Source organism: Hanamia caeni, from assembly GCF_003721595.1.
Lineage (GTDB): Bacteria > Bacteroidota > Bacteroidia > Chitinophagales > Chitinophagaceae > Ginsengibacter > Ginsengibacter caeni.
Genome location: NZ_RJJR01000016.1, coordinates 1 through 115,343, shown reverse-complemented (window position 1 = coordinate 115,343; position 115,343 = coordinate 1). Strand labels below are relative to the sequence as shown.

The window sequence follows — 115,343 nt, the reverse complement described above, 5'->3', positions numbered from 1 at the left end:
GCGGTGGTGGGAAATTAAGAAAGCCAACAGGCGATGCTTATGTGGCTTTTGCTTTACCGGACTAACGGTTATGGTTAAACGAATTTTACAAATTAGACAGGGAAATAATAGAGAACTAGGATTTATAACGATAATGCGTACACGAAAAGGAATTTATAATAAATTACATGATGATTTCTATATTTTTATTTAACTAGTAAATTTTTTTTGATGAGAAGAGTATTTTTCTTTCTGCCAGCTTTGTTATTTTTTTTCATTTCCAAAGCCGATGCCTACTTGCGATTGCCGGATATTTTTTCAGACAATATGGTGCTGCAGCAACAAACTACTATACAGTTTCATGGCTGGGCTAATCCCGGTCAAAAAATAAGTGTGATAGCAGGATGGAATAGTGATACGCTTAAGGCTAATACCATTTCCAATGCCTCCTGGACGGTAAATTTGCAAACCCCAACAGCAGGCGGCCCCTATCAAATCACGATTATAGGAGATACCACTATCACCATTCAAAATGTTTTAATTGGCGATAATTGGTTTTGTAGTGGCCAGTCAAACATGGAGTTCAGCGCTGACTGGCATAAGGATTATTATCAAAAAGAAGTGGAGAACGCCAATCATCCCGCCATCCGCTTTTTTCACATTCAAAAGATTACTGCTCCCTATCCCCAGCAGGAAGTGCGTGGCCGGTGGGAAGTTTGTTCGCCCGCTACGATGCATTCTTTCAGCGCCGCCGCCTATTTTTTTGGAAGAACGATTAATGAAAGTATTCATCAGCCCGTCGGCTTAATAGAATCGTGCTGGGGCGGCACTCCGGTAGAAGCCTGGACACCAATTGAAGTTTTTAATAATAATCAAAAGCTGGCGATTTCTGCAGCAATACTAACGCCAGGTGGCGGTTGGCCTGTACTACCTTCTGTGGCGTATAATGCAATGATTGCACCTGTAACAAGCTTTGCAATAAAAGGAGCTATTTGGTACCAGGGTGAAACCAATACAGCCAACCCCGATACCTATTCAGAAACTTTTGGTGACATGATTTATGCGTGGCGCAGATTATGGAAGAACGATTTTCCCTTTTACTTTGTGCAAATAGCGCCTTTTAAATATGGCGCGGGAAATAAAGGCGCGCTGGTAAGAGAGCAGCAGCTAATGACTTATAGAAGTGTGCCTAATACAGGTATGGTGGTGGTGTCTGACATAACAGGAGATACAAATGATATTCATCCTGTTAATAAGATTGATGTGGGTAAAAGGCTGGCCGGATGGGCGCTCGCGAATACTTATGGCAAGCAAAATATCGTGTACTCAGGACCGTTATACCGGTCGATGGAGGTAAAAGGAAACAAGGCAATTGTACATTTTGATTTTGCGAAGGATGGATTGGTGAAAAAAGGTAATGCCTTAATCGATTTTATGATTGCGGGCGACGATAAAACGTTTTATCCTGCAACGGCCATTATTCAGGACAGCGAAGTTATTGTTTCAAGCTCATCTGTACAGAATCCGAAGGCGGTAAGAATGGGCTTCAGCAATACTGCAGTTCCCAATCTTTTTAATAGGGCTGGATTGCCCGCGTCCCCTTTCAGAACGGATGATTGGGAAGTGAAGTAATAAAGTGGTTTCGATCACAGCTTTTTCCTTTTCAATTTAAACAAAAAAATCTTGTGTAAATTTGTAGCGGATTAAGAATATATTTTTACAATAATAAATGATCAATTATGAGCCAGGATTGGAATCCTTATAACGACAAAGATGCTGAACCCCTTGAACGGCCTGCAAAAGAATGGAATTTTGATTTCCGCAATCAAAGCTATTATCTCGGAAAAATCAATGAATCAGGCGATAACGATCCGGACATGCGCTATTACACCGATGGTGTGACAGGAAGATATTACAGAAAGGGAGAAGTTGTTCCAAATGCTGAGCCATCCAGGCTTCCGGAAGATCCTTTTAAAAATAACGCACACGAAGGGAGAAGGAAAAAGAACTTTAGTTTTTCATTGCCCGAATTTTTAAAGAAAAAGAAATAACAGGCTATAATAATAATGAAAACCGCGGGCACAAGAATGTGCTTGCGGTTTTTTTTAGTGGGCCAACAAATACTTTGAATTTTTATTCTGTCAGCCCTGTAATATAATTTAGTGTGCGAGCCCGGGTTGTTATTGAAGCTACTTTTTAAACACAAAGCAAAAGTGTCCATTACTTTGATGATGAACCCTTTTTTTGTTATCGCCCGATTACTGATCAAAACTTTAGCGTCAATCCCACTTGTAAAGGTGAAATGCCATAACCAATTTCTGTGAAGACGCCTGCATTTTTTGAAAAGAGGTATCTGCCGCCTGCAAAAATTCCTATGCCCAAATCGCCACCAGTGCTTTTTCCACTGTATTCGGGATTTTCGCTGTCTTTATATTTTAGGGTGAAGCTTCTGTAATATAGTGCTGCGCCGCCATACACATCCACATTTGGATTTGCGATATTTAATGCATCGTTAAAATGATAGGAGCCTTTTACACCAAAAACTTTGTATGAATATTTTAAATCTCCATCATAATTCCTTTGGATAAATCCACCATAAACGCCGGCGCTTATTTTATCAGAGAAGCCGTGTTCGACAGTTGCGACAATGGGTAATCCACCTGTGCCGCTGAAACCATAAGTACCGATACCTACACCTACGTTTACGAAATTGGTTCCTTTTAATTGCTGGGCGTACACTGAACTGGTGAAGAAAATAGCACTAGCAAATAATGCTGACATAAGTAATTTTGTTTTTTTCATTTTAAATGTTTTTTTAATGATTTAATTGTATTGCAAAACAAAATTAGTGTTGAAACTTACGGCTGTAAAGGCTATAAGGGCTGAAATGATTTATTCAATCAATGAATTGAGCAATTGGATGCTTGAATTAAAATGCAGGATAAGTTTTGATCTGATTGAAAGAATCTGGGTAAAATGACGTAATTATTTTTTACAAAAAAGGCTGATTTTTTTGTTAATGGATAAACTAAATTTCGGCATAAAATGGCCTTACTGCATTTATCCCGATTCAATTTCGCAAGAAAACTGGCCTGTGGTAATCAGACTGGCTATTTGTTTTTGTTTTCTTCGATTCGGTTGATACAATTCATTAATGCACGAAACACATGATATGTCCCCTTCCATATATGAGCCTTCAGTGAAGTTTTTCGCTGCGGTTCCTGGTCAATACCTCCTTCATACCAATCGCCATGTCCATGGTCAATTAAGTATGTCTGGACATACTGCCATTCCTTAAAAAACTTTTGTAAATAGTTCATCGGATCATCTGGGTACATATCTGAAAATATCAGCAAAGTATTCAATGCTTCTGCCTGCGCCCACCAGTTCTTGGTTTTGTAGGTGATTGTCAATCCAGGCTTATTGTTGAAATAATAGCCTTCATCATAAAAGCCGCCCAATGAATCGTCCCAACCATTACGCAATGCGTGATCAACCATTTTCTTCCCAATAGCTGCTGTTTTTGTATCGTGCATATTGCCTAAGGCCTCGGTAGCTTCTTTCATTAAATAAGCCGTCTCCACATCATGGCCAAAAGAAACATGATCTATGTAATGATTTTTTTTGATGAAGGCATCAGACGAATCGCGATAGGAGACAGGCTTCCAATCGTAGGTAAAATACAATTGTAGATAACCTTGTGGTGTAACGATCGTATCGCGAATTAAATGGAGCATTTCCTGCAATCTTTCTTTTACTAAAGGATCTTTCCAAACTTTATATAATTCTGTCAGCGCTTCTAAAATATGTATCGAACTGTTCTGGTCTTTGTAACCAATATCTGAAGTGCCGGGTATATCGGTGGTTCTGGTTACATGCGAACCATCCCCGTTGAGGTATTGATAATAGCCTTTGTATATTGGGTCGTGGCTGTTCTTTTCTAACCACAGAAAAGCTTTTTTTGCAAGATTCAAACCGGCAGTATCGCCCGAACATTCATAGTAGGCGCACAAACCATAAATGGCAAACGCATTTCCATAAGCTTGTTTCATATCGCTTTTCGGCGTGCCATCTCTTGCAACCAAATTATAAAAGCCCCCATAATTTTTATCCCACATCTTATCACGTAAAAAATAAAATCCGTGGCGCGACATGGATATATAAGCGGTGTCATGATAAAACATTGCGGCCTTTGCGGTTGACCAGGTATGGCGTGCCTGCGTAACAATCATTTTATCCTGTGTGCCCACTGGTTTTATATCGTAAGAAAAACTGCTTAAGTATCCGCCATAAAGTGTGTCAATATTGCGCGGATAATATTTATCGATTAAACCTTGTTTGGCAGCGTAGCGCATCTGCGATTTGATGCTATCGAGGTTCGTGGTTTGGGCGGATGAGGATGCCGAAATAATGGTTGTTAGGATTAATAATTTTAATTTCATATAAACGCATTTAAAATAAATGTCAAAAATCTTCTTTCCTCCCAACATCAGTAAACGAATAAATTGCAGCATTTTTTATTCTGAGAAACCCAGCCTTAGTAGAAACCAACATACGAATTATCGACCTTCAGGATAAAAATCCCATGCGAGCATCACATTTACGCCCTGGTATTCGAGGTACGCTTTATCATTCAGGTGCATTTGCTGCGGGGAGTTTTGCGCAAACAATTGTGCAGAGAAAAAAACCGAAAAGAGAAAAATAAAATTCTTCATTATTTGTTGCTTTGCTGTTTAGAGATGGGAAGTATGAATTAATTATCTTTTTGTAATTGTTCGTCCGGTTAAATTTATATCAAAGGAAATTATAAACGTGTAATTGATAAAATATAGGCAAGAAAAGATAATTTGTTTGTGCTTAAATCTGATAGCAACTTTAATTTTATCAAAATGAAAATGCTGAAATTATTGCTTCACTATATCTTTTATCCGGCTGAGGCACTGAAGATTTATTGATTTAGTTTTATCGTGGCTGCTGTTGGCGAGGCGCCAATAGTTTTATTATTAATTTTATGAAAAGTGATTCGTCAGATTGTTGACGGGACGCCAATAACAGCAGGGGAAAATATTTTTTTACTACTGACATACAGCTGTCATAAAGCGAAATTAGTTTTGCGACTCATTAAAATTAGAGAGATGAATTTAGTATCAACCCGCATAATTGCGACGAACGTAAATGAGTTAGTAAAATTTTACGAGCAGGTAACAGGAATGTCTGTAGTGCAATACACCCCTGATTTTGCTGAACTGCAAACCGAGGCAGCCACATTAGCAATTGGTAGCACCAACACACTACAATTCTTCGGTGAGGATGAAGTGGCAAAAGCGGCACAAAACCGTAGTGCTATAATAGAATTTAAAGTACAAGACGTGGATAAAGAGTATGAAAGGTTAGCCGCTTACCTTGAACATCACATTGTTCAAAAACCTACAACGATGCCGTGGGGCAATAAATCCTTTTTATTCCGAGACCCTGATGGCAACCTTGTTAACCTGTTTACGCCCGTTACGCCGGAAGCAATAAGAAAGTTTGCCAACTAAAAGTAAGTACCAGTGGACAGCCACGGCCGCCAAACTTAAGGCTAAAGAAATAGGATTTTACCATATTTTATGCTAAATGCAAAAGCATCGTATTTGCTTGTTTACTAAAACAATTGTTTCACAATATGAATCAATAGCGCCGAAAAAAAGTATCACAAATGATGTCACGCACTTTAGAACGACCCCAAAGCAGCAGAAACAGAATACGCACAGCGAAACCCAACCAAAAGATTAGGCTTGCCCGCGGAGGTAGCCAAAGTAGTGGCCTTCCTTTTGAGTGAAGATGCCTCTTATGTAAATGGACAAACCATTGCTATTGACGGTGGAGAATCCAATATTTATGGAAATGTATAATGAGTGTAATAATTTCAAGAAGTATTTTTAAAAAGCATCATGATGAATATATCATAAAAAAAAGTGATTGAGAATATGTTTGCGGCATTTGCCGAAGGAAATGAAGACTACCATAAACTTCAAAACAAGCTTAATTTTCTGACCGGAATAAAAGACAGTTTAAATTTCGAGTAAGGGAAAAGGTAAAAGATCAAAATAAAAATTCTCCTTATTTCTTCCTTTACTGTATTCTTAATACCTCGCTGTCACGCGCGAAAGTGTTGTTTGAATCAAATTCAAATTCTAGGTAAGGCTTGGTTTTTCCTGCCGGCGCCACCAATATCCTGAAGAAAAAATTTTTTCAATCAGCACAAAGGAAAAAGTAGATTTACTTATCCTAATTGTTTTATCAAATGAAACTCTTTACCGGAAATGACGTAGTTACTGCCGTTTCACAAAGCTTAATCACACCCGAACAGGTAAAGGCCGAAGAAGGCAAGCCCCTCAAAAACGAATTCACCGGATTTATTCTATTTTTTTCTATAGCTATCGGAATGCTGGTATTAGCTTATTTCACCAAGGATGTTCCGCTCGGTATATTCGGCACAATAGCCACCATAATCGTGATATTAGGCCTTATCCAGACACTCATCAAAAGAAGGGTTGCCAGGTCTATGCGTACCGGTCATGTCTTAGCATCGGCAGCGATGGCAGGCGCCGCCAACGAACAAAAGCAAAAAGTCGCCGACATTCCTCTTTTTCAACTGGAGATATATGAGCAAAATGAACTTCCTGACCATGGCTTTTCTTTAAACCAACATCTTACGGAAGAAAAGAATATTTTTAACATAGCACCCTTATCCATCTTTTATTTCTTCAATTTTTATTCGGGCAGTTCTTTAATGAATAAGGTCGCTGGCGGCTTCCAAAGGCATGGCCCGGTGTTTTACCTCGGCTCACCCGAAGATATTGGTTTCAGCAAAATGTGGGATATGTTTTCTATCACTAAGATTATGAAAAAGCTTTTACTTACGTCCCCCCAGCAGTTACATGATTCTATCAATAAATCATCCGTGATGCCTGTTCCGCCTAAAACAAAGGGTTTGATGGCAGAAAATTACCTGACCGGCGCTTACCCTTCCAATGTTTTCTATTGCACAGATGTTATCTGGCAGCAGTGTGTAACCATTTTATTTGAAAAAACAAAATTTGCTATCATTGACGCCTGCGATTATACTTCCGAACGGGCGGGCCTTCAATGGGAGATTGGGCAGATTATTAACCACATAGCTACGAACCGGTTTGTTGTGTTTATAAATTCCAAAACAGATGTCCCTGCCCTCAGCACATCTTTCAGAAAATGCTGGAATGAATTGAACGTTGATTCGCCCAATAATATTAAAAACCCTTTACCGCTTCGATTTATTTTCAAGCAATGGCCAGACAGGAAAAGAGATAATAACTTTCATAGAAACACATTATTTACACGATATCATGAAGAAGCGCTTTCTAATGACAACGTGGTAAATATGCTTTTAAGATCAGGTAAGGAGAACTATTAAGCCGGTTCTCACGTCTGGCCTTCTGGCCGAGGGCTTAAAATTGCATCTTAAGGCCTGAATCTTTCTCCCAAAATAAAAATCCGAAATATTTATTGCTTTACTGTATTTTTAAAATCCAGCGAAAGTATTGATTGAATCAAACTCAAATTGGTAATAATTAGACTCACAAATAGTATTAATTGCTGTGTTATGAAGCTTATTATAGATGATGACAAGAGCAATTTATCAAATATAACAGTCATGCTTACACGAATATTCACAAAAATAAAATATGCATTGGTCACAGGTTACTAATCCATTTAATAATTTAGCGTTATCAGTTTTAGTTGCTTTAGTGCCCGTCCTTTTTATCTTCTGGGCGCTAATCATACAAAAAATGGAAGGCTATAAGGCTATTTTATTCGCTACTTTACTTGCGGTGTTGATTGCTGTTTTTATTTATGGCATGCCGGTTAAATTATCTTTACTCTCCGTTGCCGCTGGGGCGCTGTATGGCCTGTTCCCGATTTGCTGGATCATTATTGCCGCGCTTTTTTTATTTAATATCACTATAAAGAGCGGGCAGTTTGAGATCATCAAATATTTTATGGCATCCGTCACTTCCGACAGAAGGCTGCAGGCTTTGTTAATTGCCTTTTCTTTCGGGGCCTTTTTGGAAGGAACCGCTGGCTTTGGAGCGCCTGTTGCTATCACGGCTGCAATGCTTGTGGGCCTTGGGTTTGATCCGCTTTATGCGGCTGGCTTGTGTCTTATCGCCAATACTTCCCCTGTAGCGTTTGGCTCTATCGGAATACCTATTACGGTTGCCTCTCAGGTTACGTCCATTCCTGAAATGGCTATTTCGCAAATGGTGGGAAGAACACTCCCGATTATATCTTTAATACTTCCATTTTACCTGGTGGTTTTGATGTGCGGCATCAAAAAAACACGCGAAGTTTTCCCTGCTGTCTTGGTATCCGGATTATCTTTTGCATTGATTCAATGGGCATGTTCTAATTTTCTCGGTCCATCGCTGCCCGATATTCTTGCAGGAATTGGTTCTATAATATGCCTGATGATTTTCATAAAATTCCGGAAGCCGAAAAATACCTGGCGGTTTGCCGGTGAAGAGCCGCATATAATTAATAAGGAGATTAAATATTCGATGGCGCAAATCATCAGAGCCTGGTCGCCATTTATTATTTTAACCATCATGATCATTGCATGGGGATTGCAACCCATAAAAGAACTCTTAAATTCTTTTGGCCAGGTTGTGTTTTCATTTCCCGGAATTCATAATGTTATTATGGGTGTTGATGGTAAATTGATACCGCATGTTTTTAAATTTAATTACCTGTCTGCTGCCGGAACGGCCATTTTTTTATCAGCAATTATATCGGTTCCATTGATAGGATTGAGTTTCAAAAGTGCCGCAGGGATATTTTTAGCCACGCTCAAGCAACTTTTATACCCGATCATAACGATTGCTTCCATTCTTGGTTTTGCTTATTTGGTGAATGATTCGGGAATTATTTTAACTGTCGCTGAGGCGCTTGCGATGACCGGCTGGTTATTCCCTTTCTTTGCACCAATTCTCGGCTGGCTGGGCGTATTTATTACAGGCTCAGATACCTCTTCCAATGCATTATTTGGCAAGCTGCAGAGCGTTACTGCCACTTCCATCGGGATAGACCCTGTATTAACTGTTGCAGCAAATACTTCAGGGGGCGTTATTGGCAAAATGATTTCTCCTTCATCCATTGCCGTTGCAGCAGCGGCCGGCAACCTGGTTGGAAAGGAATCAAAATTATTCAGGTTTACGGTTAAGCATAGTTTTATCCTGTTAGGCTTCACCTGCTTTATTGTTTTAGCGCAAACGTATTTGTTCCAGTGGATTGTACCTGCCTACCGTTTAAAGACTTCCGCTGCGTCCGTTACAGAAAATCTCACAGGGGGCTATATTTACTTTATTGTATTAGTCGTTATTATCAGCGTTATTGCAATCCTGGTTAGGGTAGGGAACAGGAATAAAATAACCAAACCTGCGTTGGATAAGAAAGAGTGAAGAAAAATCTTGCGGATTTATTGTTTTACTGTAACTGTATTTTTATTTGTTAGCCTAAGCGTCTGCTTTTATTTTTCCTTTTCTTTTTGAAATTTCAATCTCTTTTTCTGTAGCGCTTTTTGAAGAACGGGGATGGCGGTTTTACCGATGCCGTGCAATGATAATATTTCTGATTCCGTATGTTTAGCGAGCCCGGCTAAAGTTGTAATACCATTATTCTGCAACGCGCGCCTGGCGGGAGCCGAAAGGCCGGAAAAAATATCACTAAGCGGCTCGTCCTGTTGTTTCATCCTGAACTGCACCATCCGTTTGATTAAATCCAATGGCATAGGCTGGTCGAGCGGGAACTGCACGGAACCTCTTCCCTGTTTGTATCCGGATAATTCTTTTTGAAACGCTGCATGAGCTAACGGTGTGGCATACACGCCGATATGGCTTTTATAACCGGCAAAATAAATAATGACTTTGCCTTTGTACCTGAAAGCAGGCATTCCATAGCTGATCGTTTCTTCTGCTTTCGGAGCCGCGTGTATAACGGTCATACGTATACGTTCCAAAATTTTTTGAACACTTTCAGGAAACGTTGCAATGTACGCGTCTACGCTGGCGAGCTTATAAGCCTTCATAAAGGTGAATTTAAAATTGGTTAATCAAGCATTTTCAAGTTCACTGATATTAAATTTCACTGACTTCATAACCACGTCCATTACTCTTTTACTTTTTTCAGGATCATTGATTAATTTTCCCAACATTGCCGGAACAATTTGCCACGACACGCCGTATTTGTCCTTAAGCCAGCCACATTGCGATTCCTCGCCGCCTTCAGTAAGTTTGTTCCAGTAAAAATCTATTTCTTCCTGGTTATCGCAAGGCACCACGATCGACACACCTTCATTAAAAGTGAACTGATGCGGCAAAGAGCTTTCCATACCTGCAAATTCCTGCCCGTTCAATGTAAAGCGCGCATGGTTAATGTTTCCTTCCACATCTCCTTCGCCTTTTCCATAACGGTTGATTAGTTGTATCTCACTGTTTTCAAACAACGAAGTGTAAAAGTTAATGGCTTCTCCAGCTTTGCCGCTTTGCCCCTGCGTAAACATAAATGAAGGCACAATTTTTTGCTTAGCATCTGGCCCCAGCATCAATTGCCAGTTTACACCATACTTATCAGCGCACCAGCCATATTTATCGTTCCACGGATACTTATCAAGCGCCATCATAACGCCTCCGCCTTCAGATAAGAGCTTCCATTTTTGCTCAACCTCTTCTTCTGATTCGCAGAAAACAAAAAAAGAAATAGAGGGATTTATTTTGAACGTCGGGCCGCCATTTAATCCCATAAATAACACACCATCTAGCTCAAACATCACTACAATAGGATTTTCGGAAATGATCTTGGAGTTGTCGAAGACAGAAGAATAAAAAGTGGCGGCTTCTTTGGCTTTGCCGTCAAACCACAGGCAGGGGTATAACTGATTGTTCATTGCTTTTATTTTTTGTTCAGTTTCAAAACTAATCAGAAATGATTTTAAGGATAGGGTGGATTATGACATTTTTTAGAGGGTTTTGCGACAATCCGTTAAGACATTCAAAGCGATCACATTCAAAAACCGGGTTATTTATTCGTTTACTGGAAAACTGTTTTCATTTTATAACTTTTGCTTCACCCGTTAATCCTCTTTAATAAAAAGCAGCTTTTATCGGATTTTAAAAATTTCTTATGCAAAAGGCAACCAATCGTTATCTGCTTACGATTATAAAAAACCGGGTTTCCTCATCAAAGCGTAGATAGGCCCGAATTACCTTGAAGACCAATAAGAACCGAAGGATCAAAAAGAACAATTTTCATTGGAGATCGGATCTCCGGAAAGGAGTTTTTTACCAGGCTCATATAAGACAATGAATCACTGTTATTTTTTGCTGAAAAAGTGAACTGCTTTAATTAAGGGTCTCTTATTATTAACCATAAAACAAAAAAAATGAAAAAGTTTATGTCTTCGGCGCTGCCTTTAAAAGGCTTTCTTATTTCATGCTCGTTTTTTATCATGCTCAATGGATGTAAGAAGCATGAATTTCCATCGGAACTTTTGAGTGGCTACCAGCAAACGAATCTTGTTTCCGATGTGGATGGCTACGGGGCTGCAAGAATTGACCCCACTCTGGTAAATCCCTGGGGTATTTCTTTTTCCGCTACCAGCCCTTTATGGATTTCGGCAAACCATACAAGTCTGAGTGTTATTTACGACAAAGATGGTAACACCGTAATCCCGAATGTAATCATACAAAACGGAAATGGTGCTCCCACCGGGCAGGTATTTAACGGCACCACCGGTTTTGTAATTCCGGCAAGCAGCAAACCTGCAAGATTTATTTTTTGCGGTGAGGATGGTACTATCACCGCTTGGAATGGTGGAACGGCAGCCGTCCTGGTGGCAGACAGGTCGAAAAGCGGAGCCGTTTATAAAGGAATGACAATGGCGAAGGATGGAGATGCCAACTTTTTGTATGTAGCCAATTTCAAAGAAAGCAAAATAGATGTTTTTGACAGCACCTTTACTTATGTTACCGGCAAAGCATTTCATGATCCTTCCATTCCCGGAAATTATGGTCCTTTCAATATCAAAAATATTGACGGCTGGCTATATGTTACTTATGCCAAACATCAGGCGCCCGATAATGTAGATGATCAGAAAGGCCCGGGGAATGGTTATGTAGATGTTTTTAACACCAAAGGAGAACTGGTAAAAAGATTTGCTTCAAGAGGCGCACTTAATTCTCCCTGGGGAATCGCGCCTGCTCCTACAGGTTTCTCAAGTGTACCTGGGGCGATTCTGATAGGAAATTTTGGCGATGGATTAATTAATGTATACACTACAGATGGAAAGTTTGCCGGAAGCATCAAAGATAAATGGGGCCATGATATTAAAATAGATGGTTTATGGGCTATAGAAGGTAATGTTCCCCATGCAGATCCACAAAGATTGTATTTCACAGCGGGCCCGGCCGATGAGAGCCACGGCCTTTTTGGCTATATTGAAAAAATGGTTAAATAGGGGGTAAACAAAGCATATATGTGTCGGTAACAGGATGCATAAGTATGCACGATCACCAGGGGTGGGACCTTTTCTAAGGTTTCACCTCTGTAATTTATGACAAACGTTCATTTACCGGATACCATTACTAACAAAGACAGTGAACCAACAAAAAACAATAATTTCTGTTTACTCATTACGTGACTTCCGCGTCGGCAGAAGTGGTTTGAAAAAATATATCTAATTTGTACAATGTTTCGAAGCCAATCGTTACATAACGAATGAAAATTTTATTTTTTTCTAAAAAACATTATCATGAATGAGCATCTTAAGCCTTTTTTTGCACCGCAACTTTTAATTAATAATGGAGTTAAAGACATTTCATTCTATGCAAATGCATTTGGTGCAACCGAAAATTTTTGTTTGAGAAACGATGATGATAGTGTACACGTGGCCGAGCTTTCCATTGATGGTACTATATTTCATTTGCATGAAGTAACAAAACAGCATTTCTTTTCTCCGGAAAAACATCAGGGAACAACGGCTATTATCGGGCTTTTTGTTTCGGATGTAGGCGCGGTTGTAAACAAAGCCATCCAGGCTGGCGCTATTGAAATAAGCGCGGTAAAAGATTACGAATATGGTTATCGCCAGGGAGAAATCAAAGATATTTTTGGGCACCATTGGTTAATAGAAAAGAAAATTTGATACTTCTGCAATTAGTAGCGGTCGGTACCTAAGGTTAAATCGCGTTTACAATTCAAACCGAAAAATAAACCAAAATTGAGTTAGATAATCGTGTATGCATCGCCGTTATATCGAAATAAAAAAGACAGTTATTAATTGCCTTACTGTGACGCCAAACCCGCAAAAGAAGTTGATCTGAGACAATTGCGTGTCATTAAAATGTAATACATATTTTTGAAATTATTTTTATAATTTTTTAACAGAACTGCTTTTCCGCTTTTTTTACATTTGTTTCCTCTTTCAACAAAAAGCCATCATTTCCTGATGGTTGCAACGTATTTATCAACTATGCCAGAAACTTTTCTTCACCGGAAACAATGTACATTGCTGCATTGTAAACTACATCGTTTTGTTTTGTGCCTTATTTGCATCTTTATGCTTGCATCTGTGCGTGCGCAAAAGATAGCTACCGCAACACAATCCTCTTTTACGGCACGGCTGGTAAGCCTGGAGTCAACGGCAGACAAGCCTTTTCGTTATAGCGCATCATTGCATAACGGCAAAGCGCAGGCTGTAACATTTGATTTGGTAGCGCTTGCGCCTGAAGGCTGGATGTCAACTTTTAAAGTGATGGGCACTGAGGTGCCTTCTCTGAGAATGGACTCCGGCCAAACGCAGGAAATTTCTCTCGAAGTAACTCCTTCACCTACTGTGAAGCCGGGTAAATATGATGTACCAGTTGTTGCAGTTTCACCGCAGGATACGCTTAAGCTTGACCTTACCGCTGTGGTTAAGGGAAATTATGATCTGGATGTTACCACGCCGGATGGGCGCCTTAGTGACGACGTTACGGAAGGCACAAGTAAAGTGATACACTTAAAAGTAGTGAATACGGGTACGCTTCCGTTGAGCGGTTTACAATTGTCTGCAGAAGCGCCTGTAAAATGGACGGCAACTTTTGATCCTTCAAAGATTGACAGGCTTGATCCCGGAAAAACCCAGGATATCAAGGCCACCCTGGTAGTACCGGAGAAAACAATTGCAGGAGACTATGTCACAAAATTTACGGTGAGAAATAATTCGGCCGATGCAGATGCCACATTCAGAATGACTGTAACTACGTCATTGCTTTCCGGCTGGATTGGAATTCTTATCATATTCCTGGCGCTCGCAATTGTGTATTACCTCATTCGTAAGTACGGAAGGAGATAAGCTAATGGAAAATCCTATCATCAAACTGGACGGGTTAACAAAGTGCTATGGCTCTGTGAAAGCTGTAGATGATTTGCATCTTGAAATAGACAAGGGTGAAATTTTCGGATTGCTTGGGCCAAATGGAGCCGGTAAGACAACTACGATTCTTATGATGCTCGGATTAACGGAGCCTTCTGCCGGAACAGCCACCATCTGCGGCGTTAACGCAACTACACATCCAATAGCTGTAAAAAGAAAAGTTGGTTATATGCCAGACAGTGTGGGGTTTTATGATAATATGACGGCTTTTGAAAACCTTGCATACATCGCTAGACTCAATGGTATCCCCGAAGATGAAGTTCAGAAGCGTTCGCGCGAAACACTGGAGATGGTGGGATTGGGCGCAGAAATGAACAAAAAAGCATCCGCTTATTCACGAGGTATGAAACAGCGGCTTGGTTTGGCTGATGTGCTGGTGAGAGAGCCCGAAGTGATTATATTAGATGAGCCCACGCTCGGAATTGATCCAAGCGGGGTTAAAGAATTTCTTTCTTTCATACGCCACCTTAGCCGCCAGCAGGGATTAACAGTGCTTCTTTCATCTCATCATCTTCACCAGGTGCAGCAGGTATGCGATCGCGTAGGGATTTTCGTAGAGGGAAAAATGCTGGTGCAGGGAAACATAGAAACACTTGCCCGCAATTTGTTTGGCGAGGAAACTTTCACCGTGGTAATTACAATAAAGGAAACCCTGTTGCCATCCTGGGAACCATTGAAAGAGCTGGAAGATATTTCATCCATTCATAAAATCAGTGTTTTCGAAAATTCCGTAGAATTTTCGTGTACGGAAGATCTTACTCCCGAGTTGGTTCGTTTTTTCGTGGGCAAAGGAATGAATGTGATGGGTGTTCAAAAAAAGGAATTTGGGTTGGATGAAATTTATCAACAATATTTTGAAAATAATTTAAAGAAAAATATTTCCGATGGAAAGCCCGGCAATTTATTTCAAAGGTCTTTTTTCAAAAGAAGCAAACCACAATAATTCTTTGCGAGCTTCAGCAGGCCCGTTCAGCGTGATGATACGTAAGGAGGTGGCTGACCATGTGCGTAGCTGGCGCTTTATCATACTTGTAGTATTAATTGTGTTGACTTTTTTGGGAGCTATGTACGTTTCAATGAGCCACATCCGCCTGGTAGTCGCAAATGAAAAAGATCCCGACCATCTTTTTATTTATCTGAAACTATTAACCACTACCGACGGAACATTACCACCTTTTCATGTTTTTATCAGTTTTCTCGGACCTTTGTTGGGGATTGCGTTGGGATTTGATGCAGTAAATGCTGAAAAGAATAACGGTACCCTTACACGTCTTTTGGCACAACCTGTCTATCGCGACAACCTGCTGCTCGCGAAGTTTTCAGGCGCGCTCATCGTCATAAGCGTTCTCTTTGTCAGCCTGTGTTTGCTAATGATTGGCGGCGGGCTTATCATAACAGGCGTACCCATTGAACCTGTAGAATTTTTTCGCATCATTGGATTTATAATAATCAGCATTTTATACGTAGGGTTTTGGCTCAGTCTTTCCATATTGCTTTCTGTGGTTTTCAAACGGGCAGCCACCTCAGCATTAACTGCTATTGGAATCTGGCTATTTTTTACGGTTTTCTACAGCATTCTTGTACACATAATTGCTAATGCCATATTGCCGGATAAAAGTTTTCTTGATCCCGAAACGGCAACGGTTTACGAAAACTATGTATTGAATTTTTTAAGAGTTGCTCCAAATCAGTTGTACACAGATGCGACAACCACACTACTTATGCCATCTATCCGGAGCCTAGGGCCGATGACAATGGAACAGATGGCAGGCGCCATACCATCTCCTTTACCGCTGAAAGAAAGCTTTATGATTGTGTGGCCGGAGATCACCGGGTTGATATCTGCTATAACAGTGTGCTTTGCACTAACTTATTATTTATTTATGCGAAAAGAAATAAGAACCTGAGAGGAATTTATTTGTTAGTTGGGCGTCATCTTTCCCGACTAACTGCTGTTGGACGAGACTTTGTAAATTTGTTATTATGCAAGCACAAATTGACATAGGCTTTGAGCAATTGGTAAAATTGGCGAAACAGCTTCCTAAGCAGCAATGGACAAAGCTTAAAAGCGAAGTAGAAGAACAAAATTTTTCTACTGACCATGCCACAGACATGCTGGCATTTCTCCTAAATGGGCCAACATTCAATAAAAGGCAACTTGACGAAGTCGCAAAAGCACGTAAAGAAATTAATCAATGGCGGACAAAATAATGCTGATTGACACATCTATCCTGATTGACTATTTTCGCAAGAAGGATAAAGAGAAATCTGTTCTTGTCGCACTGGTAAAGCAAGATTACACCTACTGCATTTTCTTCGGTAACAGAATATGAAATTTACAGAGGAGCATTATTGGGTCAAACTTCTTTTTGGGATGACCTACTCCAGAAGGTACAGGTTCTATCTTTTGACAAAGCAGCGTCCAGAGTGGCTGTTGATATAAATGCTGAATTGAAACGCAAAAGAAAACAAATAGAAATCCCAGATTTGTTTATTGCAGCAACCGCGATAACAAACAACCTTCCTTTAGCTACGCTTAACAGAAAACACTTCGACAGGATTGGTAACCTGCAACTGATTGACTAAGGCGAACGGAAAACATTGGAAATGGTAGGGTTGACGGGCATTTTATCAGTTATTTGTTCGCAATTGGTTCCGATAGTTATAGGGATTCCGGCTGAAATATACTATTAAGCACAGAATAAAAATAGTAGCTTTTTGTTCATTTACTGCTTCGGATGAGTACCGGAATTCCACAGAAAAATCACAAATTGCCCTGTCATCCTTTGGCAGTTTCATATTGAATCAACAATATTTTAGAAATTTTTTTCTTTCGCAAAAAAAGTAAGCTGGCTGTTATTTTGCAAAATCGTCAGCCAACTTATTTAATTCTGCAACGCTTAACGTTTTGTTGTCGGAGTCAATGACAATTCTGAAACGGAATGTTACGGATTCTCCTTTTTTTAGCTGAAGATTTTTGGCGGACTTTCCATTTGTGAATATTTTTTCTCCAAGCGGATTGGCAGCGAATAATCCATAGCCGCGTGCATGCCAAAATGTGGGATAGTTTGGGTTTTCTGGGTGATCAATAATCGCCACTGTCATAGAATCATTTCCCATTTTTCCATACACTTTACACCATCTTCCTCGTGTGCTCCAGGCATCGTCACCGGTTTTTCCTTCGCTGGTTAAATAATTTCCATTAGCAACATCATCTGCTCCTCCTTTTACGACTGTTACGTTTCCTTTGTCATCTTTAAATTCCTTATCCTTCTTATCAGGAATCTGAAGTTCATGCGCCAGCCTGATGGCATACATCCCGTCTTTCGCATCGGTAAATTTTACCATTGTATCTGCTGTCAATGTAGTCACCCTGTCAATGATTCTGTGGTGCTCTGTGCCGCTGAATGACAACTTAGTTACTTCCTCCAGCAAGACGTTATTTTTCTGATCGGTCCAATTGGCATGGTATAAAATTGTTCCGGTTTTTCCACCTGATGCATTAATAATCCTGTCGGTTTTTATCCATCCATATAAATGTTTTTTATCAGCCGGTATTGCATAAGAATTATTCCAAAAATCAAGACCGTTCACGTTTTCAAAATTAAACCAGATCCCCAGGTGATGCGGATGATCCGTTGGTTCGCCGGGCTGTGGATTTATTGGAAAGCCGCGCGTAACTATTTGCCCGTCTGCTGCATGTACTGGATACAATACCGGCTTTTCCAGGGTATCGGGATATAAAAAGCTGGTGAAAGGCTTGTCATTAATCAATACATCAATTCTATCCTGTTTGGGAACTTTTTCCACCTTTACTTTTTTTTCGTTCTGTCCAAATACCACGCTGGTATAAAATAAGGCAGCACTACTTAGCAAAAAACAATACAATGCTCCTTTTATTTTTTTAGTCATTACATTGGCATTTTGTGTAAAAACCTCATGGTGTTGTTTGCCCATGAGGTTTTATCAGTTTATTAGTAAAAAATTAATACTTAAAGGCTTTCCCGCCAACCATCACTTCCTGGGTAGCTTCATCGAAGGTTGCTCTCATACCTGTATGCGAGGCAGCTGTTGTCATAATATTTGCGATAGAATGACTGTAGCCAGCCTCTACAGGGGCATTTGGCTGTTTACGGCTGCGGACACATTCCATCCAGTTTCTGACATGATTGTCCGTTAAAGAATCCCCACCTGTGTTTGCCGAGGCAACAACTTTTTCTGTTTGGGTAAGGCTCATCTCAGGTAACAAATTCGGCTGCATGTTCATTGCCTCTGCATGTTTTTTGGTGAGGCCACCATTCGGCGAAATTTTGTTGGTGATAAGATTTAATTCTCCTCCGTTTGAGTAGTAAATTTCTGCCGGATCTTCAGTTCCGTTGTCCATTCGCGAAGCAAAAGATACCTGGAACCCGGTGGTGGGATCATCTTCAGGGCCGTAATCAAATACGGCGGTTAATGTATCCCAATTTCTCCTTCCGTCTTTCCACATGTAAATGCCTCCGTTGGCTACTGCACTGCGCGGGTGTTTTAATCCGCTGAACCAATGCACAGTATCTATCTGGTGGCTCATCCATTGGCCTGGAAGTCCTGAAGAGTAAGGCCAAAATAAACGATATTCAAGGTATTTTCTTGGATCAAATTCTTCAAAAGGCCTGTTAATCAGCCATCGTTTCCAATCTGTATCTTCCTGTTTTAACTGCGCTACCAAATCAGGCCTGCGCCAGCGGCCGGGTTGGTTTACATTCCAGGTAAGCTCCACCATTTTTATAGGGCCAAATTTTCCGGATTGAATAAAATCCGCGGCTGACTGGTAATTGGCGCCGCTTCTTCTTTGTGAACCGATTTGAACAATTTTTCCGGTTTCCTTTACTGCTTTCAATGCCGCACGGTTATCTTCCATTGTTTCGGCAAAAGGCTTTTCGCAATATACATCGCATCCGGCTTTTACCGCTTCTATGCAATGCGTGGCATGTTGAAAATCAGAAGTGCTGATAAATACAGCATCAGCCAGTTTTTTATCATACATTTCTTCATTGTTCCGGCAGGCCACGATGTCATGATTCATTTTTGCCTTCCAAAATGCAACGCCCTGTTCTCGTCGCTTGCTCCAGATATCAGAAACAGCCACCAGGTCAAAATTCAGATTTTTATAATGGTTCATGAATGAGGGCGCATGAGAACTTCTGTGCCTGTCAGAAAAACCGATTACGCCGACGCGTACGCGATCATTTGCACCTATAATTTTTCTGTAACTCTTAGCGCTGAAGGCATTGGCGCCCAGGTAAACTCCGGCTGTGGTGAGGGCTGTTTGTTTAATAAAATTTCTTCTTGAGTTTGACATATCGCAATCTTTAGTTTTAATGGAATTGAAAATTAAAATTCGCTTTAAAGCTATTGAATTTTTGGGTTTTAGCGCTTTATTCAATAAAAATAAAATTTCATATTCTTGGTAAAAGTTGCTTTATAAAGCGATAATAAAAAAACCGGATATCCACTTACCTAAATAAAGAATTAGCTTATTTGTTCTTTCACTGCCGGGGGAATTACTAAAAGCAAAATAAAATTGAACGATAGAAGCAATGTGAATTACAATGATTTTGTTTTCAATTAAAAGAGAAGAAATACTCTTTTTTTTGAATGTAGAAATACTCATTTATCGGAAAATTACCATTTTCTTGTCGCATTTTTACGTAAAGATTTTTTTGGTCGCTCTGCCTCATGGCATGATTTTATTTATAAAATAATAAAGATTACTCTTGATTTTGATAAAGTATGATTTTGAGTTATAATTGTTTGTTTAAAAAACAGTTGCTTTTTATGAAAATAAAATCTAACGCAATAAAGTATATTAACGAAAAATAATTTCGTAGATTTACGAACGTGAAGGCAAAACGACGGCATGAATAAAAATCCGGTTTATAATTATAAATCCGGAAATAAATTTTCGCCCCCGGTTTTAAAATACTTCAATCCAATTATCTTCGTTATTATGTCGAAGTTTTTAATAGCCGGGTTAGGAAATCCTGGAAATGAATATATAAATACAAGGCACAATATTGGTTTTGATGTGTTGAACGCCTTTGCTTTGAAACATAATGTTTTTTTTCAGCCGTCAAGGCTTGCAGATGTGGCTGAAATAAAATTTAAGGGAAAAATATTCGTTTGTATTAAACCAACCACGTTTATGAATCTGAGTGGCAGAGCGGTGAAGTATTGGTTGGATAAAGAAAAAATTGAATTGCAGAATTCTTTGACAGTGGTGGACGATTTAGCACTTCCGCTGAGCAAATTGCGGCTACGGAAAAAAGGTAGTGATGCGGGGCATAATGGATTGCGCGATATCCAGGCAATTTTGGGAACAGATGAATTTCCAAAACTCCGGTTCGGCATTGGCAATCAATTTACCAGGGGCAGGCAGGTTGAATTTGTATTAAGCCGGTGGACAAAAGAAGAGGTTCCCATTGTGAAAGCTAAAATTGAAAAATGCACAGAGATTATTGAAATGTTTGCAACCACCGGAATTGACCGTACGATGAGTGAAATAAATCATTTGACCTTTTAAAATTTTTAATACCAATTGAAATTAGATAAATTCTTTTTTAAATTTGTTTTTTATATTTTCGCACAACCCTTAAGAAAGCCCTGACTAAACCTCGATTGACATGAAAATATTTTGTATAGGGCGTAATTATGCCAAGCATGCACAGGAGATGGGGAACGGTGTTCCGGATGAACCCATTATCTTTATGAAACCAAAAAGCGCGCTCGTGCAGGGCCATACTCCGTTCTACTATCCGGAGTTTACAAACGAATTAAATTTTGAAGCCGAACTGGTGGTCCGTATCAGTAAAAATGGAAAATACATCCAGGAAAAGCATGCTTCTAACTACTATAATGCTATTTCTGTGGGTATTGATTTTACTGCCAGAGATATTCAACAGCAATTGAAAGAAAAGGGTCTTCCCTGGGAGAAGGCAAAAGCTTTTGATAATTCTGCTGCCGTCGGCAAATTTGTAGATATAACGCCTGCTCTCAATAAAAAAAATATCAACTTTTCTCTTTTGAAAAATAAAGAACTGGTGCAAAAGGTCAATTCTTCTGAAATGATTTTTTCTATTGACCAGATTGTTTCAAATATCTCCAATTTCTTTTCAATCAATATCGGCGACTTAATTTATACAGGAACCCCGGCAGGCGTTGGCGAATGTATAGTAGGAGATGTTTTTGAAGGATTTTTGGAAAATGACCAGGTGCTTTCGCTCGAAATAAAATAATGTTCAAAGGTAATTACACCAAACCTTTATAAAAAAAATTGCCACAGCATTGAAACTGTGGCATTTGTTTAAAAATAAAATAGGTTATTTGCCGGTTTACTATGGAAAGAGGCTTTAGCTAAACGTTTCCTTTATCTTTTCCCAAAAAGTTTTATCGTTTTTGTCAGGCTTAGGCTTAAAATTCTCACTGTCTTGCAGACTTTCAAGTGTGGCCTTTTCAGTTTCAGAAATATTTTGTGGTGTCCAAACATTAACCTGGATCAATTGATCTCCTTTTTCATAACTGTTTACAGACGGAAATCCTTTTCCTTTTAACCTGAAGATTTTACCACTTTGGGTTCCTGGTGGTATTTTTATTTTAGCCCGGCCATCAATCGTAGGCACTTCTATCTGCGTTCCGAATACCACATCGGTAAATGAAAGATATAAATCATGGCCCACATTCAGCCCCTCACGATGCAGGTATGGATGTGGTTCTTCTTCTATAAGAATAACAAGGTCGCCCGGGCCGCCGCCTCTTTCTCCAACATTGCCTTTACCGCTCATGCTTAGCTGCATGCCTTCCTGTACGCCAGCCGGAATATCGAGCGTAACAGTTTCTTCGCCATACACTCTGCCTTCGCCTCTGCAGGCTGTACACTTACTGGTAATAACTGAACCTTCGCCATTACAATCAGGGCAGGTGGTAACTGTTTGCATCTGTCCTAAAAAAGTATTTTGAACGCGACGCACCTGGCCATTGCCTCCACAGGTTTTACAAGTCTGCGAGCTATTTTTATCTTTTGCTCCCGAACCACCGCAATTGGTACACCTGATATATTTTTTTACCTTAATCGTTTTGGAAGTTCCTTTTGCAATCTCTTCATAATTTACTTTGATTCTCACTCTCAAATTGGTGCCCCTGGTACCATGACTTCTTCTTCCGCCGCCGCTGCGTGAGCCTCCGCTGAAAAATCCTCCAAACATGTCATCGCCGAAAATATCACCAAACTGGCTGAAAATATCATCCATATTCATTCCCTGTCCTGAAAATCCACCGCCGCCTCTGCCTGGCCCAAAAGCATTGTGGCCAAAACGGTCATATTGTGCCCGCTTGTCTGAATCGCTTAATATTTCATATGCTTCTGCCGCTTCCTTGAATTTTTCTTCTGCAGAATGGTCTCCCGGGTTCCTGTCGGGATGATATTTCATTGCCACCTTTCGGTAGGCCTTTTTAATCTCATCAGCGGTTGAGTTTTTGCTCACCCCCAGAACTTCATAATAATCTCTTTTTGAAGACATTGTATTCGTCATAATATTTGTTGTAAACTACCTCCTCAAAGCATTTACAGTTTTAAAAATTATTTAGTTGCAGTGTTTTATTTCCCTACCACCACTTTGGCAAACCGGATTAATTTATCATTCAGCATGTAGCCTTTTTGCAATTCGGCAACTACTTTTCCTTTTAATTTTTTATCAGGCACCTCAATCTCTGAAACAGCTTCATCTTTCTCTACATCAAAGTCTGAATGCAGAGTTTCAATTGGCTTTAAACCCCTGGATTGAAGCGTTTTTCTGAATTTATCAAATACAAGAAGCACACCGTCGGATATGGCAGCATCTACATTGCTTTCTTTTAATTGTTGTTCCGCACGATCCATGTCGTCTAAAATGTCTAACATAGAAATGATTATCTCTTTGCCTGCGGTTTGCCTCAATTCCATTGCTTCTCTTGATGTTCTTCTTTTGTAATTATCAAACTCAGCAAAAAGCCGTATGTATTTATCTTTTTGTTCTGATAATTCAGCTTTTATTTTTTCCGTTTCGTTTCCGTCTGATTCAACATTTTCTTCCTGCGGTTGGAGATTTTCCTCTTGGTACACAGGATTAGCTTCTTCGTTTGTATCAACTGGCAATTCATCATGTTCTGCTTGATTTTTCACTTCCTTTTCGTGCATGGTGTTTGTTTTAATCCGTTAATTAAAATAAGCTGCAAAGGTACTAAGTCAAAATTTTTGCCAACTATAAAAATTAGACAAAATGACACAATGAGATCAGAAAGAATGAGGAAAATGTTAAATCAAATTATTTAACCACCTGGAATTTGCCGGACTCAATGATATTTCCCTGCTTATCGCGAAGCTGGAAAACATATACGCCCCGGTAAAAATTGGTGAGGGAAACCGTAATTTTTTGGTCGGTAACTTTTAAATCTTCTACTTTTTTACCAATAAAATTGAATATAACGATGGTATAGGAATCATTATAATTATCGGCAAACTCAAAATTGATGAAGCTTGACGCCGGATTGGGATAAAACTTAACAGTTTTTACGGCATCTGCGGCAACATGTTTCGCCTGAGCATTGCTGCTTGCTTGTAAACCGAAAGTAAAAATGATTATGTAAAAAATTTTTTTCAATAGGACAAAAGTATTTAATTAATTTATAATTACAATTGTTCGGACTCTGTAAAGATTAAATAGATTAATCATAAAAGTTAACGTTGCTTATAATATTTTTATTGCATACCTGATGCCCACTGCTTAAAATTAAGATTATTTGGCAAAATAAAAATGTTTAATATTTATTTGCTTACTGTTTTCAGTTGAAGTTTCTATCCACGGCTTATGAATTTAACAAAGCAGCAGCAACCATCCTGGTGTAATGCAAATAACAAAGTGTTTTTTTAATAACTTGCAATCCAACTTCAAACTTTTTTTCCGACTATCAAATACAATTTAAATGAGTACTGAAAACAAAACGGTGCAGAATTTTGTAAACCTGCTGGATTATGATAAAAATATCATTTTTAATATGACGCCGGAAGAGGTTTCGGCTGCAATTACGTCCGGTGATCCTGCGCGCGTTCGTGCCATCGACGGGCAATTTGCAATTGTGGAAAAAGTTGGCCAGGAAGTATTTATGGCTCGTTCCATCGGCAGACCCATGCGCTACTTTTTGGCTAAGCAAACGGCCGGCCCGTTGCTGATTGTGTCCGAGCGCATGGATGAAATTTATGAATTTTTAAAAACAAAAAACCTCCATTCTCAATTTCATCCGTCTTATACAAGGATGGTGCCTGCTCATTTTGTAGTGAGGCTTGAAGTGATTGGCTGTCCTGACCCAAACCCGGTTTACACGCGATTTTTTGCTCCGCAAAGAAACCAGCTAACTACCGACCTGGATGAAATAGGAAAGCGATATATTGGAGCGCTGGCCGGCGAATGTGAAAAATGGCTCAGGACAATTCCAAAAACGGAACCCATAGGAGTGCTGTTTTCCGGGGGAATTGATAGTGGCTCGGTCTTTTTGGTGCTCTACCATTTAATGTTGAAAATGGGTCTTTCCCCTCAGCGATTAAAAGCGTTTACACTTTCAATAAATAATGGCCCCGATGCAGAACAAGCGCACGAATTCCTCGACAAATTAGGATTGTCGCTTTTTCTTGAGGTGATAAATGTGCCCGAATCAGCAGTTGATTATAAAGAAGCCATCAAAGTAGTGGAGGATTATAAATCACTTGATATCGAGTCTGCCACCATGATACTGGCGCTGTGTAAAGAAATTCGCAGCCTATATCCCGAATGGAAGTACTTAGCCGATGGCGAAGGCGGCGATGAAAATCTGAAGGATTACCCTATTGAAGAAAATACAGAATTAACAATCAGGAGTGTATTAAACAATACCATGCTCTACCAGGAGGGATGGGGCGTTGATAAAATCAAGCATTCTCTTACTTACACCGGCGGCCAAAGCCGTGGCCATGTTCGCTCTTATGCGCCGCTTCAAAAATTAAAGTTTAAAGATTTTAGCCCTTATGCATTGCCCAATGTTATTGAGGTATCGGAAGGAATTCCATTTATCGACCTTACAGATTGGAAAGAAGAAAACCTGTATGCCCTTAAAGGAGAAATTGTAAAAAGAGGCATAAAGATTATTACCGGTTTCGATATGCCTGTATTTGAAAAAAGACGTTTTCAACATGGCGTAGTGGATGACAATACTTTCAAACAAATTTTTGCGGGCAACGCCATGGAATACCGGACTTATTTTAACTCGCTTTATGCCTGATGATTTTGATATCGTAACATTTCGCCAGGAAAGAAATCACATAAACGCTGAAATCCCTTACCATTTCCTACATGAACAGGAAATTGATGAAAATGGAATTTTGAGAAAGGTAAATACGGTTTTTCTTACAGGAAAAGAATGCTCCTTTAAATGCCTGATGTGTGACCTTTGGAAAAATACACTTACCTCAGCCACACCTCCGGGCGCAATTTTAAAGCAAATAGATTATGCACTGAAAAGATTGCCACCGGCCGATATTATAAAATTATACAACAGCAGTAATTTCTTTGATAGTAAAGCGGTTCCTTTATCGGATTATCCCGGAATCATCGAACGCGTAAGCTCCTTCAAAAAAGTTATTGTAGAAAATCATCCCAATCTTTGCGGGTCATCCTGTGTTGACTTTAACGGGCGAATAGATGGAAAACTTGAAATAGCTATGGGGCTTGAAACGATTCATCCCAACGTTTTGCCAAGGCTCAATAAAAGGTTGACTGTTACGGATTTTAAAAAAGCTGCCACATTTTTGCAACAGCATAATATTCAAATGCGTGCGTTTGTTCTTCTTAATCCTCCGTTTCTGACCGGGCAGGATGAAAATGTGGAGTGGGCGTTGAAGACCATCGATTTTGCATTCGACTGCGGCGTCGGTTGCTGTTCCATCATTCCGACCCGTAAGGGCAATGGAATAATGGAAGAATTGGAAAAAAGTGGAGATTACGTCGCTCCTACCTTAGCATCATTGGAACAGGTGATGGAAAAGGCGCTTGCTTTAAAAAAAGGAAGGGTGTTTGCTGATATATGGGATATTGGCTTTCTTGCCAGGTGTAATACCTGTTTTGAGAAAAGAAAACTACGATTGGAGGAAATGAATTTTACCCAAAAAATTTTACCAAAAATAAACTGTAACTGCTCCTGATTATGTCGCAAAAAAAACGCAATCATTATGATATTGTTATTGCAGGGGCCGGTTTTGGAGGCTCACTTATGGCTTTGGCCTTACAAAAAAAAGGCTTAAAAATTGCTTTACTGGAAAAAGGAAAACATCCTCGCTTTGCAATCGGTGAATCTTCTACGCCGGTGGCAGATATGATTTTAAGAAGCCTTTCTGTAAAATTTGATTTGCCCTGGCTTCATGATTTTTCGCGGTATGGAAGCTGGCAAAAATCGCATCCGGAAATTATTTGCGGTATTAAAAGAGGATTTAGTTTTTTTAAACATTATCCAGGCAAAGATTTTACTACTGATGAAAACCATACCAATGAATTGCTGGTTGCTGCAAGCATCAGCGACATGGAATCCGACACCAACTGGCTTCGCAGTGATGTGGATTCTTTCCTGGCGGAGAAGGTAAAAGAGAGCGGAATAGATTACTTCGATCTTACCGAAATCACAAAAGCAACAAGAAAAAATGGTGAATGGGAATTGCAAATAAGTAAGTTGGATAACAACGGGATGATTCATGCTTCCTTTTTTATTGATGCCACTGGAAGCGGTTTTTTGGCGGAAAAATTATTGGGAATTGAATCATCTTCAGATGATTTTCTCACCAGTTCTTTTGCTGTCTTTTCACATTTTAATGATGTTCCTCACTGGACGGGAATATTGAAAGAAAAAAATATTCCCGTGGCTGATTATCCGTACAATCCTGATTGGTCAGCTTTGCACCATATTTTGGATGAAGGTTGGATGTGGATGCTGCGGTTCAATGACGAGCGCACCAGCGTTGGTTTTGTGTTGAATGGCAGTAAAAAAAATGAGCAAGATTTAGCTGCTGAAAAAATCTGGAAAAATAAGTTGGAAAAATATCCGGAATTAAAAAAAATGCTACAGGATGCTGTCCTGCATCCTCAACCTGGGAAAATAATTAGGACGGGAAGGCTGCAAAGAAAAATGAACAATGCTTTTGGCGAAGGATGGGCGGCGCTTCCCAATACAGTTGGCTTTGTTGACCCGCTGTTTAGTTCCGGCATTGCGCATTCACTTTCTGGCATTGAAAAATTAATTGAAATTATACATCAACATTGGGGCAACAATGAATTATTTTATGGCCACTTAAAAAATTATGAACAAAAAATTTTCACTGAAATAAAATTAGCAGATTGCCTGATTGCTGGCTGCTATGAGACGATGCCTTATTTTGAGCTATTCAATGCATGGTCAATGTTATACTTTGCTGCTACGATAGCTCATGAGCAAAGACGGATTAAAAATCAACCGCCCGGTTATTTTTTGAATGCCGATGATCTGCAAATCACTAAAATGATTTATGATTCTTATAATGATTTACTGAAGATTCTTTCGGCTAAAGCGCCTTCTGTTGATGAAATAAAAAATTTTACCTGTTTGATTAAGGAAAGGATTAAACCTTTCAATATCGCCGGCCTTTTGGATCCAAATGCAAAAAACATCTATCATCATACAGTTGCATCGTTTTAATTCTATTACTTTAATACTTGTTTTGATGTTTTTCTCAGAAAGAAAATCATAATCTCTATGGCATGTTTGAATATGGGTTCGCAAAATAAATTTAGAACAAAAAAAATATTATCCTACTAATTTGGTAGACTAATAAAATTCCTTATATATTTGCACAGATTAATTAGATAATTAATCACAAGCATATACTTTATGACTCTTCAGATAATCAGATATAGGATGCGATGTTGTGTTTCGATAATGAACTCATTCGTTCTACGATTCCGCTATTGTTATTTACGAATGCGATAGAATCTAAATGCCTGATTGAAATAAAATCTCTTTTAATTTTTTCACCGGCCAGCTCAATTGGCTATACCGAATATCTCTGATGCAATATTTATTTCTTAATGCACCCGCCGGAGGACTGCCGGAATGTTGATTGAACTGATAAAAAAATAAGGGAAATAGCAGCAACTATTTCCCTTTGATCCGAATATAAATATTCTTCACGTTAAACTCATACAAATGTACATAATAAATAGGTACTCGGGTCTCGTGGCGTTCGCCGCGATAGGCTTAACAACGCCATTACAGGCGCAAAAACAAATAACACATCAAAGCCAATACTGGCTTCGCTATTATGGGAAATACCAACTTTCCCCGAAATCAGAAATCAACCTAGAAATAGATGACCGGAGATTCTTTAAAAACAACCGGCAGGCGAATTGGGTGTTGCCGCGCGTTACAGTAACCTACAAACTGGGAGCTGGATGGAGTGCCGGAGTGGGATTTGCTTATTACACTTCTACCAATCCTGCTGATCCATCGGTCTTTTCAACAATTACGGTTCCCGAATTAAGGCCGCACCTGGAGTTAGATTACAAACAGGATGCTGCGGATTTAAGCATCAGTCATCGTTTTAAGTTGGAAGAACGGTGGACACGCAACAGCACCAACAACAAACTTACTGATGGATACAATTTCAAAAGCCGGTTTCGATACCAGTTGCAATTACAATATCCAATTGTAAAAAAAGCCAATGCTGCAGGCGCATTAAATGCAAAAGTTGCTGATGAAATCATGCTGAACCTGGGTCGCTCTGTTGTGAACAATACTTTCGATCAAAACCGGGCGTATGTAGCGTTGAACTACGGCCTCAGTAATCATTTCCAGGTGGAGCTTGGCTATATGAATTATTTCCAGGAGCGCAGTTCGGGCAGGCAATATTACCAGAGCGACATTGCGCGCTTAACCCTTTATCATTCCATCAATTTTTACAAAAAACATTAATCCATTTTTCTAAAAACCAAATTCATTAATATGAAAATAAAAAAAATCATAACAGGAATTTTATTTTTTTCTCTTTCCCTGAATTTTATTGCGTGCAACAGCGGCAAATCTAAAAGTGTTACCATAAGCGGCGCATTTGCCTTATATCCGCTGGGAGTAAAATGGACAGAGGAATATAAAAAATTACATCCCGATGCGCGCTTTGATGTGTCGGCAGGTGGCGCCGGCAAAGGACTTACGGATGTGCTGGCCGGAGCGGCCGATCTTGCCATGTTCTCCCGCGCATTAACACCAGTGGAAGAACAAAAAGACATTGTTCTTTTTGCCGTGGCCAAAGATGCGGTGCTACCCACGTTCAGCGCAAAAAATCCTCTGGCAGATATTATACACCGCAAGGGGCTTACGCATGATCAGTTGAAGCAAATTTATTTTTCGGGAAAAGATATTGACTGGGGCAGCCTGCTTGACAAGCCCGATAAAAATAAGATCATCGTGTACACGCGTTCCGATGCAGCGGGCGCTGCCGACACATGGGCTGCGTATTTTGATGGCAGGCAGGACAACATAAAAGGCACGGGTATTTATGGCGACCCCGGCCTTGCTGATGCAGTAGCCAAAGATCAATATGGCATTGGGTTTAACAATATTGCTTATGCGTATGACATTACCACAGGTAAGAAAAGGCCTGGCATCGATGTGGTGCCGATAGATGTAAATAATAACCGGCAAATAGATCCGCAGGAAAACTTTTACGATAACGCTGACAGTCTGCTGAAAGCCATTGCTGACGGGCGTTATCCTTCGCCGCCTGCACGAGATCTGTATTTTCTTACCAAAGGAAAACCCGCTGACTCGGCCGTGATAAATTTCCTGAAATGGGTGCTTACCGACGGGCAACAATATGTAAAAGCTGCTGGTTATGTGCCCTTGCCTGCTGATAAAATACAGCAGCAATTAGATAAATTAAAATAATCACTAACCATTAATCAACCGGCAAACAAGATGACAACGTTTTTCACTTTGCCCCCGAAGTGGATGGATCGCTTATCCAACACCTGGATGGTTATAGCAATGCTTTGCCTGTTGTTATTGCCATTGGCAATAGGGCTGGGGCTGGTATTGAAGTCGCTGCCATTGTTTCAAACTTATTCTTTTGGCAGCCTGGTTACCTCTGCTGAATGGTCGCCGATGGAAGGCAAGTTTGGCTTTTACGCATTCATCGTCGGGTCGTTGTGGGTGACGTTGTTGTCTTTTATTTTGTCGGCGCCTGTGTGTTTGCTGGCGGCTATTTATCTCACACAATACGCGCCCAAATGGCTTACACAGGTTATGTATTTTGTAATAGACGTGCTGGCCGGAATACCATCAGTAGTGTATGGCGCATGGGGCGTATTGGTAGTGGTGCCATTGGTGAGTGAATATATTGCGCCGGCATTCGGTTTTTCTACCACGGGCTATTGCCTTTTGTCGGGCGGAATTGTGTTAGCCATTATGGCCGTGCCTTATATGCTGAACATGCTGGTAGAAGTCTTTCGTAGCATTCCCATTGAATTAAAAGAAGCGTCGCTCTCGCTGGGCGCCGGTTACTGGCAAACGATCAAATGGATTTTACTACGCGAAGGAAAAACAGGTATTATTGCAGCGCTCAGCCTGGGCATCTCCAAAGCGTTGGGTGAAACAATTGCCGTGCTGATGGTGGTAGGCAACGTAGTGCAGGTACCGCAAAATGTGTTTCAGCCGGCTTATCCCTTGCCTGCGCTCATTGCCAATAATTATGGAGATATGATGTCAGTGCCTTTGTATGATGCAGCGCTGATGCTGTCTGCGTTATTATTGTTTATGATCATCATTTTATTCAATGCACTTACCAACTTGCTCGTTAACAGGAACAGTTAGCTGATAATATTATTTCAAAATGAAAAACAAAAAGAAATTAGAAGAACAAATTTTTCTCTGGTTAATGCGCATCGTTACTTTCAGCATCATTTTGGTTTTCGCTTTAATACTGATGGTGATTGTTCAGAAAGGATGGTATGCCCTTTCATGGGAAATGATCTCACAGGAACCGCAGGGCGGTTTTTATTTTGGCAAAGGCGGTGGCATATTAAATGCGATTATTGGCTCGCTTTATCTTGCTTTTGGCGCTACGTCCCTGGCCGTGCTTATCGGCCTGCCCATAGCATTGGGAATGAATGTACACTGGATGCGAAATAAGCGCCGGGTAAACATGCTGCGTTTTTTGCTGGATGCGTTATGGGGCGTGCCTTCCATTGTGTTTGGCGCATTTGGCTTTGCGCTCATGACCTATTTTCAGTTACGTGCGTCATTGCTTGCGGGCATCATCACGGTAACCTTATTTATTGTACCGATATTTATTCGTGCGTTCGATGAAGTGCTACGAACTATTCCGCAGGGATTGCTGGAGGCTTCGTATTCGTTGGGAGCTTCACGCACACGCACCGCCTTCGGCGTATTTTTCCGCCAGGCATTGCCGGGATTTATCACTGCCTTATTGTTGGCATTTGGCCGCGGCATCGGCGATGCAGCCTCTGTTTTATTTACCGCCGGCTATACCGATCACATACCACAAACTTTGCAGGATCCTACGGCTACATTACCATTGGCAATATTCTTTCAGCTAAGTTCCTCCATTCCTGAAGTGAAAGAAAGGGCTTATGCTGCCGCGCTGATCCTGACAGGAATTATTTTGGCCATTAGCATTGTGTCGCGGCTGGCCATCAAAAAGTTTAAGAAAAATATCATATAAAACTTATGTTGCAAATGACAGATACCATAATCAATATTAGGAACCTGAATGTAAACGCGGGCACTGCGCCGATTTTAAAAAATATTAATCTTGAGTTACCACGCAATAAAATAACGGTATTGCTCGGGCCATCAGGTTGCGGAAAAACCACGTTGCTCAAATGTTTGAACCGGCTGACCGATCTCTACCCACAATTGCAAGTGAGTGGCGAAGTGCTGATAGATGGGGAAGATATTTTTCAGCCTAAGCACGATATTGCACAACTCAGGCAAAAGATGGGATTGCTGTCGCAAAAACCTTTTCCGTTACCCATGTCGGTCTACAACAATGTTACTTATGGGCTGAAGATAAAGGGAGTGAAGGATAAAAAACTGTTGAGCAAAAGCGTAGAATATAATCTCAGGGGCGCAGGTCTCTGGGAAGAAGTGAAAGACAGGCTTCATTCGCCGGTGGGAAGATTATCTATCGGGCAGCAGCAAAGGCTTTGCCTTGCAAGAGGATTGGCGGTAGATCCGGAAATTATCTTAGCCGATGAGCCCACATCAGCGCTTGATCCTATCTCAAGCAGAAAGATTGAAGAGAAATTTTTAGATCTCAAAAACGATTACACATTGATTGTGGTGACTCATATATTGCGGCAGGCGCGGCGTTTGGCCGATCATATTGTGTTTATGTATTTCGGCGAAATAATAGAGCAGGGTACACCTGATGAAATCTTTAACTATCCTAAAACGGCCATTCTGAAAGAGTATTTGCAGAGCGGGCATTGAAAACTGCTTTTAAATATAAGAAATGCCGTAAATGCAGATGGTATAAGATTTATCTTTTGGCCGATAATCTTAAAAATAAAAATTGTATTATATATTGCTTTACTGCATTCAATTATTAAATGATAATATAAAAAAGGAGACGACGCTGCAGCAATAAACGTGTAGCAAACTTTAACCGTCCAATTCTTTCTTTTACTACTCACGATTTTGATAAGCCCCTAACCTGATTGCGTTTTTGAAATCGTCAGTAGTCACTTCTCTCGTATTATATTTTTGCTGGTATTCACGGTGCCTTTTATCATTTGGATACGCTGCATTTTTGCCATAAGGATAAGAAGGCATTGCATGAAAAGGAAGCGGGGCAACGGTTTGGCCATGCGCTGTATTTAGATCGCCATCCTTCACCCATCCTTCACTGTAGATAAGAAAATCGCGTTTCCATCCTTTGGGAAGTGGAGGCAGTTTACCCGCGTCAAAATCCATCGTTACCTCGTCACCGCCGTTGCAAATAATATATTCATCATCTGCCTCTTGCAATAAAGGCAAAACATTTCCATACCGGGTATAATATCCGGTGAGGTCGCGCCATTTTTGTCCTTTCGATGTGTTGTAATAATCCACCCATTCAGGGCCAAAAGGGCCACCTTTTCTGTAAGATTCAGAATAGCCGCGGAAGTCCAGGATTGCATTAACCATTTTTAATTCTGTACTTTTCACAGGTGCATTTGTTTTTCCGGTAGAAAAGAAAATTTGGTCCCAATAAATCTGCATTGTAGTGCGAATACGAATACGCCTATCGTCCGGCGTCAAAAATTTATTACGGAGATCAACAATCACCATTTTATCTCTTCCCATCGGGTAACCGATATCTTTTATTACCGTTTGCCATTTGCCTTCTTTGTTCATCACCTGCAGCGACGGAGATTGAATTTTATATGTATCGGTTTGTGTCAATGCAGTATTGATGCTGGCGTCAGGAGGAAAAATCCAGCCTCTCATATAGAGCATTAGATTATTTTGATCCACATTTTTGCCAAGGTCTAATATCAAATCGTGCTCTTCGGCCACGCCCTGGAATTTGGTTAAAGAAAAATTAGAAACATAATTGAAATCGTATTTTTCCAATTTGGGTAATACATTATTTCCCTTTTCATCTACAGCAGAAACAGGTAATTGTGCATTTGCCACCTGGTAAATCTTTTTGCCGGGATAAGGTGGCGCTACAAATTTTTCGTCCACATAGGTGTCAATTGAATCCGGATGATCAATGGCTACCAAAGAGGCTTTATCAAAATAAACGGCTTCCCAAAGTTCTTCACTTACTTTTAAAGTATAAAGCCCATTGCGCGGTTTTAATTTTTCACCGGGTATCAGCAGCCATTCTTTTGAAGGCTCCTTATATGCATACGTAGTATCTTTTCCATTGATGGCGACCGGCATGCCGAGCGCGCTTCGCCAAAGCATGTCTTTCAAAAAAACAAATTGCTTTCCGTCCCACGTAAATAGATAAGGGCAGGAGCCTTTAAGCTGTGCCTGTTCGAGCGCCCGTTGCTTCCGTGTAGGATCGACTATCGTTTGCGGAACGCCATTGGGCCATATAATCCGCAATGCATCTAATTTCGTTCTTGAGCCCACACCAAATTCTACGAGTGGGCCTTTCACCGTTTTTACCTGGTATAAATCGCCGGCTTTCAGCTCTACCTGCGCGCCAACACCAGTACGGTTATTTTTACTGCTTCCGAATGAAAGCCCTGTTAATTGAACCTGTACAAAATTGTTGAAGTTGCCGCCGTCGTTCCTGGCCAATTCAATACCAGTAGTTGCGGAAAAGAAAATATCCCTGTCGCCATCAAAATTAAAATCTGCCAATGCCAGCTTATTCGCCTGCAGCAACTGAGGCGGAAGGAGAGAAGATGCATCAGAAAATCCTTTTACTTCATCATTATGAAACAATTTTACGCCCTGCTGGTTGGTATTTGAATTTACGCCTGCTATGGCGATATCCTGGTGGCCGTCGTTATCATAATCTACAAAACTGATATCATAAATTTTGACACCCTGCAAATAGTTGCTTAGCTGTGATGACGCGGCCTCATCTGCAACAAATTGTCCGGATTCACTTTTAAGAAGAAAGCATTTTCCGTGTTCACCTCCGGCTATCAAAATATCAAGCGCTCCATCATTGTTGTAGTCGCCGATACCCATGGCGGTGCCTTTATACGCCGGGTTTGACAAGCCTGCGTTAGCGCTTACGTCGCTAAAATTTGAATGCCTGTTATTGTTAATTAAATGGATTGTTCCATTTTCTTCCAAAGCGAAAATATCGATATCACCATCATTGTCCCAATCTCCAAAATCCAGATGGGTGACCGGATTTTTATCTTGTGAAAGATTCATTGCAGCAGCGTTTTCAGTAAAAGTGCCATCACCATTATTTCTGAAAAACATTTTTCCGCTTTTTGTGCCGGTCAATAAATCCAAATCACCATCCTGGTCAAAATCGCCAAATAAAAGTGTGGTTACATTATTGGAGTTATTCAACCCTATATTTTCTGTTATCTTTTCAAAGCTGCCATCGCCCCGGTTTTTAAAAACCAATATTCCATTGGTGGTGGCAATAAAAAGATCCTGGTAGCCATCATTATCAAAATCAGCAAAAGTGGCATCCATATCTTTTCCCTTATGCTCAATTCCGCCAGTGACGGTACATTCTTTAAAAGTGCCGCTTTGATTAACGGATAAAAATGGCGTGGAAGTATTGCTGCCATTGGCCACATAGCTTGAATAGACATACATATTTGCCTGTACATCATAATCGGCAACTGCCATCACGCTATTGGTTATATCAAAATTTGCCTTTACGCCTGAACCTGGAATGCCTTCAATTAATTTAAAAGATAGTGGCGCTTTAAAAGAATTGTTAGCAACCGATTGGTTATTGGAACTGCTGTCAAATGCCGAAACTTTTATATTGGTATCAAAATCGAAATATCCCGCCACCATTTTCGGAATCTCAATTTCATCTAAACCGGTTCCATATTCAGGTGAAATTTTCATTAACTCATGAAATTGCTTCAACAAAGCAATTGCCTGTTGTGGTTGGTTTGATTGTAATGCGGCAAGCGATTTTTTATAGGCTATATCAGCGGCACCCGAGAAAGCCGGAGCGATTTTTTTTACGCTTTGTAAATAATACAAGGACGAATCCGTGTTACCGGTTTGGGCAAAAAGCTCGCTCAATACTATTAGAGGCACAATATTAGCCGGCGCCAATTGCTGCACTTTCAATAAATAAATTTTCTGCGAAGGAAGGTTGCCTGAATCTAATTCGGCCAGCATATAATAAGCCATTACATCCCTGCCATTTTTTTCAATTAATTCTTTCAGTAAGGTGGATGCCTTGTCCATTTCATTTTTAAGCGTATAAATTTTGGCCAGCAAAAGTTTTAAATCTTCGTTTCCGGGACTGAGTTCGAGGCCTTTTTTGGCGAGGCTTTCTGCGTCATCATAATTTTGGCGCAAGAGATAAAGCCGCGTAAGGCCTACATAGCTGGAGGTGTCGTGCGGGTCTTGTTTGATAGCTTGCTGAAATGCAGCTTCAGCTTCATCCAGTTGATTTTGCGAAAGGTATTGCAGCGCCAGATCTTTCGGGTTGCCATTTCCAATTTTGGCAGGCTCTTTTGTTTTGCTGACACAGCCTGCAACCACCAGCACTAAAATCAAAAATATTAAAAGAGAGGCGAGGGGGTTAAAACGAAACTTTCGGATTTGAATCAGGGAGACCATATCGGCAATTGGGTAAAGTAAATGAAAAATCGAAGTCGTAAAATTAACGATTATGTCCTTTTACCGATTGAATACCCAATTTATTTTTTAACTTGCTTTCGATTTTGAGAATAATTAAATATAAGGCCGGTACGGCTTTCCTACTCTACATGAATTGGCAAAAAAAAATACCTAAAGTACTAACTGTAATCATATTTGCAGGGCTGCTGATAGGGACAGCGCTTTCATCCCGCAGGCGATCCTTCAGCTCCGATGAAGCAAACAAAAGAAATGTCGCATTAAAAGAATACGGCTTTTTTTTGGAACCAATCAATAATACGGCGGGCATTAACTTTCGGCATCTATGCCCGCAAATTGATCCTAAAGTAAAAAACATCGAAGCACAGATTGCCTCCATGGGCGCTTCAGTTTCTATTGTTGATTTTGATAAAGATGGTTGGCCCGACATTTATTTTACGAACAGCCGTGAGGGGACCGAAAATGTTCTTTACCGCAATCTTCACAATGGAAAATTTGAAGATGTGGCGCCGGCTTTGGGTATTGCGGACGTAAATCAAAAAGGCACCGGAGTTTCGATGGGCGCAGTTTGGGCAGATTATGATAACGACGGATACCGTGATTTGTTTTTATATAAATGGGGAAAGCCTGAATTGTTTCATAATGAAAAAGGCACCGGATTTAAAAACGTGACGCAGGGAAGTGGCTTGCCCGACTGGGTTAATGCAAACAGCGCCATTTGGTTTGACTTTAATAACGACGGCCTTCTCGATCTGTTTATTGGAGGATATTATGATGAAAAATTTAATTTATCTAAATTGTCTACAACGAAGATTATGCCCGAAAGCTTCAGGTATGCCAATAACGGTGGAAGAAATTTTCTGATGGAAAATTTGGGCAATGGAAAGTTTAAAGACGTAACTGTTGAGTATGGCCTAACTTCCACTAAATGGACATTGGCAGCAGCAGCCACTGATTTTAACGGTGATGGTTTTCCCGATTTGTTTATTGCAAATGACTACAATGTAAATGAGTTGTATATAAATGAAAAGGGAAAAAAATTCTCTGAAATCGGCAGGCAATCAGGCATTGGCAATATTCCGAAAAGCGGTATGTCCGTATCATTTGGAGACATTAATAATAAAGGGATCATTGGCGTGTATAACACAACTATTACTGAAGAAGGTATTTTGATCCAGGATAATAATTACTGGGAACCTCAATCAAACCAAAATCAAAATCCATATCCGCGATTTGTAAACCTGGCGCAGCTTTCAGGAATTAATAATGCCGGGTGGAGCTATGGCGCTCAGTTTGGCGATTTAAATAATGATGGCTTTATGGATTTGTATGTAGCCAATGGTTTTATTTCAGGTAAAAAAGGAACCTCTTATTGGTATGATTATTCAAAAGTAACCGGGGGAAACAGCACTATTATTGAAGACGCATTAAACTGGCCTGATATGAATGGGAAAAGCCAATCGGGGTATGAACAAAATAAAATTTGGCTCAACCGTGGTGATGGTTCTTTCGAGGACGTTTCTAATAAAGTTTGTCCTTACGTAACTCATGACAGCAGGGCTGTTGCCATGGCCGATTTATTTAATACAGGAAAACTGGATGTAATAGTAGCCAATCAAAATGATATTCCTCTTGTGTACAAAAATGAACTTCAGAATGGCAACCACTGGGTAGAATTTGAGTTGGAAGGTTCTGAAAGTAATGCAGATGCTATCGGTGCAAAAGTTGAATTGGAATGGGACGGTAAAAAGCAGGCCCAAATTGTAACTGCAGGTATGGGTTTTTCATCTCAAAATCAGCACCGCCTTCATTTTGGAATTGGAAAAGATAGTAAAATAGAAAAGGCAGTTATTTATTGGCCTACTGGGAAAAAATCAATTATTTCCAACCCGGAAATAGATAAATTAATAACAATAAAGGAGCCTGGCCGTGCACAGACTGCCATCAGACTAAACTAAAAAAAATTATCAATATGCCCTGGATTGTTGATCGCCCGAAAGGTTATTTCCAATACGTACCTCCTGCTTTTATTACACTACTTCTCTTTATCGGGCAGTTGAGTTTTCAAATGCTCGACAATTACATCTATATAGTTGTTTCAATTTGCACCGCAATAATTACCGAAATAGTGTTATCAAAATTGCTTTTGGGCAAAATGAAAAGTTTTGCCAGTGCCTACATTACCGGTATAAGTGTAGGTATTTTGATTCGTTCTACAATGATGTGGCCTTACATCATAACTGCAGTGCTCTCCATTATGTCCAAATATGTATTAAGATATAAGGGAAGGCATTTGTGGAATCCCTCCAACTTTGGCATTTCCTGGATGTTATTTATGGCGCCGCTGGATGTGGCTGGGTTAAGCATACAATGGGGAAGCAATTTTATTGGATTGATTGTTATCTGGATTTTGGGATTTGCAATCGTTTACCGCGCGAAAAGATTCCACGTTACTATCACCTATGTTATCAGTTTTATTGTGCTGGCTTATGTGCGTAGCCTTATTGTGGGCGATACTTTCCTGGCTGAGGTCTCTCCGCTTACCGGCCCGATGTATCAGTTGTTCATATTTTTCATGATTACGGATCCGCCCACTTCTGTGTCTACAAGGAAAGGCAGGATTTTGGTGGTGATATTGGTGGCATTGGTTGAATTTGTGTTACGCTTAAATAGTTTTATTTATGCGCCGTTTTATGCCTTGTTTCTTGTGGGGCCTTTAGCCAAGTATATTGATTTGAAGATGAGTGGTCGCAAGGTTAAAATACCGGTTCCTGATACGAAGCCATCCTTTTCACTGCAAAGTTAAAAGGGGCTGCAAACACTGCATTTCTATTTCGAAAAATTGATTTTAATAAAATTCGATTTTAATTTTCCAAATTCCAATTCATCTCCTATATTTGCACTCCCAAAATAAGGGAGCATAGCTCAGTTGGTTTAGAGCATCTGCCTTACAAGCAGAGGGTCCGCGGTTCGAACCCGTGTGCTCCCACAAAAGAAAAGCCACTTACAAGTTTTAAAACTTTAAGTGGCTTTTTTATTTCAATTAAAATTTTTGCCAGCGTTGGCCAAGAAGGATATTATTTCCCATAGAACAGTGAATAAATTTTGCCTATTTCTTTATGATTATTCGGGCAACTAAAGGCCGATATTTCTTTATGTATGACAAGCACAAAAAACACTGAGCAACACACATAAAATATTACATTTCTGCAAATCATGAGCCGTTCATCTGAGCGAACTTTAGATGGCGGAGTCAAATTTTTTTTTAATATATAATTATTAGAAGTATCTTGTATATTCTAACGTCCGGGAAGATAAAGACTCAGGAATTTTTGTACGAATTATTATGTGACTTCCGAAGATCCACTTATCAAGAGAAAAGCTTTCTTTATCAAGAACTAGTAAAAATCCAGTGTTCATGATAGCAATCCGCGAGACGACGGTTGCATCAGCTATTTAATTTTAGCTGCATGTTTATGCATTTTTATCAGAAATGGCGCTTTGTAGAATCTTCTGCTCTTTAAAAAAAGATATCCTAAAATTTTTAATCACCTCCAAATCCCCAAAGGCAATGCCAAGCAATACTGTATTCGATGAAAAGGAAACGCTCTTAGAGTTATCCAAAGGTAATGAAGTAGCATTTGAAAAAATGTACCGGTTTCTCGGCGAACGAATTTATTGCAGGTTGTGCAGACTTTTAAAGTCGGAAGTAATTGCCGAAGAGATTTTGCAGGATGTATTCGTTACAGTTTGGAATAATAGAAGTAAACTAAAGTTGGAAAAATCATTTTGTTCTTATATATTTTGCATTGCCACCAATAAATGTTACGATTATTTCCGCACTGTAAAAAGGAATGAAAAGCTGTTTAGAGAGTAAATCTTAATTCAATTCATTATAGCACAACGGAGCAAGAAGTTACTAACGAAAAATCTTATGAAATGTTATACGATGCTATTGAACTATTACCCCCCAGAAGAAAACTTATTTTTAAGCTTTGCAAAATTGAATGTAAGTCTTACGAACAAATTAGTCTGCAGTTGGGAGTGTCATGTTCTACTATTAGCGATCATATTGTAAAAGCAAATCGCTTCATAAAAACCATATTGTTAGGAAGGCAATAATGTAATTCTTTTATAAAAGTTATTGAATTACTTATAAAAGTTCTGATTAGTTGACTGTTATTTTAAAAATTAAAGATCCAAGCAGAGGAATTCATTTTTACGTCGTATTGTAATTATATTCTGCAGTCTGCAGAAATTTTCAAGTTGACCGAAGATTAGGGTATTTTATTATTTTTATAGTTGATGGTTGTCTAAATTCCCGCCTTTTTTAACCGTAGGATTCAATATCCATAGTTTTAAAATTTTAACAAGTAAGCTGTCTCTTAAACATTTTGCAGTTAAAACAACATTCGAGATGATCTGTATGTTTTTTTTAACGCTCTTTCTTATATTAATCTAACACAAAAGATAATGGATTTATCAAAAAAAATAGAAATATTATTCGAACGTTACCTCGAAAATAAATGTACCCCGGATGAGCTTGAATTATTTTATGAATGTTTTGATGCAGCAAAAAATGAAACAACAATAAAGCAACTTATCCTTGCGGAAATTGCATCCCCTCAATTTCTTAATTCTGATAGTGTGACACCGGAGACAAAAAGAAAATTAGAAAAAATCTTAAAGAAGATGATCAAAGATATTCGTTAAACAAAATAATTTTTTTTTATAAAAATGCTATTCCTTCAAATTTTTCCGCAATGTAACCTGATATTATTCGTGCTAATTAGCTAAGATATTTTTTTCTTAGTCCTCTAAAGAAAAATAAATTTTAATCCTCAGCAGAGGAAAACAATCTTATTTCCGTACTCTTTATAAACGGCGATAGATCAATAATTAGAAAACAGAATTTGCTATTCTTATAGTGCAAGCTACCGCGATTTTCTTCAATATTTTAGAATATTTTAAGGAAGGTTATTTTTCTTCCTGACTAAATAATATGGTCAATTTAAAACTATGATCGATACAACTCTTATATTGCTTAGAGATGAATTGAATTCCTACATTAATTTAAAAGATGCGTCAGTTAACGTAATTCTGGATAATATTGGCCTGTTTGAAACATCAAATGGAGAAAGTCTTACCAACAATATAGTTATTTCATTGGTAAATATTGAAGAAGAAAGCACTTTAAAAAATCAACCTGCTTTAAAAAGGCCATTCATTAATAATAAAGGTATTTATCAAAATCCACCTGTCTATCTCAATCTTTATGTTTTATTCGTTAGCAATTATTCGGGTAATGATTACCCATTGGCTTTAAAAAGGTTATCATATATTATACAATTTTTGCAGGGCAAAAATTCTTTCTCATCATCATCTTCCGTTTTAGGGGGGTCTATAGATTTTAGTAATGATAATGTTACAGATCTGAGGTTTACGCTCGAATTATATACGCTCACTTTTGAACAGATAAATCATCTATGGGGATCACTGGGAGGAAGGCAAATGCCATTTGTTATGTACAAATTAAGATTAGTGGCCATAACAGAAGAAATGCCTTTGCGTGAGGTGCCTGTAGTTGAAGAAATTGATTCAATCATATCAAAAATCTGAAAAGCTAATGTCAAGTGTAATATACAAGACATTGTTTAAGGTGCAGATACTTCACGAGTATTATCTGACCAACAGCGATGAGACAAGTGTTTTTGATAATTTAAATAATAAAGATACTTTCCTGATGGATAATTTTGGCAAGAACATTCCATGTGTAAGCAACGATTTGCAATACCGCTTGCCGAAAGCGATCCAGAATCTGTTTAGCAATTATCATTTGCGGCTTCTTCCTGATTATGCAGGTTTTTCAATAATGACAGAAGTACGAGCGAACGTTCTTCCTGATGGAACCATGGTCTATAAGCCGTTAGTAGAAATACCTGCAACTGTAAACCTTCTTGTTCAATTGTCGCCTAAAAACACTTTGCTGGCCAGTGTTACCAGTAAAAGAATGAATAAAAATATTCCGGCTATTTACTATTTCACAAATGAAGACATTCCTTCAGCTAAAACTTTTCCTGTTTTAAGCGCGGAAATACCCGTCTTTGATTCTTCTTACAGCTACGAACAGGGTGAACTTTACATAGACAACAGCGGAAACGTTTGTCTTTTTTATATTAATGGAAGCAATAAAGATTTTTTACCGGTTACGGGAGATGGTTATGCTAACACCAGCGATGAAATAGTCGTGCCGTTGCAGTTTTCTTATAGTTTTAATAAGACTGATATTGTTACCAAAGTAAACTTTGAATTAAAGAGTCATACAGGCAAAACGGTGCGCAGTTATGCATTTGCAAGCGAGTTGCCTATAAAAAAACAACTCCTAGACTTCAGGTATAATCAAAATCCTGCAATCGCTAATCCATCTGATGAACCAATTGCCCGTTTGCCAGTTTCAGATGCTTCTGCAGAAACTGTCTACACTCTTTCAGTTACTATTAATGATGCTACGACTATCGTCCATAAACTTATTTTTTTTGATGGAGATGATACAGTAAAAGGGTGCTGGGGAATTGTAAACATCAAACCCCAGGTTACCAATGCCGATTACAATTTGTATGATGCAGAAGGCTTAATCATATATCGTAAAAAAGCTGATGGAACTATAATAACTGCGCCAGTTTTTGAGGTTCGTGTAAAAAGCAGATCTGCTTTCTGGCGGTACATTAATGACAGGAATGCGGTGCTGAAAGTAGACCTAACTTCTTCTTTCCTGCAAAGAGACGGCACCAATAACCTTGCGAGCAAGCTACCAAGAAATGCATCTGCATTACCAAGAATGTTCACAGTGAAAGACAATACAGGAAAAATTACAGAAGAAGAATTTCTGCCCAATCCCGAAGAGGAAAGCCAGATAATAATAGAAGGTCAGAAATTTTATAAAAATATATTAGTTCCTCAATCATCAATGTTTCCTGTTGACACAAGTTAGACCTACAAGAATTTAATTTAATCATAACTATTATTAATTAACAATAAACTTTTTTATATGCCAGAATACAAACATCCGGGAGTCTATATAGAAGAAATTCCGCACCTGCCACCATCTATTGCATCGGTTGAAACAGCCATTCCCTGTTTTATAGGGTACACTGAAAAAGCACAGTGGAAGACCCCAACGGATTTGCACAATAAGCCCTGGCGCATAGAATCTATGCTTGAATACGAACAGTATTTTGGAAATCCCGATTCTGAAAAAACAAGCCTGTCTGTAAATATCACCACGGCTAATGGGCAAACAACAGTTAATGCTGCGGTAGATGAAACCAAAAGATCCAAATACCTGATGAATTATTCAATGCAAATGTTTTTTGCAAATGGCGGCGGCCCCTGTTGGATAATTTCTGTTGGTGATTACAGCTCCGGCACGGTTGAGATGAAAGATCTTAGCGGTGATGATACAAAAGGAACAGGTGGATTGATTGAAGCTGCAAAAATTAATGAAATCACCTTATTAATATTTCCTGATTCAATAAATATAGCATCTGAAAATGATTATTATACATTACATACTTTGGCAATAGATCAATGTTTTGATCTGCAGGACAGATTTGTGATAATGGATGTTTATCATGATTCTGCAAACAATAATGCATGGCTACTTGATATTACAAATCCAGATACAACAAAGGGTATGCGAAATCTTTTAGCAGGTGATACAGACCATCTTAAATATGCTGCTATTTATTTTCCGAAGATTTATACTGGAGTAGATTTTTATTACCAAACCGGAAATCCGCCTTCTGACAATGACGCAGTAATTACGGTAACTGGCTCAACGGCTACTACCCTGGCAGCTTTGAAATCAGTTAATAACGCACAATATTTCCAGGCAAAATCGGCCATCACTAATTTGCAAATGCTTTTACCGGTTGCTGCTACTATGGCGGGTATTTATGCCCAGGTTGACAATGCACGTGGGGTTTGGAAAGCGCCTGCCAATGTAAATATTGTAAACGCTATTAGCCCTGAATATTTAATTAATAATCAGCAACAGGATGATCTGAATATTGATCCGGTAGCGGGGAAATCTGTTAATATAATCCGCTCGTTCCAGGGACGTGGCCCGGCAATTGTTTGGGGCGCGCGCACCCTGGCCGGAAATGATAATGAGTGGCGCTATATTTCTGTAAGAAGGTTTTTTATTATGGTGGAAGAATCTGTCAATAATGCGACCCAGCAATTTGTTTTTGAACCTAATGATGAAAACACCTGGATACGTTTAAAATCTATGATTCAGAATTACCTCACAGAGCGGTGGAAGGAGGGGGCTTTGATGGGTGCATCCGTAAAAGAAGCTTTTTTCATTCACATTGGCCTTAATGAAACAATGACTGAGCAGGATGTTCTTGAAGGAAGGTTGATTATACTGGTAGGTATGGCTGTGGTCAGACCTGCAGAGTTTATAATACTCAGGTTTATGCACAAATTACTTTCAGAATCTTAATTTATTTACTCTTCAAAAATAAAATATGCCAACCCCAAATAATAAAAATGAAAATCGCCGGCAGGCAGATATCCCCGATTGTATGGAAAGGGATAATGAGACGCAACAAAAAATAAATGCGCTGAAAAAGACCTATTGCCAGAATTTGGATGCCGCCGACAATGAAATTGAAACATTGAAGATAGGTTACGATACCAATGAAAAAATCTACAGGAGCAAAGAACGCAGGTATCTTTCTACAAGGGAAAACAGCCAGCGTTTTATCAATACTGAGATTAGCATGGGTTCGCAATTGGTGCAATCAAATGAAAAAATGAAGGCAAGTATTGCCGCCTTTAAAACCTGGGATGACTCGCTGGCAGCTCAACTTACACTTGTTTTTAAAACAGTTAAAGACGTAAAATCGAAGATGAGTGATTTACGGGATGCAGCCGCCAAACTTGAAAATTCCAGAACTGATAGTTGCAGTAATTCTGAGTGGAGTATTATAACAGGTAAGAATGATTGTAAAGATGAAAATCAGCAAGTGATACAAAATGAAAACTGTAAAGACGTTGAAAAAGTTATAAACATGCTGTTTGATATGCCAAAGGCGCTTTTAGCAGACATTGACGCAATCTTTAAATCATCATCAGATATTATTGGCATTCAAAAATTTTGCAACGCAGGAAGCCTTGTTGTTTTGCAGGATAATTTATACAATAACGCAAAGGATTTTGATAAATTCCTTGTAGACACCATCGCTGTAAGAAAAAGTGATCTTGATGTTCGTTTACTGGAGTTGAAAGATGCATTGCAAAAGAGAACAACTTCAGTTATGGACTTATACAGTCAACGTTGCAATTATGCAGGCATCCACAGCACACTGGAAAAAATTTGTTGCCCGAAATGCGGTTGTGTAAAATCTGCAGATGACTGCAAACCAAGGTTGGAAGAATGCGCAGAAGATATTTGCAATATATGTGGCGAAGTTAAGTATGCATTTATAAAAGAAGAAGTACCGCCCCCTGCAGCAGAAACCACTGCAGCTTAAATCTATTTTTTACTATAAAAAAAAATTCTATGCTTTTACTCAATTACAATACTAAAGAAAAAATGCAATGCGATCCAAAAATTAAGGATTGCTGTGTGAAAGAGAAACAGCCGCCTGAAACCAACACAGCTGGCGATTGCTGCTACGATGGATGGATTATCGAGTTTAAGAATTTTGACTCAAGATTTAAGAAGGCTGACAATACAGTTAATTACATTACAAAAAGATTAGAGCACCTGGGCACACAAAGAGATATGTGGAAATCCTGGAAAGATGAGCTTGATAAAGTATGCGACTTTACAAAGAAGATTTGCCGCCAACTTGAAATAGTGCTTCATCATACTTCAAGAATAAGCAGGAATGAATGGCTTACAAAAAGAGCTATAAACTTATTGTTTTGTATGATACGGGATTTTTATATGCAAATTGATTTATTGAAAAAAAAATATGACCACCTGGTAAATTGTATAAAATGCCTTAATAATCCGGGCCTTGTTCCCGGCCAGGGAGTGATGGCTTTGGTAGAAGATTATGGAAAGAAGACCATTATAGTTTTACAAACGAGGGACACACTTCTCGAAGCAGTAATAACCAGCATTAGTATGGTAAATAATATAAACAAAAACTTAGGTCACCACGGCCATCAATTCGGGCTTACAACTGTTTTGCAGGAATGGAAAAGAGTTTTCAACTGTGAAGGAAAAAATGAAGAGGAAAATGATGATAGAAGACGAAATGAATTTGGCAGGGAAGATTTTTACAAGCAAGATCGTGAACAGGAATTTGAAGATACAGGGTTAGAGCCTGATTTAAGATTTCCCGTTTGCGAAAGCAAATATTACAAAAAGATTGAAGGGAGATACCAGGAAGATTCCAAAAAATATACTGATCTCAGTAAATGGCTTCTTGAAGAAACCAAAGAGCGGGATAATCTGAAAGCTTTAAGAGATGGTTTAAGTTCGGTAATAACCGATCCTAATGTTGATCCTTCAAAAAGATGTGCAACCAGTGGAACCAAATAAATATTCAATCACTTCAAAAAAAAATAATTTATGGCAGACGATCCAAAAAAAAACTATCCCCTTCCTAAATTCCATTTTCAGCTTGAATGGGGTGGAACGCGTATTGGTTTTACAGAAGTTACAGGCCTTGATTTTGAAACACAGGTAATTGAATACCGCGAGGGAAGCAATCCCGCATATCATAAATCAAAACAACCGGGACTTACGAAGTATACAGATATTGTTCTAAAAAGAGGTACGTTTCTTGGCGATTTTGAATATTTCGAGCTCTGGAAAAAAACATTCATGTTCCAGGAAGGTAAGGAAAAATTCAGAAGGGATGTAAACATTAAGCTACTGGACGAAGAACATAAACCCATCATTACCTGGTCGCTTGCAAAGGCGTGGCCATCAAAAATTCAATCAACAGATTTGAAAGCAGATGGAAATGAAGTAGCCATAGAAACAATGACACTTGTACACGAAGGGTTGATCATTGTAGAAGCAAAATCTTAATAATTAAAGCTATGGATGCAACAGATCCTTACCAGGCGGTCAACTTTCATTTCAGTGTTGAGTTTAGTATTGGAAGTAAGGATATAGATGTAAGGTTTCAGTTTGTTTCCGGTCTTGATTCAACCATCGATACTGAATCAATTAAAGAAGGCGGTGAGAATCGTTTTGAACATGTGATACCGTTACGCAGAAAGTACGGACCGTTGATATTGAAAAGGGGGTTATTAAAGCCAAAAGATTCTGGCCTTACAAGATGGTTGCAGGATGCTTTTGAACATGAAAAAATAGTGCCCCTGGCTTCTGTCACCATTAAATTGCTTAACGAAGACCACACCTCCTCATTACTGTATTGGACCATAAGTAATGTATGGCCAAGAAGTTGGAAAATAGGTGAGCTAAATGCAGAACAGGGAAATGTTTTAATTGAAACACTTGAACTCAATTACAACAGGTTAGTAACAGATAATCCTGCAGAAATAAGAAATGTCGAATCTGCAACGATTGCAGGGCAACAAAACAATTAATGAATTTAACAATTGAATTATGCCAATAGAGATACGCGAACTGGTAATAAAAGCGACCGTTACACCGGGTGACGGTTCTCAGGCTTCCGGTAGCTCTGCAGGATCTTCGGGAGATGATAACAACGTTTCCAGGCAGGAAGAAATTATTAGCGCCTGCGTTGAAAAAATTATGGCCATCTTAAAAGAAAAACATGAGCGGTAGTCTTCATAAATTAGTTATTCATTGTTTTAAAGACAAAGATTTTAAAACGGAGATGAAGGACGCCATGTTCACAGTTCCAATTAACCCGGAATCCTTTATAAAAAATGTAAAGGTAGAATTAGAAACAAGAAGCGCAACAGGCAGTTCCGGGAAAGATCCTAAATTTAAAGAAGCAGGTAAAGAAGAACTTAAACTGGATTTTATATTGGATGGCACCGGCACGATGGAAGGTTATTTTGCAAAAAAAAATGCCACTGTAAGTGAATCCCTGGCCGGATTTCTAAAATGCGTAAACGATATTGTTCCTGAGACGCACCGTCCGCCGTTTTTAATTATTTTTTGGGGATCAGAAATAAAGTTTTCCTGTGTACTCTCAAGTGCAGATATTAACCACACCTTATTTGACCCCAAAGGATTTCCTATAAGAGTGAAGATCAGTGCAACTTTTGTAGGTTATAATTCACCCGAAGCGCAAAAAGCCTTGTCAAAAATAAATTCTCCGGATTTAACTCACTATAAAAAGATTGATGCTTCCGACAGGCTGGACCTGGCAACGTATCATATTTATAATGACTCAAAATATTTTTTACAAATTGCAAAAGTTAATAATCTGGTATCCACACGCAACTTAAAAGCCAATACCAATATTTATTTCCCTCCTTTTGATAAAAATGAAAACAATGGCTGAACCACTTATTCCCAATACATCCTTACATGATACTGCATCATTCGATATCAGTATAGAAGGTAAGCCATTGAATACCTCGTACCAATTGTTGTCACTTTCAATTATAAAAGAAATTAACAGGATACCAGTTGCAAAGCTGGTATTTCGGGATGGAGAAGCCGCTGAAAAAAGTTTTGAACTTAGTAACGATGATGCTTTTGTTCCCGGGAAAAAAATTTCAGTTCAAATAGGGAGAGACGGTAGCAATACGCGGCTTTTTACCGGCATTATAATTACTCATGCCGTTAAAGTAAGGGCAAGCGGTAACAGTGAATTATATATTGAATGCCGTGATAATGCTGTAAGTATGACAATTGGCCGCCACAGCAAATATTACCAGCAATTGAAAGACTCAGATCTTTTTCACCAACTGGTTATAAAATATGGTTTGACCGATGATATAGAATCCACAATCCTTGTACATAAAGAAATTGTGCAGCACCATATCTCCGACTGGGATTTTTTATTGCTACGTGCAGAGGCCAACGGGATGCTTGTAACTGTGAGTGACGGGTCAATAAAAATTGCAGCTCCTAAAACGAGTGTTGCCCCTGTTTTAACGATTACATTTGGGTCTTCTATCCTTGAATTTGAAGCAGAAATGGATGCACGAACCCAATGGCAAAGCGTGAAAGCTGTTTCATGGGATTATACCAATCAGCAATTATTTATGGCAGAAAGTTCTTCTACAAGTTTATCTGAACCGGGAAACGTACCTGGAAATCAGATCGCCAGCGCTACAAAAACAGATTATGAGATGCATCATAGCGGTCATCTTTTACAACAGGAATTGCAATCATGGGTTGATGGAGCCTTCATGAGAAGCCGGCTTGCAAAAGTCAGGGGCACAGCAAAAGTTGAAGGCTTCGCCGGTATTCATCCGGGAGATATGGTTAAAATCGATGGAATTGGGGATCGGTTTAACGGTAACGCCTATGTAACTGCGGTAAGACAGGATGTTGGCCAGGGATTATGGGAAACACAAATACAATTTGGCTTCCACCCGGAATATCATGTACAGCTTCACAAGGATATTCCTGATGTGCCTAACGCTGGATTAGTCGGTTCCATCAATGGATTGCAAATTGGCAAAGTAGTAAAACTTGAATCTGATCCGGATGGGGAAAACAGGATAATGGTGAGAATTCCCGTAATTGATAAGAATGCACAGGGTATCTGGACAAGAGTAGCTACACTTGACGCCGGACAAAACCGCGGATCATTTTTTCTGCCTGAAATAGATGATGAAGTGATAGTAGGTTTTATAAATAATGATCCGCGTCATGCGGTTACACTTGGTATGCTGAACAGCAGTAAAAATCCTGCACCCATTACTGCGCAGGATGCGAATGATAAAAAAGGTTTTACTACACGAAGTAAGATGCATTTGAGCTTTGATGATAATACTAAAACTATCACTATTGATACCCCGGCCGGGAACAGCATTACAATAGACGAAGCAGGAATGCAAATCGAAATAAAAGATCAGAACAGCAATAAGGTTACCATGAATACCTCTGGTATTACTCTTAATAGCCCAAAGAATGTGGAGATAAAGGCCGGTGTTAATCTCACGATGTCTGCTGCAGCATCTTTGTCTATTAGCGCAGCTTCTTTATCAGTGAAAGCAGATGCAGATGTAAGTGTGCAGGGGGCTATCGCAAAACTTTCATCACAGGGTATCACGGAGATAACAGGTTCAATTGTAAAAATCAATTAGAATTTACAGTGAACCAATAAATAAATAGAAATTAAATTATGCCATCAGCAGCAAGATTAACGGATATGCATACCTGCCCATTGGTTACAGGAGTAGTGCCCCATGTAGGTGGCCCAATCTCAGGCCCATGTGTGCCCACTGTATTGATTGGTGGACTTCCGGCTGCAGTTGTTGGAGATATGTTGGCTTGTGTTGGCCCACCCGATGTAATTGCCAAAGGTTCCGTTACGGTTTTGATCGGAGGAAAGCCTGCAGCAAGACAAGGGGACTTAACAGCGCATGGGGGTGTTATTGTAGTTGGTTTGCCGACCGTACAAATTGGCGGATAAAATATATGAAATGGATAAAAATATGGATTTCCTCGGAACCGGTTGGGCCTTTCCACCGGAATTTGACTTTGATAGCAAGGAAGTAAAAAAAGTAAGTTATACAGATGATATAGAGCAAAGTCTTAATATACTTTTATCTACAAGCCTTGGCGAAAGGGTTATGCAACCACAATATGGTTGTAACCTGGCAGATTATTTATTTGAACCACTGAACAGTACTTTAATAGGGTATATCAAAGACCGGGTACGAAACGCTATTATGTTTTATGAATCGCGGATTAGGATTGAGAGTATAGATGTTACGGCCGATGATTCACCCGAAGTTTTACAGGGGCAGTTTACTATTTCAATTACGTATTCTATTCCTGAAACCAATTCAAGGTTTAACTATGTATATAATTATTATGGAAACGAAGCATTGTCTCCTTTATAAAACTGCCGATGCGAATGTTTTCTATTCATTTAAACAGGTAATATTTTTATGTTTGATTGCAAAAACCTGGTACACCCTTTTCAAAACGATCCCGGCTGCAGCCAGTCGCAACGGGTGATGGAGGATTTGTTGAACGCATCTACAAAAATTGACGGAAGAACCCTTGCGGATTTACTCAATTATTTTGTAGAGCTGTCCTCGCATATTAAATATACTTATGCAACTCAAGCCGAAACAAGCGGCAACTATTCGTTAAAGGAAGCTAATTGGGAAAGTTTTTTTGCCGGTAGCAACACGCCATTTATACTCGCTTCTGCATCAAAAAACAATTCAGCCGGAATTTCTGAAAAGCTGCAATTGTATAACTTTCTGCTCAGCAAAAATCCAACAACAGAAAGGCTGCAATTGCTGCTCTATTATTTTTATTTCAATACAATCTACAGGATTGATAATTTATATTCTTCTGTTCAATTTATCGGATTGCCTGTTGTTGCGACTATAGAAGCAGCGGTAAAAAATAAGCTGCAGGTTCACGTCACCACCTTCATCAGAATTTTTTATACGGCACATAAAGTTTTAGGTGTTAAGCTGATAGACTTTACCTCCTTCTTTAACCAAAAGGGGATATGGAACATTGCAACTGATGTAACTGCGGGAGATGAAGAAATAAACGCTATTGATACAGGCCGGCTTGATCAAATTGTGGCAATTCAATATGCTTTTAATAATTCTACCTCTGCTATTTTGCAAGCTGTGGATACTATTTCAGCTTCTGCAGCCGCTAACATTCAGCAAAGCCTTACCGGCTTAAAAGAAGAATTGAACCAGCGGTACAGTCCACACCTTGCGTTGTTGTTTACCTTCCTCAATATCTTCAGAAAATTACAGGATAACCTGAATGGTTATACGAAAAAGCATCTTGATTTTTTTTACCAGACTGTATTACGGTTAACACCCAGAGATGCCCAGCCTGATAAAGTTCATATTGTTTTTGAATTGCAAAAACAATTAAAGCAGTATGCACTCAAAAAAGGCTTGCTTGTAAAAGCTGATAAAGATAAAAACGGCATTGAAATAGATTTTGCAATAGATGATGATATTGTAGTAAATAAAACGCAGGTAGCAGATATACGCACCCTGTTTTTAAACAACGGAAATGTATATGATGATGTATATGTTGAAGGCGCTTATATGGCGTTAAAAGCAAACACCGCCGACGGTATTGATAGAGATTTTACAGATGATCCAAAGAATTATCCAACACTTGGCGGCAAATACAGTAAGTATATCGCACCCGGTAAGAAATCTCCACAGAAATATCCTTCTGCAAGAATTGGTTTTGTTCTTGCTTCAAATGTTTTATTATTGAATGAAGGCGAAAGGACGATTGACATTACATTAAACTGCACCCTGAAAGACAATTGCTCTACAGTAAACGAAGTTTTTCGTGAGAAAAAGAGTTTGATTAACCCTGCAAAATTATTTACCTCCGTTAAATCAGTATTAAGCGATGCCTATATTTATATAAACAGCCAGTTAATAAACCAGGCAAAGAAACAGGGGCTTGATTTAACCAAGGCAAATTTAATCAGCAATCAATTTTTAAGAGAAGAACTTCCAAAGCAAATTTGCTGCGCAGGCATTGCAGCCTATAAAGAACGGGATGACGCTACCATTTTACGTGAAGAGTGGGACCGTTTTTTAAACCAGAATAATTTTACTGAAGATGAACAAAATTTTCTGTTTGGCATTTTCAAACCCTTTAAGCCTTTCAGGGCTTTGTTCAGTGGTGAAAAAGGCTGGATCGAAGCTGCGAATACAGATCGTAAAATAGTAACTGATCCGCTTTCTATATCCATTACAGGCGATGCAGCTTCATTTGTTATACAGATTATAGCAACCATACATGCCGGCATGCCTGCTATTACTTTTTATAATAAAGATGTCTTATTGGAAGACCTTGGAAGCATCAGCCCGCTGGTAAAAATAGATCTGAACGATAATATAAAACTTGCATTAACAGATGCAATATTAAAGAATACAAATCACGACTGCTGTTTTGAAAATGAACAAGGCATTGCAGGAAGAGAGATTTCATTGTATCATTTTTTTAGGGATACGATAATTAATGACAGCAAAATAACTGTGAAGGTTTGCGGGCTTAAAAATTTCATCGTCCAGAATGATGAAAGCGTGCAGGATGTAAACAGTCCCATCTATCCATTCGGAACGAGGCCTGCTATCATTGATTTTGATGCAGTAAACTCAAACGTAAATTCAGATTCAAGTACAACTTCTGACTCTCCCGACAATATAGAATTAAGAAATAAAGAGATCACCGAAGAAAAAAAATTAATAAAAAACCTTGTTGGGCCAAATTTCTATGTTGGCAGTGCAGAAATATTTTCGAAGAAATGGAATCAGCTTTGTGTAAATCTTAATTGGAAAGATAAGCCGGGCGATTTTAATGAATATTATAAGGCTTACCTGGTAAAATATAGTGAGGTGGATGGAAAAATAAAATCGGTATATGGATTAAATGAAAGTGACTTTGAAGTAAATCTTGCATTACTCAGCCAGGGTGAATGGATAAAAGAAAAAGGTTCAAAAGAAAAAGTTGCCTGGGATAGACTCTTACCGGATTATAATAGAAACCTTTTTCCTAAAATGGCTTGCGACCTATGCGCCGGTGTTCGTCCCTTTACCCATTCATTTTATATAGTACCGGAAGATTTTGGAAACCCTATTGTTGAAGATAATCTCTTAACCGGCTTAAAAAAATATGATACTACATCCAGAAAAGGATTTGTACGGTTTACGATGGAGAAGCAGGATTTCCTGCATAAGGATTATGCGTTTGTTCTTGGTCGACAGATGATGGCATTAGGCCGTTTCCCGGACGTGATTTTGGAAAATGCCGTATACCTTGTTAATCAGAAAGATGGTAGTTCTGTTATAGCCTATCAAAATATTGGAAGCACATTATTTCTGCTTGAAAAATCTATTGAGGACGCAGCCAATGCTGCTAAAGACACTAAGGATGGCGCTGATGCACTTGCAACAGACTATGCCACAGACCCTAATTCTGTACAAGCTGAAATAAAAACAAACAAAGAATCTGCAAACACTACAAAAGAATCTGCAGATACTGTTGCATCAAATTTTGAGAAGATCCAGAATTTTTTAAAAATATTTGATAAGGATGGAAAGCCTATCAAAGAAATCGCCGTTCTCATTCCCAATGAACCATGGACGCCCATTATCAGCAACATGGAGCTCGACTATACCGCGACAGCCGATAGTATAGATATTACTTTAATTCATTTGTATCCTTATAAAGACACTTACAAACAGGAAGCGCTCGCCCTTATTCCTTCTCTATTTCCCTCTTTCTGCGATGAAGAAACTTTGTTTATCGGGCTAAGTGATTTGATGCCTGGCAGCAATGTAAATTTATTGTTCCAGCTTGCAGAAGCAACTTCCGATACTGAATTGGACGTTGAAACGGTTTCCTGGAAATATTTATCCAATAACCAATGGTTCAGTCTCCGCACGGGTTTTGAAATCCTGGAAGATGGCACAGAAAACCTAACCACTTCCGGAATTATACAATTTTCACTTCCCGGTAATATATCTGCTGATAATACAATAATGCCTAAAAGTATATATTGGATAAAAGCCGCAGTGCCTTTGAACAGCCGGGCTGTTTCTGAAACGTTCAGCATCCAGGCACAGGCAATGGAAGCCACCTTTGTAATTGATGCAAAAAATGATACGGGCAGGCTTTCCGGGTCATTGGAAGAGGGATCGGTTTCAAAATTAAAAGTAGCAGATGCAAATATTAAACAGGTATTACAGCCATATCCATCATTTGGCGGATCTCCTCCTGAATTAACCGGCGATTATTATACAAGAGTAAGCGAGCTGCTGAGACATAAAGGAAGGGCTATTCAGAAATTTGATTATGAAAGAATTGTACTGCAAGCTTTTCCTCAAATTTTTAAAACAAAATGTATCAACCATAGTTTCTTTTTAAGTGCGCATGAATATGATAACGATTTTCCTGTTGCACCGGGCTATGTATTGCTTGCAGTAATACCGGACCTTACAAAACTGATGGCGGCTGAATCTTTTGAACCAAAGGTTCCTGAAAGCATCATTGAAGATATTCAATCATATCTCTGCGCCCGTACTTCACCATTCGTTAAAATAAAAGCAGTAAACCCACGGTATGAAAAAATAAATATTTGCCTCTCTTTGATTCTTAGAGAAGGCTACGATAAAAATTTTTATAAGGACGAATTGATGAAGGATTTGAGAGAATTTCTTGCACCCTGGGCGGTCGGTATTTTTGATAAACTGAGGTTTGGCCAGTGTGTAAACAAATCTGATTTGGTTTATTTTCTTGAAACAAGAGAATATGTTGATTATATAACCAGGATGTCAATTCAAAGTGAGTTTGATAAAAAAACTTTTTCAGAAAGTACTACAGAGATTTGTCCGCTTACGCCACGCTCGATTTTATTAGCGGGCGATATACAGGTATGTTTTGAAGAAAATGGCAAACAGGAATGGAAAGCGAAACCGTGTGATAAACCTGCACCAGTAATACCATTGAACAAAGAGAAAACAACGATACTTCTTTAGATATTAAATTATGGCGAACCCGTCAACAAATAGCGTTGTGATTAGCAAAACCAATTCCGGCTTTCCGGATTACCTGGACTTTGATGCGTTGCGCACCAGCTCTATTGAATACCTCAGTGGTTTGACGGGAAAGATTTGGACTGATTATAATGTGCATGACCCCGGTATTACTATCCTGGAAATGCTTATTTATGCGCTGCTTGACCTTGGCTATCGCACCAATCTTCCGGTTGAAGATATTTTTGCTAAAAAACCCGAAACAGCATCTGAAAATAATTTTTTCACTCCCGGCCAAATACTTACCTGCAATCCTTTAACCATCACAGATTACAGAAAAATGCTGATTGACATTGATGGGGTGAAAAATGCTTGGTTATCCGTTGCGGAGGATATAAAGTTAGAGAACCTTAGTAAACCAACAAATAACGCTGATTCTGATTCTGTAGATAATAACACACCTTGTTTAACTTTCCTAAACGGCCTGTATCATATTTCATTACAGTTGGATTATCCTCCTTTAAGACCACAAGACAATGTTATCAAGGATGTGAAAGAGAAATTGTTGTCCCAACGCAACCTGTGCGAAGATTTTATTGATATTTCTGTTTTGTGCACGCTTAATATTGGAATATGCGCAGATATTGGTTTAGAGGCTGATGCAAATGCAGAAGATGTTTATATTAACATGGTTAAAGTGCTGGAAAATTTTTTTTCACCGGCACCGCAATTTTATACATTGCAGCAATTGCTGGATAAAGACAAAAAGATTGAAGACATATTTGCCGGCCGTCCTTATAATTTAACTACCAGCCATGGTTTTGTAGATACAAAAGAGTTTGAAGAAATAATACTGAAATCCGAAATTCATCTTTCGGATGTATATAATGTGCTGCTGAGTATTGACGGTGTGGCTACCGTAAAGAAATTAAAACTTACACAGGATGGAAAAACTTTTTCAGACAAATGGCAATTTACGATACCAACAGGCTATACAACCGTTTTTTCAACAGATTTCTCATCGGTGCAATTTTCTATAAACGGGATTGTAGTTCCGGTAGACTATCAAAAAATCAGCTCTTCTGTAAAATCAGCTTCGGATAACAGCAACAAATTATTGCAGCTTCCTGAAAATATTGATCTGGTTGTTCCTGCCGGTAATTACCACAATGATCTTGCTGATTATTATTCGATACAAAATGAATTTCCGTTGAACTACGGAATTGGACAGGGCGGTTTACCAAAGGATGCAACACCCCAGCGCCAGGCTCAGGCTTTGCAGCTAAAAGGTTACCTTCTTTTCTTTGACCAGTTGCTGGCAAATTATCTTTCGCAACTGGCTAATATCCGGAATTTATTTTCATTTAAATTGGATGAAGATGCAGCAAACCAGCGTACTTATTTTTTAAACGAATTAAAAAACGTTCCCGATTTTGAGAAACTTATTTTCAACATTTCTGACCAGGGTGATGCAAATTCGGAAATAAAAAATAATAGTAATCTCGCTTACCCGGTTCTGAAAAAGGATTTTGAAAAATTACAAAAAAACTCTTTTAGCAGTAGTGACCTTAGGAAATTACAAAAGGATTTTACCTGCAACTCCCGCGCTGAATTTAGCGCTGTAGCCGGAATAGTTCAAAATAATTTCAGCAACAGCGATCTATATAAAATATCTTCAGCCGCAACTACAAAGGATAAGTATTTTTTTTATTACATAGATTTTCCGGCAGAGGATATTTTTTTAACAGGGGAATTATATGTAGCAGAAGCAGATGCCCTGCAAGCCATCAAACTGGTGCCTTCAATGGGTTTAATAGAGAATAATTATAAAATTAACGTGAACAACACAGGAGCAGTATCATTTACCATACAATTAAACCTGTTAAGTTACCAGGAATATCTATCGCGAATAACAGAGAAAAAAAGTTCCTTTCAAAAACGGAGAGATGGCTTTCTTAATCACCTGCTCTCGCGTTTTGCAGAACAGTTTGCAGATTACGCTTTGCTTTCTTACGGCTTTTGTGATGCGGATGAACTTTCAGGCGGCATTATTAAAAACAAAGAGGATTTTCTTACACAATATCCTTTATTAAGCAGCAGCCGCGGAAAAGCATTTGATTACCGGACTTCAACAAAAGAAAACATCTCCGGCTTTGAAAAACGGTTTAAGGCTTATGCTGGTATAGAAAGCCGTTCACATGATACCTTGTGTAATTGTGAAGTGGTAAAATATGAAGACACTTATTCAGTCCAGCTAAACCTGTCCGGGATTGACTTGTTCAACACAACGGGAACTTATGAAGGACCTGAAAATGCACAGCAATCTGTTCAATCAATTTTTTCTTCTTTATCAGATAAAGAAAAGTATCGAATAGAATTTATTCAGCACGAATCAAAATACCAGTTACAGGTTGCGTTTAATAATAATATTGATGTAGCTTATTATCCTGTATTGTTTACACATGAACAGGATGCTGTAGATATTAAAAACAATCTGCTAAAGATGTTTAATGGAAAGCTTACAGATAATATAATTGTTAGCAGGAACGAATTCCGTTTAGAACTGAAAGACAGTGCCGGAAAAACTATCCGAATTTCTGCTGCGCCATTCGATACAGAAGATGAAGCTTTTGAATCGGCTATTGCTTATTTACGTGTACCATCAGATGTTAGCAAGTGGCAGATTATTTCACCGGAAAACAGCCCTTCAGGCAAGTTTTGCAGCAACGACAAAAAGAAGCCGGAAAAACTAGTAGACATTGAAGGTTTCAAAATTGTTCCCAATAATAATATTCCCGCGAAACCAGATAAATTTACTTACGAGCTTCTCGATAAAAATAATGCATTTCACTTCAAGGCACTGAATGAGTTCAATACCAAAAAACAAGCATACGCAGATGCATACAATTTACTTATGCTGATGGCGGACACAAATAATTTTGATCTTCAGGCTGATAAAAGAAAAAAATTGTTTGTTTTACGGGATGGCAAGCCTGTTGCTGAATGTGTTACCAAAAATGATAATTCAAAATGGGTCACCTTTATTGACAAGGTCTGTGCCATTGTAAATGATCATTATTACGAATTATCGGCAACCCCTTTTCCGTGCCGCTGGAAATTTATTTATCAGTTGGGATATGAAAAAGAAATGAACCTGCTCTTTCAAAGCGATGGAGAATTTGATACACTGAAGAATGTAGAGGCAGCAGAAAATCAGTTCACGGAATCGTTGCAGAAAATTAATCTTGAATCGGTTAATAATATATATGTTCTTAGAAACGCAGAAAATACAACGACAGGCTTGAGTTGCACTCATGTTGGAACCGCTGTTGAGGCATTGAATGAGACCCAAAAATTTGATACGGCAAAACAATTACTTGAATTAAATAAACAAATTCAACAACATAAGAAGAATGCCACACTACCCTTCGATAAAGGAATATTTATTGATGATTTGAGTAAAACCGGGGCTTATGTTTACCGTTTAACAGATAAAGACAATATATATGCACAATCTGCTATTACAAGCGGCGGGGATGCAGGAAAGCGATTAAATGATTTATATTCCGATGCGCTTAAAGGTTATAGGGTTTTGAGTATTTGCCTCGGAGGGGATATAACAGAATCATACAGAGACGCCAGAGCAAAATCATTGATGTACCGGTATGTAATCAGGTGCCACCATGATTTTGGGCCATTTAAAAAGGACACTATTTTATTTGAAAGCATTACAGGGTATCCGTCAGTACAAGAGGCCGAGGATGCTTTCAACAACATTTACCTGTTTATCCTCAGTAAAGCAATGAATATTGCTAATTATGGTTTTGATAAATATATTGTTCTTGACGAGCCTGATGCCATCAGCAAAAGCGATAAGAAAAATGCTGCAATTGTATTTGTTCCAAAAGGCACGCAGGCTTTGGCAGGAACAAATGAAGCAGATATTCTAAAAATGCTTTCCGAAACTGCAAAAAGCTATCCTGTACGCGTATTGATAAAATGCAGCGATGAATTTAAAAATTTATTTCCTTCGGAAGCGATGTTGTGTTTGCCCGAAAGCGCTGCGGGCTGTATAAAAAAAGCAGCTGAGTATGTTTATTATTTTTCCCTGCACAATCATCAAACTGGTTCAGACGACTGGCAAAGTTCAATTTTATATAATAACGCGCAGGAAGCCAGGCAGGCATTTTATTTTTTTATGCTGCTGCTGCAATACAAGGGCAATTATTTTGTTGATAAAGATTACAATACAAACAACGCAGTTTTTATCAGGGAAGTGCTTGCAGAAAGTACATCCAGGTACAAAACGGAGGAGGAAGCATGGGGTCCTTCGGGAATTGAAAAATTTATTTGCATTGCCCGGGCGAAAGATAGTTTTCATAAAATTTTAAATAAAAAAAATTGCATTTATACTTTTACAGTTGCCTGCAATACCAACAATGCCGTACATCCATGCACTTATGAGTCAGCAGATAAAAGAGATGAAGTGCTTGAAAAATTATACACAGCTTTTAAAAATTTTGACGCCACTAATTTATTTAAGATAGTGAATGAATCCGGGGCTGAATTTTTGTACGGTATTGATGGTAATAAGCTTGCGATTCTAAACAGCGACAGCGCGAACGCACGCCCTGATTGCGAAAGAATAATTGAAATCATTCAGCAGTGTGGTAATGATGCTAATTATGATAAAACAGATAATAAATATTCACTTGTAAATGGCAAAATAAAACTGGCTTCACCGTATGATGATACCATGTCTCAATCTTCATGGAAAAAATTGCTTTTAACTCTTGCGTTTTATTATCCTGTCCAGTCAATTAACGATAAGTATTGTATTGAAATAAGATTGCCTGGTTTTAATTCCCAGGATAATAACCTCGTGAAAAAAACCTGCGGATGTGGCGCTGAGCAGGTTATTAAAACAGATGATTGTTTCGTTGCATGGCAAGGAGCATGTTGTTATGATAATTGCATGGAAGCCTTTAATCAGTATTTAATTATAATTAGGGCACTTGCTAACTACGAAAATTACCGGTTTTATTTTGATTGTATTTGTTACTGTTATGGCATAGCGCTGCAAACAGATAAAGATATAGCGGCGTACAATCCACAAAATTATACCAGCACACAAATGGTTTGTGATGCTGTTAAACGCAGCAGGAATTTAGTCAATCGCGAAGGAATTTATTTAACCGAACATATTCTTTTGAGGCCACGCATTCCAAATGGTTGTGCCGGTAATTATATAAGGCCTGGAAATTTTGAAAAGCAAACAAAGTGCTCAGGTTTGTCGTGGAAAGAAGAAATTTTTGCAGCAGGCAATGAAGAAGAAAAGAAAATTTGTTTTGCTCCTGGAGAAGATCCTTTTTCGTTTATCGCCACAGTTGTATTGCCCGCCTGGCCTGAACGTTTTCGTAAAAAAGAAAACCATGATTTGCTGGAAATGATGTTGTACCGGGAAACACCAGCGCATATTTTGCTGCGCATTTTGTGGCTCAATCCACAGGACATGTGCAAATTTGAAACGCCTTACAAAACCTGGAAGGCAGCGCTCCTGCAGAAAGGAATGGCTGACATTGAAACTGCATCCTGCAAGCTGATGGATTTTTTATTCTCCTCCACTTTAAATTGCCTGAGTGATTGTAATGATTGCTTGCCTTGTATGGAAAAGGTGGTTGATGTTACATGTTTGAATGATACGACTGATAATACCAAAATAATTACAGCAAACGATAAGCTGAATGCAATCAATGATTTGTTTGGCTGGCAGAAAATGGAATGTAAATCCAATGACAATTCCCTGGTAAATAGTGATCTCAATATTCCTTTAGGACAAAATGTTTCGGTGACCAATACAGCGTCCGAAAAACTATCTACGTCCGCTACCGATACTCTAACAGTTAATTTACCGGACACTCATGCTGAACTTTCGCAGGAAGAAGCCCGCTTTATCAATGCAAGGCTAACTACTTATAAAGGCAATATAAGTGCGGTTTATTCTGAGTCGAACAGAAACTTGTTGGCTAAAGATGCAGGCGATATTCTTGCCAATACAGGTAATAACCCCTTAGGAGAAGGCCTGCATACAAAAAAAGACCCTGCGGAAGAAATAAACAGGTTGTTGCAGGAATTAGTATCTGATGAAATAACAGGTAATCAGGAAAAGGCATTAACTCAACCACAAAAAGAAGTACTGATAAAAAACCTGGTCTGGTTCTACATGGATAAATCAGTTTTTGAAGAAAAAAATATTGCAGCCATCGGGCTAATAACAAACGGGCTGGACAAGTTAAGAGAAAATAATTACGACATGCAGTCATTGTTTACTGAATGGAATCCCGAAGAAATTTCAAAATACGCATCTAAAGAAACAGTTAATAAAATAAAAACACTATTGGTAAAATAAAATATAATGCATCTTATAAAAAAACAGTTAATCGAATTAAAGCTAACCCGGGAACACAATGCCTTTCGGATGCAGCATTTAATTAGTGAACATTACCGGAATGAAATGATACCGGTATTGGAATCTGTTTTTAATGATTATTGCAATGAAGACGAAGTGCTGATTCTTGACAGGCTTGAGATTGATTTCGGCGTTATTTCAGAAAAGGATATTGAAAAGAACCGATGGAACGATGATATGCTTAACACATTTAAATCAAGTTTACTTGATAATCTTGCCGCTCTTTCTGTTAACAAAAAATTTATTCGCCGTTCTAAGGCAATGAATAGTTGCAGGCAATGGATTTCGTATATGCAAAAGGGGTATTTACCCTGGAACACAATTGCAATAAACGACAAATGGTACGAGGATGTGCTGGAAACATTGGCAACCGATTATTCAGGAGTTGCTATCTTACGGAAGCTATTATTGAATGAGAAAACTTTTGCTTACAGGGTTGCACAACAGCATAATACCGATTTCTTAACAAAGCTGGTAGAAGTTATTACGGCTCAAAGCCAGAAGCAACTGGCATTGGCTGCAGAGGAAGTATTTACCATCATTAAACAAGTTAATATTTATCAACACCAGCAAGTCCCATCTGTTGGTTTTGTAAAAGCGATCTGGCAACAGTTGTTAGTGGTTGCTTCAAGCGTCCAAAAAAACTTTTCAACAGAAAATATTGCTTCAGCCGTTTTAAGCCCATACTCAGCCAAATTGCCGGTTCAAAAAAAACGACAAAAAGAATTGCTCTCGCTGGTTACCGTTTTGAAACAAGTGTTGGTTACGTTTTTTGAATTCAACAATAGTCTTAGTGAAAATAAAAAGCTCCCGGATAAAGTTGTTATTGAACAAAAAGGGAAAAAGGATATCACTGATAAAAAAGGTAAGAACACTTTAACAACAATTGATGAAGACATACCGACAGCAAACGGGGGCAAAACATTTATAGCTAATAAAGAAGATGTAAAAGCTACAAAAGGGAAAAAAATAACGGAACAATTGCAATCGAATGATACAGGAAAAGAAGAAAGGTCCTTTGCCGATACTCTGCCACATGATACTACGCCAGGCGACAAAAATCAGCAAGATGATAAACATAATATCGACGCAGATGCCGCCAAAGAACTACAGCATCAGCCAATAAATCCTATAGCCTCTGCGGATAATATGATGGAGAAAATACTATCCCAAAAAAACCTTGGTGAAAAGGTACAAGAAGAACCCAGTAAACTTCTAAGGGAGACCATACCACCGGAGGGTATATTTATACAGCATGCCGGATTAGTATTGACACATCCGTTTCTTAGTTCCTTGTTTAAGCGGTTAGAATGGTTGCGGAATAACGAATTTATAACTGCATGTACAAAAACAGGAGAGTAATAGTTCGGCAGCAACAGCAACGCCATCTGTTGGAAGCAGTTTAAGCGCTTCAAAAGGTAGCGGAAGTCCTCTGCCGGAAAGCACCCGTACACAAATGGAATCTTCTATTGGCGCCGATTTTTCTGGTGTAAGGATTCATAATAACTCTGCCGCGGCACAATTGAGTGACAACCTGAATGCGCAGGCCTTTACACACGGTAATGATATTTATTTTAATTCAGGTAAGTATGATACCAGTTCTTCCGAGGGGAAACATTTGCTGGCGCATGAATTAACGCATACAGTCAACAAGGGGCGAGCATACATCGTAAGGAACAGGCAACGTCTCATTTGATTCAAAAAGCCGGAGGACCTGCCGCATCCAAACCAACCAGTTCAGAAGTGGTAGATATATCGAAAGGAAGTTTCAATCCTTCTGAAAAAGTAAAGGGAGAAATTGAAGAGGCCTCACATCATGGTGGGCTTGACGTGCGGATAAGATCCGGAGCTTATGCATCTGAGGGTATTATTAAAATAGAAAAAAAGGGTGACAATTATAATTCTTCCCATCCCGCTTATCTGGCTCTTAATAATGCATGGTTTCAAAAAATACCGGCGCTTGTGCTTCGTGTTGATATAAAAAATAATGCAGCAACGGGCCTGGTAACAATAAAAGGTGGTGGGACTGATGTAAGCATCTGGCTGAAGGGTATCAAACAGGCGGAAGATCAGATTGGAATGGGATTCCATTTTTCTAAAAAATTACCTGGCAATATTACCAACAAACTTGAAAACGGAACACTTCAACTCGGCTTCAAAGATTTTTCTATTTCTATCGGCGGTTTCCTTGACATGAAGTTAAACTTCGAGATGGCCAATATTACTACACCCGTTTTTGACGGATCGGCAACGCTGACGTTAAAAGGTGCTGAAGGTATTGTAAACGTAGATAATAAACAGGGTAAACTGGGCGGTTCAGGAAGTTTAACCATTACCGGCTTTAAAGGCTTCAGTGGTTTGCTGGAAGTAAAATATGATGCTGCCACGGGCCTGGTAGATATTCATGGAAAAGCTGAATATACGGGCGATAAACTTACCGGCTCCATTGAACTGGTATCAACAGACCTGGTAACGGCCAACAACTTTGCAAAAGATGCCATCAAAGCTGCAGGGGGTGTTGAAAATGCACAAACTGCTGCGCCACCTGCAGCAGTGCCCGCACCGAAAGCGGATGGTAAAAGAGGAATAGCGGGTGCAGGACAATTACAGTTTCATCTTACTGAATGGTTTGCAGGAACGGTGAATGTAGTGGTAGATGCGGAAGGGCATATTACCGTCATCGGCAAAATTGCACCGCCGGCTGAGATAACACTTTTCAAACAAAAAAATTGGGATAATGAGCTCTTTAAACTGGAAGCAAAGGCTTACTATGGCATTCCTGTTGTAGGCAACCTGAATCTTTTTGCCAACGTTAGTTTGCATTCAATTGCCAAACTAGGCCCGGCCAAAATTTATAATATCGAGATCATAGGCACCTATTCAACTGATCCTACTGTTCAAAAAAATATACAGATTGCCGGGTCCATTAATATCTCTGGCTACGCCGGCCTTCGCCTACGTGCAGAAGGTGGTGCAGGCATAGAAATTTTGAGCCATGATCTCAAATTCGGTGTGGGTGTGCAGGCAGACGTGGGTGTGGAAGCGTACGCAGATGCAAGGCCAACTATCGGTTGGCGCGAACCCGGTGAGTTCTTTATCAGCGGCACACTTGATTTAGTAGCCCAACCCGTGCTGGGATTGGGCGGAGATTTCTTTATCGCAATTGAAACGCCATGGTGGTCGCCGCTTTCAGATCACAGGTGGACATGGCCTTTATTTGCTAAACAATGGCCACTCACGGATCCTATTGGTATTAGTGCTGAGTTAAAGAATTATGTTCTTGGCTCAGGTAATGTGCCGGACATTACCTTTAAAAAACCTGAATTCGATGCGTCCAAATTCATGACGAATATGGTAGATGACACTTTGCCTCCTAAATCGGGCGAAGGAGGAAAGGGTCAGGGCGCATTTAAGGAAGATGGTTCAGTAAAAAAACCTGAACTGCCCGATCCTAAAAAAGCAAAGGCCGATAAAGCTCAGGCAGGAAAGGATAAGCCTAAAAAAGGCGCAACACCGCCCGCCAAAGGAGCTAAGCCTAAGACAGAAGCAAAATCAGACCCTGAAGCAGTTAAAATTTTTGAAGCAGCCGGCGCGAAATTAAAAGGAGCCATAAAAGAACCCGTAACTAGGGCGGACCTGCAAAAGAAATTGACGCAGATTGAAAATAGTACCAAAGGGATTAAATTTAATATACAGCAGGAGGGAGATAAATGGAAGGTAACTTCTACAGCAAAAAAGATTAATAACCCACACCCGGTAAGTTTTACGGCTTTGTTGACGGAAGCAGATAAAAAAGGTAGCGGAAAAGACAATATTGAAGCAGCCTTACAGGAGATAGATAAAGAAGGAAAAGAAAAAATTGCAGATGGAGAAGTAACAAAAGCAGATGCCGATAAAATTGTAGCAGATGTTAAGAAAGATCATCCAACGGTTATTCAGTCTATTTCTGTAATGGATGGAGGTGCGACTTGGGATTTTGAATACGTACAGAAAACAAGTAAAAAATCAATACCAAAGAAACATGGATCTTCAGACATAAAAATCGGAAACTATTATAAATCTAAAGAAGGAGTATTCATAAAAATATCATCAGTGGCTCAGGATTATACGAAAGCTACAAATGTTCGTGAAGGGAGAGAAATGAAATTTGATACAGCCACACTTTCAAAATTAATAACAGAAAAGTCTTGGAAACTAACAACGGAAGCAGAAATATCGAAAATAACACCTGACAAACGTTTTTTTCCTTCGAGTTGGTCGCCTGGAAGTGAGTCTATCAGACCAAAATTATATGAAAGTCACGGTTGGGCAACAAAAAGCACAAATAAAAAGAAGGCTGAACTACCGGGAATCAAAGCAGAAATTTACAAAGTAATGAATAGCATGGAGCCTGCAAAAGATATTCAGTGGCAAACATTAAAGACTCAAGGCAAAGTGGAACGCGATGCTGGTATCCATAATTACGATCCTGATGCAGTAGAATATCAGGTAGACCACGAACCGGATTTGGCGATAAGTTGGAACGGAGGAGACAATAATACAAAAGATGACATAAGAAGAGATCATGTCTTAAATGATAGTAATCTTAGGGTTGTAACTAAGCAGTTTAATCTGGCAAAAAGCAAAACTAAATATTTCTTATGGGTTGGGAAAAATTTTGAATCAGAAAAATTGAATGTACCAAAAGATGCAAAAGCAATTGGTAGTAATCCTTTTCTAGCTACTGAGAATGGAAAGCCGATTTTATAAAATATATAAGCCTAACGGGATTAAAAAAAAATCAATGAAAGCAAATAATTTACCTCTTCCAAATGGGTCTCCTATTTTGAGTCTTGCTTATAATTCAGAGCTTAATATGCTGGCTGTAGGTCAGATGGGCGATTCTAAAAATAAACCAAACCTTTCACTTTGGAACCCTTTTGAGAAAAAAGTAATCAAAATAATTGAAGAAAACGCATACCAAAATATTTGGGCTCTATGTTTTAGTTACCAGGGTAAGCATCTCGTTTATTCGGACAAGACCAAATTGTTTATTTACGATATTTCGTCTGATAAAAAACACGAATTCAAAACAGACAATAGCAAAATTATTAGAATTATCTCTTCCAAAGCATCGCCTATGATAATTGTTACTGGAAAATATGTTGAGGTGATTGATATAGATTCTGGCGAAAACATCTGGAAATTCAAAGGATATCAAGCTGAATCACAAACAAAAAATTTGGAAATTCAGAAATTGCCTGCTGAATGGAAAATTAAAACAGAGACACTAAGCTATGTAAATGAACCGGCAACTGTTGAAATTTTTGATGATGGCGAATCAGTTCTGATTGGTGGTCATAATAAAGCACAGATTCAGCAGATTGAAATTAGTTCTGGAAAAATCATAAAAGAAATATTCCCTGCACCAATCCAAGGATATTTCATGAGCCTTGGCTGTAATGAAACTGTTCTTGCCATTTCCTCTAAAATTCCTTATGCAAATTATCTATGGGAATTGGAAACCGAGAAAAGAATACTACCGGAAATATTTAATGAAAGATTTGGAGGGTATTCTTCTTTATGTCTCCACCCCAAGAAAAGGCTGTTGTTAAGCGGTTCTTTAGCTGGTTTTGTTTCAATGCAAAAGCTTGACGATGGGGGATTTATTTTTTCAGAAAAGCTCCATGACGGCAGGGTCAGCCAGGTGGCCTTTTCAAATGTTTCTAAAACTTTTTTTTCTGCTGGTGACGATGGTAAAGTAAGAATAATTGAAACAGGAAAATAATTTATTTAAATTAAAATCATGTCATACCTCTCCCGCCTCTACAACCACCGCAATGCCCAATCCACCGAAGGAAAAGACAAACCTTTTTTTTCTAAGAAACAGCTGGGTAGTGAAAAACAGAAGAAAAATAATTTCTTCCAGGCAAAGCTTTCTGTCAACGAACCTGGTGACAAATATGAGCATGAGGCAGATAATGTTGCCAAAGCGGTGGTTAATAATAAAACAGCAAAACCCGTTATACAACAAAAAGAAATAAGTAGCATACAACGGCTCGCCACTTCCCTGGAAGATGAAAAACTGGGCACCAATGATCAGCGGATGGAACGTGATAAAGAAGACAAGGTAAAAGCAGTTCAGCGTGCTGTTACACCTGAAAAAGAAAAAGACAAAACTGTTCAGAAAATGGATGCGCCAAAGAAAGAGGAGGAAAAGCCAGTACAGAAAATGGATGGACCCAAAAAAGAGGAAGAGAAGCCTACAGTTCAAAAAATGGACGCTGATCACGAAAAAGAAAAAGTACAAAAGAAAGATGACCACATGAAAGAAGAAGAAAAACCAGTGGTCCAGAAAATGGAGTTACCCGAAAAGAAAAAGGAAGTGGAAACTTCCGTACAGAGGAAAGAGGCAGATAATGAAAAAGAAAAAGTGCAAAAGAAAGACGATCACATGAAGGAAGAAGAAAAGACAAAAGGATCTGCTGTACAAACCAAACACGATGCATCTACAAATACAGCATCACCAAAAATCGCCGCAAATCTTAAAAATTCTGCCGGCAAAGGGAATAAACTTCCTGCAAAGACAATGCATGAAATGAATAATTCATTTGGTGCAGATTTCAGCAATGTGCGCGTACACAACGACAGCGAAGCAATAAATTTAAATAATGAATTGCATGCACAAGCCTTTACACATGGCCATGATATTTTTTTTAATGAAGGAAAATTTGACCCAAGCAGCGCCCAGGGAAAATTTTTGCTGGCTCATGAATTAACACATGTAGTTCAGCAGGGTGGCGGCCTTCCGGCAGATGAAGTGCAAAGAAAGAAGATTGATCATCGTTCTTTAACATGGTCTGATTTTATGGGCAAAGTCCCTAAAAAGGCACAATATGATGCTGAAACCAGTAGCGGGATGACAGATTTCGATTCATCAGGTTATCCTTTCAAACCATTAACGGCAACAGCAAGCGGTACAATTGCACATTCAGGGTCTAAGAATATAGATTGCGAAAAAGGAAAAGCTAAAGATAAACACGCCGACATGCATCCTGATAAATTTAAAGCCTTCACTGTAAATATTGAAGCCAGCCCGGCTTCAATTTTGGTGAAATCATTTATGTGGCAGGAAAACTCCTGGGCAAAGGCATGGACAACCGATCTAAAAGCGAGAGAAGCAAAAGCCGGCAAGGCGATTGCAGGCTGCAATGCTTCTATTACTAAAAGCCTTCATGATATTAATGCTGCTTGCCAGGCCAATGCCGCTCAATGCAGGGCTGCATTTAAAAAGAACAAAAATATAGTCATCACACTCGATGGTGCAAAGGCTACCAAAGCTGGCGAATGTGCCGACCTTGTTGACCCCTGTGTAAAAAATGGGAAATCTTCTATAAGCTATAGTTACCAAAATGATAATGGCGTAACAGCGAAAGCCACTGACTTAGCAGATTGTGATGCAAATTTTAAACAACAAATGATAACCGGAGTTTTGGACGATGACAGTAAAACATTATTGCAACACGAACAGCGGCATTTTGACCTTACGAATCAATTGGCAGAACAACTTACACAGGAACTTAAAACCAAGGCAGCCGGATTTGCAGTTAAAAATGTTGAAGCATGTACTGAAGCCGGCGCAACAGCCGAAGCAAAAAAAGTGCTTGCAAAACAACAGGCAGAGCTTTCCACGATAATAAAAAAATACCAGGAAAAGCTATCAGATTTGCAGGCTGCCTACGATAAAGAAACAAAACACGGAACGATAGCGAAGGCTCAAAAGTGGTGGGGAGAAAATATAGATAAGGGCCTGCCGGAAAAATCCGGAAAAGGAAAATTTTAAACCTCTTTAATGAGAAATTATTAAACTATTTATATGTCTATCATTTCGTTTGCTATACAGAAAGGAGGTTCCGGTAAAACTACCAGCGTTATTAACCTTGCTGCAGCACTTCAGCAACAGGGAAAAAAAATATTGTTGGTGGATGCAGACCCCCAGTCCAATCTTACGCAATCATTAGGCATTATTGAAGAAACAGGCGAAAACTTATTTACTGAATTAAAAAAAGAAACTGAGGGTAAAAAAAAGAAAGACGAAATACCCGCAATTATAGCATTGGCAGGGGGGCTTCATTTAATTCCTTCATCAATAGAACTGGCCGGCGCCGAACTGGAACTGGTAAATGTATATGGTAGGGAACAATTGATTAGCTGGATACTGAAGCCTCTTGAAAATGAATACGACTTTATTTTTATTGATTGCCCGCCTTCCATTAGCATGCTTACGGTAAATGCACTGGTGGCAAGCCGTTACGTACTGATGCCTTTGCAGGCAGAGTATCTTCCGCTAAACGGCGTTCGAAGTTTTATGCACCATTTCGGCAATGTTCAAAAAATCAAAAGAAAACTGGGGCTTGAAATTGACATCCTTGGGTTCATTTTAACCAAATTTGATGAGCATAAAAAAATGAACCGCGAAGTGTGCAGCCAACTGGAAGAAGAATTTGGAAGCAAAGTTTTTAAGACTCACATCCGCACAAATATCCAGCTCGCAAAAGCGCAGGAAGCAGGATTGGATATATTCAATTTTGATAAGCATTCACATGGGGCAAGCGATTATATGGAATTATCAAAAGAATTTCTGTCTAAAATCGAATAAAAAAATATTATGGCAACCCAATATTCAGCCGAGTTTACTTATTTGTTTGATTTAATTCAACACCGGGTTAATAAGGCTATAAATCAAAATTATAACGAAGCAGAACCATCAATGCCGGCTTATAGCAAATGGAACAAGAACCTCTCTTCGTTTGTTTCCAATAACGAACTGGACAAAAATTCAGCTCTGCTTTTGCTTATAGCATTGGCGCCGTATGTACATCCTCATCTATTTGATGATGCAACAGGAGATTTGCTGTCCAATAACAACTTTCCTAAAATAGGTGGAACACATGGAAAAAATTTTCGTGGTTTTTTACCGACGGGTGAAACCGCTGTTTTTATAATCGGAGGCGATAACCCGAAAAAGAGAAGTGATGTGCAGCGACTTTTCCAGGCAGATCATATTTTTGCAGATAAAAAAATTTTATGGCTTGAAACATTGCCGGACGGAGAACCACCCTTGCATGGCCGGATCATTATTTCTCAGGATTATATTAACTTAATGATTAATGGAAGGTATGCCACACCGCATTTTAGTATGAGTTTTCCTGCAAAGCGCATTTCGACCAGGCTTACCTGGGATGACCTAATTATTAGTGACGAATTAAGACAACAGATTAGCGAACTGGAGAACTGGCTTAGCTACAATGATCAACTTGTTGATGAATGGAATATGGCTGATCGTTTTAAAAGAGGTTATCGTGCACTATTTTATGGCCCGTCTGGCACAGGTAAAACATTTACTGCCGGATTGATTGGGAATGAATTTAATAAAGAAGTTTACAAGATTGACCTGTCAATGGTAGTTTCGAAATATATCGGTGAAACAGAAAAAAATCTGGAGTTGCTGTTTGCAAGGGCTGAAGACAAGGGATGGATACTATTCTTTGATGAAGCGGATGCGTTGTTTGGAAAAAGGACCAATGTAAAAGATGCGCATGATAAATATGCTAACCAGGAGGTTTCTTACCTATTGCAAAGGATTGAAGATTTTAACGGGCTTATAATTCTAGCCACCAATATGAAGAATAATATCGACGATGCTTTTATAAGAAGGTTCAATGCGATATTAAAATTTCCCCTACCCGATGCCGACCAGCGGGCAGAGATTTGGAAATCATCATTTCCCAAAAATATCAGATTTTTAAAAAAGCACATTCCTTACAAAAGTTCATCCGGCGCTATCAATGATGAACAAAGAGAAGAGGTAAATATACCAGAACAGGTAAAAAAATATCAGCTTACGGGTGGAAGTATCAATAATATTGTTCAATACGCCAGTATTAAGGGATTGGAAAAGTACACCCAGGATAAAGCGATTGCTGAGGACTTGAAAAAAAATACATCTTTGGTAACTTCCGAATCAAATGATGACAACCAATTTGTTGATTTAGATGAAGAAGCCAATGCAATTCCTGAAATGACTATTTACCTAACGGATGTCTTGGATGGAATAAAAAAAGAACTTTTAAAGGAGGGAAAACCCTTTGGATAATTTCTTGCTGTTGCCACCTCACCAATGAAACGGACAGCCACATTTAGTATTAGTCAATTGGAAAATAAAACCCTGATATTTATTGCTTCACTGTTTTATAAGAATGTATACATCATATATGCTATTCAATTTTGAGATGCTAATTAATAAACACCTGCATCAAGTAGCCTGTTTTCAATCTACAATCAGCTAAAATTTAACTAAGGCTAAAGTATATATATTCGCCAATTCCATTTACAACTTCTTTAATTGAAGCCATCTATGGAAACAACAGAATAATCAAATTAAAATTTTCCTGCAAAAAATTTAATTTAGCCGGGATAAATTTTTCAGACCGAAATGGCAGACACAAAAGCAAAACCTTTTTTAAAATGGGCAGGCGGCAAAACGCAGCTTATCAGCGCCATTGAAAAAGTATTGCCCCAAAGAATCAGGGAACAAAAATTCGTGTACGCAGAGCCGTTTGTTGGCAGTGGCGCGGTGCTTTTTTGGATGCTGAATCATTTTCCCAACTTAGAAAGAGCAGTGATAAATGATATCAACGCTGACCTGGTAAACACTTACAAGATAATAGCGGCAAGGCCGAAAGAACTCATCTCTATCCTGGAAATCCTCCAAAATGAATTTCATAACCTTGAAGGAAAGGAAGTAGAAAAAAAAATTTATTATTACCGGAAACGCGAATTGTATAATTTAAAAAAAGAGGAAAAAACCGGCCATGCGGCGTTGTTTATTTTTTTAAACCGAACTTGCTTTAACGGCTTGTATAGGGTAAACAGAAAAAATAATTTTAATGTTCCAATGGGCTCTTATAAAAAGCCCTGCATTTGCGACAGCCAAAACATTCTGAATGTGAGTAAAGCGCTTCAAAAAGTAACCATCTTAGGGGGCGATTTTGAGCAAACACTAAATTACGCAAATAAGCATTCTTTGTTCTATCTTGATCCGCCATACAAGCCATTGAACCGAACTTCAAATTTTAATTCATACGCCCGGGATGAGTTTGGCGACAAAGAGCAAATCAGGTTAAAAAACTTTTGCAGTTTACTTGACTGTAAAGGCCATGCCTGGATATTGAGCAATTCAGATTTGAAAACTAATGATACAAATAATAATTTCTTTGACGATTTGTATAGCGATTTCACTATCAGCAGAGTGGAAGCGAGAAGAAACATTAATTCCGTAGCTGAGAAAAGAGGTACATTAAAGGAATTATTAATTACCAATCAAAATTGTAAACACGTAAACTAAATTGGCGCCGCCAACGCAAAAAGAAATCTTTGTGACCAAAAGTGGCTGAGTTTTTAGAAATAGTTTTTTAGACCAAACCAAACAACTGAATTTTTTATTTATGAGTAAATTGATCAAAAGATTATTAAACAACAGGTCTGTAATTTTTGACAGAGGAAGTTTCGATGATTGGTGTGTGTTTATAGTTGAAAGTAACGGATTCAAAACGGCGCCTCTTGACGAAACATATTTTGGCGATCTTTTTGAAATTTCTAAAAAGTACCAGCAACATAAGGTCTACACCGATTTTGTTTTAATTTATAACCGTACCACTAAAATGATAGACCTATCGGTGCTTCAACTTATTGATGCAATTGTTGAAACGTACAGGCAGGAAGATAAAATTTTGGTGGAACAGTGGCTTACAGTAATTTATGCCGGAATGATTGCGGAGGAAAATAAGCATTTTGCCGTTTTGAAAAAAAGAGTGAAACGCCTGGGGATGCACCAGGTTTTACAATTAGGAATTTCAGCAAAGATTGCAGCTAAATTTAGCAATGGAAAAAAATGGCGGGAATTAGACGCTATTATGAAAGATTTAGGTTTTTAATTTGAAATAGTTCTCAAACAAAAAATCGACTTATTTATCTGGTTACTGTTAGAAAATATTTCGCACCATTAAGAAATAATAAATTTATGAGATGGGATTCTGGTTTATACGATCACAAACATGATTTTGTATCAAAGTACGGAGAAGATTTAATTGAGATTCTTAATCCGAAACCTGGAGAAGAAATTCTCGATCTCGGGTGCGGAACGGGTGATCTTGCAGATAAAATAAGCGGCAAAGGCGCACATGTTACCGGTATTGACAGCTCAAAAGAAATGATAGAAGCTGCAAGGCAAAAATTTCCATCGATAGATTTCGAAATACAATCTGCTGCCAGCTTTTCTTTTAATAAAAAATTTGACGCAGTGTTTTCAAACGCAGCGCTGCACTGGATTTCCGAAAAAGAAAAAGTGGTGAAACTGGTTTATGAATGTTTAAAACCTGGGGGTCGTTTTGTAGCAGAGCTGGGCGGAAAAGGAAATGTGGGAAAAATTATTGATGCGCTGAAAGGTGGATTAGCAAGACATGGATTTATCAAACAATCACAAATACAAACATGGTATTTCCCTTCTTTGTCAGAATATGCTTCTTTGCTGGAAGCAAACGGTTTTCGAGTAATTTTTGCCAGCCATTTTGATCGCGAAACAGAGTTAAAAGATAGCCATGGAATTATCAACTGGCTTCGCATGTTTGGGCGTAGCTATCTAGAAAATATTCCCGATAACGAAGTAAGCCAGATTTTAAAAGAGGTGGAACAACAATTAAAATCGTCAAACTTCCGCAATGGCAAATGGTTTGCCGATTACAAAAGGCTGCGGATAGTAGCTTTAAAAAATTAATTCGTTTTGCTTCTTTTGAATTCCTTATAACTATTGTCAGGCTTTCTCCGGATTGATAATAGCAGTTTCTCCCGACTGGTCTGTTTTAAGCATGTTAGGAAGCATCGCCGAAACAAAAGATCCAAATCCCATATTTCCCAAAAATGCATTCATAAAAAGAATGAACATCAATGCATGGCCATTACCTTCCAGTGCCGGTGCGGGCTTGGCCAATTCGCTTGCCGTATTTATTACATCAGCATAACCTGCAGGCTTCATTATAGCAAGGACTATAAAGATAGACAGCAAGCACAATATCGTGCCGATGATAGTGGTGAATATAGCCGCAGAAATTGCTATTCTCGTATTGGCATTCCGGCCCCGCCTGTTTGCGAACCGAACCACGAAAAAAACTATGACAACGGAAAATAAAATGTTACCAAGATATAAAACCCACGTTTGTGTGTAATTATCTTTTGAAAGGAAGATGACTACAGTAATCAGGTATAGAATTGCAGCCGGAATAGAATACTTTAAATAATAGAGTATTTGATGCTTTTTCAACATAGCTTTAAATTTTTGATGATAAAAAAAATCGTGTTTAAATAAAAGGACATCAACTGGATTTTGTTGAAAAGGAGTTTTAATTATTCCTGATAAACACATGGCTTATATAACAGAAACCATGCTAAATTGTTCATTACTGAAACATATTCTGTTTATAATTAAATTGTTGCATAAAATGCACATTTCGTCCAATTCGCTATTTTTGGGCATGACCGCTCAATCTTCTTTATGAATAAAAGAAAAAGTATTCTTCTTGTTTTTATTACCCTTACTGTAGCTGCTATTTTTCATCTTATCGATATCTATCAATTCAATAGCCTTTCTCCGCTTTTTTTAAGAGTATTACGATGGGTATTTATTGCATCGCTGATCCTTTTTGCATTTTACAAAAAGTCGCTCACCACCTGGATATTAGTCAGCATGGCCGTCGGAGTTGAGATAGGATTGGATTTTCCTGAGGTGGCAAAAAATTTAAGATTTCTGAGCCAGATATTTTTGCGCCTGGTAAAAACAATTATTGCACCTATACTTTTTTCTACACTTGTGGTGGGCATTGCCGGACATTCAGATTTGAAACAGGTCGGAAGAATGGGGTGGAAGTCAATAGTGTATTTTGAAGTGGTAACCACCTGCGCACTCATAATTGGGCTTATTGCCATCAATATTTCCCAGGCCGGCGTTGGAATTCACATCCCGCCTGGTTTTCATGAAGAGTTGCCACCAACGGTTCCTCAAACGTGGCAGGATGTGATATTGCATATTTTTCCTGAAAATATTATTAAGTCAATTTATAATGGCGATGTATTGCCTATTGTTGTTTTCAGCATCATTTTCGGTTTGGGCCTGGCAATGGTAAAGGAGCAAAAAAGAAAACCAATGCTGCTTTTTTCAGAAAGCCTTGCTGAAACCATGTTTAAGTTCACTAACATCATTATGCATTTCGCGCCTTTCGGTGTCGGCGCTGCAATTGCGGTAACCGTTGGGCATCTTGGTCTTGATATTCTGTTTTCTCTTGTAAAATTGTTGCTAACCCTGTATGCTTCACTCCTGGTATTTGTAGGAGTGGTTTTATTTTCAATAGCGTATTTTTTGAAGATTCCAATAAGGCAATTTATTAAAGCTGTGTCAGAACCGGTAGCCATTGCTTTTGCCACTACCAGCTCCGAATCGGCGCTGCCCGTTGCTATGGAAAATATGGAAAAGTTTGGCGTGCCTCAAAAAATTGTTTCATTTGTTTTACCTACCGGTTATACATTCAACCTTGATGGCACCACGCTTTATCTTTCCCTTGCCAGCGTATTTGTAGCGCAGGCCGCGGGAATGCACATGAGCTTTGGCGCACAGTTGGTAATGGGCCTTACACTCATGCTCACCAGCAAAGGTGTGGCAGGCGTACCGCGTGCATCGCTTGTCATTTTGCTCGGAACGGTTTCTTCTTTTGGACTGCCCTATTGGCCTGTGATGGCCATCCTGGGCATTGATGAATTGATGGATATGGCCCGCACATCGGTTAACGTGATAGGCAATACATTGGCGAGTTGTGTAATAGCTAAATGGGAAGGTGAATTTGACCAGGAGAAGGCTTTGGCTTTTGTACCTGATTAGCAATTTCTGTTTCTGTTAAAGATTTTTGTTGTTTCTTTATCGCAGAAAAAAATATTCACAAAAATAAAAATCCTGTTGTGGCCTTATTAGAGATTATCGGCATTACTTTTAAAGACGTCTTAAACCCCCAATTTTATATAGAACATGGCGGCTTGTGGATGATTTTATTTATTGTTTTTGCGGAAACGGGACTGTTTGCCGGTTTTTTTTTGCCAGGAGACGCATTGCTGTTTGTAACAGGAATTTATAGCCAAAGCATTGTTTCTGCAGCGCTCTTTCATTCAAATAATGAGTGGGTAGATCTTTTGGTGTTGTGGCTGCTGATAATGGTAGCAGGCATTATCGGGAATTTTGTTGGATATTGGTTTGGGTATAAAAGCGGGCCTTTTTTATATGAAAGAAAAGATTCTTTCTTTTTCAAGAAAAAATACCTGGTGCAGGCCCATGAATTTTATGAAAAAAATGGTGGCGGCGCTATCATCATTGCACGGTTTATTCCCTTCGTTAGAACGTTCGCACCTATTGTGGCAGGAATTGTAAAAATGGACAAAAAGAAGTTTTCGTTTTATAATTTTTTAGGCTGTTTTCTTTGGGTGGGTAGTATGTTGCTCGGAGGACACTTCCTGCAAAAATTCGTTGAAAAGGAATTTGATTTTGATTTAAAAGAACACCTGGAAGTAATTGTCGTCGGGATCGTAGTGATTACAACGTTTCCGGTAGTATATAAAGTTTTATCAGGAAAGAAAAAGCCTAAAGCGTTTGCAGATTAAAAAATCCGGTAATTTATTTGTTTACTGTGATTTTTAGATTGCGTGCATTTTTTAAAAATGAATAGTTTTTGAGCATCAAAACATTTTATAATAAAATTTTTCGAAAGCCGGAACTGCCTAATCCTGCTGGAAAGTACCTCATCATTCGTTTTTCATCAATTGGCGATATTGTACTCACAACGCCTGTAATCCGAAATCTCAAAAAAAAATTTCCCGGTGCTGCCATTCATTATCTCACCAAAAAAAAGTTTGCAGCAATTGTATTGCCGAATCCTTACATCGATAAGGTTTTAATGCTTGATGATGATTTGTCAAAAACAATTGAGGAAATTAAAGAAGAAAAATATGACGGTATCATTGATTTGCACCACAACCTGCGGACGATGCGGATAAAAACTGCACTGTCATTTGTGCCGTTTTATTCCTTCAATAAACTCAATATTGAAAAGTGGTTGCTGACCAATTTTAAAATTCATGTGATGCCTGATGTTCATATAGTTGACCGCTATATGGCTACTGTCACGCATTTGGGAGTAAATAATGATAACCTGGGCCTTGATTATTTTATTCCGAAAGAAGATGAAATCAAAGAAGGCGATATTCCGTTTTCCCATTCACAGGGATTTGTGGCAATTGCCATCGGAGCAGCACACAATACGAAAAGATTGCCCGTAGAAAAATTGCAGGAGTTGGTGCGCATATTAAATTTTCCGATTGTATTGTTGGGCGGTAAGGAAGATTTTTTAAATGGCGAAAAAATTGCAGAACAGGATCCGATAAAAGTTTACAATGCCTGCGGAAAATTTTCGCTAAACGAATCTGCTGATATTGTTCGTAAATCCACTTTGGTAATCAGCCATGACACCGGTTTAATGCATATCGCTGCTGCTTTTAAAAAGAATACGGTTTCGGTTTGGGGAAATACTGTCCCTGAGTTTGGGATGTATCCTTACCAGACAAATTACGAAGTGTTTGAAGTGAACCATTTACCCTGCCGCCCGTGTTCAAAAACAGGATATGAAAAATGCCCACGCGGCCATTTTAAATGTATGAACAATCAATCTATGGAAGCTATAGCGCAGGGAGTAGAATTGTTTCTCAAAAAAAGATAGCGACCCAGTAAAGCAGCAAATAACCTTGTTTTTATTTTGATTGTAATCTGTTTAATTCAGTGTTAAAAACAAGTTGATTAACCATTCCTTAATAATTAAAAACTGAAATTCGTTACCGGTTAAATTCTTAGATAAGCAATAATGATTCAACAAAAATTCCTGTTTATATTTCTTTCTCTTTTTGCGTTGTCATCTCCATCATTTGCTCAAAAAATTACAGTGCATGTTTTTATGGAAGATTATACATCTCCTCCATCCGGAGATACTATTTACTATGATTTCAACAGGCCGCTTACCTGGGCTGACTTCCAGGGTAAGGTGCCTGCGAATGCTCCCTGGGGCGCTATGACGGCCTCAGGCTTTTCTTACAAATCTTCTGCGAGCATCGATGAGGATAAAATCGAAATTACCGTAGGTGTGTACACTTTTTTTACAAAAAATAATTCATGGAAAAAGCCTTCTGCTCATTCAGCCTATCACCTTCAACATGAACAACATCACTTTGATATTACGCGGCTTGGCGCCGCAAAGGTGGTAGATGAAATCCGCAAAGCGCATTTTACAAAGACCAATTATAAAACTTTATTAAATTCGATTTTTGATAAAGTATACCAGGAGCAGATTGCTTTACAAAATCAATATGACCGCGAAACTAAAAACAGCATGGATACTGCAAAGCAATTAGAATGGAATCAGAAAATCACGCATGAAATGCAAAAAATAAAAACAAATCCCGGCCAGGGGATTTCATTAAAAATGTAAATCTTAAATTATTGTATGTTCAATTCACGAGAACTTTTTAGCTCAGGCGCTCCGTGGGAAAATATTGTAGGCTATTCGCGGGCAGTCCGGGTGGGCAATGTTATTGAAATATCCGGAACCACTGCGTCTGATGGCGACAAAATTATCGGGAAAGGCGATTTGTACGCGCAAACTGTTTTCATTCTAGAAAAAATAAAGAAAGTTTTAGAGCAGGCAGGTAGCAGCATGGAAGATGTTATCAGAACAAGGATGTTCGTCACCGATATTGCTGAATGGGAAAAGGCAGCTCGTGCACATTCTCAATTCTTTAAAGATATAAAACCGGCTACTACTATGGTGCAAGTGAGCAAGCTTATTAATAACGAACTCTTAATTGAAATAGAAGCCACAGCCTTAATCAGCAACAAATAAAGAATTGAACATTTTTATTGAATTCATTGCTTCATCGTATCTTTTTTATTAAAGTATCCGTTTCCGAAGGTTGATTGAATGTGTGTAAAATTTGCAGGAAGCGCCCGTGATACAATTAAATTCTTACTTTTTACGTTTATATTTGCGCCCTCAGTAAATATTAAGCACCATTATGAGTTTTGAAAATTATGTTATTCCCTATGAAATTAACGAACGGTATAAAAAGAAAGTTGCGTATTTCTCTATGGAATTTGCAATTGACCAGCCTCTGAAAATTTATAGCGGCGGGCTCGGCTTTTTGGCAGGATCGCATTTAAGAAGCGCTTACGAACTACATCAGAATCTTATCGGCATCGGCATTCTTTGGAAGGAAGGCTATTATGATCAGGCACGTAACATTGATCAGACACTCAAGGTGGTTTGGATAGAAAAAATTTATAATTTCCTGGAAGATACCGGTATTAAATACCAAATTGACATTCACGATCATCCTGTTTGGGTGAAGGTTTTATACGTTAATCCGAGAACATTTAATTCGGCTCCGTTATTTCTGCTGAGCACTGACCTTCCTGAAAATGATTATGTTTCACAAACGATAACTCATCGTCTGTATGATGGCAATACTGCCACAAAAATAGCGCAGTTTATTTTGCTGGGAATAGGGGGAGCAAAGCTGCTGGATATCATGAACTATAATCCTGACCTCTATCATTTAAACGAAGCCCACAGTGTTAGCGCTGCTTTTTATTTAATGAAAAAGTTCGGCAGCGTGGATGAAGTGAAAAAACGGTTAGTATTTACCACTCATACGCCGGAAGAAGCAGGTAATGAAAAGCACGACATTTATCTGTGTGAAAAAATGAGCTATTTCTGCGGCATGCCCCTTGACGAGGTTCGGCAAATTACCGGAATGACCGACGATCTTTTTAATCATTCACTGGCAGCGCTACGTTTTGCGCATTTGGCAAATGGTGTTTCTCAATTGCATGGAGAGGTAAGCCGCCAAATGTGGTATAAATATGAAGGGGTTTGTGAAATTAAAGCCATTACCAATGCTCAAAACAAAAACTTTTGGGCCGACAAACAATTGTATCGTGCACGGGAAGAACATAATGATGATTGGTTTGATGACAGGAAAAGGCATTTGAAAAAAAGAGCGCTGGATATCGTAGCTGATCAGACTGGCAAATTGATGGATCCGAATGTTCTGACTATAGTTTGGGCTAGAAGATTTGCAGGCTACAAGAGAGCAGAATTGTTGACAAGGGATTTAACAAGGTTTGAGGCTTTATTGAATGATAAGAGATATCCCGTGCAGGTGATTTGGGCAGGCAAGCCATATCCTCTTGACTTTCCGGCCATAAATGATTTTAACCACCTGGTAAATCTCAGCAAAAAATACAGCAATGTCGCCGTGTGCACCGGTTATGAAATTACATTAAGCAAAAGGCTAAAGCAGGCTGCAGACGTATGGTTAAACAATCCAAGAGTTCCAAGAGAAGCAAGCGGTACCAGTGGAATGACCGCAGCTATGAATGGAGCAGTTAACCTGAGCACGAATGATGGCTGGATTCGGGAATTTATCAACAATGGAAATAACGGGTTTGTTGTTCCCTCAGCCGATTATATGAACATGACAGTGGAAGAACAGGATAACTACGATTTGAACAAAATTTATGAGATTCTTGAAAATGATATTCTGCCGTTATATTATAATGATTTCGATACCTGGAGGCAGGTAGTGAAAAATGGCATGAGGGATGTAGAATTTACTTTTGACAGCAACCGTATGGTAGAAGAATATTACGATATTCTGTATAAGTAATCCCTGTAATCAATAATTTCGTAAATATTGTACACTCGCAATATTTTGAAATTAAAAGATAAATATCATCTGCTTTTCCGCAAAGCGGCAGCTTTTATTTTTTCCGTGTTCCTGGTCATGTCCTGCACAAAGGAGAAGGAAGTTTTTAATGTAAATGGTGCTGGTAAAGATTCAATTATTTCAGATGCTGCTCATCAAATTGATACGGTTAAAAAGACGTATTTAGCGCTTGGTGATTCCTACACCATTGGCGCATCCGTAGCGGCGGGGGAATCTTTTCCTGAGCAGTTAACAAGCCTTCTGAAAAACGATCATATAAATATCGCTTCACCTGATATTATAGCGGTTAGCGGGTGGACTACAGCGGATTTATTAAATTCATTGCAAACTAATTCACCACTAAAAGATTATTCATTTGTGACGCTGCTCATTGGTGTAAACAATCAATACCAGGGAAGGCAAATTGATGAATACAAAGTTCAATTCAGCGAATTATTAAATCTTGCTATTTCTTATACGGGCGGCAAATCGACCCACGTTTTTGTGCTTTCAATCCCTGATTACGGTGTCACACCTTTTGGTAGCCAATTTGAGAAAGACGAGATTGCCCGGCAGATAGATCTTTTTAACGCAGCCAACAAAGTTATTGCTGAAAAGGCAGGAGCTACCTATGTAGATATAACCGCAATATCGCGCGATGCTGAATACGAGCCTTCCCTGATAGCGCGGGATGGACTCCATCCATCACCCGAACAATATTATAAATGGATGCAGAAATTACATCCGCTGGTTCTTGAAATTCTGCAGTAATTGATAGTTGTAAAATTTAATCCAATACTTCGCACCGGTATCCCGCTTCGTTCAATAATTCCTTAATTCTTTCCGACAAAACATTTTCACCTTCTATCCTTAGAATTTTGTCGCAATCCTGCAGGTCAAAATTTATTTCATTGTCGGGGAAATACTGAAGAAGTGTTTCCACTATGGCCAGTGATTTTTCTTCTTCGTATACATCCGTTTTAAAAACTTCTACCATCTTTTAACTTAATCAATTTGTGATAATAGATATACGAAACGATTAAAAGAAACAAGACAATAAGCGGTGAAAAGGCATTTGCGGAAATTCCATCAATCGCCAGGTAAGCGATAATGGCTGATATAAAATCAATCCCAAACGCTACATATATCCATTCTTTAATTCTTTTATGTAAAGGAGTGATGAGTAATATTCCGCCAATAAGATGGCCAATACTCACTTCCCATCTGAACCAATCGGGCAATTGTAAATGATGCATTCCGTCAATTGCCATCTGGCTGTTCATAAAAAATGCGCCCGATATTTCCCAAAGAGATAATATCCCTGTAGAAATCCAGTAAATTATTTTGGTTTTTGAAGTCACCAAAGATGCGTCATTCACGGATTTTAGCGTTGCTAATGCCATAACATTTATTATTGATTTTCAGAATAATTAAGCATCCAGTTTACACCAAACTTATCGGTAAGGTTACCATGCCAGTCGCCCCAGAATTGCTTTTTGTACGGCTGGCCTACCTGGCCGCCTTCCGCCAGCGCATCAAATAATTTCTGACCTTCATCCACGCTGTCTGCATGAATCGAGATATAAAAATTATTCCCCTGTTTAAAAGATTCGTCGTTACAATTATCGCTGGCCATTAACACGGTTCCATTATTCAACGGCAGTGCGATATGCATTATCTTTTCTTCCTGGCCCGCCGGAACAGGCATGCCTTGTGCATCTTTCATGCGCATTATCATTCTGAATTCACCGCCAAAAACGGATTTGTAAAAATTGAAGGCTTCTTCAGTGTTACCGTTGAAATTTAAATAAGGATTTACTGCTTTCATTGTTTTTATTTTAAATGTGAAATATAATTATGCGAGTTGGGAGTTAAGTAACTTTTCAATGGATTTCGCCTGGCGAATATGCCGTTGCGTATGATATACAATAACGTAGAGCCATTCCAATCTTGTCAATTCACCGATGCCTTTAAAAGGAATGCCCACGCAGATTTCGGTCAAATCTTTTGCTTGAATAACTTCTTCAATCTGGGCGATTCTTTTTTGCAAGGCCTTTAATAATCTTTCTTTTTCTATTGGCTCATCAGTTGGCAGAAGTGTTTCTGCTGAAATGTATTTCGAATTAAAATCAAGAAAGATTTTTTTTATCAGTTCAATTTCTTTGCCGGGCAATCTTTCAGCCTGCCTGACGGGGCCGGATTTCAATGCATCTACCAATCCATAAGATTTTAATAAATGGTCGCAAACCTGCGCCACACTCCAGCTTCCTTCAAAAGGTATTTCATTAAACTGTTCTTCGTTTACGGATGAAATTAATCCGGTTAATTCGCCGGTGGTGTTTTCTATTGCGGTTTTTATTTCCTCTTTCATAATTTTTATTTTTTTCTTTTAGATGAAATTTTATTTGCGAATTGCCTTAGATGATAAACGCGGTGTTTTTACACAAAGTAACCGCCTGTTCTTTCGTTATTTTTCCAAAGCAAGATGGAAGATTTACGTTCTTTGCTTTATCGATTCCTTTACATATGAAACACATTGAATTTATGGCCATCAGGATCAGTAAAAACAAAACCATAATAACCTTTGCCAAATTCCTCAGCGCCCGAAACAATTTTTCCACCTGCCTTTTCCACCTCCTTTTGCCAATTGTTAACTTCCTCTTTGCTATCGGCCCAGAGAGTGAAAATGATTTCATTTCCATATTTAGCGTCGGCTATTTCTCCTTTAATATTCGATTTCAGTACATCTTTTAAAAAGAAATGAATTACAAAATTATTTTCACCAAAAAAGAAGCTTGTTAATTCCTCAGACACTCCGTTAGATTTAAATCCTAACTCCGTATAAAATTTAGTGGTCCTTTCTAAATCTTCTACACAGAAGTTTGCCCATATACTTTTAGTATTCATGAAATATCAATTTACTTTTCAACAATTTATTTTTCTACATATTTTTTAAAATTGTTCAAGACTCCCTGGCAAAATTCTTTTTGAACATCCCGAGGTGTTGTTGCTTCCGGCTCAAAAGTTTCAGTGATGGTTACACTGTTTCCAGTTTGAGCGAATTCATTAATTGTCTTTCTTCCATCATCTAAGGTGTATTCAATTAGTTTATGCAATATCACTTTGTCATATTTGCCGGAGAAATCAAAGCCTTCCGCGCCATCTTTTGTCTCCATTCTGAATAAAAAATTTCCTCCATCTTTCAAATTGTTTTCAACTTTCAGTGAATGCCATTTTTCCGAAGGATTGTTCCATTGCATAATATCTTCAGGTGTTGTCCAAAGTTTCCAAACATTTTCTATCGTCGATTTTATAGTCGTTTCAACGGTTATCGCTTTCTTCATAAAATAATAATCCTGGTTAAAAGTTTGTTTACTGCAGTGATGATTTTTCGCCTGCGCGTTTATTCTTTTTCTTCAATCACAGACAAAATGTTCCCAGCCGAATCTTTGAACCAGGCTATATTTGGTCCTTTGCCGTCACTTCTGCAGATTCCCTTTTCATCGGTTTTGATTGGCTCATCATATTGCTCAAAAGTGATTCCTTTTTCAATGAGGCTATCTACAGCTTCATCGATATTATTTACAGTGAAATTTAAAACGGTAAACGTGGCCGGAGCATGATCAGGTTTGGGATAGATGATAGTGTGAACACCATCTCCAAAATGCAATTCTATTGGGCCCATGTCGCTATCCTTTACTTCAATATTCAGGATTTCTGAATAAAAATTTCTGGCCTTTTGTATGTCATCGGTTGAGAAGCTGCTGAATATTCTTGAAGTTGTAAACATAATTTTCTTTTTAAATTTTACCAGAAAATAGCTCGATATGAATCAACTTTGCTGGCCTGTCTGGCAATGTTGAGAGGCTGCATATCCATATCAAAGCCTTAGTGAAAAGCAAACCTACTATCCCCCGTGAATATTTTTGGGGTGCAAATACGCCAATCTCGGGGCATAATGCGACAGATTATTTTATTAGTTTTGACGTTCAAATATTTCACAATGAAACAAATTATCATCCTGGCAACTCCCAATAGCAACCTTGGAAGTATTGATAATCCAAGGCGCGCATTTTTAAGTGTCAATCATTACCTGGCGGAAAAGAAAATGGATCCTCTTTTTAACGTGCAAATTGCCGGCAGTTCAAATGAAATAAAAGTTTCAAACGGCACTTACACTATTCATACAGATATCCGGTTAAAAGAGGTGAATAATGCAGACTTAATTATAATTCCGGCACTGGAAGGGGATATATCACAGGCAGTGGAAATGAATGCTGATTTAGTTCCATGGCTTATCAACCAGTATAAAAGGGGCGCCGAGCTGGCAAGCCTTTGCGTTGGGGCGTTTTTGCTGGCTGCCACGGGTTTGCTGGATGGGAAAAGCTGTTCCACTCATTGGAGAGCGGCAAATGAATTTAAAAAGCTTCACCCGGATGTAAACCTTGTTACCGAAAAAATTATTACTGATGAAAATGGAATCTATACCAGCGGCGGCGCTTTCTCCTCTGCCAACCTGGTTCTTTACCTTATTGGAAAATATGCAGGGAGGGAAATAGCCATCCATTGTTCTAAAAACTTCCAGGTAGATTTGGACAGGCAAAGTCAGTCGCCATTTATTATTTTTAAAGGACAAAAAGATCATAAAGACGAATACATCAAACAGGCGCAGGAGTTTATTGAAAAGAATGTGCAGGAAAAGATTTCTGTAGAAAAGCTGGCAAACTTTTTATCAATCGGGAGAAGAAATCTTGAACGCCGCTTTAAAAAAGCTACCTCTAATTCAATTATCGAGTATATGCAAAGAGTGAAGGTGGAAGCGGCCAAGTATAGGTTTGAAACCAGCGGCGACAATGTAAATGAAGTGATGTACAATGTAGGTTATACCGATGCAAAAGCGTTCAGAAATACATTCAAGCGCTTTACAGGATTATCGCCCATAAGTTATAGAAACCGGTATAACCGCACATTAGCATCAGTTTAGTTTGTTGCGATTTCAATTTTTTGCATAAAAAAAGACGGCTCAAAAACCGTCTTTCTTTTTATATTCTTATGAAATATTAATCTCTTCTGCCACCAAACATTCTCAGCAGGAAAAGAAAGATATTTATAAAATCAAGGTATAAAGTAAGAGCGCCGAGGATAGACATTTTCTTTACATCATGTGCGGAAACAGCGTCGCCGTTATATTCCAGCCCTTGTCCGATTCTTTTTAATTTTTGAACATCATATGCAGTCAAAGCCGTGAACACCATTACGCCAATAATGCTGATGATATAATCCAACTGGCTGCTGTGTAAAAAGTAATTTATAACCATCGCAATCAAAACGCCAATTACACCCATCATTAAAATGCGTCCAAACTTGGTAAGATCCTGGTTGGTGGTATAGCCCATCACAGCCATTATGCCAAACATGGCAGAAGCCGAAAGGAAACATCCCAAAACAGAGCCGGGTGTGAAAGCGAGAAGAATAAAGCTGAATGTAATACCATTGATGACTGCATACGCCATAAACAAAGCTGTCAATGCGGTCGCTGAAAGGCGCTGGTAGGCAAACGACATGATGAGTACAAAAGCCAGCGGCGCAAACAAGGTTATTGTTCCCAGACCGGTAAGGCCGCCAAGCGGAGAAACCAGGTAGCTCATCCATTGTTCATTAATTGAAAATTGCCAGGCTATGAATGCTGAAACGCCCAGTGCTACGAACATCCATAAAAAAACATTGGCGATAAAAGAGCGCGTACGAACCTGTTCGCCAATGGGCACGTACGAAATATTTGTAATATTATCAGGGTTTCTATTTGTTAATTGCATCGCGTAATTTTTTTAGTAAAAATAAAATACTATTTATAAAAAATAAAGGAAAACATAAAGAAATAAGAAATAATTAGGATTCATAAAACCTTTATTTCTGTGTTCATTTTAAAGCATATTCAGAAAAGAATTTTTGTTATTATTTGTTAGTTTACTGCCTTTGCAAAACCAGTTATTAATTTTTAGCAAACGACACTGTGCAACTAAAATTACCATCACCAGCGCCCAACTTATCAGCAGCGGAATTGCTGATTACGATTACCAGCCCGTTATTTTGAGAAATATCAGGAATTACATCAAGCACTTTTGCATATACGCTTTTGCCTGTGGCGCCATTGGTAATTTTAATTACTTTTCCCGCAGCGGCATCATTGCTGAAGCAGTAATATTTTGCGTCCTGCCAGCCGCTTGTAGATTTAAAAATACCTGCCATTCCTTTTTTATCAGTAATAATATTACCGGCGGTTTGTTGTTCGTACAAATTTTTAAAATAATCAGTTGAAGTAGGATTGTCCTGCGCCTGTGTATTGGCAGGGGTGATGGTAAGCGGAGGATGACTGTTCGTTGCGGGTTCTGTTTTTGCCGGTTCTTGTTGGACATTATTTGAAGAAGGCGAAATTGTGTTTTCTTTATTCGCTGGTACCGGTTCCGCATTGTTGGAAGGCGGAGCAACGGGAGCAGATGCCACGGCAGGAACCGACTCGCCGTTTGCAAGAGCCGACTGGTTTTTATCCACTTTTAAGAATCCGATAATCAGGGATTGCCCGGCGCTTAATTCATCAGAAGAAAGGTTGTTCCATTTTTTTAAGGTGGACAAAGGCACTTTGTTGTAATTGACGCCAAGCCTGTAAAGTGTTTCACCTGCTAAAACCGTATGATACAAAGGAACAAGAGCCTGCCCCGCATGTGTAGTTTTCACCTGGGTGAAATTATTTTTATTAAGCGGAATTTTTATAGTCTGGCCAATGGCAAGGCCTGTAGCAAAATGAAGATGATTGTAAGCCGCAAGCTCTTTTGGATTAACATTATACATTCTTCCTACACTATAAAAATTTTCTTTCGGCGTTACCACATGTTCCAAATAAACCGAAGAGCCTGTTCCCATTATTTCCAGATGGTTCTGCTGTGCTTTTACAATATTATTACTGAAAAAAATGAGTACAACAAGAATCAACCATTTTGCCATCATTGAGCATTTTCTGTTCATAAAAAATAAAAGCTTTAAAAAAGCCTGCCTTTGGTGTTTGCAAATGTATCTACTTTGAAAGTAGTTCTCTTATTCGTGAAGTTAAAAATTTTGTGCTATTTCTTCATTAAAATTTATCTGAAAATCAACATGAAAAAGATAAGGCAGCTATAAACGATGCTGCCATTGAACAGCCATTTCTTTTTTCCATGAAGCAAAATTTCCATTTTGTATCTGAACCCTTGCCTGCCGCACAATGTGGAGATAAAAAGCTAAATTATGAATGCTCGCAATCTGTAATCCCAAAATTTCCTTTGATTTTATTAAATGCCTGAGATAGGCCTTGCTATAATAATTGCTTACCTCATTTTCCAGTTCTTCATCAATCGGCGAAAAATCTTTTTCCCATTTTTTGTTGTCAATATTGATAATTCCCCGATTTGTAAAAAGCATGGCATTGCGGCCATTGCGTGTGGGCATTACACAATCAAACATGTCTACGCCCAATGAGATGCATTCAAGAATATTCCACGGCGTACCTACGCCCATTAAATAGCGTGGTTTATTAACAGGGAGATTTTCACAACAAAGCCCACATATTTCATACATCTTTTCAGTAGGCTCGCCAACGCTTAATCCGCCGATTGCATTTCCTGTTGCTTCTTTTGAAGAAACATATTCGCATGAAATTTTTCGTAGTTCATGATGCACGCCCCCCTGGACAATGGGAAATAAATTCTGTGAATAACCGTATTTATTTTCCGTTTCATGAAATCTTTGAAAGCAACGGTCAAGCCAGCGATTGGTTAATTCCAAAGATTTTTTTGCATAAGAATATTCGCTTGCTCCAGGCGGGCATTCGTCAAAAGCCATTATAATATCGGCGCCAATGATTCGTTGGATGTCAATGACTTTTTCAGGCGAAAATAAGTGTTTGCTGCCATCAATATGACTCTGAAATACTACACCTTCTTCAGAGATTTTTCTTGTGCCACTTAAAGAAAATACCTGGTAGCCGCCGCTGTCTGTTAGTATTGGTTTTTCCCAATTCATAAATTTATGTAAACCTCCGGCTGCTTCCAAAACATCTAAACCTGGGCGCATATATAAATGATAAGTATTGCCTAAAATAATCTGTGCATGAACGTCATCTTTTAATTGTTGTTGCGTCAGGGCTTTCACACTTCCAACTGTACCCACAGGCATAAAGATTGGCGTCAGGATTTCACCATGGTCCGTCCTGATTTTTCCTGCACGCGCTTTTGTAGAAGTATCAGCATGTTGTAGTGTGAATTGTAAGTCAGCCATCGAAAACCCTGTTTAAAAGGGCTGCAAAGATATACGATTGAAAAAGTTTTATTTTACAGTAAAGCAGGAAATAACGGGAATTTTTATTTTGGGTTCAATTAATATTATAAAAATTAAAAAGTTTTGAAACTTTGAATTCATAAAAGGAATCCTTCCTTTTCTTTAACTTTGAAAGAAAGTTATGCCAGAGATAATCATAAAATATAAAAATAAAAGAGCGCTTGAAGCTCTGCATGATTTTGCCAAATATTTTGATTTTGAAATCAGGCTACCGCATTCCTCCCGGAAAGAAAACCAAATTGATTTAAATAGCATTACCGTAATTCCCGGCGATAGTTCAATTGATACCAGTGATCTTCATGAAATTTTTACAGGCAGGAATATTAATCCATCAGAGCTTAGAAAAAATGCATGGAAAAGAAAATAATAATTTGCGACACTGATGTAATGATCGATTATTGGGACTCGCATAATCTACGTCATGAGATTACAAAATCAACACTTGAAAAATCTATTGGGCTTGATAATGTAATGTTATCAGCAATAACTAAAATGGAATTAATGCTTGGTGCCATTTCAAAAACTGATATGACGAAAATTTCAAAAAAGCTTAGCAGGTTTAATATCGCATTGATTAATAATGATATTACGATTCAATCTTTCGAGCTTATTCAAAAATACCGTTTAAGTCATGGGCTTCTGCTTCCAGACAGCATTATTGCTGCCACTGCTTTGATTTCAGGTTTTGAGCTTTATACATATAATGTGAAAGATTTTAAATTTATTTTGGGACTTAAATTATTCACACCGTAATTGGTTGATTTCCTATACTTTTCATGTTATTTAAATTTTTTGCCGCTATTCCTAAACGAAAGTAAGTTTGCATCCTGATGAAACTGACTGAACTTTTAAATGATCCTGGGAATATTATTTTTCTTGCTTTTTGTATAATCACTTTTATACAATTATTCTATTATTTATTTTTCTTTTTGAGGTTGGTTTTATACAAAGAAAAAACAAAAAGCATTTCGCAAACACACCCCGTTTCCGTAGTTATTTGTGCAAGGGATGAGGCTGAGAACCTGGTAAAAAATTTGCCGGGCGCCCTCGTTCAAAAATATAAAACTACGCATGAGGTAATTGTTGTAAATGATAATTCGCTTGACGAAAGCAAATACATTCTTGAAGAATTTCAGCGCACATTCAGAAACCTCAACATCATTGAATTGAAGCAGGAAGCGCGTTTTATCCCCGGTAAAAAATTTCCGCTCAGCATGGGAATCAAGGCCGCAAAACATGAAATTGTGTTGCTTACCGATGCAGATTGCGTGCCCGCATCTGAGTTTTGGATAGAAAAAATGCAGCAGGGTTTTCATGATGGAATTGAGATTGTGCTTGGTTATGGCGCTATGCATAAAACCAAAGGACTATTAAATAAATTGGTAAGATGGGAAACATTCCATACCGCATTGCAGTATTTATCTTTTGCATTAGGCGGAATTCCATATATGGGCGTTGGCAGAAATCTCAGCTATAAGAAGTCGGTATTTATCAGGCACAAGGGCTTTTCAGCGCATCATCATATTCCCGGCGGCGATGATGATCTGTTTATCAACGACGCAGCAAACAAAAGGAACACAGCTATTGTGGTTGATAAAGATGCGTTTACTTTATCGGCCGCACCCAAAACCTGGAAACAATGGGTGAAGCAGAAGAAACGGCATTACACTACCAGCAAATTTTATAAGAGAAGCCATAAATTCCTTTTGGGCTTGTATGCATTTTCACAATTTGCGTTCTATCCGTTATTTGTCGTTTGCTTATTTTTTTTTGGGTGGAAGCTAACCTTAATCGTTTTTGGAATACGCCTTTTAACACAAGGCATTATTATGTATAAGGCTACACAAAAGTTAGATGAAAAGGATTTGTTCCCCTGGTTTGTTGTCTTTGATATCTGGATGTTTTTTTACTACCTGTTTTTTGCAACCTCTGTTTTTAAAAAGCCAGCGAAGAAGTGGAAATGATGGATTCGGCTATTGATGTAAGGAATCGCTTTTTAGATGGTCAAATAGAAGAAGCGATGAAAAATTATCAAAAAGCGGAATAAAAAAATCACGTTTTTCATTCGTTCACTGTTCTCACCAACCGTTCAGTTTTTAGAAACTTGCAAGGTTTTATCCAAAAAAAATCCCTTCGCATTACTGCAAAGGGATTCAACTTAAACATTTCTATATTTTGGATAGAAGGGTAAGGATTAATAACCCATATCACCCATTCCACCGCCCATTCCGCCACCCATTGGAGGCATTCCTGGTTTTTCTTTTTCAGGTTTGTCAGAAATTACACATTCGGTAGTCAGTAACATTCCGGCAATAGAAGCGGCATTTTCCAATGCGATTCTTGTAACCTTGGTTGGGTCTATTACACCGGCTGCAAGAAGATTTTCATACACTTCTGTGCGGGCATTAAAGCCATAATCTTTTTTGCCTTCTTTAATTTTCTGAACCACAATGCTGCCTTCAATTCCGCTGTTGATTACAATCTGGCGAAGAGGTTCTTCCACAGCACGTTTGATAATCTGGATGCCTGTGTTTTCATCATCATTGGCTCCTTCAAGCTTTTCAAGGCTTTGAATAGCGCGAACATACGCAACACCACCACCTGGAACAATTCCTTCTTCAACGGCAGCTCTTGTTGCATGAAGCGCATCGTCCACCCTGTCTTTCTTTTCTTTCATTTCTACTTCAGAAGCAGCGCCTACATACAAAACTGCAACACCGCCGCTTAATTTAGCAAGGCGTTCCTGTAATTTTTCTTTATCATAATCTGAAGTGGTAGTTTCGATTTGTGCTTTTATCTGGTTCACTCTTGCAGTGATGTCATTTTTGTCGCCTTTACCATCAACTATAGTGGTATTGTCTTTATCAATAGTTACGGCAGCAGCCTGGCCAAGAGCATTAAGATCTACACCTTCCAGCTTATAACCCTGTTCTTCGCTGATAACAGTTCCATTTGTAAGAACGGCGATATCCTGCAACATTTCTTTTCTTCTGTCACCAAAGCCGGGAGCTTTTACAGCAGCAACTTTTAAAGTGCCACGTAATTTATTAACCACCAAAGTAGCCAATGCTTCTCCTTCCAAATCTTCAGAAATAATCAACAACGGACGACCGCTTTGAGCTACTTTCTCAAGAATGTGAAGAATATCTTTCATTGAAGAAATCTTCTTGTCATAAATAAGAATGTAAGGATTATCGAGTTCAGCCTGCATTTTTTCGCTGTTGGTAACGAAATAAGGCGATACATAACCCCTGTCGAACTGCATACCTTCTACCACTTCAACGGTAGTATCAGTACCTTTTGCTTCTTCAACAGTGATTACCCCTTCTTTACCTACTTTTTGCATAGCTTCAGCAATCAGGCTTCCGATAGATTCTTCATTGTTGGCAGAAATAGAAGCCACCTGTTTGATTTTATCATTGTCATTTCCAACGGTAACAGATTGTTTTTTCAGGCTTTCTACTACTGATTTAACTGCTTTATCAATGCCTCTTTTCAAATCCATTGGGTTTGCTCCGGCAGCTACGTTACGCAATCCTTCGCTGATGATTGACTGTGCAAGAACAGTAGCAGTAGTGGTACCATCTCCGGCAATGTCAGCAGTTTTTGAAGCTACTTCCTTTACCATTTGCGCGCCCATGTTTTCGATAGGGTCTTCAAGTTCAATTTCTTTAGCAACCGTTACACCATCTTTGGTTATTTGTGGAGCGCCGAATTTCTTTTCAATCACTACGTTTCTGCCTTTAGGGCCTAAGGTTACTTTTACCGCGTTGGCCAGCGTGTCAACACCCTTTTTCATTTTATTGCGGGCGTCTATGTCAAAAAATATTTGTTTAGCCATAATATTTATTTTTCTTTTTATTTATTGAATTAACTAATTTTCATAAGGATGTCAGATGCGCGCATGATAAGGTAATCTTCTCCCTCAATGCTGATTTCTGTGCCGCCATATTTGCCATACATTACTGTATCGCCTTCTTTTATTTGTAAAGGAATCAGGTTGCCGGTTTGTTCTGCATACTTTCCTTTTCCAACTGCTACTACAGTACCCTTTTGAGGTTTTTCCTTAGCGGTATCCGGAATGATAATTCCACCCGCAGTTTTTTCTTCTGCTGCATTGGGTTTAACCAGAACCCTGTCATCAAAGAGTTCAAAATTTTGTTTTGCCATAATTGTTAAATTTATTTAATTTATTATTTGGGTTGCAAATGTACACGAATAATTGTACCAAAGAAATTTGTCAGTTTTGTTGTCAGTAAAATGAAATGAATGTCAGTTTGGTATGAAAAAGAATGCGTCAAAATTGCATTAAGCTGGTGATACTAAACCAGTTTCCACTGTTTTTGTAAATCAAGTTTTTTTTCATGCGGTAGCCGCGATTTATTATAATGGCCTTTAGCGGATTTCTGCCGGTAAGCTTCATATAAAGTGACAGCACATGCAACTGAAATGTTCAGAGACTTAATGATGCCGGCCTGCGGAATAATAAAATCTCCATCGGTATATTGGCGAATGTGTTCGCTAATCCCGAATGTTTCATTGCCAAATACCAGCGCAACAGATTGTGTAAGATCTAAAGAATAAAGATTTACTGATTGTTCGCCAAGATAAGCCGTATAAATTGTGTCGTAATTTTTTTTCACTTCGGCAAAGCATTCTTCCGCGTTGGTAAATTGATGTACGGAGAGCCATTCGGCAGCAGTGGACGAACTTCTATAGCCCCATTTTTTATGCGGTGGAATTCTATCGTTCAAAATATGAACATCCTGTATTCCCACAGCATCGCAGGTGCGCATTACTGCGGATACATTGTGTGGGTCAAATACGTTTTCCAGCACTACAGTCAGGTCTGGTTGTCTTTTTTCAAGAACGGAAGTCAGGCGATTGAATCTTTGTGGAGTCATAATTTTTCGGCAATAGAATTACAAAAGTAATGTACATAAAATGAGCAGCCGGAATAAAGCAGGTGTTTAAGTGCAATAATTTATAATAAATGGGTATCCCCGATCAGGCCAGTATAGTGAAAATAAAATGGTAGCTTAGGCAATATGCGGATTTCATTCGATATAAACCATGTCAGTTGTATATTCGAAGCATTCACTTTCCGATTAAGAAGATGAAATATATCTTTCCATTTAGTTAATATGTACTGTCAAAAAAATTATTACTTATGATTAAATTATTTTTTTTCATTTTTTTGGGTTCTGTCTCGTTGCCATCTTATGCGCAAAAGCAACTTGTCAACATTTCAACAGAATTGAACAGGCTATATTCTATAGACGAACTTCCGAAATATAATGGCCTTAATATAGTACGCCAGTTTTCATCGTATGATACTATTGGAGGTAATGACGATGGCTTCAGTGGAAAATATTCTTTTATTCGTAAAAATCCTGACGGATCTCTTGTTCTTTTTGAAGCGCCAGGAAATGGGGTAATCAACAGGATATGGACTCCGACGCCCAATGAGGATACCCTTGATTTTTATTTTGGTGAAAGCGCACATCCCTCTTTTTCTATCAAATTTTCAGATTTATTTTCAGGTAAAATGGCTCCTTTTACATTGCCCCTGTGCGGCAATCAACTGGGGGGTTATTACTGTTATTTTCCTATTCCTTACAGCAATGGTTGTAAAATAGTTTCACGGGGAAAGCATATACAATTTTACCAGGTTCAATACCGGAGTTTTCCGGATGATTACCAGGTAAAAAATTTCGACCCCAACTTAACTACGGCAGAAAAATCTTCCTACGAAAAATTGATTTCAAGATGGAGTCAATCTTACGATCCTTCCCTTGAAAAAAATACCAGCACAAAGGTGATTCATGCTGATAAAATGTTGTCGCCCGGGCAAACCATCACAATTGCCACAATCAATAATGGTGGCAGAATTTTAGGAATTAAGTTGCAACCCGCTGAATTATTTTCAGGGCTTCACAAACAAATTGACATCCGTATTTCCTGGGACGATGAGAAATATCCGGCAGTATATGCTCCGGTCGCTGATTTCTTTGGCTACGCATTTGGCAAATCCTCTATGCAAAGCTTGTTGCTGGGTTCAGCCAATGGTATCAATTATTGTTATTTTCCCATGCCGTTTGACAGCAAGGCGAAAATAGAGCTGATCTATCGGCCCCTGGCGGGCCAACAGAAGCCGGAGCCATTACGTATAAAAGCAGGTATCTATTATTCTCCTGAAAAAAGGAACCAGGTAACTGAGGGTAAATTTTATGCCTTTTGGAACAAAGACATCAATGCACCACTGGGGAAGCCTCATGTTTTTTTAGAAGGAAAGGGTAAAGGACAGTACGTAGCAACTATTCTTCAGGCACAGGGCCTGAGGCCCGGAATGACGCTGTTTTTTGAGGGAGATGATATTACGCACATTGATGGTAAAATGACCATGCATGGTACTGGCTCTGAAGATTATTTCAATGGAGGGTGGTATGCGCTTCTTGATCGCTGGGACAGAAAAATGAGTTTGCCCTTACACGGTTCCCTGGATTATTCATTGCCCTTTGCCCACACCGGCGGCTATCGCTTATTCCTGTCAGATAAAATGAGTTTTACAAAAAGTATTGAACACACCATGGAACATGGAGGAGAAAATAATAATTTTCCTACAGATTATACTTCAGTTGCTTTGTATTATGCCGCCGCGCCTGTTGACATATCACAGAAGCCGGTTAATGAACTTACCCAAGTGTATATTTCTGATACCATGATGATGTACCGCCAGCTAATGAAGTTCAGCTTTGACGGCACATTTGAAATGAACAGCAATGCCTTTATTGCAAAAAAAGGAGGGCACTTACAAATAGATATGGCAGAAATTCCCAAGGGTAATTATTCGCTGTATGCAGATGGCGAGACGAGTGCAAACGGTGCTGCTTTTACCGTTTGGCAGCGTCAAACCTTGGTAAGTAAGCCACTTTCGTTTTATTCGCCTGCGAAAGAAAAGAAAAGAATGTATTTATGCGATATTTCCATTGATGATTTTAAAAATACCATTACCCTGCAATTTAATCCTGATGAAAATAAAAAAATTGTAATTGAACGTCTTGTTTTAGTCCGAAAACATAGCAGTGGAAGTAGAGTAAATTAAGAAATAAGCTTAATTTTTATTTTCGCATCGGGATGTAACATCCTTTCCAGGGAAATTTGAACTGAATTATGTTAGTGCTTATCAAAATATAAAGTAAAAGATTTTCAAAGCATAGACTGTTCCCTTTAGCTTCATGGTTATTGCATGCCAAACAGTTTTGATTATTTGCCCTTTAACCAATAATTTTGCATCTAATTTTTTTAGAACGGATAATTTAAAATTCAGATAATAATAAAACAGGATTGATGAGAGAAATAGCATTCAGAGAAGCCCTGCGTGAGGCTTTGCAGGAAGAAATGAGAAGGGACGAAAGGGTGTTCCTGATGGGTGAAGAAGTTGCAGAATATAATGGCGCATATAAAGTGAGCCAGGGTATGCTGGAAGAATTTGGTGAAAAAAGAATAATAGATACACCTATTTCTGAGCTTGGTTTTACAGGCGTTGGAGTAGGCGCTGCGCAAAATGGGCTTAGGCCGGTTATAGAATTTATGACGTGGAATTTCGCAAACCTTGCGCTGGATCAAATTTTAAACACAGCTTCAAAGATGCTGGCAATGAGCGGCGGACAGGTTGGTTGCCCCATCGTTTTTCGCGGACCAAATGGAAGCGCCGGCCAATTGGGCGCACAGCACTCTACCGCGTATGAATCAATGTATGCAAACATTCCCGGACTAAAAGTGATTTCTGTAAGCAATCCGTATGACGCAAAAGGATTATTAAAAAGCGCTATCCGCGATGACGATCCTATCATTTTTATGGAAAGTGAAGTGATGTATGGAGATAAAGGCGAAGTTCCTGAAGAAGAATATTTGATTCCAATTGGGAAAGCAAAAGTGGTTCGCGAAGGCACTGACGTAACAATGGTTTCTTTCAATAAAATGATGAAGGTGGCGCTGGGTGCTGCTGACGAATTGGCCAAAGAAAATATCAGCGCTGAAGTGATTGACCTGAGAACTATTCGTCCATTAGATTGGCAAACCATTCTTGATTCAGTAAAGAAAACCAATCGTCTTGTGGTTGTCGAAGAGCAATGGCCTTTCGCTTCTATTTCTTCTGAAATCGCGTATCGCGTTCAAAAGGAAGGTTTTGATTACCTTGATGCGCCAGTTCGCAGAATTACTGCTCTTGACGCGCCGATGCATTACGCGCCGAACCTGGTGGCTGCCTATTTGCCTGACATACCGAGAACCGTAAGTCTCATCAAGGAAGTAATGTATTTAAAAAAATAAGGTAAGAGCCGGATACTATCCGGCCTTTTAATTTATTAACTATCCTTTCATTTTTTTGAGGGATAAAAAATGAATTACCATGAAGATTGGAAATTTTTCATACCCACTGCCGGCCAATGAGCCGGTTTTGTCTTATGCCCCCGGAACAAAAGAAAGGGATGATTTAAAAAAGGCTTTAAAATCGCTGAAAGGTAAAAAGATTGATGTGCCGATGTATATTGGCAGCGAAGAGATTCGCACTGATGATAAAATTGAAATTCGTCCGCCACATGAAAAAAAGTTTGTGTTGGGAACCTATAACCAGGGAACTGCGGCGGATGTAAAAAAAGCAATTAATGCAGCGCTTAAAGCCAAAGAAAAATGGGCTGCATTAAGCTGGGGAAACCGGGCTAATATTTTTTTGAAGGCTGCGGATTTAATCGCGACAAAATACCGCGCTGAAATGTGCGCCACAACAATGCTTGGGCAAAGCAAAAATGCTTTCCAGGCAGAAATTGACGCGGCGTGTGAACTAATCGATTTTTTAAGATTCAATGTTCATTTCTTAAATGAAATTTACAGCCAGCAACCGGTAAGCAGCGCGGGTATTCACAACCGCATGGAATATCGCCCGCTGGAAGGTTTTGTGCTTGCCGTAACTCCTTTTAATTTCACCGCCATTGGAGGAAACCTGCCCACTTCCGCAGCGATGTGTGGCAATGTGGTTGTGTGGAAATGTGCGAACACACAGGTTTTCAGCGCTCAAATGTTTATGCGGATTTTAAAAGAAGCTGGCTTGCCGGATGGCGTTGTCAACCTGATTTTTGTTGATGGGCCTGTTTTAGGCGATGTTTGTTTTAATCATCCTGATTTCGCCGGTATTCATTTCACAGGAAGCACAGGCGTTTTCAATACCATGTGGAAACATATAGGAGAGAATACAAAAATCTATAAATCTTATCCAAGAATAGTTGGAGAAACAGGAGGCAAAGATTTTGTAGTAGCTCATAAGAGCGCGGATGTGGATGTATTGGTGACTGCGCTTTGCCGTGGTGCTTTTGAATACCAGGGACAAAAATGTTCTGCCGCTTCAAGAGCGTATATTCCTTCCAATATTGCCGCAGAAGTAAAGAAAAAGCTGGTTGCTGAAATCAAAACCATGAAGATGGGAACTGTAGAGGATTTCAGCAATTTTATTAACGCGGTAATTGATGAGAAAAGTTTTGATAAAATTGAAGAATACATCAAACAGGTAAAGAGAGATAAAGAGGCAAAAATAATTGTTGGCGGAAAATGTGATAAAAGCAACGGCTATTTTATCGAGCCTACTGTAATTGAAGTTACAAATCCTAAGTATGTAACCATGTGTAATGAAATTTTTGGCCCGGTGCTCACCATTTATATTTATGATGAAAATAAATTTGAAGAAACCTTGAAATTGGTAGATACCACTTCACCGTATGCGTTGACAGGCTCTATTATTGCCCAGGACAGAAACGCGGTAGAATTAGCAACACAAAAACTCAAAAATAGTGCGGGCAATTTTTACATAAATGACAAGCCAACCGGAGCGGTAGTGGGCCAGCAGCCATTTGGCGGTGCGAGAGGAAGCGGAACAAACGATAAAGCCGGAAGCATTATTAATTTGTACCGTTGGCTGAGTGCAAGAACAATTAAAGAAACTTTTATTCCTGCTACCGATTATCGGTACGCTTTTTTGAAGGAAAAGTGAGAGAGCTAAAAGCTAATGGCTAAAAGCTAAACGCAAGAATTCACGATTGACCATTGACCATTCACGTATGAACACGATTCTAAATAAATATCAACTACAAATAACCATTGAGCGGCTTGCATGCCAGGTGATAGAAAATTATGTGGATTTGTCGTCCGTGGTTTTAATTGGTTTACAGCCACGTGGTATTTTTTTGGCAGATAAAATTTATGAACATCTGAAAAAAATAAATCCTGGTTATGAAATAAGTTACGGTAAACTGGATATTACTTTTTTCCGCGACGATATCCGTAAACAATTATTTGAGCCCAATCAAACAGATATCTCTTTTTCTTTGGAAGATAAAAATGTAATCCTCATTGATGATGTATTGTTCACAGGCAGAACTATCCGCGCGGCTTTGGATGCCATTCTTTCTTATGGCCGCCCAAAGAAAGTAGAACTTTGTGTGTTGGTGAATCGCCGCTACAGCCGCCAACTTCCCATCCAGCCTGATTATTGCGGCAAATCAATTGATTCCATCATCTCCCAAAAAGTAAAAGTGGAATGGGATAAAGAGGAAGTGAATTTGTATTGAGTTAATCTCCCCAAATTTTTTTACAGTAAAACAACTTTTATCTCGTCTTTATCTTTTTTGCCGCATTACTATTTTTAATTTAGCTTTGACATTTAATGCAACTATCCACCAAACATCTCCTGGGCATTAAAGATTTACAGCTCCGCGATATTGAATTAATTTTATCTACCGCCACTCAGTTTAAAGAAGTATTACAAAGGCCCATTAAGAAAGTTCCTTCTCTCAGGGATACGACAATCGTAAATTTATTTTATGAAAATTCTACGAGAACAAGAATTTCTTTTGAGCTTGCAGAAAAAAGATTAAGCGCCGATACGCTCAATTTTTCTGCATCAGGTTCTTCAGTTTCCAAAGGCGAAACTTTACTGGACACCGTTAATAATATTCTTTCCATGAAAGTGGATATGGTGGTGATGCGCCACAGTGCTACCGGCGCCCCACATTTTCTCGCCAAACATATTCCTGTAGCGATAGTAAATGCCGGCGACGGCATTAATGAACATCCTACGCAGGCTTTGCTTGATGCATTTTCTATTAAGGAAAAACTTGGACAGTTAGAAGGGAAGAAAATAGTTTTGATAGGCGATATCATGCATTCACGCGTGGCCCTAAGCAATATTTATTTATTAAAAAAAGCAGGAGCTGAAGTGATGGTAGCCGGGCCGCCAACATTAATTCCAAAATATATAAGCAAAGCATTTGACATTCGCGTAGAATATAATTTGCAAAAAGCCTTGCAATGGTGCGATGTGGCGAATGTATTGCGCATCCAACTTGAAAGGCAAAACCAGGTGTTGTTTTCATCCCTGCGCGAATACAATCTTGCTTATGGGGTCAGCAAAAAATTATTGGATAGTTTAAACAAAGAAATTGTAATCCTTCATCCTGGCCCTATAAACCGCGGCGTGGAAATTGACAGTGATGTGGCAGATTCCAAACAATCAATTATTTTGCAGCAGGTGGAAAATGGCGTGGCTGTAAGAATGGCTGTGTTATATTTGGTGAGCAATAAGCAGTCCTTTAATTAAGAACTTTCAAGAATATTTGTATGAAGCGAATATGTTTATTCCCCGGAACTTTTGACCCTGTTACTCTTGGGCATACTGATATTATTGAGAGAGCGCTTCCTCTTTTTGATAAATTATATATCGGCCTTGGGCGCAATGTAAATAAGGTTCCCATGTTTTCTGAACAGCAAAGACTTGAATGGCTTCGCGAAATTTATAAGGATGAGCCAAAAATCGGGGTGCTTGCATACGATGGCCTTACTGTAGCCTGTTGTAAAGATGTGGGCGCGGATTTTATTTTGAGGGGCATCCGCTATGTGAATGATTTTGAATACGAGAAGGCTATCGCCGATATGAACAGGAGCCTCAAGGATAATGTGGAGACTATTTTCCTGACAACGCTTCCAAAGTATACGTCCATCGCCAGCACGTTAATTCGGGATGTTCTTCGCAATAATGGCGATGTTTCCGAATTTCTTCCGGATGTAGTGAAAAAGTCGATTTTCGGAAAAACAAAAAAGCGATTGGCACATCGCGTATCATAAGTTCTACCAGTTACCAATAACCAATAACCAATAAACCAATCAACCAATCAACCAATCAACCTCCATGTCTATTTGGTTTCACAAAAATATAACGCCGCAGCATTTGTCAGGCATAATGAAAAACACGATGCCAGAGTTTCTAGAATTTAAATGGGAAGAAGTGGGTGATGATTTTTTAAAATTGTCTATGCCGGTAATTGACAAAACGCGCCAGCCGTACGGATTTTTGCATGGCGGCGCTTCCTGTGTGCTTGCAGAAACTATTGGCAGCGTTGCTTCTGCTTTGGTAATTGATCGTGAAAAATTTTATTGTGTTGGCCTTGAAATAAATGCCAATCATCTGCGAAGCGTAAGCGAGGGAAGGGTAGTAGCGGTTTCCAGCCCTTTGCACCTCGGCAAATCAACACATGTTTGGGATATTAAAATCTACGATGATAACGAAAACCTTATTTGCATAAGCAGGCTTACTGTTGCTATTCTTCAAATCAAAAAATAAAATTTAGTTATTTGTTCTTTTACTCCCATTCAATTGTATTATGCTGGTGCTGGCCTACACAATTGCCTTATAGAATTTTCGTTAATTCCTGTTAACTTATATTTGCCACCGTTTTTGTTTTTTTAAAATTTAAGCAGTAATGAATTTACAACGGATTTCACCAAAAAAATTTTCCTGTAAAGCCGTAATTTTTGACATGGATGGAACGCTGATCGAAAGTACGAATGCGGATTTTTTGGCGTGGCAAAAAGTATTTCTGGATTATGGAAGAAACCTGACTTTTAATGATTACAGCCCTTTGCTGGGGAAAAGAAGTGTAGCGGTAGTAAAAGATCTTTTGAAAATAACAACAGAGGAAGACCAGGCAAATGCTCTTTCTAACAAATCGAAATATTTCTTTGAGATAATCACGGAACAAGGTTTGAAGACAATTCCTTTCGCAACAGAATTTCTAAAGCATCTTAAGACATTAAATATTCCTGTTGCGCTGGCCACCAGCTCGCGCCGCGAAAAAACAAAAGGTGTTTTACAAAAAGTGGGAATGCTTTCTTATTTTGATGTATTAGTAACTGCGGAGGATGTTATAAACGGCAAGCCTTTTCCTGATGTATTTTTAAAAGCCGCTTCCTTGCTGAAAATTCCTGTTGAACATTGTCTCGTGTTTGAAGACGCTGCGAGCGGTATTACCGCTGCAAAAGGTGCGGGAATGAAATGTGTAGCCATATCATCAAATGGTGATTCTCAATTGCTGGAAAAAGCAGATATGGTAATAGAAAACTTTGGGAATTTGAATTTTGAAGTCCTCTGCAATAAACTCAACAAATCGAATTTGTCGCCGGTTTTACCATAAACTAATTTTGTTATTATTTTTTATTTCTCTCCTGTTGGAGGCGGGTTAGGTATTAATGGCCGTAACGTGATTTCGTCAACCAGCAGGTTATCGGGAGTTTCCAGGACATGCAAAATCAATGCTGCTATATCATCGGGCTGCATCATATTTTTGTGTGATTCAATTCCGGATTGCTCAAAAAAGCGCGTATCAATGCTGCCGGGGTTTACACAGGTAACTTTTATTTTGTAAGACCTGAGTTCTTTAAAGAGCGCTTCACTAAAACCTTGCATCGCAAACTTGGTGGCTGAATAGGCCGCGCTTTCGGCCCTGGCTGTTTTTCCCAAAATAGATCCAATGTTAATGATATGACAGGTTTCACCATTAGTTTTCATCAAAGGAATCAACCATGATGTAATATTAAAAACGCCGTTTAAATTGGTGTTCATCATTTCATCCCAGCGTTCTGCAGGCAATGAATCCAATTGTGCAAAATAACCGGCGCCCGCATTGTTTATAAGGATATCCGGAAGATGTGATTCTGAAAATGTTTGTTGAATCCACGTATTAAGTTTTTCCCTGTAGGCAATGTCCATTGTAACGGCGAAAAAATTATCACCCAATTCTTTTTTAACCTCACTCAATTTTTTTTCATTGCGCGAAATGCCATACACGATGGCTCCTTTTGCAACGAGAACTTTTGCAAGCGAAGCACCTAAGCCGCTGCTGGCGCCGGTTATCACGGCTATCTTTCCATTCACATTCATTTTAAAGATATTCCGTGTGTTATTTAGGGTTATAGCTGCCGGGTACAGTTCTGAAGCTAATTGCCAGGCGGTTCCAACCGTTGATGGCCACTATCGCAATGCTTAACGCTACAATTTCGCTTTCACTAAATTGTTTACGAACATTTTCGTACAACGCATCAGGTACATCTGTATCTGATATCAGGGTTAGGGCTTCTGTCCATTCCAATGCGGCCCGTTCTCTTTCGCTGTAAAACGGAGTTTCGTGCCACGCGCTAAGAGCGTAAAGCCGCTGTTCAGTTTCGCCGGCTTTTCGCGCATCTTTGGTATGCATGTCAAGGCAAAAAGCACAGCCATTTATTTGAGAAGCTCTTGTCTTCACGAGCTCATACAAGGATTTTTCAAGTCCTGATGAAGCAACATATTCTTCAAGGCCACGCATTGCTTTGATAGCGGCCGGGGCTACTTTGCCATAATTAATTCTCGGTTCCATTTCATTTATGATTTAAATTTTCGTGTTGTTCCATTTCATCCATCGCGATAGTTGCATGCGCATACGCTGCGCCCGCCCGCATTTCAGCGGCTACCCAAATTGCTTCCATGATTTCTTCTTTTGTTGCTCCTTTGCGCATAGCCGTTTTTGTGTGAGAACGGATACAGTAAGGGCATTGTGTTACATGGGCAACTGCAACTGCGATGAGCTGCTTGGTTTTTTCGGGGAGCGCTCCGGCTTCAAAAACTGTTCTGCTGAAATTTCTCCAGGCTTCAATATTTTTGGGCGCAAGCGCCGCTTTTTTTTCAGCAGATTCTCTTGTTGCCTCGGGAAATAAAGTCTTGTGTTCCATGATTTTTTTTCTTTTAATAATTCAATGTTATTACTATTTAATTGATTCGCATTTCTAAAACGCGATTCTTTTTTGTGATCGCTGAAGCCCAAATCAATTCGCGCGATTTGTACGAAAACCAGGCTACAAGCGATTCTAAATGAATCCTTATTAAGTTGAAGGCTGTGTAAAAATGTAACATTATTTTCTGACCTTATCTTGACAGGGTTATTTTTATAATACCTAATGCGTTTAGATACGCTCAAAAGAGGTCATAGCAAGTTAATTCGTTTTGATGGTAAAGAAGGAAGAATCTCAAAAAATTTCGTTATTCGAAAATCATAAATTCACTAATTCCCGAATGTAAGGCATTACGGAGGCCACATTAAAGAAAATAAAATCATCAACTCCATTTCTAACCAAAAAATATAACAAAAAGATCAATCATTTCAATTAAAATACTTAAAATGAAATTTCATGTAGGCATAGCCGTTATGTGCCTGCATTACCTGAACTGTCGGACTCAATGTTCAATATTGGTTGTATTTGTCGTGCCCGAGCTGTTTTACCAATTTATTATAAATCCCGAATAGTAAAAAAGGCGCTGCCCATTGACCAAAGAAAAGACTCTTATGTTTTTTGCCTGCAATGTGCAGCGACATGGAGACTGCCATGGCGCCAATAGCCGCCCACAGAAACACATCAGAAGGAAGTTTGGCAGTTTCGGTTTCAATTTTGGTAGCAAGCCTTCCCTCGCGGTGGCCTTCGTTAGTTACTCTTTCCATTTTTATATAATTAGTTTTTCAATTCCGCTCAAAATTCATGCCCGTTCAGTATGATTATTACGATTTTCATTAATGATGAAAAAAGCGATTCATCATCGCGAAATTTTCTTCAGGCAATAGTAAATAGCAATAATAATTAGAAAAAGTTTTCAAGATTTGTAGCCGATGATTTATTAAAAGAGTTTACTTTGCAATTATTGGCAAAAGTTTTGAACGCCAAAGAAAAACCTTCGTTATGAAAATTTTAAAGCATTTTGTTGTTATTCTTTCCATCGCATTTATTTTTACGGCCTGCCGTTCTACTCCGAACCACCTTCATGAGCCGGTAAATTCGACCGAATCTGGTTCTTCAGCGGCCTCCGGCGATGGGGCGGCTTCTGACACCGCAAGTCCTGTACAACCTAATGGTATAGATACTTCGGGCGAGCAAACAGGCAGAATGACCAACACCAAAGCCACCCAGGGATTGCCAAAGGCTGCCGCAGATTCATCTAAATAAATTTTAGCTTGCAAACCCTGCTCATTGAAAAATGAAGTAGGATTATAGTGATGGTTTTCCAGTAAACGAACAATTAGCGTGAATCTTTATTTTTCTTAAAGAAAATGAACTCTCATGTTCTTCAATGAAATTTTTCAATTAGAAAATTTTTTCCAATACTTTAGCTGAAATTTTTTTCGGGCGAACATCTTTAATTTTGATTTTACCTATTTTTGAGATTTGTCCCGTTAAATTTTGATTAGAAAATATTTTCTAATCTGATTATGTTTGGTGCTAACTGTAGTATGTTATTTTTTGACTAAAAATTTAAATCATGTTGGGGAAACAAATCACTTTCATTAAACTTTTCTGCTGTGTAAGCCTTATTGTTTTTTTTAAACCGGCTTCGGCCCAATCAAATAACATGCTTACAGAACAGGAAAAACAAGACGGCTGGCAACTTCTTTTCAATGGCAAGGATCTTACGGGCTGGCATTCTTATCTTGAAAAGAAGCCGGGCAAAGCATGGCAGGTCCATGACGGGATGATAGCGCTGAATAAAAATTCCAAAAGTGTGTATGAAGATTTCGCTGATTTGGTCACTGACAGCGAATACGAAAATTTCGACCTTAAGCTGGAATGGAAAATGGAACCTTGTGCGAACAGTGGCGTTATGTTTTATGTAAACGAATCGCCGAAGTATAAAGACACTTATGAAACCGGCCCTGAAATGCAGATTACCGATTTGTCCTGTCTTTATACCACCGACCACAAAACTATAAGCGATAGCAGAATTCACATGCACCGTGCAGGCGCTATGTACGACATTGCTGCTGCTGATACAGAATGGGTAAAACCCGCTCCCGAATGGAACCAATACGAAATTATTGCAAACGATGGCCATGTTGAATTTTTTCAAAATGGCCATAAGGTGGTTGACGTGGCAATGTGGGATTACAATTGGCGGAAAATAATAGCACGCACCAAATTTCACCAATGGCCGGATTTTGGAACATTTCGAAAAGGGCATATTTCAATTCAGGGAACCGAAGATGGTAAATTATGGTTTCGGAATATAAAAATAAAGACATTCAGATTCGGACCTTCCAGTTAAAAATAATATATGAGCACTGTGCGGTGAAAGGTCAATAATTTCATTATTTTAAAATATTCTATTAAAAGTGTTTTGTAGATTTTGATCGCATCAACTTAAAAATTGAAACGCGCAATATTAAATACGTGGCTTTTTGAAAGTGGTTAAAAGTGTTTTTTTAAAGATTTCAGACATATTCATTAAAAAATATATGATTATATGAAAAAAACAATCGGCAGGCGTAAGTTTATAAAAGATTCGGCTTTCACTGCCGCAGCATTTTCTATTGTGCCGGCTCATGTGTTAGGCGGCCGTAAACATGTTGCTCCCAGCGATAAGTTATATATTGCTTGCGTGGGGTGTGGTGGCGAGGCAGAAAATGATATTCAACATTTTGCGTATGCTCCCAAAAAAAATGCAGTGATTGCTTTCTTGTGCGATGTGGATGACCGCATGTCTGACCCGCGCAGAAAAGAATTTCCCAAGGCTGGCTTTTATCATGACTGGAGAGAGATGTTTGAAAAAGAGCATAAGAATTTTGATGCAGTTACCGTCGCCATTCCCGATCATAATCACGCTATTGTGGGCCTTAACGCGATGAAGCTGAATAAGCATTTATACCTCCAAAAACCGCTTACACACGACATTTATGAAGCGCGCATATTAACTGAAGCCGCTAAAAAATATAAAGTAGTAACCCAAATGGGCGACCAGGGCGCTTCTTTCGATGGCGTCAGAACTTTAAAAGAATGGTTTGATGCCGGTTTAATTGGCGATATAGAAAAGGTATACAACTGGACCAACAGGCCTGTTTGGCCACAGGGCATTCCATGGCCAACAGACAGGCCACCGGTTCCCAAAGAATTAAATTGGGATCTTTGGTTAGGAACAGCTCCGCAGACGGATTACATCGGTAACCTGGTTCCATTTAACTGGCGCGGATGGTGGCGGTTTGGAACAGGCGCATTAGGAGATATGGCTTGTCATATCATAGGCCCTTCATTTAAATTATTAGGCCTTGGCTATCCAACGGAAGTTACGTGTGATGCTACTACTATTTATACAGGCATTTTCAAAGAAGCCGATGATCCGTTAAGCATTCCACCATCAACTAAGCTCCGCTACACATTTAAAAGAGATAATGGGAAAGAATTGAAGCTTTATTGGATGGACGGCGGCATGTTACCTGAGCGGCCCGATGAATTGGATGAAGATGTCAATTTGAATGAGGCGCTGGCTGGCGTTCCGGGCTTAGGGGATTACGAAGGCGGAACTTTATTTATAGGAAATAAGGGGAAAATTTCATGCGGTTGGGGCGGCCGCAATCCGCGATTATTACCGCTATCGCTAAACAATGCCATTGATGTTGAAAAAAAATATCCCCGCGTAAAAGGAGAAGCCAATGGCCACTGGTGGCAATGGGTAGATGCTGCAATCGCCGGATATAATAATGATTATGAAGGAAATGGCGCGCTGCCAATGCCGGGAAAAGAAAAAGCCTATGTAGATTCTCCAATTGAAGATTATGCAGGGCCATTAACAGAAACTGTATTGATGGGCAATCTTTTATTACGGAGTTTTGGCCTTCGGGTAAAAACAAAAAGGAAAGATCCTGTGTATGGGGAAGTAGAAGATATTACAACGCCCGGCCGGTATATTTCTTACAAATGGGATGGCGCAAATATGCGTATTACCAATTTTGAGCCTGCAAATCAGTATGTAAAAAGAGAGTACAGAAATGGCTGGGGAGAATTGAAGTTGTGATTATTTGTTTGTTTACTGTCATTTTTAATTTTGATATCAGGGTAGATAAGATTGGCTTAATCGGTTGATAATCAAATACAAGCTTTTTAATCTACACCCGTTTGTTAGTAAGATATGAATATTTTTTTAACTTTTTTTAGTATTTATTTGTCAAAGTGTGTAAATTACACTTTGATTATTAGTTAACGCACAAATTTTAATTACTTGATTATGGGAAAAAAACTTCTCTTCAGCGGGCTGTTTCTGTTCTGCTGTATTTTTCAATCAATGGCGCAACAAAGAACTATAACCGGAAAGGTTACCTCTTCGGACGGCACTCCTCTGGTAGGCGTTTCAGTATTGGTTGCTGGGCAAAAAACTGGTGTTACTACGGAATCTGACGGAACCTTTACTATTAATGTTCCTCAAGATGCAAAAGCCTTGCAAATTAGTTACGTTGGTTTTGAACCTAAAACTGTTGATATTTCATCGGCCACAAACGTAAACGTTGAATTGGTTAATTCTGCGGCAAGTCTCACAGATGTGGTGGTGGTAGGTTATGGAACTTCGAGGAGGCGCGACTTAACCGGAGCCATTACTTCAATTAAAGCAAATGATTTTAACCAGGGTGCTATCGCGGCTCCGGACCAACTCCTTCAGGGTAAAGTTTCAGGCCTGGAAATTACTACTAACAATGGTCAGCCAGGGGCTGCGGCAACGATAAAAATAAGAGGGAATAATTCTATAAGATCGGGTGGTAATCCATTATATGTAATTGATGGAGTTCCATTGGATGGAAGAACGGCAAAGCCGGGCTTAAATTTTGGTGGATCAGGCCTTGATTTCGGTACTACGCCGGAATCAAATCCTTTACTTTATGTTAACCCAAATGATATAGCGCAGATTGATGTATTAAAGGATGCTTCTTCCACTGCAATTTATGGTTCAAGAGGAGCAAATGGTGTTATTATTATTACAACTAAGAGAGGAACATCCGGTAAAACAAAAGTAGAATTCGGGACAAAATTTGGAGTTAACGCCGGATATATGCATAAATATAAAGTGTTATCTACAAGCCAGTTTAAAACCGCGCTCCATACTTATAGCCTGGATACATTATCGAACTCTCTTGATCATGGCGGATCAGTAGATGCTTTAAAGGCCATTACACAGAATTCATTATCGCAGGCCTATAATCTGGCATTTAGCGGTGGAAACGAAAGAGGAAAGTTTCGTGTATCATTTCTTGGATCTCAGGATTTTGGGTTTATTAAGAAAACATCCTTAGATAAATATCTTGGAAATTTTACCGGTGAGTACAAATTTTTAGACAACCGTTTGTCAATTAATTTTGATGTAATTGCAGGGCATACTACAGAGAATATGGGGCTTATAAGTAATACAGCAGGAGCAGGCGGGAATTTAATGGCTTGGGCGCTTAACTGGAACCCTACAGCAGCATTTACTACTAGCAATGGGCTTTTCAGCAATGCAGTAAATTCTGTACCTAATCCGTTGGCCGTTATTGAGGGTTATAACGATGTGTCTAATGTAAACGTATTTTTGGGCAATATTTCTGCTACACTTAAAATCGCAAAAGGTCTTGACTACAAATTTTTATATGCGATTAATCATGGTACAGGGAAAAGAAATACAAATATAGATGGTTGGATTGACGGAATCAATAGTGTTTCAGGAATTGGTGATGCAGCCATTTCAGATGCCTTTTTGACTTCTGAAACTTTTACTCATACGTTAACTTACAATACTGATCTTACTCAAACTCTTTCCATGGAAGCCTTGGCAGGGTACGAATATTGGAAGACGAATTATGGAAATTCATCTGTTTTCGCCTCTCAATTTAATACTAATCTTGATCAGCAAAACAGGATATCGGTTCTTTATACAAGTTTTTTCCAGAACGCAAAAACCCAAAATCCGTTAGTCACTTTTGTTGATCCTACTACTGAAATCCAATCATACTTTGGCCGGGTGAATTTTAATTTATCAAGTAAGTATTATTTAACTGCCACTATCAGAGGTGATGGCTCCAGCAAGTTTGGAAAAAATAACAAATATGGGTACTTCCCTTCTGTAGGCGCTAAGTGGACGATAAGTAATGAAGATTTTTTGTCTTCAAGTCCGGTAATATCAAATTTAGGTTTGCGGGCATCATGGGGAATTACCGGAAACCAGGAGTTTCCGGCAGGCTCGTCTCAGGAACAATTTAATTCCGGGTCTTATAACAGTATAGGTCAAAGCAATGTTGCCAATCCGGATTTGAAATGGGAAAAAACTGCTCAAATAAATGTTGGATTAGATTTCGCATTTCTGAAGAACAGGGTTTATGGTTCTGTTGATTATTATCATAAAAATACAACTGACATACTTTTCCAAAGCACAGCAATTCAGCCAGCGCCTGCCTCTATTTTCTTTATCAATTTACCAGCTCATTTGATCAACTCAGGTGTGGAATTTTCAATAGGTGCTACAGTAGTTTCCAATACCAATTTTTCATGGGACGCGCAAATTAATATGGCGCATAATAAAAACTTGCTGACTGACTTTAAACAGGCGAACATAGCAACCGCCCAGGTAAGTGGCCAGGGGGTTTCGGGTACATTGGCTCAGATCATTGGAAATGATCATCCGGTTAATGTGTTTTATCTAAAAAAATTCGGTGGATTTGATCAAAATGGGCAGCAAATAATAGCAGAGCAGCCTACTTTTATGGGAGACCCTAATCCTCATTTGTTATATGGATTTTCGACTACTTTAAGGTATCGTAAATTGTCCTTAGCGTTAAATGCAAGTGGTGCATCTGGCTTTTATATTTATAATAATACTTTCAATAGTGTAACTAATATAAGTAATCTTCAAAATGGTAAAAATGTAGATGCATCTATTATTGGGTCAAAGGAAAATATTAATGCCAGTGTTGCAGTATCAAGCAGATATCTTGAAAAAGGTGATTATCTTAAGTTAAGAAACGTTACGCTTACCTACGCTTTTGGCGATGTGGGTAAATTCGTTAAAAATTTGAATGTATTTGTTAGCGGGTCTAATCTTTTTGTTATAACAAAATTTACAGGATTTGATCCGGAGGTGGACGTTGACAAAAATCAAAATGGGTATCCCTCAAGAAATATTGAATACATACCTTATCCTACACCGCGCGTGATAAATTTTGGTTTTAATATGTCATTATAAAAATTAAAAATTATAAAATTATGAATTTATATAAATTAGTAAAGTTTACCCTTTCTTTAAGTATCGCAGTTGTTATAGGATTGGGGTGTACCAAACTTAATCAGAATCTAAACAGTACCTTGACAAATGAACAGGCAACCAATGCATTAGGTGCTAATGGAACTCAATTGTTGTTGCAAACTGCTTATAATGATGTGGGAGGCCCATTCTCTGACCCTGGAAGGATTTCGGCCCTTGAAGAGGTGACTGCTGATGAAAGTGTGGTGCCCACACGTGCGGGAGACTGGGATGACAATGGCAAATGGCGGGCGTTAAAATTACAGACTTTTGGACCCGAAGGTGTAGATGTCATCATAAACGCGTTTAACGATTTAAACAAATTAAATTTTGATGCTACAAACGTTTTAGCTTTTTCTCCTACTAAGGGACAAGCTGCTGAAGCCAGGTTTCTTAGAGCTTTTTCTCTATACAAACTCTTAGATCTTTTTGGCCAGTTCCCTTTTAGAAATCCGGGAGACAATTTATTAAACGCTCCTAAGGTATATTCGGGGGATAGTGCGGTTAATTTTATTATAAGTGAATTAACGGCAATCATTCCTGATCTTCCGCCAACGAATGGGATGGATAAAGCTAATATCGACGCGGCCAATACGTTATTAATGAAATTATATTTGAACCGCGGCGCATTTGTTAACAGAGAAGCCCCAACTTTTGATGATGCAGATATGCAGAAGGTCATCACTCTCGGTAATGCAATTATAAATAGTGGGAAATATTCATATAGCGCTAATTATTTTGATAATTTTAGTCCAACTAATTCCAATTCGAAAGAAATAATATTTGCTTCCCCTAATACGTCTGGCGTTTCTACTAATAATACAGGAATACATAATATGTGGTGGGCTACTTTGCATTATAACTCTTATAAGCCATTAGCCCCACAAAGTGGCTGGAACGGATTCTCAACTACTGCTGATTTTTATAATTCTTTTGGGATAAATGGTACACCAACTGAAACGCCTACAGATACGTTGTTAGACCAAAGAATCGGTGGAAGACATTATAAGGGAGTTACAGATGTTTCCGGATTAAGGACAGGCCTATTAATTGGGCAGCAATATTATGCAGATGGCTCTAAGGTAAAAGACAGGAAAGGTAATTTATTAATTTTCAATACCAATTTTTCCCCGGATTTGAAAGAAACTGGCCCTCTTTTGGAAGATGTAGGTATTCGTGTTTTAAAATATTTGCCTGACTTTTCAGGCAATGGAAAAAACTATGGCGGTGGCACTTCCGGAAACTGGTGTGTGCTATACAGGTATTCGGATGTTGTTCTAATGGTTGCAGAAGCAAAGATGCGTGCTTCCGCTCCGGATAATGCAGGAGCTTTGGCACTGGTAAACGATTTAAGATCGGCCAGAAAAGCTGCGCCTATGACTAGCATGGTATTAGTTAATCCAAATAATTTGAATGATCCAAATACTTTATTAGCAGAAAGAGGCAGAGAATTGTATTGGGAATTAATGCGGAGAACGGATTTAATTCGCTTTGGAATGTTTATGAAAGCGTGGTATCTAAAACCGGCTTCTGACGCTACACACCTTGTATTTCCTATACCTGCTACTGCGTTAGCTGCAAACCCTAACTTAAAACAAAACCCGGGGTATTGAGTGTCACGAATAAATAATGAATACAAATTAGTTCTTTGATTTTATTATTTAATGCTATGTAGATGATGATGGTCGGCCCATCGGTAACGG

Annotated in this window: 105 protein-coding genes, 1 tRNA gene and 1 pseudogene (1 of these 107 running past the window's edge); 78 read left to right on the top strand and 29 right to left on the bottom strand. The window is 38.9% G+C overall.

Annotation, left to right across the window (positions count from 1 at the left end; genetic code table 11):
• From EFY79_RS17930 to EFY79_RS17920, 3 genes are all read left to right on the top strand, one after another.
• Positions 1-65: the 3' end of an outer membrane protein assembly factor BamB family protein gene (locus tag EFY79_RS17930; RefSeq protein ID WP_123122113.1), read on the top strand. It extends 2,116 nt beyond the left edge of the window; the window shows 65 of its 2,181 coding nt (coding positions 2,117-2,181); its start codon lies off the left edge, out of view; its stop codon occupies positions 63-65.
• A gap of 145 nt (positions 66-210) precedes the next feature.
• Positions 211-1,611, top strand: a complete 1,401-nt coding sequence (locus EFY79_RS17925) for a sialate O-acetylesterase (RefSeq protein ID WP_123122112.1) — start codon at positions 211-213, stop codon at positions 1,609-1,611.
• Between the two features lie 107 nt (positions 1,612-1,718).
• On the top strand, positions 1,719-2,030 hold the full coding sequence (locus EFY79_RS17920) for a hypothetical protein (protein ID WP_123122111.1): 312 nt from the start codon (positions 1,719-1,721) through the stop codon (positions 2,028-2,030).
• A gap of 214 nt (positions 2,031-2,244) precedes the next feature.
• Here EFY79_RS17920 and EFY79_RS17915 read toward each other — a convergent pair whose 3' ends face one another.
• The 3 genes from EFY79_RS17915 to EFY79_RS21485 all read right to left on the bottom strand — a co-directional run bounded on the left by EFY79_RS17915 (position 2,245) and on the right by EFY79_RS21485 (position 4,694).
• On the bottom strand, positions 2,245-2,781 hold the full coding sequence (locus EFY79_RS17915; RefSeq protein ID WP_123122110.1) for a hypothetical protein: 537 nt from the start codon (positions 2,779-2,781) through the stop codon (positions 2,245-2,247).
• Positions 2,782-3,089: 308 nt separating this feature from the next.
• A complete protein-coding gene (locus tag EFY79_RS17910) occupies positions 3,090-4,421 on the bottom strand; it encodes an AGE family epimerase/isomerase (protein WP_123122139.1) in 1,332 nt (443 codons plus the stop codon).
• 117 nt (positions 4,422-4,538) lie between these two features.
• A complete protein-coding gene (locus tag EFY79_RS21485) occupies positions 4,539-4,694 on the bottom strand; it encodes a hypothetical protein (protein ID WP_158605244.1) in 156 nt (51 codons plus the stop codon).
• 420 nt (positions 4,695-5,114) lie between these two features.
• Between EFY79_RS21485 and EFY79_RS17905 the strand changes: the two genes are divergently transcribed.
• From EFY79_RS17905 to EFY79_RS17890, 4 genes and pseudogenes are all read left to right on the top strand, one after another.
• The gene (locus EFY79_RS17905) at positions 5,115-5,519 is read left to right on the top strand and encodes a VOC family protein (RefSeq protein ID WP_123122138.1); all 405 of its coding nucleotides are present in this window, start codon (positions 5,115-5,117) and stop codon (positions 5,517-5,519) included.
• 198 nt (positions 5,520-5,717) lie between these two features.
• A pseudogene (locus EFY79_RS17900) lies at positions 5,718-5,873 on the top strand (SDR family oxidoreductase); the annotation flags it as partial.
• Positions 5,874-6,265: 392 nt separating this feature from the next.
• Positions 6,266-7,414 (top strand): hypothetical protein, encoded by a 1,149-nt coding sequence (locus EFY79_RS17895; RefSeq protein WP_123122109.1) that lies wholly within the window; start codon positions 6,266-6,268, stop codon positions 7,412-7,414.
• Positions 7,415-7,685: 271 nt separating this feature from the next.
• Positions 7,686-9,458, top strand: a complete 1,773-nt coding sequence (locus EFY79_RS17890; protein WP_123122108.1) for an L-lactate permease — start codon at positions 7,686-7,688, stop codon at positions 9,456-9,458.
• Positions 9,459-9,526: 68 nt separating this feature from the next.
• On the opposite strand, the gene EFY79_RS17885 is transcribed toward EFY79_RS17890, so the two are convergent.
• Both EFY79_RS17885 and EFY79_RS17880 read right to left on the bottom strand, forming a co-directional pair.
• On the bottom strand, positions 9,527-10,084 hold the full coding sequence (locus EFY79_RS17885) for a DUF1801 domain-containing protein (RefSeq protein WP_123122107.1): 558 nt from the start codon (positions 10,082-10,084) through the stop codon (positions 9,527-9,529).
• A 24-nt stretch (positions 10,085-10,108) separates the two neighbouring features.
• On the bottom strand, positions 10,109-10,942 hold the full coding sequence (locus tag EFY79_RS17880; RefSeq protein ID WP_123122106.1) for a VOC family protein: 834 nt from the start codon (positions 10,940-10,942) through the stop codon (positions 10,109-10,111).
• Positions 10,943-11,437: 495 nt separating this feature from the next.
• Here EFY79_RS17880 and EFY79_RS17875 point away from each other — a divergent pair, with 495 nt between their 5' ends.
• The 7 genes from EFY79_RS17875 to EFY79_RS21630 all read left to right on the top strand — a co-directional run bounded on the left by EFY79_RS17875 (position 11,438) and on the right by EFY79_RS21630 (position 17,056).
• Positions 11,438-12,511, top strand: coding sequence for a TIGR03118 family protein (locus EFY79_RS17875; protein ID WP_123122105.1), 1,074 nt, complete (start codon positions 11,438-11,440; stop codon positions 12,509-12,511).
• A 294-nt stretch (positions 12,512-12,805) separates the two neighbouring features.
• On the top strand, positions 12,806-13,198 hold the full coding sequence (locus EFY79_RS17870) for a VOC family protein (RefSeq protein ID WP_123122104.1): 393 nt from the start codon (positions 12,806-12,808) through the stop codon (positions 13,196-13,198).
• Between the two features lie 327 nt (positions 13,199-13,525).
• On the top strand, positions 13,526-14,389 hold the full coding sequence (locus EFY79_RS17865) for a COG1470 family protein (RefSeq protein WP_123122137.1): 864 nt from the start codon (positions 13,526-13,528) through the stop codon (positions 14,387-14,389).
• A gap of 4 nt (positions 14,390-14,393) precedes the next feature.
• Positions 14,394-15,413, top strand: a complete 1,020-nt coding sequence (locus tag EFY79_RS17860) for an ABC transporter ATP-binding protein (protein WP_123122103.1) — start codon at positions 14,394-14,396, stop codon at positions 15,411-15,413.
• On the top strand, positions 15,355-16,377 hold the full coding sequence (locus EFY79_RS17855; RefSeq protein WP_123122102.1) for an ABC transporter permease: 1,023 nt from the start codon (positions 15,355-15,357) through the stop codon (positions 16,375-16,377). The genes EFY79_RS17860 and EFY79_RS17855 overlap by 59 nt, the downstream gene beginning before the upstream one ends.
• Positions 16,378-16,453: 76 nt before the next feature.
• On the top strand, positions 16,454-16,681 hold the full coding sequence (locus tag EFY79_RS17850; RefSeq protein WP_123122101.1) for a hypothetical protein: 228 nt from the start codon (positions 16,454-16,456) through the stop codon (positions 16,679-16,681).
• An 84-nt stretch (positions 16,682-16,765) separates the two neighbouring features.
• Positions 16,766-17,056: a type II toxin-antitoxin system VapC family toxin gene (locus EFY79_RS21630; protein ID WP_262684853.1), complete on the top strand. Its 291-nt coding sequence runs from the start codon at positions 16,766-16,768 to the stop codon at positions 17,054-17,056.
• A gap of 270 nt (positions 17,057-17,326) precedes the next feature.
• Here the strand turns inward: EFY79_RS21630 and EFY79_RS17840 are convergent, their stop codons facing one another.
• Positions 17,327-18,427 (bottom strand): DUF6807 domain-containing protein, encoded by a 1,101-nt coding sequence (locus EFY79_RS17840; RefSeq protein WP_233578047.1) that lies wholly within the window; start codon positions 18,425-18,427, stop codon positions 17,327-17,329.
• A 28-nt stretch (positions 18,428-18,455) separates the two neighbouring features.
• Positions 18,456-19,811 carry a Gfo/Idh/MocA family protein gene (locus tag EFY79_RS17835; RefSeq protein ID WP_123122100.1) on the bottom strand — a complete coding sequence of 452 codons (1,356 nt, stop codon included), beginning with the start codon at positions 19,809-19,811 and terminating at the stop codon, positions 18,456-18,458.
• A 558-nt stretch (positions 19,812-20,369) separates the two neighbouring features.
• On the opposite strand from EFY79_RS17835, the gene pth reads away from it, so the two are divergent.
• Entirely contained in the window at positions 20,370-21,032 is a 663-nt protein-coding gene (pth, locus tag EFY79_RS17825) for an aminoacyl-tRNA hydrolase (protein WP_233578046.1), read from the top strand.
• 100 nt (positions 21,033-21,132) lie between these two features.
• Positions 21,133-21,744, top strand: a complete 612-nt coding sequence (locus tag EFY79_RS17820; protein ID WP_123122098.1) for a fumarylacetoacetate hydrolase family protein — start codon at positions 21,133-21,135, stop codon at positions 21,742-21,744.
• A gap of 114 nt (positions 21,745-21,858) precedes the next feature.
• Here EFY79_RS17820 and dnaJ read toward each other — a convergent pair whose 3' ends face one another.
• The 3 genes from dnaJ to EFY79_RS17805 form a co-directional block, all read right to left on the bottom strand.
• Entirely contained in the window at positions 21,859-23,025 is a 1,167-nt protein-coding gene (gene dnaJ / locus EFY79_RS17815) for a molecular chaperone DnaJ (RefSeq protein WP_123122097.1), read from the bottom strand.
• A 77-nt stretch (positions 23,026-23,102) separates the two neighbouring features.
• On the bottom strand, positions 23,103-23,681 hold the full coding sequence (locus EFY79_RS17810; protein ID WP_123122096.1) for a nucleotide exchange factor GrpE: 579 nt from the start codon (positions 23,679-23,681) through the stop codon (positions 23,103-23,105).
• 127 nt (positions 23,682-23,808) lie between these two features.
• Complete coding sequence (locus EFY79_RS17805; RefSeq protein WP_123122095.1) at positions 23,809-24,144, bottom strand: T9SS type A sorting domain-containing protein; 336 nt, start codon at positions 24,142-24,144, stop codon at positions 23,809-23,811.
• Between the two features lie 322 nt (positions 24,145-24,466).
• On the opposite strand from EFY79_RS17805, the gene EFY79_RS17800 reads away from it, so the two are divergent.
• From EFY79_RS17800 to EFY79_RS17765, 8 genes are all read left to right on the top strand, one after another.
• Entirely contained in the window at positions 24,467-25,795 is a 1,329-nt protein-coding gene (locus EFY79_RS17800; RefSeq protein WP_123122094.1) for an asparagine synthase-related protein, read from the top strand.
• Positions 25,788-26,714, top strand: a complete 927-nt coding sequence (locus tag EFY79_RS17795) for a radical SAM protein (protein WP_123122093.1) — start codon at positions 25,788-25,790, stop codon at positions 26,712-26,714. The genes EFY79_RS17800 and EFY79_RS17795 overlap by 8 nt, the downstream gene beginning before the upstream one ends.
• A 2-nt stretch (positions 26,715-26,716) precedes the next feature.
• Entirely contained in the window at positions 26,717-28,234 is a 1,518-nt protein-coding gene (locus EFY79_RS17790; RefSeq protein WP_123122092.1) for an NAD(P)/FAD-dependent oxidoreductase, read from the top strand.
• A gap of 507 nt (positions 28,235-28,741) precedes the next feature.
• Complete coding sequence (locus EFY79_RS17785; RefSeq protein ID WP_123122091.1) at positions 28,742-29,506, top strand: DUF2490 domain-containing protein; 765 nt, start codon at positions 28,742-28,744, stop codon at positions 29,504-29,506.
• A gap of 30 nt (positions 29,507-29,536) precedes the next feature.
• Positions 29,537-30,478, top strand: coding sequence for a PstS family phosphate ABC transporter substrate-binding protein (locus EFY79_RS17780; RefSeq protein ID WP_123122090.1), 942 nt, complete (start codon positions 29,537-29,539; stop codon positions 30,476-30,478).
• Positions 30,479-30,508: 30 nt separating this feature from the next.
• The gene (pstC, locus tag EFY79_RS17775; protein WP_199727571.1) at positions 30,509-31,402 is read left to right on the top strand and encodes a phosphate ABC transporter permease subunit PstC; all 894 of its coding nucleotides are present in this window, start codon (positions 30,509-30,511) and stop codon (positions 31,400-31,402) included.
• Between the two features lie 19 nt (positions 31,403-31,421).
• Entirely contained in the window at positions 31,422-32,273 is an 852-nt protein-coding gene (locus EFY79_RS17770) for a PstA family ABC transporter permease (RefSeq protein WP_123122089.1), read from the top strand.
• 14 nt (positions 32,274-32,287) lie between these two features.
• Positions 32,288-33,043 carry a phosphate ABC transporter ATP-binding protein gene (locus tag EFY79_RS17765; protein ID WP_123122088.1) on the top strand — a complete coding sequence of 252 codons (756 nt, stop codon included), beginning with the start codon at positions 32,288-32,290 and terminating at the stop codon, positions 33,041-33,043.
• A gap of 195 nt (positions 33,044-33,238) precedes the next feature.
• Here EFY79_RS17765 and EFY79_RS17760 read toward each other — a convergent pair whose 3' ends face one another.
• Complete coding sequence (locus EFY79_RS17760) at positions 33,239-36,829, bottom strand: CRTAC1 family protein (protein WP_123122087.1); 3,591 nt, start codon at positions 36,827-36,829, stop codon at positions 33,239-33,241.
• A 149-nt stretch (positions 36,830-36,978) separates the two neighbouring features.
• Between EFY79_RS17760 and EFY79_RS17755 the strand changes: the two genes are divergently transcribed.
• The 30 genes from EFY79_RS17755 (at position 36,979) to EFY79_RS17610 (ending at position 75,765) form a co-directional block, all read left to right on the top strand.
• Positions 36,979-38,805, top strand: coding sequence for a CRTAC1 family protein (locus tag EFY79_RS17755; protein ID WP_148041967.1), 1,827 nt, complete (start codon positions 36,979-36,981; stop codon positions 38,803-38,805).
• Positions 38,806-38,819: 14 nt separating this feature from the next.
• Complete coding sequence (locus EFY79_RS17750; RefSeq protein ID WP_123122085.1) at positions 38,820-39,653, top strand: RnfABCDGE type electron transport complex subunit D; 834 nt, start codon at positions 38,820-38,822, stop codon at positions 39,651-39,653.
• A gap of 108 nt (positions 39,654-39,761) precedes the next feature.
• Positions 39,762-39,836, top strand: a tRNA-Val gene (locus EFY79_RS17745).
• A gap of 582 nt (positions 39,837-40,418) precedes the next feature.
• Positions 40,419-40,724: an RNA polymerase sigma factor gene (locus tag EFY79_RS17740; RefSeq protein ID WP_158605243.1), complete on the top strand. Its 306-nt coding sequence runs from the start codon at positions 40,419-40,421 to the stop codon at positions 40,722-40,724.
• A gap of 11 nt (positions 40,725-40,735) precedes the next feature.
• A complete protein-coding gene (locus tag EFY79_RS22050; protein ID WP_394338874.1) occupies positions 40,736-40,969 on the top strand; it encodes a sigma-70 family RNA polymerase sigma factor in 234 nt (77 codons plus the stop codon).
• Between the two features lie 351 nt (positions 40,970-41,320).
• Positions 41,321-41,560 carry a hypothetical protein gene (locus EFY79_RS17730; protein ID WP_123122082.1) on the top strand — a complete coding sequence of 80 codons (240 nt, stop codon included), beginning with the start codon at positions 41,321-41,323 and terminating at the stop codon, positions 41,558-41,560.
• 306 nt (positions 41,561-41,866) lie between these two features.
• Complete coding sequence (locus EFY79_RS17725; protein WP_123122081.1) at positions 41,867-42,466, top strand: DUF4255 domain-containing protein; 600 nt, start codon at positions 41,867-41,869, stop codon at positions 42,464-42,466.
• Positions 42,467-42,473: 7 nt separating this feature from the next.
• Positions 42,474-43,838 (top strand): hypothetical protein, encoded by a 1,365-nt coding sequence (locus EFY79_RS17720; protein ID WP_148041966.1) that lies wholly within the window; start codon positions 42,474-42,476, stop codon positions 43,836-43,838.
• 57 nt (positions 43,839-43,895) lie between these two features.
• Positions 43,896-45,353: a phage tail sheath family protein gene (locus EFY79_RS17715; RefSeq protein ID WP_123122079.1), complete on the top strand. Its 1,458-nt coding sequence runs from the start codon at positions 43,896-43,898 to the stop codon at positions 45,351-45,353.
• Positions 45,354-45,378: 25 nt separating this feature from the next.
• Positions 45,379-46,386, top strand: coding sequence for a hypothetical protein (locus tag EFY79_RS17710; RefSeq protein WP_123122078.1), 1,008 nt, complete (start codon positions 45,379-45,381; stop codon positions 46,384-46,386).
• Positions 46,387-46,415: 29 nt separating this feature from the next.
• Complete coding sequence (locus EFY79_RS17705; protein WP_123122077.1) at positions 46,416-47,408, top strand: hypothetical protein; 993 nt, start codon at positions 46,416-46,418, stop codon at positions 47,406-47,408.
• 30 nt (positions 47,409-47,438) lie between these two features.
• Positions 47,439-47,903, top strand: coding sequence for a phage tail protein (locus EFY79_RS17700; protein WP_123122076.1), 465 nt, complete (start codon positions 47,439-47,441; stop codon positions 47,901-47,903).
• 11 nt (positions 47,904-47,914) lie between these two features.
• Positions 47,915-48,427, top strand: a complete 513-nt coding sequence (locus EFY79_RS17695; RefSeq protein WP_123122075.1) for a phage tail protein — start codon at positions 47,915-47,917, stop codon at positions 48,425-48,427.
• Between the two features lie 19 nt (positions 48,428-48,446).
• A complete protein-coding gene (locus tag EFY79_RS17690) occupies positions 48,447-48,629 on the top strand; it encodes a DUF5908 family protein (RefSeq protein ID WP_123122074.1) in 183 nt (60 codons plus the stop codon).
• Positions 48,619-49,317, top strand: a complete 699-nt coding sequence (locus tag EFY79_RS17685) for a CIS tube protein (protein ID WP_148041965.1) — start codon at positions 48,619-48,621, stop codon at positions 49,315-49,317. Before EFY79_RS17690 ends, EFY79_RS17685 begins: the two co-directional genes overlap by 11 nt.
• Positions 49,310-51,076, top strand: coding sequence for a type VI secretion system tip protein VgrG (gene vgrG, locus EFY79_RS17680; protein WP_123122133.1), 1,767 nt, complete (start codon positions 49,310-49,312; stop codon positions 51,074-51,076). The genes EFY79_RS17685 and vgrG overlap by 8 nt, the downstream gene beginning before the upstream one ends.
• A 38-nt stretch (positions 51,077-51,114) precedes the next feature.
• Complete coding sequence (locus tag EFY79_RS17675) at positions 51,115-51,405, top strand: PAAR domain-containing protein (RefSeq protein WP_123122072.1); 291 nt, start codon at positions 51,115-51,117, stop codon at positions 51,403-51,405.
• A 10-nt stretch (positions 51,406-51,415) separates the two neighbouring features.
• Complete coding sequence (locus EFY79_RS17670; protein WP_123122132.1) at positions 51,416-51,838, top strand: GPW/gp25 family protein; 423 nt, start codon at positions 51,416-51,418, stop codon at positions 51,836-51,838.
• Positions 51,839-51,886: 48 nt separating this feature from the next.
• Positions 51,887-56,485: a baseplate J/gp47 family protein gene (locus tag EFY79_RS17665; protein ID WP_123122071.1), complete on the top strand. Its 4,599-nt coding sequence runs from the start codon at positions 51,887-51,889 to the stop codon at positions 56,483-56,485.
• A gap of 10 nt (positions 56,486-56,495) precedes the next feature.
• Positions 56,496-62,891: a hypothetical protein gene (locus EFY79_RS17660; protein ID WP_123122070.1), complete on the top strand. Its 6,396-nt coding sequence runs from the start codon at positions 56,496-56,498 to the stop codon at positions 62,889-62,891.
• Between the two features lie 6 nt (positions 62,892-62,897).
• A complete protein-coding gene (locus EFY79_RS17655; RefSeq protein ID WP_123122069.1) occupies positions 62,898-64,313 on the top strand; it encodes a contractile injection system tape measure protein in 1,416 nt (471 codons plus the stop codon).
• Positions 64,288-64,647 carry an eCIS core domain-containing protein gene (locus EFY79_RS17650; protein ID WP_317128045.1) on the top strand — a complete coding sequence of 120 codons (360 nt, stop codon included), beginning with the start codon at positions 64,288-64,290 and terminating at the stop codon, positions 64,645-64,647. The genes EFY79_RS17655 and EFY79_RS17650 overlap by 26 nt, the downstream gene beginning before the upstream one ends.
• Positions 64,644-67,700 carry a hypothetical protein gene (locus tag EFY79_RS17645; RefSeq protein ID WP_123122067.1) on the top strand — a complete coding sequence of 1,019 codons (3,057 nt, stop codon included), beginning with the start codon at positions 64,644-64,646 and terminating at the stop codon, positions 67,698-67,700. The genes EFY79_RS17650 and EFY79_RS17645 overlap by 4 nt, the downstream gene beginning before the upstream one ends.
• Positions 67,701-67,734: 34 nt before the next feature.
• Complete coding sequence (locus EFY79_RS17640) at positions 67,735-68,718, top strand: WD40 repeat domain-containing protein (RefSeq protein WP_148041964.1); 984 nt, start codon at positions 67,735-67,737, stop codon at positions 68,716-68,718.
• Positions 68,719-68,736: 18 nt separating this feature from the next.
• The gene (locus EFY79_RS17635; RefSeq protein WP_123122065.1) at positions 68,737-70,773 is read left to right on the top strand and encodes an eCIS core domain-containing protein; all 2,037 of its coding nucleotides are present in this window, start codon (positions 68,737-68,739) and stop codon (positions 70,771-70,773) included.
• A gap of 33 nt (positions 70,774-70,806) precedes the next feature.
• The gene (locus tag EFY79_RS17630) at positions 70,807-71,589 is read left to right on the top strand and encodes a ParA family protein (protein WP_123122064.1); all 783 of its coding nucleotides are present in this window, start codon (positions 70,807-70,809) and stop codon (positions 71,587-71,589) included.
• 9 nt (positions 71,590-71,598) lie between these two features.
• Positions 71,599-73,086, top strand: a complete 1,488-nt coding sequence (locus tag EFY79_RS17625) for an ATP-binding protein (protein ID WP_123122063.1) — start codon at positions 71,599-71,601, stop codon at positions 73,084-73,086.
• Positions 73,087-73,425: 339 nt separating this feature from the next.
• Entirely contained in the window at positions 73,426-74,337 is a 912-nt protein-coding gene (locus EFY79_RS17620; RefSeq protein WP_123122062.1) for a DNA adenine methylase, read from the top strand.
• Positions 74,338-74,437: 100 nt separating this feature from the next.
• Positions 74,438-74,926: a DUF7004 family protein gene (locus tag EFY79_RS17615; RefSeq protein ID WP_123122061.1), complete on the top strand. Its 489-nt coding sequence runs from the start codon at positions 74,438-74,440 to the stop codon at positions 74,924-74,926.
• 86 nt (positions 74,927-75,012) lie between these two features.
• Positions 75,013-75,765: a class I SAM-dependent methyltransferase gene (locus EFY79_RS17610; protein ID WP_123122060.1), complete on the top strand. Its 753-nt coding sequence runs from the start codon at positions 75,013-75,015 to the stop codon at positions 75,763-75,765.
• A gap of 36 nt (positions 75,766-75,801) precedes the next feature.
• Here the strand turns inward: EFY79_RS17610 and EFY79_RS17605 are convergent, their stop codons facing one another.
• Positions 75,802-76,311 (bottom strand): hypothetical protein, encoded by a 510-nt coding sequence (locus EFY79_RS17605; RefSeq protein ID WP_148041963.1) that lies wholly within the window; start codon positions 76,309-76,311, stop codon positions 75,802-75,804.
• A 228-nt stretch (positions 76,312-76,539) separates the two neighbouring features.
• Between EFY79_RS17605 and EFY79_RS17600 the strand changes: the two genes are divergently transcribed.
• The 7 genes from EFY79_RS17600 (at position 76,540) to EFY79_RS17570 (ending at position 83,606) form a co-directional block, all read left to right on the top strand.
• Complete coding sequence (locus tag EFY79_RS17600) at positions 76,540-77,916, top strand: dicarboxylate/amino acid:cation symporter (RefSeq protein WP_123122058.1); 1,377 nt, start codon at positions 76,540-76,542, stop codon at positions 77,914-77,916.
• Between the two features lie 77 nt (positions 77,917-77,993).
• The gene (locus EFY79_RS17595; RefSeq protein ID WP_233578045.1) at positions 77,994-78,686 is read left to right on the top strand and encodes a DedA family protein; all 693 of its coding nucleotides are present in this window, start codon (positions 77,994-77,996) and stop codon (positions 78,684-78,686) included.
• 68 nt (positions 78,687-78,754) lie between these two features.
• Positions 78,755-79,798: a glycosyltransferase family 9 protein gene (locus EFY79_RS17590; RefSeq protein ID WP_233578044.1), complete on the top strand. Its 1,044-nt coding sequence runs from the start codon at positions 78,755-78,757 to the stop codon at positions 79,796-79,798.
• Between the two features lie 141 nt (positions 79,799-79,939).
• Positions 79,940-80,560 carry a DUF922 domain-containing protein gene (locus tag EFY79_RS17585; RefSeq protein ID WP_123122056.1) on the top strand — a complete coding sequence of 207 codons (621 nt, stop codon included), beginning with the start codon at positions 79,940-79,942 and terminating at the stop codon, positions 80,558-80,560.
• 15 nt (positions 80,561-80,575) lie between these two features.
• Positions 80,576-80,971 (top strand): RidA family protein, encoded by a 396-nt coding sequence (locus EFY79_RS17580; RefSeq protein WP_123122055.1) that lies wholly within the window; start codon positions 80,576-80,578, stop codon positions 80,969-80,971.
• Positions 80,972-81,143: 172 nt separating this feature from the next.
• Entirely contained in the window at positions 81,144-82,796 is a 1,653-nt protein-coding gene (gene glgP, locus EFY79_RS17575; RefSeq protein WP_123122054.1) for an alpha-glucan family phosphorylase, read from the top strand.
• 45 nt (positions 82,797-82,841) lie between these two features.
• Complete coding sequence (locus EFY79_RS17570; protein WP_199727570.1) at positions 82,842-83,606, top strand: SGNH/GDSL hydrolase family protein; 765 nt, start codon at positions 82,842-82,844, stop codon at positions 83,604-83,606.
• A 16-nt stretch (positions 83,607-83,622) separates the two neighbouring features.
• Here the strand turns inward: EFY79_RS17570 and EFY79_RS17565 are convergent, their stop codons facing one another.
• From EFY79_RS17565 to EFY79_RS17535, 7 genes are all read right to left on the bottom strand, one after another.
• Complete coding sequence (locus EFY79_RS17565; RefSeq protein WP_123122053.1) at positions 83,623-83,832, bottom strand: hypothetical protein; 210 nt, start codon at positions 83,830-83,832, stop codon at positions 83,623-83,625.
• The gene (locus tag EFY79_RS17560) at positions 83,816-84,238 is read right to left on the bottom strand and encodes a DoxX family protein (protein WP_123122052.1); all 423 of its coding nucleotides are present in this window, start codon (positions 84,236-84,238) and stop codon (positions 83,816-83,818) included. Before EFY79_RS17560 ends, EFY79_RS17565 begins: the two co-directional genes overlap by 17 nt.
• Positions 84,239-84,246: 8 nt before the next feature.
• Complete coding sequence (locus EFY79_RS17555; RefSeq protein WP_123122051.1) at positions 84,247-84,663, bottom strand: VOC family protein; 417 nt, start codon at positions 84,661-84,663, stop codon at positions 84,247-84,249.
• A gap of 27 nt (positions 84,664-84,690) precedes the next feature.
• Positions 84,691-85,206 (bottom strand): DinB family protein, encoded by a 516-nt coding sequence (locus EFY79_RS17550; RefSeq protein ID WP_123122050.1) that lies wholly within the window; start codon positions 85,204-85,206, stop codon positions 84,691-84,693.
• A gap of 149 nt (positions 85,207-85,355) precedes the next feature.
• A complete protein-coding gene (locus tag EFY79_RS17545) occupies positions 85,356-85,742 on the bottom strand; it encodes a VOC family protein (RefSeq protein ID WP_123122049.1) in 387 nt (128 codons plus the stop codon).
• Positions 85,743-85,768: 26 nt separating this feature from the next.
• Positions 85,769-86,179 (bottom strand): SRPBCC domain-containing protein, encoded by a 411-nt coding sequence (locus tag EFY79_RS17540; protein WP_123122048.1) that lies wholly within the window; start codon positions 86,177-86,179, stop codon positions 85,769-85,771.
• Between the two features lie 59 nt (positions 86,180-86,238).
• Positions 86,239-86,625: a VOC family protein gene (locus EFY79_RS17535; protein WP_123122047.1), complete on the bottom strand. Its 387-nt coding sequence runs from the start codon at positions 86,623-86,625 to the stop codon at positions 86,239-86,241.
• Between the two features lie 213 nt (positions 86,626-86,838).
• Here EFY79_RS17535 and EFY79_RS17530 point away from each other — a divergent pair, with 213 nt between their 5' ends.
• Positions 86,839-87,819, top strand: a complete 981-nt coding sequence (locus tag EFY79_RS17530; RefSeq protein ID WP_123122046.1) for a GlxA family transcriptional regulator — start codon at positions 86,839-86,841, stop codon at positions 87,817-87,819.
• A gap of 76 nt (positions 87,820-87,895) precedes the next feature.
• On the opposite strand, the gene EFY79_RS17525 is transcribed toward EFY79_RS17530, so the two are convergent.
• From EFY79_RS17525 to tgt, 3 genes are all read right to left on the bottom strand, one after another.
• Entirely contained in the window at positions 87,896-88,651 is a 756-nt protein-coding gene (locus EFY79_RS17525) for a Bax inhibitor-1/YccA family protein (protein WP_123122045.1), read from the bottom strand.
• A 175-nt stretch (positions 88,652-88,826) separates the two neighbouring features.
• Positions 88,827-89,858 carry a LysM peptidoglycan-binding domain-containing protein gene (locus EFY79_RS17520; protein ID WP_123122044.1) on the bottom strand — a complete coding sequence of 344 codons (1,032 nt, stop codon included), beginning with the start codon at positions 89,856-89,858 and terminating at the stop codon, positions 88,827-88,829.
• A gap of 147 nt (positions 89,859-90,005) precedes the next feature.
• Positions 90,006-91,145, bottom strand: a complete 1,140-nt coding sequence (tgt, locus tag EFY79_RS17515; protein ID WP_123122043.1) for a tRNA guanosine(34) transglycosylase Tgt — start codon at positions 91,143-91,145, stop codon at positions 90,006-90,008.
• 181 nt (positions 91,146-91,326) lie between these two features.
• On the opposite strand from tgt, the gene EFY79_RS17510 reads away from it, so the two are divergent.
• The 3 genes from EFY79_RS17510 to EFY79_RS17500 all read left to right on the top strand — a co-directional run bounded on the left by EFY79_RS17510 (position 91,327) and on the right by EFY79_RS17500 (position 93,169).
• On the top strand, positions 91,327-91,572 hold the full coding sequence (locus EFY79_RS17510; RefSeq protein WP_123122042.1) for a hypothetical protein: 246 nt from the start codon (positions 91,327-91,329) through the stop codon (positions 91,570-91,572).
• The gene (locus tag EFY79_RS17505) at positions 91,557-91,958 is read left to right on the top strand and encodes a type II toxin-antitoxin system VapC family toxin (RefSeq protein ID WP_123122041.1); all 402 of its coding nucleotides are present in this window, start codon (positions 91,557-91,559) and stop codon (positions 91,956-91,958) included. Before EFY79_RS17510 ends, EFY79_RS17505 begins: the two co-directional genes overlap by 16 nt.
• A gap of 77 nt (positions 91,959-92,035) precedes the next feature.
• Entirely contained in the window at positions 92,036-93,169 is a 1,134-nt protein-coding gene (locus EFY79_RS17500; protein WP_123122040.1) for a glycosyltransferase, read from the top strand.
• A gap of 230 nt (positions 93,170-93,399) precedes the next feature.
• Here EFY79_RS17500 and groL read toward each other — a convergent pair whose 3' ends face one another.
• From groL to EFY79_RS17485, 3 genes are all read right to left on the bottom strand, one after another.
• Positions 93,400-95,046: a chaperonin GroEL gene (groL, locus tag EFY79_RS17495; RefSeq protein ID WP_123122039.1), complete on the bottom strand. Its 1,647-nt coding sequence runs from the start codon at positions 95,044-95,046 to the stop codon at positions 93,400-93,402.
• Positions 95,047-95,075: 29 nt separating this feature from the next.
• The gene (locus EFY79_RS17490; protein WP_123122038.1) at positions 95,076-95,375 is read right to left on the bottom strand and encodes a co-chaperone GroES; all 300 of its coding nucleotides are present in this window, start codon (positions 95,373-95,375) and stop codon (positions 95,076-95,078) included.
• A 152-nt stretch (positions 95,376-95,527) separates the two neighbouring features.
• Positions 95,528-96,109 carry a TrmH family RNA methyltransferase gene (locus EFY79_RS17485; protein ID WP_123122037.1) on the bottom strand — a complete coding sequence of 194 codons (582 nt, stop codon included), beginning with the start codon at positions 96,107-96,109 and terminating at the stop codon, positions 95,528-95,530.
• Between the two features lie 266 nt (positions 96,110-96,375).
• Here EFY79_RS17485 and EFY79_RS17480 point away from each other — a divergent pair, with 266 nt between their 5' ends.
• The 8 genes from EFY79_RS17480 (at position 96,376) to EFY79_RS17445 (ending at position 104,725) form a co-directional block, all read left to right on the top strand.
• Complete coding sequence (locus tag EFY79_RS17480; RefSeq protein WP_123122036.1) at positions 96,376-98,310, top strand: glycoside hydrolase family 172 protein; 1,935 nt, start codon at positions 96,376-96,378, stop codon at positions 98,308-98,310.
• A gap of 242 nt (positions 98,311-98,552) precedes the next feature.
• Positions 98,553-99,539, top strand: coding sequence for a pyruvate dehydrogenase complex E1 component subunit beta (locus EFY79_RS17475; RefSeq protein WP_317128044.1), 987 nt, complete (start codon positions 98,553-98,555; stop codon positions 99,537-99,539).
• Between the two features lie 79 nt (positions 99,540-99,618).
• Positions 99,619-101,250: an L-glutamate gamma-semialdehyde dehydrogenase gene (pruA, locus tag EFY79_RS17470; protein WP_123122034.1), complete on the top strand. Its 1,632-nt coding sequence runs from the start codon at positions 99,619-99,621 to the stop codon at positions 101,248-101,250.
• A 67-nt stretch (positions 101,251-101,317) separates the two neighbouring features.
• Positions 101,318-101,827, top strand: a complete 510-nt coding sequence (gene pyrR / locus EFY79_RS17465) for a bifunctional pyr operon transcriptional regulator/uracil phosphoribosyltransferase PyrR (protein ID WP_123122033.1) — start codon at positions 101,318-101,320, stop codon at positions 101,825-101,827.
• Between the two features lie 95 nt (positions 101,828-101,922).
• Entirely contained in the window at positions 101,923-102,855 is a 933-nt protein-coding gene (locus tag EFY79_RS17460; protein WP_123122032.1) for an aspartate carbamoyltransferase catalytic subunit, read from the top strand.
• Between the two features lie 20 nt (positions 102,856-102,875).
• Complete coding sequence (gene coaD, locus EFY79_RS17455) at positions 102,876-103,379, top strand: pantetheine-phosphate adenylyltransferase (RefSeq protein ID WP_123122031.1); 504 nt, start codon at positions 102,876-102,878, stop codon at positions 103,377-103,379.
• Positions 103,380-103,506: 127 nt separating this feature from the next.
• The gene (locus tag EFY79_RS17450) at positions 103,507-103,875 is read left to right on the top strand and encodes a hotdog fold thioesterase (RefSeq protein ID WP_199727569.1); all 369 of its coding nucleotides are present in this window, start codon (positions 103,507-103,509) and stop codon (positions 103,873-103,875) included.
• A 139-nt stretch (positions 103,876-104,014) separates the two neighbouring features.
• Positions 104,015-104,725 (top strand): HAD family hydrolase, encoded by a 711-nt coding sequence (locus EFY79_RS17445; RefSeq protein WP_123122029.1) that lies wholly within the window; start codon positions 104,015-104,017, stop codon positions 104,723-104,725.
• A gap of 20 nt (positions 104,726-104,745) precedes the next feature.
• On the opposite strand, the gene EFY79_RS17440 is transcribed toward EFY79_RS17445, so the two are convergent.
• From EFY79_RS17440 to EFY79_RS17425, 4 genes are all read right to left on the bottom strand, one after another.
• Positions 104,746-105,471 carry an SDR family oxidoreductase gene (locus EFY79_RS17440; RefSeq protein WP_123122028.1) on the bottom strand — a complete coding sequence of 242 codons (726 nt, stop codon included), beginning with the start codon at positions 105,469-105,471 and terminating at the stop codon, positions 104,746-104,748.
• Positions 105,472-105,490: 19 nt separating this feature from the next.
• A complete protein-coding gene (locus EFY79_RS17435; protein WP_123122027.1) occupies positions 105,491-105,943 on the bottom strand; it encodes a carboxymuconolactone decarboxylase family protein in 453 nt (150 codons plus the stop codon).
• 1 nt (position 105,944) lies between these two features.
• Positions 105,945-106,295 (bottom strand): carboxymuconolactone decarboxylase family protein, encoded by a 351-nt coding sequence (locus EFY79_RS17430; RefSeq protein ID WP_123122026.1) that lies wholly within the window; start codon positions 106,293-106,295, stop codon positions 105,945-105,947.
• A 509-nt stretch (positions 106,296-106,804) separates the two neighbouring features.
• Positions 106,805-107,059, bottom strand: coding sequence for a hypothetical protein (locus tag EFY79_RS17425; RefSeq protein ID WP_123122025.1), 255 nt, complete (start codon positions 107,057-107,059; stop codon positions 106,805-106,807).
• A gap of 235 nt (positions 107,060-107,294) precedes the next feature.
• Between EFY79_RS17425 and EFY79_RS17420 the strand changes: the two genes are divergently transcribed.
• The 5 genes from EFY79_RS17420 (at position 107,295) to EFY79_RS17400 (ending at position 115,253) form a co-directional block, all read left to right on the top strand.
• Positions 107,295-107,558, top strand: coding sequence for a hypothetical protein (locus tag EFY79_RS17420; RefSeq protein ID WP_123122024.1), 264 nt, complete (start codon positions 107,295-107,297; stop codon positions 107,556-107,558).
• Between the two features lie 313 nt (positions 107,559-107,871).
• A complete protein-coding gene (locus EFY79_RS17415; protein ID WP_123122023.1) occupies positions 107,872-108,651 on the top strand; it encodes a 3-keto-disaccharide hydrolase in 780 nt (259 codons plus the stop codon).
• Positions 108,652-108,849: 198 nt separating this feature from the next.
• Positions 108,850-110,394 carry a Gfo/Idh/MocA family protein gene (locus tag EFY79_RS17410; protein WP_123122022.1) on the top strand — a complete coding sequence of 515 codons (1,545 nt, stop codon included), beginning with the start codon at positions 108,850-108,852 and terminating at the stop codon, positions 110,392-110,394.
• A gap of 210 nt (positions 110,395-110,604) precedes the next feature.
• Positions 110,605-113,583 carry a SusC/RagA family TonB-linked outer membrane protein gene (locus EFY79_RS17405; RefSeq protein WP_123122021.1) on the top strand — a complete coding sequence of 993 codons (2,979 nt, stop codon included), beginning with the start codon at positions 110,605-110,607 and terminating at the stop codon, positions 113,581-113,583.
• 20 nt (positions 113,584-113,603) lie between these two features.
• Positions 113,604-115,253, top strand: coding sequence for a RagB/SusD family nutrient uptake outer membrane protein (locus tag EFY79_RS17400; protein ID WP_123122020.1), 1,650 nt, complete (start codon positions 113,604-113,606; stop codon positions 115,251-115,253).
• Positions 115,254-115,343 lie beyond the last annotated feature (90 nt).

What these genes read in the sequence shown, in the direction of transcription:
- EFY79_RS17925 (WP_123122112.1), top strand. Translation starts at nt 211, where the DNA reads ATGAGAAGAGTATTTTTCTTTCTGCCAGCTTTGTTATTTTTTTTCATT.
- EFY79_RS17920 (WP_123122111.1), top strand. Translation starts at nt 1,719, where the DNA reads ATGAGCCAGGATTGGAATCCTTATAACGACAAAGATGCTGAACCCCTT.
- EFY79_RS17915 (WP_123122110.1), bottom strand. Translation starts at nt 2,781, where the DNA reads ATGAAAAAAACAAAATTACTTATGTCAGCATTATTTGCTAGTGCTATT.
- EFY79_RS17910 (WP_123122139.1), bottom strand. Translation starts at nt 4,421, where the DNA reads ATGAAATTAAAATTATTAATCCTAACAACCATTATTTCGGCATCCTCA.
- EFY79_RS21485 (WP_158605244.1), bottom strand. Translation starts at nt 4,694, where the DNA reads ATGAAGAATTTTATTTTTCTCTTTTCGGTTTTTTTCTCTGCACAATTG.
- EFY79_RS17905 (WP_123122138.1), top strand. Translation starts at nt 5,115, where the DNA reads ATGAATTTAGTATCAACCCGCATAATTGCGACGAACGTAAATGAGTTA.
- EFY79_RS17895 (WP_123122109.1), top strand. Translation starts at nt 6,266, where the DNA reads ATGAAACTCTTTACCGGAAATGACGTAGTTACTGCCGTTTCACAAAGC.
- EFY79_RS17890 (WP_123122108.1), top strand. Translation starts at nt 7,686, where the DNA reads ATGCATTGGTCACAGGTTACTAATCCATTTAATAATTTAGCGTTATCA.
- EFY79_RS17885 (WP_123122107.1), bottom strand. Translation starts at nt 10,084, where the DNA reads ATGAAGGCTTATAAGCTCGCCAGCGTAGACGCGTACATTGCAACGTTT.
- EFY79_RS17880 (WP_123122106.1), bottom strand. Translation starts at nt 10,942, where the DNA reads ATGAACAATCAGTTATACCCCTGCCTGTGGTTTGACGGCAAAGCCAAA.
- EFY79_RS17875 (WP_123122105.1), top strand. Translation starts at nt 11,438, where the DNA reads ATGAAAAAGTTTATGTCTTCGGCGCTGCCTTTAAAAGGCTTTCTTATT.
- EFY79_RS17870 (WP_123122104.1), top strand. Translation starts at nt 12,806, where the DNA reads ATGAATGAGCATCTTAAGCCTTTTTTTGCACCGCAACTTTTAATTAAT.
- EFY79_RS17865 (WP_123122137.1), top strand. Translation starts at nt 13,526, where the DNA reads ATGCCAGAAACTTTTCTTCACCGGAAACAATGTACATTGCTGCATTGT.
- EFY79_RS17860 (WP_123122103.1), top strand. Translation starts at nt 14,394, where the DNA reads ATGGAAAATCCTATCATCAAACTGGACGGGTTAACAAAGTGCTATGGC.
- EFY79_RS17855 (WP_123122102.1), top strand. Translation starts at nt 15,355, where the DNA reads ATGGAAAGCCCGGCAATTTATTTCAAAGGTCTTTTTTCAAAAGAAGCA.
- EFY79_RS17850 (WP_123122101.1), top strand. Translation starts at nt 16,454, where the DNA reads ATGCAAGCACAAATTGACATAGGCTTTGAGCAATTGGTAAAATTGGCG.
- EFY79_RS17840 (WP_233578047.1), bottom strand. Translation starts at nt 18,427, where the DNA reads ATGGGCAAACAACACCATGAGGTTTTTACACAAAATGCCAATGTAATG.
- EFY79_RS17835 (WP_123122100.1), bottom strand. Translation starts at nt 19,811, where the DNA reads ATGTCAAACTCAAGAAGAAATTTTATTAAACAAACAGCCCTCACCACA.
- pth (WP_233578046.1), top strand. Translation starts at nt 20,370, where the DNA reads ATGAATAAAAATCCGGTTTATAATTATAAATCCGGAAATAAATTTTCG.
- EFY79_RS17820 (WP_123122098.1), top strand. Translation starts at nt 21,133, where the DNA reads ATGAAAATATTTTGTATAGGGCGTAATTATGCCAAGCATGCACAGGAG.
- dnaJ (WP_123122097.1), bottom strand. Translation starts at nt 23,025, where the DNA reads ATGTCTTCAAAAAGAGATTATTATGAAGTTCTGGGGGTGAGCAAAAAC.
- EFY79_RS17810 (WP_123122096.1), bottom strand. Translation starts at nt 23,681, where the DNA reads ATGCACGAAAAGGAAGTGAAAAATCAAGCAGAACATGATGAATTGCCA.
- EFY79_RS17800 (WP_123122094.1), top strand. Translation starts at nt 24,467, where the DNA reads ATGAGTACTGAAAACAAAACGGTGCAGAATTTTGTAAACCTGCTGGAT.
- EFY79_RS17795 (WP_123122093.1), top strand. Translation starts at nt 25,788, where the DNA reads ATGCCTGATGATTTTGATATCGTAACATTTCGCCAGGAAAGAAATCAC.
- EFY79_RS17790 (WP_123122092.1), top strand. Translation starts at nt 26,717, where the DNA reads ATGTCGCAAAAAAAACGCAATCATTATGATATTGTTATTGCAGGGGCC.
- EFY79_RS17785 (WP_123122091.1), top strand. Translation starts at nt 28,742, where the DNA reads ATGTACATAATAAATAGGTACTCGGGTCTCGTGGCGTTCGCCGCGATA.
- EFY79_RS17780 (WP_123122090.1), top strand. Translation starts at nt 29,537, where the DNA reads ATGAAAATAAAAAAAATCATAACAGGAATTTTATTTTTTTCTCTTTCC.
- pstC (WP_199727571.1), top strand. Translation starts at nt 30,509, where the DNA reads ATGACAACGTTTTTCACTTTGCCCCCGAAGTGGATGGATCGCTTATCC.
- EFY79_RS17770 (WP_123122089.1), top strand. Translation starts at nt 31,422, where the DNA reads ATGAAAAACAAAAAGAAATTAGAAGAACAAATTTTTCTCTGGTTAATG.
- EFY79_RS17765 (WP_123122088.1), top strand. Translation starts at nt 32,288, where the DNA reads ATGACAGATACCATAATCAATATTAGGAACCTGAATGTAAACGCGGGC.
- EFY79_RS17760 (WP_123122087.1), bottom strand. Translation starts at nt 36,829, where the DNA reads ATGGTCTCCCTGATTCAAATCCGAAAGTTTCGTTTTAACCCCCTCGCC.
- EFY79_RS17755 (WP_148041967.1), top strand. Translation starts at nt 36,979, where the DNA reads ATGAATTGGCAAAAAAAAATACCTAAAGTACTAACTGTAATCATATTT.
- EFY79_RS17750 (WP_123122085.1), top strand. Translation starts at nt 38,820, where the DNA reads ATGCCCTGGATTGTTGATCGCCCGAAAGGTTATTTCCAATACGTACCT.
- EFY79_RS17740 (WP_158605243.1), top strand. Translation starts at nt 40,419, where the DNA reads ATGCCAAGCAATACTGTATTCGATGAAAAGGAAACGCTCTTAGAGTTA.
- EFY79_RS17730 (WP_123122082.1), top strand. Translation starts at nt 41,321, where the DNA reads ATGGATTTATCAAAAAAAATAGAAATATTATTCGAACGTTACCTCGAA.
- EFY79_RS17725 (WP_123122081.1), top strand. Translation starts at nt 41,867, where the DNA reads ATGATCGATACAACTCTTATATTGCTTAGAGATGAATTGAATTCCTAC.
- EFY79_RS17720 (WP_148041966.1), top strand. Translation starts at nt 42,474, where the DNA reads ATGTCAAGTGTAATATACAAGACATTGTTTAAGGTGCAGATACTTCAC.
- EFY79_RS17715 (WP_123122079.1), top strand. Translation starts at nt 43,896, where the DNA reads ATGCCAGAATACAAACATCCGGGAGTCTATATAGAAGAAATTCCGCAC.
- EFY79_RS17710 (WP_123122078.1), top strand. Translation starts at nt 45,379, where the DNA reads ATGCCAACCCCAAATAATAAAAATGAAAATCGCCGGCAGGCAGATATC.
- EFY79_RS17705 (WP_123122077.1), top strand. Translation starts at nt 46,416, where the DNA reads ATGCTTTTACTCAATTACAATACTAAAGAAAAAATGCAATGCGATCCA.
- EFY79_RS17700 (WP_123122076.1), top strand. Translation starts at nt 47,439, where the DNA reads ATGGCAGACGATCCAAAAAAAAACTATCCCCTTCCTAAATTCCATTTT.
- EFY79_RS17695 (WP_123122075.1), top strand. Translation starts at nt 47,915, where the DNA reads ATGGATGCAACAGATCCTTACCAGGCGGTCAACTTTCATTTCAGTGTT.
- EFY79_RS17690 (WP_123122074.1), top strand. Translation starts at nt 48,447, where the DNA reads ATGCCAATAGAGATACGCGAACTGGTAATAAAAGCGACCGTTACACCG.
- EFY79_RS17685 (WP_148041965.1), top strand. Translation starts at nt 48,619, where the DNA reads ATGAGCGGTAGTCTTCATAAATTAGTTATTCATTGTTTTAAAGACAAA.
- vgrG (WP_123122133.1), top strand. Translation starts at nt 49,310, where the DNA reads ATGGCTGAACCACTTATTCCCAATACATCCTTACATGATACTGCATCA.
- EFY79_RS17675 (WP_123122072.1), top strand. Translation starts at nt 51,115, where the DNA reads ATGCCATCAGCAGCAAGATTAACGGATATGCATACCTGCCCATTGGTT.
- EFY79_RS17670 (WP_123122132.1), top strand. Translation starts at nt 51,416, where the DNA reads ATGGATAAAAATATGGATTTCCTCGGAACCGGTTGGGCCTTTCCACCG.
- EFY79_RS17665 (WP_123122071.1), top strand. Translation starts at nt 51,887, where the DNA reads ATGTTTGATTGCAAAAACCTGGTACACCCTTTTCAAAACGATCCCGGC.
- EFY79_RS17660 (WP_123122070.1), top strand. Translation starts at nt 56,496, where the DNA reads ATGGCGAACCCGTCAACAAATAGCGTTGTGATTAGCAAAACCAATTCC.
- EFY79_RS17655 (WP_123122069.1), top strand. Translation starts at nt 62,898, where the DNA reads ATGCATCTTATAAAAAAACAGTTAATCGAATTAAAGCTAACCCGGGAA.
- EFY79_RS17640 (WP_148041964.1), top strand. Translation starts at nt 67,735, where the DNA reads ATGAAAGCAAATAATTTACCTCTTCCAAATGGGTCTCCTATTTTGAGT.
- EFY79_RS17635 (WP_123122065.1), top strand. Translation starts at nt 68,737, where the DNA reads ATGTCATACCTCTCCCGCCTCTACAACCACCGCAATGCCCAATCCACC.
- EFY79_RS17630 (WP_123122064.1), top strand. Translation starts at nt 70,807, where the DNA reads ATGTCTATCATTTCGTTTGCTATACAGAAAGGAGGTTCCGGTAAAACT.
- EFY79_RS17625 (WP_123122063.1), top strand. Translation starts at nt 71,599, where the DNA reads ATGGCAACCCAATATTCAGCCGAGTTTACTTATTTGTTTGATTTAATT.
- EFY79_RS17620 (WP_123122062.1), top strand. Translation starts at nt 73,426, where the DNA reads ATGGCAGACACAAAAGCAAAACCTTTTTTAAAATGGGCAGGCGGCAAA.
- EFY79_RS17615 (WP_123122061.1), top strand. Translation starts at nt 74,438, where the DNA reads ATGAGTAAATTGATCAAAAGATTATTAAACAACAGGTCTGTAATTTTT.
- EFY79_RS17610 (WP_123122060.1), top strand. Translation starts at nt 75,013, where the DNA reads ATGAGATGGGATTCTGGTTTATACGATCACAAACATGATTTTGTATCA.
- EFY79_RS17605 (WP_148041963.1), bottom strand. Translation starts at nt 76,311, where the DNA reads ATGTTGAAAAAGCATCAAATACTCTATTATTTAAAGTATTCTATTCCG.
- EFY79_RS17600 (WP_123122058.1), top strand. Translation starts at nt 76,540, where the DNA reads ATGAATAAAAGAAAAAGTATTCTTCTTGTTTTTATTACCCTTACTGTA.
- EFY79_RS17585 (WP_123122056.1), top strand. Translation starts at nt 79,940, where the DNA reads ATGATTCAACAAAAATTCCTGTTTATATTTCTTTCTCTTTTTGCGTTG.
- EFY79_RS17580 (WP_123122055.1), top strand. Translation starts at nt 80,576, where the DNA reads ATGTTCAATTCACGAGAACTTTTTAGCTCAGGCGCTCCGTGGGAAAAT.
- glgP (WP_123122054.1), top strand. Translation starts at nt 81,144, where the DNA reads ATGAGTTTTGAAAATTATGTTATTCCCTATGAAATTAACGAACGGTAT.
- EFY79_RS17565 (WP_123122053.1), bottom strand. Translation starts at nt 83,832, where the DNA reads ATGGTAGAAGTTTTTAAAACGGATGTATACGAAGAAGAAAAATCACTG.
- EFY79_RS17560 (WP_123122052.1), bottom strand. Translation starts at nt 84,238, where the DNA reads ATGGCATTAGCAACGCTAAAATCCGTGAATGACGCATCTTTGGTGACT.
- EFY79_RS17555 (WP_123122051.1), bottom strand. Translation starts at nt 84,663, where the DNA reads ATGAAAGCAGTAAATCCTTATTTAAATTTCAACGGTAACACTGAAGAA.
- EFY79_RS17550 (WP_123122050.1), bottom strand. Translation starts at nt 85,206, where the DNA reads ATGAAAGAGGAAATAAAAACCGCAATAGAAAACACCACCGGCGAATTA.
- EFY79_RS17545 (WP_123122049.1), bottom strand. Translation starts at nt 85,742, where the DNA reads ATGAATACTAAAAGTATATGGGCAAACTTCTGTGTAGAAGATTTAGAA.
- EFY79_RS17540 (WP_123122048.1), bottom strand. Translation starts at nt 86,179, where the DNA reads ATGAAGAAAGCGATAACCGTTGAAACGACTATAAAATCGACGATAGAA.
- EFY79_RS17535 (WP_123122047.1), bottom strand. Translation starts at nt 86,625, where the DNA reads ATGTTTACAACTTCAAGAATATTCAGCAGCTTCTCAACCGATGACATA.
- EFY79_RS17530 (WP_123122046.1), top strand. Translation starts at nt 86,839, where the DNA reads ATGAAACAAATTATCATCCTGGCAACTCCCAATAGCAACCTTGGAAGT.
- EFY79_RS17525 (WP_123122045.1), bottom strand. Translation starts at nt 88,651, where the DNA reads ATGCAATTAACAAATAGAAACCCTGATAATATTACAAATATTTCGTAC.
- EFY79_RS17520 (WP_123122044.1), bottom strand. Translation starts at nt 89,858, where the DNA reads ATGAACAGAAAATGCTCAATGATGGCAAAATGGTTGATTCTTGTTGTA.
- tgt (WP_123122043.1), bottom strand. Translation starts at nt 91,145, where the DNA reads ATGGCTGACTTACAATTCACACTACAACATGCTGATACTTCTACAAAA.
- EFY79_RS17510 (WP_123122042.1), top strand. Translation starts at nt 91,327, where the DNA reads ATGCCAGAGATAATCATAAAATATAAAAATAAAAGAGCGCTTGAAGCT.
- EFY79_RS17505 (WP_123122041.1), top strand. Translation starts at nt 91,557, where the DNA reads ATGGAAAAGAAAATAATAATTTGCGACACTGATGTAATGATCGATTAT.
- EFY79_RS17500 (WP_123122040.1), top strand. Translation starts at nt 92,036, where the DNA reads ATGAAACTGACTGAACTTTTAAATGATCCTGGGAATATTATTTTTCTT.
- groL (WP_123122039.1), bottom strand. Translation starts at nt 95,046, where the DNA reads ATGGCTAAACAAATATTTTTTGACATAGACGCCCGCAATAAAATGAAA.
- EFY79_RS17490 (WP_123122038.1), bottom strand. Translation starts at nt 95,375, where the DNA reads ATGGCAAAACAAAATTTTGAACTCTTTGATGACAGGGTTCTGGTTAAA.
- EFY79_RS17485 (WP_123122037.1), bottom strand. Translation starts at nt 96,109, where the DNA reads ATGACTCCACAAAGATTCAATCGCCTGACTTCCGTTCTTGAAAAAAGA.
- EFY79_RS17480 (WP_123122036.1), top strand. Translation starts at nt 96,376, where the DNA reads ATGATTAAATTATTTTTTTTCATTTTTTTGGGTTCTGTCTCGTTGCCA.
- pruA (WP_123122034.1), top strand. Translation starts at nt 99,619, where the DNA reads ATGAAGATTGGAAATTTTTCATACCCACTGCCGGCCAATGAGCCGGTT.
- pyrR (WP_123122033.1), top strand. Translation starts at nt 101,318, where the DNA reads ATGAACACGATTCTAAATAAATATCAACTACAAATAACCATTGAGCGG.
- EFY79_RS17460 (WP_123122032.1), top strand. Translation starts at nt 101,923, where the DNA reads ATGCAACTATCCACCAAACATCTCCTGGGCATTAAAGATTTACAGCTC.
- coaD (WP_123122031.1), top strand. Translation starts at nt 102,876, where the DNA reads ATGAAGCGAATATGTTTATTCCCCGGAACTTTTGACCCTGTTACTCTT.
- EFY79_RS17450 (WP_199727569.1), top strand. Translation starts at nt 103,507, where the DNA reads ATGCCAGAGTTTCTAGAATTTAAATGGGAAGAAGTGGGTGATGATTTT.
- EFY79_RS17445 (WP_123122029.1), top strand. Translation starts at nt 104,015, where the DNA reads ATGAATTTACAACGGATTTCACCAAAAAAATTTTCCTGTAAAGCCGTA.
- EFY79_RS17440 (WP_123122028.1), bottom strand. Translation starts at nt 105,471, where the DNA reads ATGAATGTGAATGGAAAGATAGCCGTGATAACCGGCGCCAGCAGCGGC.
- EFY79_RS17435 (WP_123122027.1), bottom strand. Translation starts at nt 105,943, where the DNA reads ATGGAACCGAGAATTAATTATGGCAAAGTAGCCCCGGCCGCTATCAAA.
- EFY79_RS17430 (WP_123122026.1), bottom strand. Translation starts at nt 106,295, where the DNA reads ATGGAACACAAGACTTTATTTCCCGAGGCAACAAGAGAATCTGCTGAA.
- EFY79_RS17425 (WP_123122025.1), bottom strand. Translation starts at nt 107,059, where the DNA reads ATGGAAAGAGTAACTAACGAAGGCCACCGCGAGGGAAGGCTTGCTACC.
- EFY79_RS17420 (WP_123122024.1), top strand. Translation starts at nt 107,295, where the DNA reads ATGAAAATTTTAAAGCATTTTGTTGTTATTCTTTCCATCGCATTTATT.
- EFY79_RS17415 (WP_123122023.1), top strand. Translation starts at nt 107,872, where the DNA reads ATGTTGGGGAAACAAATCACTTTCATTAAACTTTTCTGCTGTGTAAGC.
- EFY79_RS17410 (WP_123122022.1), top strand. Translation starts at nt 108,850, where the DNA reads ATGAAAAAAACAATCGGCAGGCGTAAGTTTATAAAAGATTCGGCTTTC.
- EFY79_RS17405 (WP_123122021.1), top strand. Translation starts at nt 110,605, where the DNA reads ATGGGAAAAAAACTTCTCTTCAGCGGGCTGTTTCTGTTCTGCTGTATT.
- EFY79_RS17400 (WP_123122020.1), top strand. Translation starts at nt 113,604, where the DNA reads ATGAATTTATATAAATTAGTAAAGTTTACCCTTTCTTTAAGTATCGCA.